The sequence below is a fragment of the Pantoea sp. At-9b genome, from assembly GCF_000175935.2.
GTDB lineage: Bacteria > Pseudomonadota > Gammaproteobacteria > Enterobacterales > Enterobacteriaceae > Pantoea.
This window is the reverse complement of record NC_014837.1, coordinates 2,586,143-2,700,994: the sequence shown is the minus strand read 5'-3', so window position 1 is coordinate 2,700,994 and position 114,852 is coordinate 2,586,143. Positions and strand designations below refer to the sequence as shown.

Genomic DNA, 114,852 nt, shown 5'->3' with positions numbered 1-114,852 from the left:
CAGTGAGCTGCGGCGCGAACTCGGGCTGTCAGTGCTGTTTATCAGCCATGACATGCACGCGGTACGCGCGGTTTGCGACGATATCGTGGTGATGAAAAGCGGCCGCATCGTCACTCAGATCGCCCGGGCCGATTATGACAAACCGACCAGCGAGTTGTATTTCGAGCGCCTGAAACGTGCCGTTCCCGAGTTACGTCAGGGGTGGCTGGATGAGCACGAAGAGGTATTGAAGGCGGAGTAGGTGCGGGCTGTAACCCTCACCCCGGCCCTCTCCCATAAGGGAGAGGGAGATGTGCCATATGCTCGATCTGTTCCCTCTCCCATAAGGGAGATGTGCCATATGCTCGATCTGTTCCCTCTCCCGCTTGCGGGAGAGGGTTAGGGTGAGGGAAAACGCTCACCAACCCAAACCAAAAGAGGTCGTTAAGTTATGCCTGCGCCGATTCGTTATGTCCAGGACAGTGCAAATTTCCCTGAGTCCGCCGATGTGGTGGTGATCGGTGCCGGTATCGCCGGTTCAGCCGCCACCTGGGAGCTGGCAAAACAGGGGTTAAAAGTGGTGTTGGTGGAAAAAGGGCTGGTCGGTGCTGAACAGTCCAGCCGTAACTGGGGCTGGTGCCGTCAGCAGAATCGCGACGAGCGCGAACTACCGCTGATCATTTATGCCCTGCAACGCTGGGGTGAACTCAATGCTGAGACCGGTGAAGAACTCGGTTTCCGCCGCAGCGGCCTGGTGTATGCCACCCGCAATGAAGACGATATCGCTGCCTGGGAGAAATGGGGCCAGATGGCGAAGCAGTATGGTGTCCGCAGCGATATGCTCAGCGCCGAACAGGCCAAAGCGATGACGCCGGGCAGCACCACGCAATGGCTGGGAGGTGTTTCATCGCCGACCGATGGTCACGCCGAACCACGTCTGGCTTCTGCCGGTCTGGTGATCGGTGCCCAGCGCCTCGGCGCGCAGGTGTTTCAGCAATGTGCGGTGCGTGGGCTGGATATTGCCGGTGGTGTGGTGAGCGGTGTCTGGACCGAACGTGGTTTGATCAAAACCAGCCGGGTGATTTGTGCCGCAGGTGCCTGGACGTCGATGTTCTGCCGCCGCCATGGTATCGATCTGCCGCTGGGCAATGTGATTGGCACCGCTTTCCGTACCCAACCCATTGAGCAGGCGATTGCCATGCCGTTGTATACCCCTGGCTTTGCCTGTCGTCCGCAAATCGATGGCAGCTACACGGTCTCGGTCTCGGGGCGTGGTCGTCTGGAACCTGGCGCGCAGGGCATCCGTTACGCACGTCAGTTCTATCCGACCTTCAAAAGTCGCCGCAAAAACCTTAAATTCAATTTAGGTATCAAGCCGTTCCTGACAGGTCCGGAAGCCTTGGGTGGCTGGGAATTCGATCGCCAGTCACCGTTTGAGCGGGTGCGCATTCTCGACCCGGCAGCGGATGCCAGCCTGGTGCAGGAAGGGTTGGCGGCGATGCGGAAAGAGTACCCGGCACTTGCCAACCTGAAGCTGGCACAGGCCTGGGGCGGCATGATCGACAGCACACCGGATGCTATTCCGGTGATCTCTACCGTGGCGAAATTGCCCGGGTTGGTGCTGTCGGCGGGCTACAGCGCACACGGTTTTGGTATCGGTCCGGGGGCCGGTCGGCTGGCAGCCGATCTTGCCACTGACACGACGCCAGTGGTGGATCCGACCCCTTATCGCTATTCCCGTCTGGTTGATGGCAGCGGCCTTGACGCGCCAGGCATGATGTAAGGAGCACAGCATGAGTATCACATTACGCGCGATGACGGCAGACGACATCGAACAAGGTTTTGCCATGACGCAACACCTGAAGTGGCCGCACCGTCGTGAGGATTGGTTGCAGGCGGTGACATTGGGTGACGGCGTGGTTGCCGAAGAGAACGGCGCTTATCTGGGCAGCGCCATTGGCTGGCGCTGGGGCGAGCAGGCCGCGACGATCGGGTTGGTCATTGTTAATGACCAGTTCCAGGGGCGTGGCGTCGGCAAGCAGCTGATGCTGGCGTTGTTGGAAAAATTCCCGGGTTACAACGTGCGGCTGCATGCGACCGAAATGGGTAAAGGTCTGTACGCCAAACTGGGTTTCAACGTGACCGGTCATATCCAGCAACACCAGACGCGCGCGCTGGCAGCTGTGCCAACGGTCAACATCCCAACCGGGTTGACGCTGCGGAATGCCGTTCCTGCGGATGCCAGCGTGCTGACCGAGCTGGATCAGCAGGCACATGGCATGTGGCGTCCTCGGGTGATCGACACCCTGCTTGCCGACCATCAGACGGTGATCCTGGAGGATGCGCAGCAGGCTATTCATGGTTTTGCCAGCCTGCGCCGCTTTGGTCATGGCTGGGCGATTGGCCCGGTGATTGCGCTGAACCTGCCGGTGGCACAGGCACTGGTATCCGCGCTGATGCAGGGGTTAAGCGGGGAGTTTGTGCGTATCGATACCGATGGTGCACAGCCGCTGGCCGCCTGGCTGGAGACGCTGGGGCTGGCGCAGGTCGATGCCCCGACCACCATGGTACGGGGAACGCCGTGGTCACCGCAGGTCGGTGGCATGCAGGCGTTTGGGTTAATGACCCAGGCGATGGCCTGATGCATATCGTCTACAAATCTGATCCGGTGCGCGGTGCGCACTGGCAACGCTGGCTGGCGCAACATGCGCCAGATATTCAGCTGCATATCTGGCCGGACATCGGCGAAGCGGAACAGGTGGAAGTGCTGGTGGCCTGGCAGCCGCCAGAGGATGTGATGGCGACCTTTCCCAACCTGCAAGCGTTGATGTCGGTCGGTGCCGGGGCGGACCAGTTTGACCTCAGTAAGCTACCGCCAGATCTGCCGGTGGTGAGGATGATCGAACCCGGTTTGACTCAGGGCATGGTCGAGTACGTCACTTTTGCTGTGCTGGGCCTGCATCGCGACATGCCACGTTATTTTCAGCAGCAGCGTGATCAGTTATGGCAAACCCACCGCATCTATACCGCAGGCGAACGCCGTGTCGGGGTGATGGGGCTGGGAGAGCTGGGCCAGGCCTCGCTGAAACAGCTGGTTTCACTTGGCTTTAATTGCGCGGGCTGGAGCCGCACGCCACGTGACATCGACGGCGTGCGCTGCTGGCACGGCAGTGAACAACTGGCGGAGTTCCTCGCCTGGAGCGACATTCTGGTGTGCTTGCTGCCGCTCACCGACAACACACGCGGGCTGTTGAACGCCGAACTTTTCGCGCAACTGCCGCCGGGAGCGGGGCTGGTGCAGGTCGGGCGTGGGCCACAACTTAACGACGACCATTTACTGGCGGCACTGGCGAGTGGTCAGCTCAGCGCGGCGGTGATTGATGTTACCGATCCTGAGCCGCTGCCTGCCGGGCATCCGTTCTGGCATCATCCGGCCATCTGGCTGACACCGCACATCGCCAGTCAGACGCAAACTGACAGCGCCGTCACGGCACTGCTGGAGAATCTGCGCCGCTATCAGCGCGGTGAACCGATGGTCGGCGTGATCGATCGCAACCGGGGATACTGAAATGCAACTGGAACAATTAGTCGCACTGCGACGGGATCTGCACGCCCATCCGGAGCTGGGATACCAGGAAACCCGCACCAGTGACATCGTGGCGCGGGTCCTCGCAGAGCAGGGTATTGAGGTGCATCGTGGCCTCGGCGGCACCGGCGTGGTTGGGGTGTTGCAACGTGGATCGGGATCACGGGTGATTGGCTTGCGGGCCGATATGGATGCGCTACCGATGCAGGATAACGGCAGCCAGCCGTGGAAAAGTACCCACGATGGCATCTGCCATGCCTGTGGCCATGATGGACACACGGTGATGCTATTGGGGGCGGCCATCCAACTGGCGCAACAGCCGGATTTCGCCGGCACGCTGGTGTTTATCTTCCAGCCTGCGGAAGAGGGACTGGCCGGGGCCAAAGCGATGATTGATGACGGCCTGTTCAGCCGCTTTCCTTGTGATGCGGTGTATGCGCTGCACAATTGGCCAGAACTGCCGCTGGGTGAGGTGCAGACCCGTCCGGGGCCGATTATGGCAGCGGCAGATCGTTTTGATATCACCGTGCAAGGTGGCGGCGGCCATGCTGCCCAGCCGCATCTGACACGTGACACGTTGCTGGCGACCAGTGAACTGGTGGTGGCGCTTAACACCCTGGTGGCGCGCGCCCTGGACCCCTGTGAACCGGCGCTGCTGAGCGTAACGCGGATGCAGGGCGGTTTCTCGCACAACATGATCCCGGCGGAAGCCAGCATTACCGGCACCGTCCGTACCTTCAGCCCGACAGCGCAGGACATTATCGAAACACGGCTGCGCGCAATGGCGCAGCACGTCACCGCCGCGCACGGTTTGCATGCTGAGGTCAACTATCTGCGTTATTACCCGGCGACGGTGAACAGCGCGCCCGAAGCGCAGCTCGCACTGGCGGCGGTGCAACAGGCGGGGATGACGGCACAGCAAGCCAGACAACCGGCACTCACCTCGGAAGATTTCGCCTTTATGTTGCAGGCGAAACCGGGGGCTTATCTGTGGATTGGTTCCGCGCCGAGTCAGCCGCTGCACCATTCCGCCTACGACTTTAATGATGGACTGATCCCGCATGGCATTCAGGCGTTAACCGCCATTGCCCGCCATGCGCTGAGTACAGAATTTCCCTGCTGAATGGCAGACGATTTTGACAGGAAATGCCGCTGCCCCGGCAATTACGGCAGCGTGAGAAACCAACGGGTTGCGATACTTGAGCCAACAGAACGTTACGTGGATGAGGGTTAAAAATGCAGAATGTCATGGCGGAACAGCAAACATATTCCGATAACAGCCTGTTACTGGATGCACGTGAGCAGCATGTGCCGCGTGGCGTGGTCACCGCACATCCGCTGGTGATCGAACGGGCGAAAGGTAGCGAGGTATGGGATGTTGAGGGGAACCGTTACCTCGATTTCGTTGGTGGTATCGGCGTGTTGAACGTCGGCCATAACCATCCGGCCGTGGTGAATGCGGTCACCAAACAGCTCGGTCTGGTTTCGCATGCCTGTTTCCAGGTGGTGGCGTATCCGGGGTATATCGAACTGGCGCAGCGCCTGAACCAACTGGTCGGCAATGGTCAGCCATTTAAGAGCGTGTTTTTCACCAGCGGTGCGGAAGCGGTAGAAAATGCGGTGAAAATCGCCCGCGCACATACGCAGCGCTCTGGCATCATCGCCTTTGATGGCGCATTTCATGGCCGCACCTTGCTGGGTTGTACCCTGACCGGTATGAGTCAGCCATATAAACAGAATTTCGGCCCCTTCCCGGGCGAAGTGTATCGCCTGCCGTTCCCCAACGCATTTTACGGCGTGAGCGATGACGACTGTCTGCAAGCGCTGGACCAGTTGTTCGCGGTGCAGATTGCACCGGAACGTGTAGCGGCGATTATCATTGAACCGGTGCAGGGCGATGGCGGTTTCCTGCCAGCAGGGGCTAATTTTATGCAGGCGCTGCGCCGGGTCACGGAAAAACACGGCATTCTGTTGATCTGTGATGAAGTGCAGACCGGTTTTGGTCGCACCGGTAAAATGTTCGCTTTCCAGCATTCGGAGATTACCCCGGACCTGATCACCGTGGCAAAAAGCCTCGGCGGCGGCTTGCCGATTTCTGGTGTGGTGGGGAAAGCGGCGATCATGGACGCGCCATTACCTGGCGGGCTGGGCGGCACTTACGGTGGCAATGCGCTGGGCTGTGCGGCAGCGCTGGCGGTGCTCGACCTGATGGAACACGACAACCTGCTGGCGCGCAGCAATCAGCTGGGCGAGAAACTCAATGCGCACCTGCATCAACTGGCGGAAAAATACGCCTGCATCGGTGATGTGCGTGGCGTGGGCTTTATGCAGGCGGTAGAAATCATCGATTTTGAGACCAAACGTCCTGATGCGGCGATGACGCAAAAGATCCTCGATTGCGCCTGTCAGGAAGGCCTGCTGTTGATCAAATGTGGTCTGCACCGCAGTACCATCCGCTTCCTGGCACCGCTGGTTACCACCGATTCACAGCTGGAAGAAGCGCTGCATATCTTTGATATCGCGCTGGCACGCGCCAGTGGCCGACTCGGATAAATCCGGCTTCCTCATTGATATTGCTGGAATTATTTACAGGTTTCCCGAAAAACGTGGCATGCGTCAGTGCTGGCGCAGCCACATTAAAGCGTGATATACCATCGGGATAACCTGCACGGTTGGTCAACAATGAGGGGTGCTATGAACGGCTTAATGAAACTCGATCGCATCGATATCAATATCCTGGTGCAACTACAAAAAGATGGCCGTATCAGCAACGTCAATCTGGCCGACGCCGTTGGACTTTCCCCCAGCCCTTGCCTGCAACGGGTGAAACGTCTGGAGCAGGCTGGTTTTATCACCGGTTATGAAGCACACATCAACCTCACCAAAATTACCGACTCAGTGACGGTGTTTACCGAAGTCACCCTGTCTGGTCATCGCCGCGAAGATTTTATGAAGTTTGAAAGCGCCGTGCGCGATGTGGACGAACTGATGGAGTGCCATCTGATTACCGGCGGTTATGACTATTTGCTGCGTTTTATTACCCGCAGCATTGAACATTACCAGGAAGTGATTGAGAAGATGCTGGATGCACAAATCGGCATCGATAAGTATTTCAGTTATATCGTGATTAAGTCACCGATTATGAAGAGTAGCGTGCCGTTGAGGTCGCTGATTGCGAAGCAGAATTCGGTGGAATTTGGGGTGTGATTCCGCTTTATAGCGGGCAGTTGCACTGAGCTTATTTCGTTCGCCACAGGTGTGATTTCGTTCGCACTGAGCGGGTTTCGTTCGCCTCAGGCTGATGCAGTTTCAGCTCGCCGGTGCGGCGACCGAGCAAAGGGTGCCTGGCCGCACCCTTTGCAATCCCGGGCCTCGCGCCAGCCTCCCTCGCCGCTACGCGGTGTTTTTTGCGCGATAAATCGCGCCGCTACAACTGCCGACGGACCGGCGGCGATTCGCTCCTGCTCAACGCCGCCTTTCGCCGCATCCATGCGGCTCATCCTGGCAGCCTTCATTCGCTCAGCGAGTCCGGATGGCGCCCCACCCACCGCTGCACGCTTTTTATTTATCTGTTTTTTTCTTCTCGCTTTTGATTTTTATTTTTAGCTTTTTGTTTTTTCCTGCGGTCTTTCAGGTGGTGGGGTGGGCGGCATCCACAGCGCCGAGCGCAGAGGGAAGGCCAGGGCGAGCCGCATGGATGCGGCGAGAGAGCGGAATGAGCCATGGATGGCGAATCCGCGCGGTCCGTGCGGCCTGAGTGATAAGCGAGGGAACAGCGCGTAGCGCTGCGCGAGGACGCCGCAGGGCGCGGATTGTTAAGGCCCGCGCCTTCGGGCCTTAACCCGTCCGCCTGCACGTTACAACTGAAACTCCCCAATGCCTGGCGGGCGGAACCTTCTCAGAGCCAGCGGGCCAAACCTTCCCGGTGTCAACCCGCTGCCGCCAGCGCCCGGCGAGCGCCTCTCGCCACCGCCCCAACCCGGTCTGGATCCCACCCCCACAGCATAAAATTTCTCCACCGCCCAAAATTCCCTTTATCTTAGCTGTTCAGGCTTCGGCTTCAGCCGCTACGCTTGCTCATCCACCCTTACACTCAATTTATCCCTTTACAAGGAGTTGCCATGACCGCTTTAACCCTTGCCGATCATCTGTGGCAGCGCGATGACTTCATCATCTCTACCGAACGTCAGCGCCTTGATGTTGACTGGATTCATTATCAACTGGCCGAACGTTCTTACTGGGCCAAGGGCCAACCACGCGCGAAAACCGAGCGTGCTATCGCGGGGTCACTGCCGTTTGGTTTGTACCAACAGAATCAGCAAATCGGGTTTGCCCGGCTGATCACTGACTACACCCGATTTGGCTGGCTGTGTGATGTGATCATCGATGAAAACTGGCGTGGTCACGGTCTTGGCAGTTGGCTGGCAACCTGTGTGCGGGCGCACCCGGAATTGCTAACCGTACACCGCTGGATGCTTTCGACCAATGATGCCCATCAGCTGTATCAGCGCCTTGGCTGGCGCGTGGTGCAGGACCCGCACAAGCTGATGGAATTTCCTCTCTCCTGATAACGGATAAAAACCATGTATCGTGTTGGCGTAGATATTGGCGGCTCCTTCACTGATTTTGCCGTCCTGAATGAGCAAACCAATCAGATTCACACCTTAAAAGTCCTCTCAAGGCCGGATCAGCCCGGCAGTGAGATTCTTACCGGATTGGCACAGTTGGAGCAGCGTGACGGTATCGCGCCGCAGCACATCGATTACTTTACGCACGGCACCACGGTGGGCATCAACGCGGTGATCCAACGGCGCGGAGTCAAACTGGCGCTGTTTGCCACGGACGGGTTTTGCGATGTGCTGGAACTGGCGCGGCTGAAGATTCCGCACATCCACGATCTGTTCTCACGCCGACCCGCCCCGTTGATTTCCCGTGACCGGGTTTTCGCCATCAAAGAACGTACCGACCGCCACGGCGAGGTGTTGCAGGCAGTGGATCGCCAAACGGTACTTGAGGCGATCGCCGGGGCGAAAGCGGCGGGGTGCCAGGGGATTGTGGTGGCGTTGCTGCACAGCTATCGCAACCGCCACAATGAAGCCGCCGTCAAAGCCATTATCAATGAACAGGCACCGGAACTCCTGACCTCCTGTTCGGCCGATATCTGGCCCATTATCCGCGAGTATGAACGCACCATCACCGCCACCATCAATGCTTATGTGCAACCCATGGTGATCAACTACCTCGAATCCTTTGAACGTGCGCTGAAAACCATGGGTGTGGTGCCGCCGCCGCGCATCACTAAATCCAACGGTGGGGTGATGGGGGTGGAGCAGGCGAAAAGCGAGTGCGTGCAGATGGTGCTGTCCGGTACCGCCTCCGGCGTGATCGGTGCCAGCTTCCTCGCCAGCGCCTGTGGATTCGACAAAATCCTCAGTCTGGATATTGGCGGTACCAGCGCTGATGTGGCGGTGATTATCGATGGCCAGGTGGCGCAGGGGAACGGCGAAATCATCGGTGATTTTCCTATCTATATCCCGTCCGTGGCGGTGACGTCCGTGGGACAGGGCGGCGGTTCGCTGGCATGGATCGATAATCAGGGCGTACTGCAAATGGGGCCGGACAGCGCGGGTTCACTGCCGGGGCCGGTCTGTTTCCAACGCGGCGGGACGCAACCAACCGCCACCGATGCCTTTGCCGCCTGCGGCATGATCGGCCACGGCGATTTGGGCTATAACGCGGTACAGGTCGATGTTGCTGCGGCGCGTGCGGCGTGGCAGCCACTGGCGAATAAGCTCAATATTTCCGTGGAGGAGACGGCGGAAACCGCCATCGAACTGGCGATCTCCAGCATGTACAGCGATACCAGCGGTTTGTTGTCGCGTTTTGGTCTCGATCCGCGTGAATTCTGGTTCCTCGCGTTTGGTGGTGCGGGTCCGATGATGGGCTGCTTCCTTGCGCGTGAATTGAATATGAAAGGGGTCATCGTGCCGCCGACGCCAGGGGTGTTATCGGCGCTGGGTGGCCTGGTGGCGGATATCCGTAACGACTTTATCCGCACCCTCTACAGCGACCTCGATAGCTCGCTGGCGGATAAACTGGCGACCGAAGCCGACGCGTTAAGTCAGCGCGCATGCGGCTGGCTCAGTGAGCAACACGGAGCCGGGATGCCATTCACCCTGCACTACAGCGCGGATATGCGCTATCGCGGGCAATCGTTCGAAATTGAGGTAGCGCTGGAGGCGTCCTGGCTGACCCAGGCCAACGTCAAAGCTCTGCATGATGCCTTTGACCGTCAGCATCAGCAGCTGTTTGGTCATTGTGATGCCAGTGCACCGGTGCAGATTATTAACCTGCGTCTGGTCATTGCCTCACCGACACCCAAGCCGACGCTGAATCGACTGGCCGCTGCTGAGGGGCCGGTGGCGGTGGCGAAGCAGGTCAGTGCCTGGATCGATGGCGCACAGCATCAGGTCGATGTGGTGCTACGTGCCAGCCTGGGGGCAGGCCATCAGCTATCTGGCCCGGTGATCATCGCGCAGGACGACTGCACGACCTGCGTGCCGCCGCAGATGCAGGTCCGGGTGGATGAATTTGGCAATTTATTGATTACCCCGCTGGAGGTGAACTGAGATGGCGATTGACGGACGTAACCTGCAAATCCTCGCTAACTACTGTGCAGCAGCGGCTGATGCAATGGCGTTCACCCTGATGCGCACGGCGCACTCCACCTTTGTCAAAGAAACCGAAGATTTCTCCTGCCAGATTGTCAGCCGCGATGGGCTGGCGTTTGCCTCGCCGCGTAGCTTCGGTGCCCCCTGGTACAGCGGCATTGATTATGCCCCGGTGCTGGCGTTGATCGACCACTACGACGAGGGGGATATCTGCATTACCAACGATTCCTACGCTGGCAACGTTGCCACCCACTCGCCGGATATCCATATCTGGAAGCCGGTGTTTCATCAGGGCGCTATCGTCTGCTTTGTCGTCGGGCATATCCACAACACCGATGTTGGCGGAGCCGTGCCCGCGTCGCTGTCGCGTTCCCTGACCGACATCGTGCAGGAAGGCATCCGTATTCCACCGCTGAAAATCGTGCGTAATGGCGAACTGAATGAAGAAGTGGCGCGTATTATGCGCCTTAACGTGCGCGTGCCGGATCAAAACTGGGGGGATTTCAAAGCACAACTCGCCTCCGTCAACGTTGGGGAGCGTAAAATCCACGAGATCATTGCCCGCTTTGGCGTCGAGGATTTTCTTCAGGGCATCGAAGGCATTCTTGATTACGCCGAGCGGCAGGCGCGCAGCATTATCGCCACCATTCCCGACGGTGAATATTTCTATGCTGACTTTGCTGATGAAGACGGCGACGGCGGCTACCCGTGTCGCGTGGCGATCACCCTGCGCGTGCAGGGAGAGACGCTGGAGCTGGATTACACCGGCAGCGACCCACAGCTGGCTTCTTCGTTGAATATGCCAACCGGCGGACGTGAGCGTCACCCGCTGGCGCTGGTCGGCGTCACTTATGTGCTCTCGACACTGGATCGTAACCTGCTGCTCAATGCCGGTACGCTGCGCCCGACGCGTGCCATACTGCCGCCGGGGACGGTGATGAACTGTGAAGCGCCAGCGGCGGTCGGGATGCGCTCGCTGACCTGCGCACTATCGCAGATTGCTACCATTGGCGTGTTTTCACAGGCGATACCGGATCGCCTGCCTGCCAACTCGCCGGGCGGTAACTCGATCATGAATATCCGCACCAGCGATGCCGCCAATCGTAGCGTGGTGGCGTCACTCGGGCCGGTGGGCGGTGGTGCGGGCGGCACGCCGCGCCATGATGGTCCGGATGGGTCCGGGGGGCTATCGGCCTTTCTGAAAAATACGCCGATTGAGATAAACGAAGCAGAAGTGCCGATCCATTTCCATCGCTACGGCCTGACGGCTGACAGCGCCGGGGCCGGACGTTTTCGCGGCGGGCTGGCTACCGAGATGGTGTTCGAGATCTTCGCACCGGATACGCTGGTCACTGCGCGCAACCGCAACCGTTCGGTGTTTGCCTCGGCAGGGGTGTTGGGCGGGCTGCCTGGTGGTTTGTCTCATTTCCGCACCCTGCGTGACGGCGAGGTGATCGAGCATGGCAATACTGATGTGATCCGCTGCCAGCCGGGCGACATTGTTGAAGTGCGTGGTCCGGGAGCGGGAGGGTATGGCCTGCCGGTGCAGCGGGATGAACAGGCGGTACTCAACGATGTGCGCTGTGGCTTTGTCAGTCACGCGGCTGCCCGCGCCGCCTATGGCGTGGTGATTGTCGATAACCAGATTGATCACGCGGCTACCGCACGCTTGCGTAGTGAAATGGGTCAGCAGGCCAGCGCGCACTTTGATCACGGCGCCGCGCGCGATGCTTTTGAAGCGCTGTGGACGCCAGAACGTTATCAACTGTTGACCACGTTTTTGGCCGCTGCGCCGGTTGGCTGGCGTCATTTTCTTAAGCAGCAAGTGTTCAAAGCGGTGGCGGCAGGGGCAGCCACCGACATCGCGCCACAGATGCACGCCATCTTTGCCAATTTACGTCAGCGCTATCCGGCGATGAAGGTGTGATGGCGCACAACGCGCTAAATCCTTTATGGCGTTCCTGCCAGGCTTAGTCTCTTTGCCCGATGGCATCGTCATCGGGCTTGGCTCATTTCAGGAGAGTCTCAGCATGGCAACAGCAAAACGTCCGGTATGGTTTATTTCCGGCTGCTCCACGGGCTTTGGCCGGGAACTGGCGCAGCAGGCGATTGCAAGAGGATTCAACACCGTGGTAACGGCGCGCGATCCGGCAAAAGTGCAGGATTTGGTCGAGGGCCACAGCAACGCCCTGGCGCTGGCGTTAGATGTGACACAGCAGGCAAGCATTGATGCTGCGGTAGGTAAGGCACTGGCGACCTTTGGTACCCTCGATGTGCTGGTAAATAACGCGGGTTATGGCTATCAAAGCTCGGTCGAAGAGGGCGAGGAGCAGGAAATCCGCGCGCAGTTTGATGCCAACGTGTTCGGCCTGTTCGCCCTGACGCGAGCCGTTCTGCCCACGATGCGCAAAGCGCGCAGCGGCCATATTATCAACATTACCTCCGTGGCCGGATTTATCGGCTTTGCCAGCTCCGGTTATTACTCTGCCAGTAAACACGCGGTGGAAGGCTGGTCCGATTCGCTGGCGCTGGAAACTGCCCCTCTGGGCATCCACGTCACCTGCGTTGAACCCGGACCGTTCCGCACCGACTGGGCAGGTCGTTCGCTGCATCAGACGCCAAGTAAATTGCCGGAATACGCCGACACGGCGGCAGCACGGATGAAGGCCACCTCTGAATACAGCGGCACCCAGGCGGGTGACCCGGCCCGCGCCGCCAGTGCGATGATCGCCATCACTGAAAACGCCAACCCACCGCGCCATCTGGTGATGGGGGCGTGGGGTTATGACGCAGTGACCAATAAATTAAAAGAGCGGCTGGCGCAGATTGAGGCGTGGAAGCAGACGTCGATTGATACCGATTTCCCGCAATAAGATTAAGACGCGCGAAAAATCGCGCCGCTACAGTACACGTATCCGTAGCGGCGCGATTTTTCGCGCAATGTTTTAAACCATCCTTTCCAGCTCCTCAAACGGCACCGCCTGGCTAAACAAATACCCCTGCAACTGGTTGCAGCCAGCGTCGGCAAGGGCGCTCATCTGACCTTCGGTTTCCACCCCTTCGGCGGTCACCATCAGTCCCATGGCGTGGCCCAACCGCACCACCGATTCAATGATGGCCGCTGAATTCTGCGCCACCCCTAACGATTGGGTAAACGAACGGTCGATTTTGATTTTGTCGACCGGGAAGGTACTGAGGTAGTTGAGGCTGGAATAGCCGGTGCCAAAATCATCCAACGCAATGCGGAAACCGGCGCTGCGTAACGCGATGATGTTATTACGCGCTTCATGCTCATCTTCAATCAATACGCCTTCGGTAATTTCCAGCTCCAGGCGTTGGGGGTCGGCCCCTTCGGACTGCACAATTTCAATCATACGCTCGACAAAACCGCTGGCGCGAAACTGCACCGGTGAGACGTTAACCGCCACAATCAACTGCGGCAGGCGCAACGAGGTTTTACAGGCCTCGCGCAGCACCCATTCCCCCAGCGGGATGATCAGCCCGGTTTCTTCGGCGATAGCGATAAATTCGCCCGGCGGCACTTCGCCCCGCTCCGGGTGTTGCCAGCGTAACAGCGCTTCGACACCATCGACGCGCTGGCCGCTGATCTCCATCAACGGCTGATACCACACCGCCAGTCCGTCAAAATGCAGCAGCGCCTGGCGTAGATCGGCGGCAATTTGCTGGCGGGTACGCAGTGACTCGTCCATCACCCGTTCAAACTGACGAAACTGACCGCGTCCGCTATTTTTCGCTTCGTACAGGGCGATATCGGCTTTGCGCATTAACTCCTGACGATCCAGTCCATCCTTGGGTGCCAGCGCCAGGCCGATGCTGGCACCAATCCAGGCTTCACTGCCAAACAACTGATAAGGCTCGCTGAGGGCGCTGATGATGCGTTTTGCCAGCGACTGGACTTGCCCAATATTGTCTACATCTGGCATCACGATAATAAATTCGTCACCACCAATGCGGCCCACGGTATCACTGGCGCGCACGATACTGGTTAAGCGGTGCCCGACCTGAATAATCAGTTCATCTCCGGCATGGTGACCATAGGTATCATTGATGGTCTTGAAACGATCGAGGTCGATAAGCAGTAAGGCAACGCGGTGGTCATAGCGGGCGGCCATCGCTAGCGCCTGGGAAAGGCGATCCTCCACCATTGAACGATTAGGCAGACCGGTCAACACATCGTGAAATGCCAGATGTTGCGCCTGCGCTTCGCTGGCTCCCAGCCTGAGCAGCGACTGGGACAGACTGAGCGACGAGGTCCAGATACGTCGGACCATAAACAGGCACACCAGGGTAATCATCACCACCGACAACAGGGTAGAAGGGCCGATGGTGCGCAACATCTGTGCGCCAGGCCGATCCGGCTCCCAGCTGATATACCCCACCGGTTCGCCCTGTTGTGAGTTGAGCAGATAATGTGCCTTGTTATTCGGCTGCGGCGCGTTGCCGCTGAAATGTAGTTGACGCAGTTGGCTGCGATTCGCTAACCCGTACAGATAGTGGTCGTCGAGATATTTAACGCTGACCAGCCGATAGCGTCCCGGCTGATGGGCATCTCCGTTGATATCTCCCACCGCCAGCGAAGCGGCACGATCGCCAATACGCACAAAATCGGCCCGGTCCTCAGGCGGGTGGTTACTGTCGCTGGCGTTTAGCAGTGCGCTGTTCAACATCGCCTGCACCTGCGGCTCCACATGACGATCCGGCATCCACTGGCCGTTGCGCCACACGTCCACCAGTTGATTATCGCGCCCCAATATCAGCACCAGTTCATGATCGAACATTTGATATAACCAACTGCCGACATTCTCATCCAGCCAACGTTGGTCGGGTTGCGGCAAATCCAGTTGGCTGGCTAACGGTGCCCACCGTGTCAGGCTGCGCAGTTGACGCAGGTGCTCCGTCAGGCTTTGTTCGAAGGAGGCCTCAATCATCCGTTGCTGCTGTTCTTGTGCTTCGTTATTGGTCAGCCGGGTACCCCAAAACAGGCCCGCACCCGCACCGGCAAAGGTCAGCAACAGAATGGCCGTTAACGGCAAAATCACTTCACGCACAAAATTGCGGCGGAAACCGTCTGACAGTTTGATTGTATTAATCATTTTAAAAGTCGCGTAACAAGGAGGGATCATGATTTAAGTTAGCAGAAGTCTGAAAAGCTGCATTACGCAAGGGAAGCGTTAATGTTGTGAAAAAGGCAGAAAAATTGTTGAGCGCCGTCACAAAGGAAACAGTTAAAAATTTTTTATTAAAACACCTGCTATGGCAGTCACGTTTTGCTGCCCAAAAGCAAATTCATCAGCACGTCATTGAGCCGTCACGGCTTTGTCATTTGCCTCAGCCAAGGTAGTCGCCATCCCGCAGCGCCTCTTGCTGCGTTTCCTCAACACTCGCCAGCGAGGTATTGATGGTGATGGAGATATCCAGACATCCGACCACTGTGTATCAGGCAGTCGCCGCTCAACTGGAGCAGGCGTTGCAGCAACAATATCGCTGCGGCGATTACTTGCCTTCCGAACAACAGCTGGCCGCACATTATGAAGTCAACCGCCACACGCTGCGTCGCGCAGTGGACGAACTGGTGAATAAAGGGTTGCTGCAACGGCGTCATGGCGTGGGCATCCTGGTACTGATGCGTCCTTACGACTACCCGTTGCATGCACAGGCACGCTTCAGTCAGAACCTGCTGGAGCAGGGCAGCCATCCTACCAGCGAACGTCTGTTGGCGGTGCTGCGCCCGGCCAGCCACGATGTGGCAACCGCGCTTGGCGTCAATGAAGGCGACAACGTGATCCACCTGCGAACTCTGCGTCGCGTCAATGGTGTGCCGGTCTGCGTGATTAATCACTATCTGTCCGAACTGAGCTGGTGGCCCGCGTTACAGCAGTTCCACAGCGGATCGCTGCATGACCACCTGCAACAGCATCTCGGATTGCAACTGACCCGTTCACAAACCCGTATCAGCACCCGCCGTGCACAGGCCAAAGAGTGTCAACAACTGGAGATTGCCTTGCAGTCGCCGGTGTTGTGCGTGCGCACCCTGAACAAAAACAGCGACGGTCAGGTGGCGGAGTACTCCGTCAGCCTGACGCGTGGCGACATGATTGAACTGACTCTGGAGCACTAATGAAACAACCAACAGCCCGCCAGAACTGGCTCTCGGTGCTGGCCCACAGTGATGCCAGCGTGCTGGAAGCGCACTGGCAGCCGCTGCGTCTCGCCCCGAGTTTTGAATGCGTCCGTCCGGCAGAAACCGGTCTGACCCGTTTGCAGGCCCGCATGGGTGGCAGCGGCAAACGCTTCGTGATGGGCGATGCCACGGTGACGCGCGCGGTGGTGAAGCTGCACGATGGCACCCTTGGATTTAGCTATGTGCTGGGCCGTGACAAAGCCCATGCCGAGCGCTGCGCATTGATCGATGCCTTATTACAGCAGCCGGAAACCCAGGCGCTGATTGAAGAAAAAGTGATTGCCCCGCTGGCGGCCCTGCGTGAAGAACAGCGTCAGCTGCGCGCACGTGAAATCGCCAGCTCCAAAGTGGATTTCTTTACGCTGGTTCGCGGAGATAACTGATGACATTACTGGCAAGTTTTAACCATCCGGTGGCAGACGCTCAGCGCGCTTTTCGCCGCATTCTGAAAGCGATGAGCGAGCCGGGTGTGATGGTGGCCTTACCGCTGACGCAGGGCTGGGGCGATCTGTCACCGGCGGCAACGGCAGTGCTGCTGACGCTGGTCGACCAGGAGAGTGCATTGTGGCTGGATGGCAAGGTAGATAATGAACTGCTGCGCAATAACCTGCGTTTTCATACCGGTGTGCCGATTGTCAGCGAGCGCGATGCGCCTTTTGCCCTGACCCATGCCAGTGCCAATCCCGATCCGGCTCAGTTCGCCGCCGGAGACAATCTGTCCCCTGAAAAAAGCACCACGCTGATTGTGGAAGTCCCGGCGCTGAATGGCGGCCTGACGCTACGCCTCTCCGGCCCTGGCCTGCGTGAATCGCGCGCCATTGCGCCGCAATTGCCGGAAGCGATCCTGCATTACCTGCGCGAACGTCCACATCCGTTCCCGCAGGGCGTCGATCTGATCTTCACCTGCGGCGAAGCGATGATGGCACTGCCGCGTACCACCGATGTGGAGGTGTGCTGATGTACGTGGCGGTGAAAGGGGGCGAAAAGGCGATTGCCAGCGCCCATGAACTTCAGGCCGACCTGCGACGTGGCGATCGCGCACTGGCAGAACTGCATTGTGACCAGCTGGCCGCGCAGCTCGGTCTGGCGGTGGACCGCGTGATGACCGAAGGTGGCATCTATGATCCCCAGCTGGCGGCGCTGGCGATCAAACAGGCCAGCGGCGATTTAGTCGAAGCGATTTTCCTGCTCCGCGCCTATCGCACCACGCTGCCACGTCTGGCTGACAGTCTGGCGCTGGCTACGGACGCCATGCGTATCGAACGCCGCATCTCCGCGGTGTACAAAGATCTGCCAGGCGGCCAGGTGCTTGGCCCGACCTATGACTATAGCCATCGTCTGCTGGATTTTACCCTGCTGGCAAATGGTGAAACCCCGACGGCACCGCGTGATGATCAGGCGCTACCTGAGCATTGCCCGCACATGTTCAGCATGATGACGGCGGAAGGGCTGGCGGCGCACGAAGTGGATGATGGCAGCGAGCCCTGCGATATCACCCGTGAACCACCGACCTTCCCGGCATCACGTGCGGCACGCCTGCAACAACTGGTACGCGGTGACGAAGGCTTCTTGCTGGCGCTTGGCTATTCTACCCAGCGTGGCTATGGCCGTAACCACCCGTTCGCCGGTGAGATCCGCACCGGTTATCTCAGCGTTTCCATCTGCCCGGAGGAACTGGGCTTTGAGATTGAGATCGGGGAAATCCTGCTAACCGAGTGCGAGATGGTCAACGGCTTTACCACCCAGGGCGACAGCGCACCGCACTTCACCCGTGGCTACGGCCTGGTGTTTGGCCGTGCCGAACGCAAGGCGATGGCGATGGCGCTGGTGGATCGTGCGCTACAAACCCGTGAGTACCAGGAGCGCATCACCAGCCCGGCACAGGACGAAGAGTTTGTGCTGGCCCATGCCGACAATGTGGAAGCCGCAGGCTTTGTTTCGCACCTGAAGTTGCCGCACTACGTCGATTTTCAGGCGGAGCTGGAGTTGCTCAAGCGGCTGCGCCAACAGTATCAGGAGCAGAATGATGAGTGAACTGAGCGGCTATAACAGCGGCTATCTGGATGAGCAGACCAAACGCACTATCCGCCGCGCCATCCTGAAAGCGGTGGCGATCCCAGGTTATCAGGTGCCCTTTGCCGGGCGCGAAATGCCGATGCCTTACGGCTGGGGCACGGGCGGCATTCAGATCACCGCCAGCATCATTGGCGATCAGGATGTGCTGAAGGTGATTGACCAGGGGGCCGACGATACCACCAACGCGGTATCGATTCGTCGCTTCTTCCAGCGGGTCAGCGGTGCGGCCACCACGGAGCGCACCCATGATGCGACCCTAATTCAGACGCGTCACCGCATCCCGGAGACGCCTCTGGAGGAAGATCAAATCCTGATTTTCCAGGTGCCGATCCCCGAGCCACTGCGCTTTATCGAACCGCGTGAAACCGAGACCCGTACCATGCATGCGTTGGAGGAGTACGGCATCATGCAGGTCAAACTGTATGAGGATATCGCCCGCTACGGCCATATCGCCACCACCTACGCATACCCGGTGAAGGTCAACGATCGCTACGTGATGGACCCGTCGCCGATCCCCAAATTCGACAACCCCAAGATGCATATGATGCCAGCACTGCAACTGTTTGGTGCCGGGCGTGAGAAACGCATCTATGCGCTGCCGCCGTATACCAAAGTGGAAAGCCTCGACTTCGACGATCATCCGTTCAGCGTGCAACAGTGGGATCAACCCTGTGCGCTGTGCGGTTCCCGCCACAGCTACCTTGATGAGGTGGTGATGGATGATGCCGGTACGCGCATGTTCGTCTGCTCCGATACCGATTTTTGCCACCAGCAGCAGGAACAACAGCATGCACAGTGAACAGCCGCTGCTTGCGGTCAATAACCTTACCCACCTCTATGCACCCGGCAAGGGGTTTGAAGAGGTGAGTTTTGAACTCTATCCCGGCGAAGTGCTGGGGATTGTGGGCGAATCCGGTTCCGGTAAAACCACCTTGCTGCGCAGCCTGTCAGCCCGCCTGGCACCGCAGCAGGGCAACATTATCTATCGCGATCAGGATCTGTATCAGTTAAGCGAGAGCGAGCGACGCCGTCTGTTACGCACCGAATGGGGGGTGGTACATCAACATCCCCTTGATGGCCTGCGCCCGCAGGTGACGGCGGGGGGCAATATCGGCGAGCGGCTGATGGCGGTCGGCCAGCGCCACTACGGCAACATTCGTGCTGAAGCGATGCGCTGGTTGCAGGATGTGGAGATCCCGGCTGGGCGTATTGATGACCTGCCGACCACCTTCTCCGGCGGGATGCAACAGCGCTTGCAGATTGCGCGCAACCTGGTGACGCAGCCGACGCTGGTGTTTATGGATGAACCGACCGGCGGGCTGGATGTGTCGGTGCAGGCACGTCTGCTTGACCTGCTGCGCACGCTGGTACGCGAACTCAATCTGGCGGTGGTGATCGTGACCCATGATCTCGGCGTGGCGCGGTTGCTGGCGCATCGTCTGCTGGTGATGAAACAGGGCAGGGTGGTGGAAAGTGGCCTCACCGATCGGGTGCTGGACGATCCACACCATCCTTATACCCAACTGCTGGTCTCTTCGGTGCTCAATTAATGGCGGAGTTAACCATGAATACGCAACTGCGCGTGGAGAAGCTGTGTAAGACCTTTGTGCTGCATAACCAGAGCGGCGTGGCGCTGCCGGTGTTGCATGATGCCAACCTTGAGGTTAACGCCGGGGAGTGTGTGGTGCTGCATGGCCGCTCCGGTAGCGGAAAATCAACGCTGTTACGGGCGCTGTACGGCAACTATCAGGCCAACAGCGGCCATATCTGGCTGCAACACGAGGGGGCGTGGATCGATATGGCTCAGGCTCCGGCACGCCAGATCCTTGCCATTCGCCGCGATACCGTCGGCTGGGTCAGCCAGTTTTTGCGCGTCATCCCGCGGGTACCGACGCTGGAAATCGTGATGCAGCCACTGCTGGAGCGCGGCGTGGAACGCGCCTTCTGCGAAAAGCGCGCCAAAGAGTTGCTGACACGTCTGCATGTGCCGCAACGGTTGTGGTCGCTGGCACCCTCCACGTTTTCTGGCGGGGAGCAACAACGCGTCAATATCGCGCGTGGCTTTATCGCCGACTATCCGGTGCTGCTGCTGGATGAACCGACCGCCTCGCTGGACAGCGCCAACAGTGCTGCCGTGGTGGAACTGATTGAACAGGCACGGGCGCGTGGCGCGGCCATCGTGGGTATTTTTCATGACGAAGCGGTGCGCAGCCGGGTGGCCGATCGCTTGCACGTCATGCAGCCGGTACAAACAGGAGTAGAAGCATGATCGTGAATAATGTCCGACTGGTACTGGAAGATGAACTGGTGTCGGGATCGCTCGAAATTCGAGATGGGCGTATCGCCAGCTTTAGCGACAGCAACAGCCAGCAGCCCGGCGCGTTGGATGGCGAGCAGGCATATTTGTTGCCGGGGCTGGTGGAACTGCACACCGACAACCTCGATAAATTCTTTACGCCGCGTCCGAAAGTGGACTGGCCAGCCCATTCAGCGATGAGCAGCCATGACGCGCTGATGGTCGCCAGCGGCATCACCACGGTGCTGGATGCGATTGGCGTCGGCGACGTGCGTGACGGCGGGCATCGCCTCGATAACCTCAACAAAATGATCGATGCCATCCGCGACAGCAACCGCAAAGGGCTGAACCGCGTTGATCACCAGCTGCATCTGCGCTGTGAACTGCCTTACCACACCACGCTGTCGTTGTTTGAAGCGTTGGTCACCACGCCAGAATTGTCGCTGGTGTCACTGATGGATCACTCGCCAGGGCAGCGTCAGTACGCGTCGCTGGAGAAGTACCGTGATTACTATCAGGGCAAGTATCAGCTGAATGATCAGCAGATGGATGAGTTTGAGCGTGAGCAACTGGCGCTGGCAGCCGAATGGTCCCAACCGAACCGTAACGCGATTGCTGCCATGTGCCGGGCGCGAGGTATCCCGATTGCCAGCCATGACGATGCGACTGCCGCGCATGTTGCCGAGTCACATGAGGTCGGCAGCGCTATCGCCGAGTTCCCCACCACGCTGGAAGCGGCGGCAGCCTCGCGTGCCTGCGGGATGCAGGTCCTGATGGGCGCGCCCAATATTGTGCGTGGCGGTTCGCACTCCGGCAACGTTGCAGCCTGGGAGCTGGCGAGCGCCGGTTTGCTGGATATTCTTTCCTCCGATTACTATCCGGCCAGCCTGCTGGACGCGGTGTTCCGTTTAGTGGCAGATGAACGCAACACGCTGGATCTGCCGCAGGCGATGGCGTTGGTGACACGTAATCCGGCACATGCGATTGGTTTACGCGATCGCGGCATTATCGCTGAAGGACTGCGTGCCGATCTGGTGCTGGCGCATACCGATCACGGCCATCCGCATATCCGGCATGTCTGGTCACAGGGCAGGTTGGTGTTCTGATGGCGCGCCTGATCTGGCTGACCGGGCCATCCGGCTCGGGTAAAGACAGCCTGCTCAACGCACTGCGCGAAGCGCCGCCAGATCGGCTGGTGATCGCCCATCGCTATATTACCCGCCCGGCGGATGCGGGCGGTGAAAACCATGTGGCGCTGAGCGAGGCCGAATTCCGGCGGCGTGACGCGCTCGGGTTGTTCGCGTTGAGCTGGCAGGCGCACGGGCTGTCGTATGGCCTCGGGACGGAGATCGATCAGTGGCTGGATCGCGGGCTGAATGTGTTGGTGAACGGTTCGCGTTTGCATCTGCCGGTGGCGCAGCAGCGCTACGGCAGCCAGTTGCTGCCGCTGGTGTTGCAGGTGTCGCCGGAAATACTGGCGACGCGTTTGCGTCAGCGGGGGCGGGAAAGCGAGGCGGAGATTGCCCGACGTCTGGCGCGCGCCGCCGAACCCTTGCCTGCGCACAGCTTCCCGTTGAATAACGATGGGGCGTTGGTGGAGACGCTCGCCCAGCTGCGTGAGTGGCTGTAGCGGCGCGATTTATCGCGCGTAGTTTTTGTACTATCGTGCGGGTTTCGTTCGCCATAAGCTGATGTAGTTTCAGTTCGCCGGTGCGGCGACCGAGCAAAGGGTGCCAGGCCGGACCCTTTGCAATCCCGGGCCTCGCGCCAGCCTCCCTCGCCGCTTCGCGGTGTTTTTTGCGCGATAAATCGCGCCGCTACAACTGCCGACGGACCGGCGGCGATTCGCTCCTGCTCAACGCCGCTTTTCGCCGCATCCATGCGGCTCATCCTGGCAGCCTTCATTCGCTCAGCGAGTCCGGATGGCGCCCCACCTGCCGCTGTAGCTGCCGTTATCTTTTTGTTTGTTTCTTTTCGCTTTTTGCTTTTTTTTCTGCGGTCTTTCAGACGGTGGGGTGGGCGGCATCCGCAGCGCCGAGCGCAGAGGGAAGGCCAGGACGAGCCGCATGGATGCGGCGAGAGAGCGGAATGAGCCATGGATGGCGAATCCGCGCGGTCCGTGCGGCCTGAGTGATAAGCGAGGGAACAGCGCGAAGCGCTGCGCGAGGACGCCGCAAGGCGCGGATTGCAAAGGTCCGCGCCCTCGGACCTTTGCCCGTCCGCCTGCACGTTACAACTGAAACTCCCCAATGCCTGGCGGGCGGAACCTTCTCGATGTCAGTCCGCACCAGCGAGCGGAACCTTCTCGGTGCAACCCGCTGCCGAAACATCCTCGCCGCCAAACCGCTGTCACCGTTTGATCATTTAGCTGTCATCAAGTCTTCATCGCCTTTGGCCGTAATAAGCGGGCAATTCACACCTCAGATGAAACGGAGCGGAATATGGCACAGGCATTACTGAAGACCGTGATCGACAATCCTTATGTTCCGCACATTCAGCAGGGCCATAAGGTGCTGTCGGTGCAGGGACTGTGCAAGGCATACGGCGAAAATCGCGTGCTGGATAATGTCAGTTTCGATCTGCATGCGGGGGAACTGGTAGCGGTGATTGGTCGCTCTGGCGCAGGCAAATCGACATTGTTACATATGCTGAACGGCACCATCAGTGCGTCCGAAGGGGCGATTATTAGCGCCGAGCAGCGCGATGTGGTGAAACTCAACAGCCGCCAGATGCGTGAATGGCGCAGCGAATGCGGCATGATCTTCCAGGACTTTTGCCTGGTACCGCGTCTCGATGTGTTGACCAACGTATTGCTTGGCCGCCTCAGCCAGACCTCAACGCTGAAATCCTTCTTCAAAGTGTTTTCCGAAACCGACCGTGCTCAGGCTATCGAACTGTTGCAGTGGATGAACATGCTGCCGCAGGCACTGCAACGTGCTGAGAACCTGTCTGGTGGCCAGATGCAGCGTGTGGCGATCTGCCGTGCGTTGATGCAGAACCCGAAAATCCTGCTGGCCGATGAGCCGGTGGCTTCACTTGATCCGAAAAACACCAAACGCATCATGGACGTGCTGCGCCAGGTCAGCGAACAGGGCATCAGCGTAATGGTGAACCTGCACTCGATTGAACTGGTGAAAAATTACTGCACCCGCGTGATCGGTATCCAGCGCGGCAAAGTGCTGTTTGACGGACATCCTTCGCAGTTGACCGACGGCCTGCTGCACGAGCTGTACGGCGACGAAATTAACCAGCTCCACTAACTCCCACGGCAAGAGAATAACCACCAATGAAACTGACTTCTTTAGCTTTACTGACTGGCGCTCTGATGGCTTTTGGCGTTAACGCAGCGGATGCACCAAAACAGCTTAACCTCGGGATTCTGGGCGGTCAGAACGCCACCCAGCAGATTGGCGACAACCAGTGCGTGAAAACCTTCTTCGACAAAGAACTGAATGTCGACACGCAACTGCGTAACTCGTCTGACTATTCAGGCGTGATTCAGGGACTGCTGGGTAACAAGATTGACCTGGTATTGAGCATGTCACCCGCTTCATATGCCTCGGTCTACCTGCAAAATCCGAAAGCCGTGGATATCGTCGGTATTGTGGTGGATGACAAAGACGGTTCGAAAGGTTACCACTCAGTGGTCATTGTGAAGGCCGACAGCCCGTACAAAAAACTGGAAGATCTGAAAGGCAAATCGTTTGGTATGGCTGACCCGGACTCCACCTCGGGCTTCCTGATGCCAAACCAGGCGTTTAAGAAAGAGTTCGGCGGTACGGTCGATGACAAATACCAGGGCACCTTCTCTAACGTGACGTTTTCTGGTGGTCACGAGCAGGACATTCTCGGCGTGCTGAATGGCCAGTTTGATGGCGCAGTGACCTGGACCTCACTGGTGGGTGATTACAACAGCGGTTACACCTCGGGTGCCTTTGGCCGTCTGATTCGTATGGACCACCCGGATCTGATGAAGCAGATTCGCATCATCTGGCAGTCGCCGCTGATCCCGAATGGCCCGATCCTGGTGAGCAACAATCTGCCCGCTGACTTTAAACAGAAAGTGGTGGATACCATCAAGAAACTGGATAAAGAAGATCATAGCTGCTTTGTTAAAGCAGTGGGCGGTGAGCAGCATATTGGTGCAGCAACTGTAGCGGATTATCAGAACATCATCGATATGAAACGTGATTTGATGAAGGGTAGTCGCGGGTAGACCTCTGCGGTTTGTGACCCTCACCCCGGCCCTCTCCCATAAGGGAGAGGGAGATGTGCAATATGCTCGATCTGTTCCCTCTCCCATAAGGGAGATGTGCCATATACTCGATCTGTTCCCTCTCCCGCTTGCGGGAGAGGGTTAGGGTGAGGGTCACAGACCGCACCTCACACCCCACACAACCACAGGACCTTCCCCTTTGACCGACTTCGAACACTACTACCAACGCATCCGACGCCAGCAAAAGCGTGACACGCTGCTGTGGTCGCTGCTGCTGGTGGCGCTGTATCTCGCTGCGGGCAATATCGCAGAATTCAACCTGGTGACGGTCTGGCAGTCGCTGCCGCATTTCTTTGACTACATCGGCGAAACCATGCCAGTGCTGCATTTGCCGCTGCTGTTTGCCGATGTCAAAACTGAAGGTTCTCTCGCTTACTGGGGCTACCGCCTGCATATCCAGCTACCGCTGATCTGGGAAACGCTGCAACTGGCGGTTTCCTCTACGCTGTTGGGGGTGGGTATCGCTGCGGTGCTGGCGTTTTTCGCCGCCGATAATACGCAGACGCCGAAGAGTGCACGCGTTGCTATCCGTGCCTTTGTCGCCTTTCTGCGCACCATGCCGGAACTGGCGTGGGCGGTGATGTTTGTCATGGCGTTTGGCATCGGCGCAATACCCGGCTTTCTCGCGCTGGCGTTGCACACGATCGGCAGCCTGACCAAATTGTTTTACGAAGCGATTGAAAGCGCCTCAGACAAACCGGTACGCGGCCTCGCTGCCTGCGGTGCCAACAAATTGCAGCGGATGCGTTTTGCCTTCTGGCCGCAGGTCAAACCGACCTTTCTCTCCTACAGCTTTATGCGTCTGGAGATCAACTTCCGCTCCTCGACCATTCTTGGTCTGGTCGGCGCGGGGGGCATCGGCCAAGAGCTGATGACCAATATCAAACTGGATCGTTACGATCAGGTCAGCATCACGCTGTTGCTGATCATTGTGGTGGTGTCGCTGCTGGATACGCTCTCCGGCTGGTTACGCCGCCGCGTGGTGGAAGGAGAACGTGCATGATTGCCCTGGCCCCGGATATCGCTAAGCTGAAGCAGCAACACCCGGCATTGTTTGCGGCGCAAAATCGCTACCTGCGCCGCATCGCGCTCATCGCGCTGGCGGTAGTGCTTTATTACGTGTTTTTCTTTGCCTTCTTTGGTATCGAATGGAGTCGCCTGCTGATTGGCTGCCAGCAGCTGGGACGTTATTTCCTGCGCATGTTTGTCTGGCAGGATTTCGCCAACTGGCCGTTTGGTTACTACCTGTCACAGATTGGCATCACGCTGGCAATTGTCTTTGCCGGAACCCTCACCGCCACATTGCTGGCATTACCGATCTCCTTCCTGGCGGCGCGTAATGTGATGCACGATCCTATCACCCGACCGATTTCGCTGCTGGTACGCCGTCTGCTGGATATATTGCGTGGCATCGATATGGCGATTTGGGGCCTGATCTTTGTGCGTGCCGTAGGAATGGGGCCGCTGGCCGGGGTACTGGCGATTGTGATGCAGGATATCGGTCTGCTCGGCAAACTCTATGCGGAAGGTCATGAAGCGGTAGAACGCTCGCCCAGCCGCGGTCTCAGTGCAGTCGGGGCCAACAGTTTGCAGAAGCATCGCTTCGGCATTTTTACCCAATCGTTCCCTACCTTTCTCGCGCTCAGTCTGTATCAGATTGAATCCAACACCCGTTCGGCGGCGGTGCTGGGTTTTGTCGGCGCGGGTGGCGTTGGCCTGGTGTATGCCGAGAACATGCGCCTGTGGAACTGGGACGTGGTGATGTTTATTACGATTATCCTCGCCGCCATCGTGATGATCATGGATGTTATCTCCAGCCGTCTGCGTAAACGCTATATCAGTGGGAAAGCGGTGCCGTTGTGGCAGCCCGCCGCGCGCGATTAAGCCGTTCACTGCGTTGCCAGGCGCGTTCCAGCGCCTGCACCAGCTGTGTTTGCTGCCAGGGCTTCGCCAGCCGCTCGCACAACGGCAACATCACCGGTGTCTGGCGCAGATCCTGCCCGCTAATCAGCAACGTGGCGAGGTGGGGATACTGCTGCTGGGCCTGACGAATCACATCGGCACCATTCAGGCTACCCGGTAGCATCAGATCGCTGATCAGCAACTCTATGTCAGGCGTCTGGCGCAGCAGCGCCAGCGCGCTTTCACCCTCGCTACACTCCAGTGTTAAATAACCCAACTGATGCAGATGTTCGCACAGTGTCTGGCGTACTGCCGGTTCATCGTCGAGCACCAATACCAGCCGATCGGCGCTGTCGCTCAGGATGGCGGGGAGGGGGGCAGGGGCAGATGGCGTCACTTCCGGCGCGCGGGGTAACAATAGGCGTACCGTGGTGCCCTGGCCGGGCGCGGTCTCCAGTTCGATCTGCCCGCCGGATTGCCGCACAAAGCCATACACCATTGACAAGCCCAGCCCGCTGCCACTGCCCAACGCTTTGGTGGTGAAGAAGGGTTCAAACACCTGGCTACGCACCTCGGCGGACATGCCGCAACCGTGATCGATCACTTCAATGCTGACGCGATCGCCTTCATCACGGTGCTGATGCCAGATGCGCAGGCGGATTGCGCCGCTCTGCTTCTCCATGGCATCTCGGGCGTTGACCACCAGATTCATCAACGCGTTTTCCAACTGTCCGGCGTCGATCCATGCGGGCCAGCCGGGGCGCGGTGCCTCGATCACCAAATGCTGGCCGGGCAGCAGTGAGTGCTGCAACAACCCTTGCAGGTTATCCACCAACTCCACCACGGACACGGCACGCGGGTAGAGCGCCTGTTTACGTGAAAAGGCCAACAGCCGCTGTGTCAGTTGCGCCGCGCGGTCAGCTGCCTGGCGGGCGCGTTCAATCCGGCTGGCAAGGGTGCCGGGCGGCAGTTGATCGACGGTCAGGGCCAGGCTGCCGATAATCACCGCCAGCAGATTATTGAAATCATGTGCCAGTCCACCGGTGAGCTGACCGACTGCTTTCATCTTCTGGCTATGCAGCAGCGCTTCCTCCAGCGCTTTGCGGGTGGTGCGTTCCAGCACGGTGTTGACCATGCCGCGCCGTGGCACTGGACTGAAGCGCAGTTCCAGAGTGCGGCCATCCGCCAGCCGCACCTCCTGCGCTTCTCCCAGCCCATGCAGTTCAATTTCCAGCCGCTTTAGCAATTGCTGGTAATGCAGGCCGCGATGCAGTTCACGGGGGGCAATCCCTAACAGCTGCGCATATTGCGCATTCCAGACCACCAGTTCGCCGCCGTTGTCGAACAGGGCAAAACCATCGCGCATCGCCAGAAAGGTCGATTCCAGTTGGTTGCTTTTCTCTTTTAACAGTCGCGACGTGTGTGCCAGCGAGGCGGTATTGCGGGCGAAGACATTGAAGGCGCGCGCCAGATCCCCCAGCTCATCGCGTCGTGTCAGTCCGGGGACGTTGACGCTTTTCTCCCCTTGTGCCAGGCGTGTCATGGCGTGGGCGATAGCAGTGAGACTGGAGCCCAGGTTGCGATAAATGTAATAACCGGCATAACCGGTGATCAGCAGAGCCAGCAACATAAACAGCACGATAAAACCGATGATGGAATCCAGCTCCTGATGCGTCGCCTGGCTACGCGCTTCATTCTGTTGCGCCACCTGTTGCACATAGTGGGTGATGTCATCATTCAGCATCGCCACCAGCGCTTTAATGCGATAGGTGGCGTAGGCAATGGCGATATCACTCTGTTCAAGTTGGCTGGCGACCGGCAGTAAACTTTGTTGGGTACTCACCAGTTGCTGCACTTTGTCGGCCAGTACACCCTGCAATGGCACGGCAGACCAGGCCGCGTTGAGTGAATTCAGTTGGCGCACCGCCGCCTGGGGCGCGGTGGATTGGATCGCGACCGTCAACAGACGCGCGGTTTGCTGGCGCAGATCGAGCGACAAGGGCTGGGTCGTCACCAGACTATGAATATGGTTGAGCAGCAACTGCGATTGCCACAGCCCACTGAGCATCACATTGCGTTGCAGATGGCGCTCGTGACCTTTTAACAACAGCTGATTGATGCTCTGTTCCAGCATCTGACTGCGTTCACGAATCCGTTGCAACAGCGCCGGTTGCTGTCCGGCCAGCGGTGCGCTGGCCAATAAATTCAGCGACTGCTGCAACGCCTGTTGGGTTTGTTGTAGCTGCGCCGATTCGCTTTGGTATTCGAGTGCGCCAACCACTTGTGACAGGCGCACCGCCGCTGTCGCCACATTGGCGGTATCACGGGCCAGTGCCAGGCTGCCGTTCATATCCGCCAGCGTTTGCGCCTGCGCCTGTTCCTGAATGTGACCGGCGTGGCGAAATCCGCTAATTGCCACCAGGCCTACCGCCAGCGTGACGCACACCACCAGCAGGTTAAACAACAGCAGGCGACCCCGTGCGCCCAGACTCCGACTCATGTTGCGCCCTCCAACCCGCTCCACTCAGCGCGAGTATAGAAGTGGGCCTGCGGCGAAATATGACAAATATAAATGGCGACTGACATTTTCCATTTATCTGTCGCTGATTAACTCGCTGCACCCTTTGCCAGCAGGAGCGCAACGATGACGGCCACACCGATTCTGGAAATGCGGGCAATCACCCGCCGCTTTGGCAGCTTTTATGCGTTGAAAGGGGTGGATCTGACGGTCTGGCCAGGCGAAGTGCATGCGCTGATGGGCGAAAATGGCGCAGGGAAAAGCACCCTGATGAAGATCCTCGCCGGGGCTTACACCGCCAGCAGCGGGGAGATTCTGATTGATGGGCAACCTTACGCGATTAAAGGGCCAAAAGAAGCCCTGGCGGCAGGCATCACCCTGATTTATCAGGAGATCAACCTGGCACCGAATCTGACGGTGGCGGAGAACATCTTCCTCGGCAGCGAAATCACCCGCGCGGGCCTGGTCAAACGTCGCCAAATGGCCGAAGAGGCGCAGCAGGTGATTGATCGCCTCGGCGCACAGTTTAACGCGACTGACCTGGTGAGCCGCCTGAGCATTGCTGAGCAGCAGCAAGTGGAGATCGCCCGGGCGCTGCATCGCAACAGCCGTATCCTGGTGATGGATGAACCGACTGCCGCGCTCTCCAATCGTGAAACCGAACAGTTGTTTGCACTGATTAAGCGTCTGCGCAGCGAAGGCATGGCGATTATCTATATCAGCCACCGCATGGCGGAGGTGTATGAACTCTCCGATCGTGTCAGCGTACTGCGCGATGGTCAGTACGTTGGCAGCCTGACGCGTGACCAACTGAACGCCAGTGAACTGGTGCGCATGATGGTCGGGCGTCCTCTCAGCGACCTGTTTAACAAAGATCGCACCATTCCCTTCGGTGCCATTCGTCTCGCGGTCAATCATCTCAGCGATGGCAAAAAAGTCTACCCCAGTAGTCTGGCGGTACGAGCCGGTGAAATTGTCGGCCTCGCCGGACTGGTAGGGGCCGGGCGCAGCGAGTTGGCCCAGCTGATTTTTGGCGTACACAAACCGAGTGGCGGGGAGATTTGGATCGATGGCGAAGAGGTGAAAATTCATTCGCCGCGTGAAGCGATTGCCCACGGCATTGGTTTTCTTACTGAAAATCGCAAAGAACAGGGGTTGTTTCTGGAGCTGGCGGCGCAGGAAAACATCGTTATGGCGACGCTGGAGCGTGATGCCAGTTACGGCCTGCTCAATCGCCGCAAGGGGCAGAAGATTGCCAGCGAGGCGATCCAGACCCTCAACATCCGGGTTCCCCATGCGCAGGTGCGCGCCGGTGGTCTCTCCGGCGGCAACCAGCAGAAGTTGCTGGTGTCACGTTGGGTGGCCATTGCGCCGCGCATCCTGATCCTCGATGAACCGACGCGTGGTGTCGACGTCGGTGCCAAGAGTGAGATCTATCGCATGATGAGCCAACTGGCGCAGCAGGGCGTGGCGATTCTGATGATCTCCAGTGAGCTGCCGGAAGTGGTGGGGATGAGCGACCGGGTTTATGTGATGCGAGAAGGCACCATTGCCGGTGAATTAAGCGGTAACGAGATCAGCCAGGAAAACATTATGACGCTGGCCACCGGCGCTCAGCCGGCCCATGTGTGAGGAGACGAGGATGACCAGTGAAACCACCCGGATGAAAAACCCAACGTTGAAACGTGCACTGATGGCGGATCTGTTGCAGACCGTTGGCATCCTGCCGATTTTGATTCTGATTGTCGCGGTGTTTGGTTTTGTCGCACCTAATTTTTTTACCGAGGCCAACCTGCTGAACATTACCCGGCAGGCGTCGATCAACATCGTGCTGGCGGCGGGGATGACCTTTGTCATTCTGACCGGAGGCATTGATTTATCGGTAGGGTCGATGCTCGGCACCACCGCGGTGGTGGCGATGGTGGTCTCGCTCGACCCGGCTTTTGCCAGCCTGACCATTCCGGCGGCGCTGGGCGCGGGGTTGATGATGGGGCTGTTTAACGGCCTGTTGGTGGCCTGGGCGGGACTGCCGCCGTTTATCGTCACCCTCGGCACCTATACCGCCCTGCGCGGCGCGGCATACCTGCTGGCGGATGGCACCACGGTGATCAACTCTGACATCAACTTTGAGTGGATTGGCAACGGCTATATCGGGCCGATCCCATGGCTGATCGTGATCGCCTTTGCGGTGATTGCGTTGTGCTGGTTCATCCTGCGCCGTACCACGCTGGGGGTACATATCTATGCGGTGGGCGGCAACATGCAGGCAGCCAGACTGACCGGCATCAAGGTCGGGGCGGTGCTGGTGTTTGTCTACGCAGTAAGCGGCCTGCTGTCTGGATTAGGTGGCCTGATGAGCGCCTCACGTCTCTACAGCGCCAACGGCAACCTCGGTGTCGGTTATGAGCTGGATGCCATCGCCGCGGTGATCCTCGGTGGCACCAGTTTTGTCGGTGGTATCGGCACCATTACCGGCACGCTGATTGGTGCGCTGATTATCGCCACGCTGAATAACGGCATGACGCTGATGGGCGTGTCGTACTTCTGGCAATTGGTGATTAAAGGCGGGGTGATCATTATCGCCGTGCTGATCGATAAGTACCGCACAAGGCATCACGTAGGGTAGATGCGGCCTGTAACCCTCACCCCGACCCTCTCCCATAAGGGAGAGGGAGATGTGCCATATGCTCGTTCGGTTCCCTCTCCCATAAGAGAGAGGGAGATATATGCCATATGCTCGTTCGGTTCCCTCTCCCGCTTGCGGGAGAGGGTTAGGGTTAGGGCAAAGGCAGCAACAATACAAAACCAAAAAGCAGGAGAACATCGACTATGCGTTTTAATCCGATCCTTACCGGACTGCTGGCGGCCACGCTTCTCAGTGCGCCGCTGGTCCAGGCCAAAGAGTTAAAAGCCATTGGTGTGACTGTCGGCGATCTCGCCAACCCGTTCTTCGTGCAGATCACCAAAGGGGCTGCACTGGAAGCGCGTAAGCTGGCCGGTGACGACGTGAAGGTGACGCTGGTGTCCAGCGGTTACGATCTCGGTCAGCAGGTGGCGCAGATTGATAACTTTATTGCTGCCAAAGTAGACATGATTATCCTTAACGCCGCTGATTCCAAAGGCATTGCCCCGGCGGTGAAACGTGCGCGTGATGCCGGTATCGTGGTGGTGGCGGTGGACGTGGCCGCTGAAGGTGCCGATGCCACGATTACCTCTGATAACACCCAGGCCGGGGCCATGGCCTGTAAATACATCTCCGATCGCCTGAAAAACAAAGGCAACGTGGTGATCATCAACGGGCCGCCGGTTTCCGCCGTGCAGAACCGTGTTGAAGGCTGCGAGACGGAGTTCAAAACCCATCCTGATATCAAGATTCTGTCATCAAACCAAAACGCCAAAGGCAGCCGTGAAGGTGGGCTGGAGGTGATGACCGGCCTGCTGTCAGCGAACCCGAAAATTGATGCGGTATTCGCGATTAACGATCCTACCGCCATTGGCGCGGATCTGGCGGCTAAACAGGCGCAGCGTAGTGAATTCTTTATTGTCGGCGTCGATGGTAGTCCAGACGGTGAAGAGGCGCTGAAACGTAAAGGTTCGCTGTTTGTCGCCACTCCGGCGCAGGACCCGCAGGTAATGGCGGCGAAAGCGGTGGAGATCGGCTATGACATCCTGCAAGGCAAAGCTGCGCCGGACAAACCGGTACTGATCCCGGTGACGATGATCGATCGTAACAACGTCGGCAGCTACAAAGGCTGGACGGTGAAATAACCGACCCGGGCGGCGTGCTTTTGGCCGCCCCAACTTCCCACTGACCGGAGACGCAGTGATGCAACGTTCGGAAGTGAATGCCATTCTACAACTGACCCGCGAATTCTTTATGCGCCAGGATGTACACCTGCCAGGCTGGGCTGATTACGGTCTCAGCCAGTGGCGCACGCTGGATCGATCCGCCGCCGATGAACTGCTGGCCCTGCATCTGGGCTGGGATGTCACCAGCTTTGGTGCCGAGGATTTCTTTCAGACCGGGTTAACCCTGTTCACCCTGCGTAACGGTTCACGCGGCGGCAAGCCGTGGAGCAAACCCTATGCGGAAAAAATCATGCATGTCCGCGAGGGACAGGTGACGCCGATGCATTACCACCCGCAAAAGATGGAAGACATCATCAATCGGGGCGGGGGCAATCTGATTGTCACGCTGCACAACCGTGACGGCCAGCAGTTGGCGAATACGCCGGTGAAGGTCACGCTGGATGGCCTCTGTCAGACGCATGCCGCCGGTTCGCAACTGCGCCTGTCGCCCGGCGAAAGCGTCACCCTGGTGCCGGGTATCTGGCATAGCTTCTGGGGCGAAGAGGGCTACGGCGATGTGCTGGTGGGCGAAGTCTCCATGCCTAACGACGACGAACACGACAACGTCTTTCTCACTCCGCTAGCCCGTTTTAACCCGATTGATGAGGATGAAGATCCGCGTTGGTTGCTGTGTAACGAATATGCCCGCTGGCTGGCCTGAAGGAGCATCTTATGGCACTGATTTCACTGGCGCAGGGGCTGGCCCATGCGCAACAAAATGGTTATGCCCTTGGCGCGTTTAACGTGCTCGATACCCACTTTCTGCGCGCGCTGTTTCATGCGGCAGAACAGCAGCGTTCCCCGTTTATTATCAACATCGCCGAGGTGCATTTTAAGTATGTCAGCCTCGAACATCTGATTGCGGCTATTCGTACCGAAGCCGCGCTACACGCGATTCCGGTGGTGCTGAACCTTGACCACGGCCTGCACTTCGAGGCGGTGATGCAGGCCATTCGTCTGGGCTTCACCTCCGTTATGTTTGATGGTTCCACCCTCAGCTATGACGAGAACGTGCGTCAGACCCAGGAAGTGGTGAAAATTTGTCACGCGCTTGGCGTATCAGTGGAGGCGGAACTGGGCGCGGTGGGCGGTGACGAAGGAGGCGCGCTGTTTGGTGAAGCCGATAGCGACAAATTTACCGATCCACAGCTGGCGGCCGAGTTTGTCCGCACGACCGGCATTGATTGTCTGGCGGTGGCGATCGGCAATGCACACGGTAAGTACAAAGGCGAGCCGAAACTCGATTTCGACCGGCTGGCGGCGATCCGTGATGCAGCTCGCGTGCCACTGGTGCTGCACGGGGGTTCCGGTATCAGTGACGCGGATTTCCGTCATGCCATCAGCCTTGGCATCCACAAAATCAACTTCTATACCGGTATGTCGCAGGCGGCGCTGGGCGCGATTGAGAGCCAGATTGCCCAACGTGAGGCGCGTTATGATGCCTTTGCCGAACTGCTGATGGCGGTGGAACGTGATATCAGCAACGTGGTGGCACAACAGATGCAGGTGTTCGGCAGCGCCGGGAGGGCCTGAGATGACGGAGCGCAGGGGCATCTTAGCCGCGGGCAGCATGCTGGTGGATCATGTGCAACGCATCAGCCACTGGCCGGAACAAGGCTGGCTGGCGGAGATTCACCACAGCGAGAAATGCAGCGGCGGAGCAGCACTTAACGTGTTGTTCACCCTGGCGCGCATGCAGATCGACTTGCCGTTGGCCGGGGTGGGGATGATCGGCGAAGACAGCGATGGTGACTACATTGCGCACCTGCTGGATCAGCATCAGGTCGATCGCCGCTTTGTGCAACGCACGCGGAGTGTCAGTACCGCCATGACTCAGGTGATGACCACACCTGACGGTCAGCGTACTTTTTTCCATGCGCGTGGGGCCAATGCGCAGCTCGACCTGCCGCATTTTGCCGCCATCAATACCTCCCATCGCATCTTCCATCTCGGTTATCTGCTGCTGCTGGATTGCCTTGATCTGCCGGATGCGCACTGGGGCACACGCGGTGCTCACCTGCTGGCGCAGATGCAACAGCGGGGTTATCTGACCTCGCTGGATCTGGTGTCACGCGCCGGGGAGTACCAATCGCTGGTGGCACCGGCGTTGCGCTGGCTTGACTATCTGGTGATCAATGAGCTGGAGGCGCAATCCCTGACCGGAGTTACCCTGCGTAGTGCAACCGGGATTGCAGCACCGGACGCCTTTGCGGCGGCGGCGGTGTGGCTGGCGCAGCAGGGCGTCCGGCGGCGGGTGGTGATCCATGCGCCGGAAGGGGCGTGGGGCCAGGACGTCAACGGTGAAGGGCGCTGGCAACCGGCGTGGCAACTGCTGCCGGAAGAGATTGTCGGCAGCGTGGGGGCCGGAGACGCCTTTTGTGCCGGGGTGTTGTACGCCAGTCATCAGGGCTGGTCAATGAGCGAAACCCTGAAGCTGGCGCATACCTGTGCCTGTTTTAATCTGCACGCCGCCAACGCGCTGGACGGCACCCGGCCATTGACCGAGATGCAGCGCTGGATGGATCAGGCAATTTGTGTGGCATGCACGGCAGACGCCGGGCGCATCACATCCGCAGAGAAAACATAACCGAGACCACGGATGGTGCGGATCAGGCTCGGCTGATGTGGGTTCATCTCAATTTTGCGCCGCAGCCGCATGATCAGCACATCAATGGTACGGTCGAACACATCGAGGGTTTCGCTATGTGTCAGCTCCAGCAACTGGTCGCGCGTCAGCACTTTGCGTGCGTGGCATACCAACGCGCGCAGCAACGCATATTCGCCCTGGGTTAACATCACCGTCTCGCGCTGGGGATTAAACAGCTGGCAGCGTGTTTCATCCAGACGCCAGCCGTTAAACTGCCAGCCCTCATCCTGGAGGCTGACAGGTTGCGCCAGCCGACCACAACGGCGCAATGCCGCGCGCGCTCTGGCGACCACCACGCGGGGATTAAACGGTTTGGCGATATAGTCGTCGGCCCCCATTTCCAGTCCGACCACCATATCCGCTTCCGATCCCATGCCCGTCAGCATGATCACCAGTAGCTCAGGCCGCTGGCGCTGCATTTGCTGTAGCACCAGTAAGCCATTGGTGTCCGGCAACATCATATCCAGCATCACCAGCGAGATTTCCGGGTGTTTATCCAGCAACGTCAGTGCGTCTTTTCCCTGATGGCAGCTGAATACGGTAAAAACATGTTCACTCAATACATCGTGCAGCAGTTCACACACCGCACGATCGTCATCCACTACCAGAATTGCGGGCTTCATTACGGGCCTCTTTTGTTATGGAAGGGTTAACGAGAGTGTATACCGACCACTTTTACCTGCTACATCAGGCAACAGAAACGTGAGCCGCATCGCCTGACAGAGTTTGAAAGCGTGCGTTACCGCAATCTTTTTTCACAGCACGGTTGACGTGTGGGAAAACGATTGCGCGCACATGGTGCAATGCACCATAATCGCGCCTCGTTCTGGTTCAGAATTGTCTGAGTCTAAGATACAGTCGTGAAGGTAAACGATTGCGTCCTGTTATGGCATAGCAATTGCTATGAGGACAGGGGGAAAGGAGTTTAGTAACAAGGCGGATTGATGGCCGAGCATGCAGCCGTCTGCCTTTTCCCGCAACAATAACGCGCATGCACACCCCATTGGCAAGAGAACGCACGTCAGTGACGTCTCCCCATCACGAGAGATGATGATGTTAGAAAAACTATTCAAGCTAAAAGCGCACAACACAACGGTCCGCACCGAAGTTATCGCGGGCATAACCACCTTCCTGGCTATGGCCTATATCCTGTTTGTTAACCCGAGCATTCTGGGCGCGACCGGTATGGATAAGGGCGCGGTTTTCGTGGCGACCTGTCTGGCGGCGGCGATCGGCTGCGTGCTGATGGGCCTGATTGCCAACTACCCGATTGCGCTGGCACCGGGTATGGGCCTCAACGCCTTCTTTACTTACACCGTGGTACTGCACATGGGCTACACCTGGCAAATCGCGCTGGGTGCGGTGTTCCTTTCAGCCTGTATCTTCTTTGCGTTGTCGGTGTTCAAAATCCGTGAATGGATTATCGCCAGTATTCCGCTGCCGTTGCGCGCCGGGATTGCTGCCGGTATCGGCCTGTTCCTGGCGCTGATTGCGCTGGAGGGCGCGGGTATTGTGGTGGATAACCCGGCGACCCTGGTGGGTCTGGGCGATCTGACCAAACCGGGTCCGCTGCTGGCGCTGCTGGGCTTTGTCATCATCGTGGTGCTGGAAGCGCGTCGCGTAACCGGTGCGGTGCTGATCGGTATTCTGATCGTGACTTTCCTGTCGATGGGTATTGGCCTGACGCCGTTTGGTGGTGTGTTCTCGGCACCGCCGTCCATCGCGCCGACCTTTATGCAACTGGACATCTCCGGTGCCTTTAACGTGGGTCTGGTGAGCGTGATCTTCGCCTTCCTGTTTGTTGACGTGTTCGACAACACCGGTACGCTGCTGGGCGTGACCAAGCGTGCAGGTCTGGCGGATGAGCAGGGCAATGTGCCGAAGATGGGCCGTGCGCTGATCGCCGACAGTGCGGCTGCGCTGTTTGGTTCACTGCTGGGTACTTCAACCACCACCAGTTATGTTGAATCGGCAGCGGGCGTCAGCGCCGGTGGCCGTACCGGTCTGACTGCGATTGTGGTCGCAATCCTGTTCGTGCTGAGCCTGTTCTTCTCGCCGTTGGCAGGTAGCGTGCCAGTATTCGCCACTGCACCTGCGCTGCTGTTCGTGGCGGTGTTGATGGCTTCTGGCCTGGCAGAGATTGACTGGAAAGACATCACCACTGCTGCACCGGTGACCGTCACTGCGCTGACCATGCCGCTGACTTACTCCATTGCTAACGGTATCGCGTTTGGTTTTATCACCTGGACGGTGGTGAAGCTGTTGAGTGGCCGTACTAAAGAGGTGAATGCGGCGCTGATTATTATGTCGATCCTGTTTGTGATTAAACTGGGTTGGTTGAGCGCGTAATTCACCCTCGCCCTGGTCCCTCACCCTAACCCTCTCCCGCAAGCGGGAGAGGGAACCGATCGAGCATAGGGCACAGTTCCCTCTCCCTTATGGGAGAGGGCCGGGGTGAGGGTCACAAACCGCACCGATTCCTACCTAAACGGCGGTTCATTAAACGTGCGTAATTTGCGCGAATGCAACTTATCACCCTCTGCCCGCAACAACTCCACCGCACAAATCCCAATCTGCAAATGCTCAGAAATCGCCCCTTCATAGAAACGATTCGCCTGGCCTGGCAGTTTGATCTCGCCATGCAGCGGTTTGTCAGAAACGCACAATAAGGTGCCGTAAGGCACGCGGAAGCGATATCCCTGCGCCGCAATGGTCGCGCTTTCCATATCCACCGCCACCGCGCGGCTCAGGTTGAAGCGCAGCGCCGAGGCGGAGTAGCGCAGCTCCCAGTTACGGTCATCCGTGGTTACCACGGTGCCGGTACGCAGGCGTTGTTTGACCTCTTCACCCGGCATACCGCTCACCGCTTTGGTGGCGTCGTACAGCGCGCGCTGCACTTCGGCAATGCTGGGGATCGGAATATCCGGCGGCAGTACGCTATCCAGCACATGATCATCGCGCAGATAGGCGTGGGCCAGCACATAGTCGCCAATGGTCTGGCTTTCGCGCAGGCCACCGCAGTGACCAATCATCAGCCAGGCATGGGGACGCACCACCGCCAGATGGTCACAGATGGTTTTAGCATTCGATGGCCCGACGCCAATATTCACCAGCGTGATGCCGCGACGGTTGGGCGATGTCAGATGCCAGGCTGGCATCTGGTGTTTCTTCCATGCCAGGTCCGACATCATGGCTTCCGGGTCCTGGGTAGCTTTGGTGATCACCACATCGCCAGCACAGGCGAGACTGTCGTAAGGTGTGCCGGGGTCCTGCACCTGCTCAATGGCCCAGCGCACAAACTCATCAACATAACGCGTGTAGTTGGTAAACAGCACGAACGGCTGGAAGTGTTCAACGGCGGTGCCGGTGTAGTGACGCAGGCGCGCCAGCGAGAAATCAGTGCGCAGCGCATCGAAGTGCGACAGCGGGAACTGTGCGTCAGCGTTGAACAGACCATCGGCGGTTTCATCACCAATTTGTGATAACTCGGTGGTGGGGAAATGGCGCGCGATGCTGGCGCTCATGGAACGGTCCAGCGACAGGTCGGAGCCGTCGATCACATAAGGGTAGGGGATCTCCTGCTGCGACGGACCCACCTCGATCACCACCTCGTACTCTTTCTCAATCATCGACAATTGCTCACTCAGATAGTGACGCAACAATGCCGGGCGGGTGATGGTGGTGCTGTAGCTGCCGGTATGGGTGAAGCGGCCCCAGGCGCGGGTGCGGTTCTGCTGCGGGCCATCGCCCGCCCAGGTAATGCGCAGCTCCGGGTAGACAAACAACCCCTGCTGGCGTGCTGCTTCATCCGGCAGACGCCCCTGTTCGGTAAAGTCACGAATCGCGCTACGTAACGCCGCAACCGCGTTGTCGTACAGACGTTCCAGTTCATCCAGTGCCTGCTGGCTGCTGATGCCGTTCCGTTGTGTATTCATAGGTTCTCCCTCAGAAATTTGGACCGATTTGGCTATAGCATAGCGGGTAAACCCCTCAGCACCATGAAGAATCTGTGATCGACCGCATTCTGCACCATCAGAGTGCTGGTGCGTCTTCAAACGCTGACTATGGTTAAGATCAGCAGAGGCGTTCCCGCCGCTTTAACGCGCTGCCGGTGCAAAAACTTGTCACCAATACTTACCTTTGGCGAGTTTTTTGCTTAATCGTTAACCGTGGCCGTGCTGGCCATGCATCGCAATTGGTTAAGTTTCAGAAATTGATTTCTCCCAGGCCGTGGTATGGCTCCGTTCCTGACCCGTTGAGGATTGAAAGCATGTCTTTGAAATTCATACAACTACCATTGAAGGTCGTGATTGCAGGTTGCCTGAGTGCGGCGTTTTATGCCCAGGCAGACATTAAAATTGGTGTAGCCGGACCCTTTTCCGGCCCTAATGCCACTTACGGCGCACAGTATTGGAAAGGTGCTACTCAGGCGGCGGATGATATCAACGCCGCCGGGGGCATTAACGGTGAGAAAATTGTGCTGGTGCAGGGCGATGATGCCTGCGAGCCGAAACAGGCGGTAGCGGTCGCCAACCGTCTGGTGGACCAGGACAAAGTGCAGGCGGTCGTCGGCCACTTCTGCTCCTCCTCTACCATGCCTGCCTCCGAAGTGTATGACGACGCCGGGGTGCTGGCGATCACCCCCGGATCCACCAACCCCCAGATCACCGAACGCGGCATGAAAACCATGTTCCGTATGTGTGGTCGTGACGACCAACAAGGGGCGATTGCAGCTAACTACATTATCGACAAGCTGAAAGCCAAACGTGTCGCAGTGATCCACGATAAAGACACCTACGGTCAGGGGCTGGCCGATGCCACTAAAGCGGCGCTGGAAAAACGCGGCGTGAATGAGGTGTTATATGAAGGTCTGTCGCGCGGTGAGAAAGACTTCAACGCGCTGGTCACCAAGATCGCCTCGGTGAAACCGGATGTGGTCTACTTTGGTGGATGTCATCCGGAAGCCGGTCCGTTGGTACGTCAGATGCGTGAGCAAGGCGTGACCGCCGCCTTCTTCTCTGGTGACTGCATCGTGACAGAAGATATGGTGACGGCTGCCGGTGGCCCGCAATACACCAAAGGCGTCTACATGACCTTTGGTCAGGACCCACGTCAGATCCCAGACGGCAAAGCCGTGATCGCTAAATTCCGTGCCGGTGGCTTCGAGCCGGAAGGTTACACCCTGTATGCCTATGCCTCGATTCAGGCACTGGCTGCCGCGTATAAAGCCGCAGGTAAAGATAACGCCAAAGCCAGTGACTGGCTGAAAGCGAACAGCGTCGATACCGTGATGGGTAAAAAAGCCTGGGATGGCAAAGGCGACCTGAAAGTCTCGGATTACGTAGTCTACCAGTGGGACGATAAAGGCAAATATCACCAGCTGTAAGCTGACACGCGGCCCCGCGTGCAGCGGGGCCATCTGCGATTGGGCGCGAGGTTTGCGCTCCCCTTAAGCACGGGACTTGCATATGGACGCCTTCTTTCTTCAGCAACTGGTGAACGGCCTGACGCTGGGCGCGGTTTACGGGCTGATTGCTATCGGCTACACCATGGTGTACGGCATTATCGGCATGATCAACTTCGCTCACGGCGAGGTGTATATGATCTCTGCCTATCTTTGTGCCATCGGGCTGGGACTGCTCAGCTTCTTCGGTATTCACTCCTTTCCATTGCTGATTTTCGGCACCCTGATCTTCACCATTGTCGTCACAGCGGTGTATGGCTGGACCATTGAGCGCATCGCTTATCGCCCGTTACGTAACTCCACGCGCCTGGCCCCGTTGATTTCGGCCATTGGCATGTCGCTGATTTTGCAGAACTACGTGCAGTTAAGTCAGGGGCCGAACCAGCAGGGTATCCCGACGCTGATGAGTGGTGTGCTGCGTATGGAGATTGATGGCGGGGTGGTACAAATTACCTGGACCAAAGTGTTCATCCTGATTGCTGCGCTGGCGGGCATGGCGCTGCTGACCTGGATTATTCAATACACCCGGCTGGGGCGGATTTGTCGCGCGGTGCAGCAGGATCGTCGTATGGCTGCCATCCTCGGTATCAACACCGATCGGGTGATCTCGCTGGTGTTTATGATTGGTGCGGCGATGGCCGGCTTGGCCGGGGTGCTGGTCACCATGAACTACGGCACCTTCGATTTCTATATTGGCTTTGTCATCGGTATCAAGGCATTTACCGCTGCGGTACTGGGGGGGATCGGCTCTTTGCCTGGCGCAATGCTCGGCGGTTTGCTGTTGGGCGTGGCGGAAGCGCAGTTCGCCGGGCTGGTGAACTCCGATTACAAAGATGTTTTCTCTTTTGCCTTGCTGGTGGTGATTTTGATCTTCCGACCACAGGGGCTGTTGGGACGACCGCTGGTTGCCAAAGTGTGAGGACGCCAAAATGAGTGCAATGACGCAATCTGTGGATGTGCGCCAGTCGCTGCTGGATTGTCTGATGGCCGGGCTGGTGGCGCTGGTGGTATTTGGCCCGATCGTCGGTGTGGTGCTGGATGGTTACAGTTTTCACCTGTCGCCGCTGCGGGTCGCGCTGCTGGTCGGGGTGGTGATGGTGGGGCGGTTGCTGCTCAGCCTGTTGCTGCAAACCCCGGCAGGACAGCGCTTCGCGCGCAAGTTTGAGGGCAGCGATGACGGGGTGTATGTGCGTGAGCCGGGCCATCGCTCGTCGCTGCGCTGGGTTCTGCCACTGGTGGTGGTGCTGGCGTTGGCCTTCCCGTTTCTTTCCAGCAAGTACCTGCTGACGGTGGCGATCCTCGGGTTAATTTATGTGTTGCTCGGCCTTGGGTTGAACATCGTGGTGGGTCTTGCCGGGCTGCTGGATCTGGGGTATGTGGCGTTTTACGCCATCGGTGCCTATGGCCTGGCGCTGGGTTATGAGTATCTTGGCCTCGGTTTCTGGAGCATGCTGCCACTGGCGGCGCTGATGGCCGCCTTCGCCGGGGCGTTGCTCGGTTTTCCCGTGCTGCGTATGCACGGTGATTATCTGGCGATTGTCACCCTCGGTTTTGGTGAAATCATCCGTCTGGTGCTCAACAACTGGTTGTCCTTCACCGGTGGCCCCAATGGCGTCTCGGTGCCGTCACCGACCTTTTTCGGTCTGGAGTTTGGCCGTCGTGCCCGCGAGGGCGGCGTCCCTTATAACGAGTTTTTCCATCTCGACTACAACCCGAATATGAAGTTTATCTTTATCTACGTGGTGCTGGTTCTGGTGGTGTTGCTGGTGCTGTGGATCAAACATCGCCTGACACGCATGCCGATTGGCCGCGCCTGGGAAGCGCTGCGCGAGGATGAGATCGCCTGCCGCGCGATGGGGCTGAATCATGTGCTGGTCAAGTTGTCGGCGTTTATGCTCGGCGCATCGACCGCAGGCATCGCTGGGGTGTTTTTCGCCACTTATCAGGGGTTCGTCAATCCTACCTCGTTCACCTTTTTTGAATCGGCACTGATCCTCGCCATTGTGGTGCTGGGCGGGATGGGATCGACTCTTGGCGTGGTGCTGGCAGCGTTTGTGTTGACCGTCGCCCCGGAATTGCTGCGCAGCTTTGCCGAATACCGCGTGTTGTTGTTTGGCATGTTGATGGTGCTGATGATGATCTGGCGACCGCGCGGTCTGGTGCGTACCGCGCGCGTGGGTGTGCCACTGCGTAAAGGAGTGCGCCATGAGTGATGCGATTTTGCAGGTGGATAACCTGATGATGCGCTTCGGCGGGATCAAGGCGCTCAATGATGTCAGCCTGGCGGTGGAACGCGGATCGGTGACCTCGCTGATTGGTCCGAACGGCGCGGGGAAAACCACGGTGTTTAACTGTCTGACCGGTTTCTATCGCGCCACTGGGGGGCGCATCACCCTCAACGCGCATCAGCGATCGACCGATGTTATTCAGGTACTGGGGCAGAAAATTCATCCCGGCGACTGGCTGCACCCGGCGCGGCTTGGCTCCCGTATCTGGTACAAAATGTTCGGCGGTGCGCATCTGGTGAACCGCGCCGGGCTGGCGCGTACCTTCCAGAATATCCGCCTGTTCCGCGAGATGTCGGTGGTGGAGAACCTGCTGGTGGCGCAGCATATGCAGGTTAACCGCCAGTTGATTGCCGGAATCCTCAACACACGCGGCTATCGTGAGGCCGAGAACCGTGCGCTGGATCGGGCATTTTACTGGCTGGAGAATGTTGATCTGGTTGGCAGCGCTAACCGACTGGCGGGCACCTTATCTTACGGACAGCAACGACGGCTGGAGATTGCCCGCGCCATGTGTACCCGCCCGGAGCTGATCTGCCTGGATGAACCGGCCGCGGGCCTAAACCCGGTGGAGACCGAGGCGTTGAGCCAGATTTTGCACCGGCTGCGTGCCGATCATCGCATCAGCGTGTTGTTGATCGAACACGATATGCCGATGGTGATGCGTATCTCCGATCATATCGTGGTGCTGGATCACGGCGACGTGATTGCCCAGGGTACGCCACAGCAAATCCGTCATGACCCACGCGTGATTGCCGCCTATCTCGGCGCGGAAGAGGAGAGTGATCATGGCTGAAACGATGCTGAGTTTTGAACAGGTGGATGTGTTTTATGGCCCGGTGCAGGCGCTGAAACAGGTATCGCTGACGGTTAACGCAGGGGAAACGGTGGCACTGATCGGTGCCAACGGCGCAGGCAAATCCACGCTGCTGATGTCGATCTTCAGCCAGCCGCGCATTGCTGCGGGTGAGATTCGGTTTCGCGGCGAGGCCATCAGCCACCGATCCACCCATTTTATCGCCGCCAGCGGTATTGCTCAGGCACCGGAAGGGCGGCGTATCTTCCCCGATATGACGGTAGAGGAAAACCTGCTGATGGGTACCATCGCCATCGGCGATCGCTTTGCGCGCGAGGATAAGGACCGCATGTACCAGCTGTTTCCCCGGCTGCTGGAAAGGCGCAAGCAGCGCGCGATGACGCTATCAGGCGGCGAGCAGCAGATGCTGGCGATTGCCCGTGCCCTGATGAGCCGACCCAAGTTGTTGCTGCTGGATGAACCCAGCCTCGGGCTGGCACCGCTGGTGGTGAAGCAAATCTTCGCCATCCTGCGTGAGCTGACACAGCAGGGCATGACGCTGTTTCTGGTGGAGCAGAATGCGCGCCATGCATTGCAACTGGCCGATCGTGGTTATGTGATGGTCAATGGTGAGATTCGACTCAGCGGCAGCGGTCAGGCGTTGTTGCATAACGAGGAGGTACGCAGTGCCTATTTGGGAGGGGCTGTCGAACATCCTGCCGGGTCGGGAACAAAAAGTTTGTAATAATGATTAAATGTTGACGGGAAACATTTTGCATAATTGTTAGCGTCCTATCATTATTATTCTTCTTATCCAAAGTGATTTGGTATTCCCTTGCAAAATCCTGGCGTAGCAGTGATGCGTGCGATCAGAAATACGGCGTGGTATCCGAAACGCCGCTCTTATCGCACGTTGTTATGGCGTGAAATCACGCCGCTGGCCGTGCCCATCTTTATCGAAAACTTATGTGTGATGCTGATGGGCGTCCTCAGTACCTTCCTGGTCAGCTGGCTGGGTAAAGAAGCGATGGCGGGCGTTGGCCTGGCCGACAGCTTCAATATGGTGATCATCTCATTCTTTGCTGCTATCGATCTCGGCACCACGGTGGTGGTGGCGTTCAGCCTTGCCAAACGCAACGGTAAACGGGCGCGTGCGGCAACGCGTCAGTCGCTGGGATTGATGACGGTGCTGGCGTTTGTGCTGGTGATCGTCATCGAGATTTGGGGCCACCTGATTATCGATGTGATTGCCGGGAGCGCCGAACCCAAGGTTAAGGAACTGGCGCTCAGTTACCTGCAAACCTCGGCGTGGAGCTATCCGGCGGCGGCGATTGCCCTGATCGGTAGCGGGGCGCTGCGCGGGGCGGGGAATACCAAAATCCCGATGCTGATTAACGGTGGGATGAACATCCTTAATATCGTGATCAGTACCGTGTTGATTTATGGCTGCCTCGGCTGGGAAGGATTGGGCTTTATCGGTGCCGGGCTGGGGCTGACCATCTCTCGCTATATCGGAGCGATTGCGGCGATTTATGTGTTGTATCTCGGCATCAATCCGGCGCTGAAGATCTCCATCCAAAGCTACTTCCGGCGCTGGAACTACGGCATTTTGATGGAGGTGCTGAGTATCGGCGTCCCGGCCAGTATCGAGTCGGTGCTGTTCAACGGCGGTAAGCTGTTGACGCAGATTTTTGTTGCCGGGATGGGCACCAACGAAATCGCCGGTAACTTTATCGCGTTCTCGATCGCCACCTTGATTAACCTGCCGGGCAACGCCCTGGGTTCGGCGTCGACCATTATCACCGGCAAACGCCTTGGGCGTAATCAGGTGATGCAGGCGGAACGACAAATCAAGCATGTGTTCTGGCTGGCGATGATTGGCTTATGTAGCCTGGCGGCGATCACCGTGCCGATAGCCGGGTTACTGGCGAAGTTCTATACCCGTGATCCGGAGGTGATTACGGTCACTAAACACCTGATCTGGCTTAACGCCGCGTTTATGCCAATCTGGACCGCTTCCTGGGTGCTGCCTGCCGGGCTGAAAGGCGCGCGCGATGCGCGTTACACCATGTATGTCTCGATGTTCAGCATGTGGGGCGCACGCGTGGTGGCCGGTTATCTGCTGGGTATTGTGCTGGGCATGGGAGTGATTGGCGTGTGGCTCGGTATGTTCCTCGACTGGACCGTGCGCGGTATCTGCTTCTGGTGGCGTCTGACCAGCGGCAAATGGCTGAATAATTATCGCCGCATGATCGCCAAAAGCGGCGGGTAATGCCCTCACCCTAACCCTCTCCCGCAAGCGGGAGAGGGGACTGATGCGTGCACAGGCTACCAATTTGCTCTACCTCCCTCTCCCGCTTGCGGGAGAGGGCCGGGGTGAGGGTATCCGCGTACACCACCGCCCAGGTAAATAAGTAAAACCTATTATTTATTCTCAACCTTTCTGTGTCATTTTCCCTTCTTAATTTAAAAATTAAATTCACCCTGCTGGTCAATTCCGTTATTTAACCGCTGGCTTCGATACCGAAAAAGATATTTTTCTGTGCAACCAGGAGCGTCAATATGGAAAAGCCTGACAACATCGCCCCATTATTTTCCGTGCGCCAACTTTCAGTGGCGCTGCCTGCCGGGATGGACCGTCGCTATGCGGTGGAAAATCTCAGCTTCGATCTCTGGCCGGGAGAAATTCTCTGCATTATCGGTGAGTCTGGCTCGGGTAAATCCGTCACCGCCCACGCTGCCATGGGGCTGCTACCCAAAGCTTTGCGCGTGCAGGGCGGCGAGATCCTGCTGCGTGGCACCAATCTGTTGCAACAAACGCCGGAACAACTGCGTCAACTGCAAGGCAAAACCCTCGCCATCATTTTTCAGGACCCGCTATCGGCCCTCAACCCTCTTATGACCATCGGTGAGCAAATCGCTGAAGTGATGCTGGCGCATAACGTCGGCACCGCCGCCTCACGTCAGCAAAAAGTGCTGGCGCTGCTGGAGGAGGTTGGGTTACCGGAACCCGATAAAATCCAGCATCAACACCCGTTTCGCCTCTCCGGTGGCCAGCGTCAGCGGGTGATGATCGCCATGGCGCTGGCGCTCGATCCCGATGTGCTGATTGCCGATGAACCCACCACCGCGCTTGATGTCACCACCCAGGCACAAATCCTGCGCTTGATTCGTGGCCTGCAACAGCGCAAGGCGATGAGCGTGATGTTTATCACCCACGATTTTGGCGTGGTGGAGGAGATTGCCGACCGGGTGATTGTGATGGAAAAGGGCCATATGGTGGAGTCCGGCCCGGCGCAGCAGGTGCTCAACGCGCCGCAGCATCCTTACTCGCAGAAGTTGATTGCCGCCGTGCCACGCATGCATGCCGGGGAAAAAGATGTGCGTAACACGCCAACGGTGTTGCAGGTGAAAAACCTGGTAAAAACCTACCGCAGCGACGGCGGTTGGCTGAGCCGCAGCCGTGAAGTGAAGGCACTAAACAACGTCAGTTTCAGCCTCAATAAGGGCGAAACCCTGGGCATTGTCGGTGAGTCTGGCTCAGGCAAATCGTCGCTTGGTCGGGTGCTGCTGAAACTGTTGGCGGCAGATAGCGGTGAAATCCTGTTTGATGGGCGTGATATCCAGCCAATGAAAGAGAACGAATTTCGCCCGCTGCGCCGCTATATCCAGATGATATTTCAGGACCCGTTTGCCTCGCTTAATCCGCGTCACACCATTGGCACCATCCTGTCTGCCGGGCCGTTGGCGTTGGGCGGTATGACACCGCAGGAAGTCGAGCGTAAAGCGAAACAACTGCTGCAACGGGTGGGGCTGGATGCCAGTGCCTGGCAGCGTTTCCCGCATGAGTTTTCCGGCGGCCAACGCCAGCGCATCGGGATTGCGCGCGCGCTGATGTTCGATCCAGTGCTGCTGGTGGCTGATGAGTCAGTGTCGGCGCTGGATGTGTCGATTCAGGCGCAGGTACTGGAATTGCTGCGTAGCATTCAACAGCAGACCCAGGTGGCGATGATATTTATTACCCACGATCTGCGCGTTGCCAGCCAGATTTGTGACCGTATCGCCGTGCTGTTTAAGGGTGAAATTGTTGAGCAGGGCACGCCACGGGCGGTATTCCGTGCGCCGCAGCATCGCTACACCCAGCAGTTGGTCAGCGCCATTCCCGGTCATGCGGAAGAACGGGTGGCGTCTTAAGTGAAATTGGAAAAAGCTATGACAAAAGTCGTTGTCATTGTCCACTATTTTGCCAATACTGGATGAAAGTTTGACCTGCCCTAATCCCTTCTTCTGAGACGTTTTTTTTCAGTTATGTGGAGCGCAGAATGACAAAACCAGCCGCACCTGCCGTTCCGCAACAGGCCACCGACGTGGATTTGGGACCGTTGGGGAATATGCTGAGTTTTTACATTCGCAGCATCAACATCGCCGTGTCGCGCGACCTCGACCAGCAACTCGCCGGACTCGAAGTGGCGCGTGGCACCGGCAAGATCAGTACCTTGCTGGTGGTGGATCGCCACCCCGGTATTCGTCCCTCGGTGATTGCCGATGTCATCCAGCGCGACCGCTCCGCTATGGCGCGCCTGCTCGACCAGATGGAACAACAACAGTTGCTGACGCGTGCCGCTGACCAGAGCGATAACCGCTCCCAGGCATTGTTTCTTACCGAACATGGTCAGGCGTTGGCACAGCGCGTGCGCGAGCTGACGCAACAACAGGAAGATCGTTTTTTTCAACGGCTGACGGCGAAAGAAAAACAGACCGTCATTCGTTTATTAAAAAAAGTCTTACAGCCGTAACGCAGTAATAAAATCGGATGATAACGGTGGGTGAGAAATTAATTTCACCTGCACGGAGAACTGTTGCCTAAATATGGCTGCCTGCGACTGCTGTCGGCAATAAATAACCGTCAATAACCTGTGGGAATAATTATGCCAGGTCCGTTTGTAGTACCCGTGCACGGCGATGTGACATTACCGGAAAAAGTTGATGTGGTAGTCATTGGCGGCGGCATTATTGGCTGCGCCACCGCGCTGGAAATTGCTGAGCAGGGCGTCAGTGTCGCACTGTGCGAAAAGGGCGGCATTGGTCATGAGCAGTCGAGCCGTAACTGGGGCTGGGTGCGGCTGGCGCGCCGCGATCCGCGTGAAGTGCCGTTGATGGCCGAATCGCTGCGCATCTGGCAGCAACTGGATCAGCGTTTGCAGGCGGATACCGGTTATCAGCGCGCCGGCATCACCTTCAACTGCGCCAATGACCGGGAGTTCACTGAACTGCAAAGCTGGTCGCGCCATATGGACGGTACGGGTTTCCGTGCTGAGATGCTGGATCGTGCTGCCGTCGAGAAACTGTTTCCCGGCCATAAAGTGCAGGGCGTTGGTGCACTCTATACCCCGGATGATGGCCGTGCCGAGCCGCAAAAAGCCGCCCCGGCCATCGCCGAAGCCGCACGTCGCCACGGTGCCCATATCCTGACAGAGTGCGCCGTGCGCGGCATTGAAACCAGCGGTGGCCGCATTTCCGGCGTGGTAACGGAACGGGGATCCATTGCCTGCCAAACGGTGGTGCTGGCGGGCGGTGCCTGGTCCGGGCTGATGGCGCAACGTTTTGGTCTGTATCTGCCACAACTCAAGGTGTTGAACAGCGTGGTGCGCACCGAACCGTTGCCCGGTGGCCCGGAGGCGGCATTCTGGACGCGCGATTTCGCCATTCGCAAACGTCAGGACGGGGGCTACTCCATTGCCTCCGGCCATGAAAGCGAAGTCGATATCGTGCCCGACAGTTTCCGCTTTGCCCGCAACTTCCTGCCCGCGCTGCGCCATGAATGGGGCTCGTTACGACTGCGGCTGACCGGGCGCTTCTATGACGAGTGGCGCATGACGCGCCACTGGCATCTGGATGAACCCAGTCCCTTTGAGTACTGCCGCGTACTTGATCTGCCGCCGTCGAAAAAACTCACCAATAAGGTGCTGGAGCAACTCAAACAGCAGCTGCCCGCGCTGGCCGGACTGAAGGTGGCGCAACGCTGGGGCGGATGTATCGATGTGCTGCCGGACGCTATTCCGGTGATTTCCCATGTGGACCGCTATCCCGGCCTGGTGATGGCGACCGGTTTCTCCGGTCACGGTTTCGGGATTGGCCCGGGAGCCGGACGTCTCACCGCCGACCTGGTGCTGAACCGCACCCCGGTGGTGGATCCGAAAGCCTTCCGTTTTTCACGTTTCACTGATGGTTCAAAGATTGAAATTATGACCGGCTACTAACTCTGATTGCCGCAGCGCGGCGTTGTGTTTCTGTTCACCTGAGGAAAAACGATGAGCGATAAGTTTGCAGATTCCCTGCCAAAAATTTCCCGTCGGCAGGCGCTGGTGTATCTGGCCTCCGGCACCGCCGCCATGGCGCTTCCGGGGTTGTTTGGCAGCAATGTTGCGCGCGCGGCCATGACCGGAGCCGCCGGTAGCGGTGGACAGATGGTGGTGGGATTCTCGCAGGAACCGACGGTGTTTAACCCATTGATGCCGCATATCGAGGTAGATGACGGCCTGCATTTCAGCCTGTTTGATCCGCTGTTTGGCGTTGATGAAAAAGGTAACTTTACCCCGGCGCTGGCCACCGAAGTGCCGAGCCAGGCCAATGGCGGCATCTCAGCCGATGGCCTCAATTTTCATCTCAAACTGCGCGATGGCGTGAAGTGGCACGATGGTCAGCCGTTCACTGCGGAAGACGTAAAATTCACCCTGGAATTATTGGTCGACCCCAATTTCCGCAGCTGGAGCCGTTCCGGCCATGAACTGGTTCGGGATATCACCATTGTCTCACCCACCGAAATCAAATGGCGTATGGAGAAACCCTATTCGCCTTACACCTCGATCTTGGCCGCCACCTTCATCATTCCCAAACACGGCTTTGCCAATGTGCAGGACAAAAACACTGCGCCGTTTAACAGCGCGCCGATTGGCACCGGGCCGTTCAAATGGCAGCAACGTGTGCCGGGTGACCATATCGAACTGACCGCCAACAAAGATTACTACGGCGACGGACCGAAGCTCGATCGCCTGATTTATAAGTACATCCCGGACCTCAACGTGATGTATACCCAGTTTGTGTCGGGTGATATCGATATCGCCGGGTTGCAGTGGATTTCCGCCGACCACTACGACGAGGCGAAAAAACTGCCGGGTAAAGTGGTGGATGTGTTCCAGAGCGCCACCATCGAGAACTTTGCTTTTAACCTCGCCCGTCCGCAGTTCCAGGACCCGGCAGTGCGCGAGGCGTTGTATTACGCCATTGATAAACAAACCATTATCGACGCCTTGTATTACGGGCTGCCGAAACCGACCGAAACCTATATGCCGCGCCAGTCGGCCTATTTCAACGCCGATCTCCCGGCGCATGAATTCAATCTCGAAAAAGCGAAAGCCTTGCTGGATAAAGCGGGCTGGAAGCCAGGGGCGGGCGGCATCCGCGAGAAAAATGGCGTCAAGCTGTCGTTTACCAACTCCACCACAGCGGGTAACCATCTGCGTGAGCAAATGCAGCAGTTTATGCAGCAAAGCTTCCAGGAGATTGGGGTGGAGATGAAAATTGCCAACCTGCCGCCGGCAGTGATGTGGGGCGATTACTGGATGCTGTCGAAATTCGACAGCGCGATTGTTGGCCTGAATTACCTCACCGGTTCCGATCCTGATACCGCTACCTACATGCGTTCCGATGCCATCCCGGCGCTAGGGGGGGCGGGGCAAAACGTGTTCCAGTACAAAAATCCCGAGGTCGACAAACTGCTGGCGCAGGGCAGTGCTGAGTTTGCACCGGAGCAACGCAAAGCGGCTTACCTGCAAATCCAGTCGCTGGTGCGTAAGGACATGCCCTTCCTGACGTTGTTCAGCTTTGCCAACGTGCGCGGCCACAAGCAAGGTGCGGAGAACATCACGCCCAACATTAACGTGCGTATCGATAGCTGGAACGCCAATACCTGGTACTGGGATAAGCAAGCCTGATGCCATTCACAAGGGGCGTGACGCACGGTTAGCGTCACGCCGGGGAGGAGAGCCATGGGCGCATTTCTGTTACGACGTTGCGGTCAAAGCATCATTCTATTGTTTTTGGTGTCGATTATCGGTTTCGCCGCACTCAATCTGGCACCGGGCGGGCCGTTGTCGCAATATGCCTTAACGCCGGGAATGACCCAGGAGGCGATGCAACGTATCGCCACGCAGATGGGGCTGAATCGGCCATTACCGGTGCAATATTTTGACTGGCTCAGCCATTTGTTGCGTGGCGACTGGGGGCGATCCTATCGCGATGGTCAGCCGGTACTGAGCATCATCTTTTCTCATCTGCCCGCGACCTTGTTGTTGATGTGCACCTCGATGGTGTTCTCGATTGCGATCGGCGTGTGGATCGGTATTCAGAGCGCCATCAAGCGCGACAGCCTGTTTGATCGCTTTGCCACCATGGGGGCAATGGTGGCGCTGTCGATTCCCACTTTCTGGTTCGGGCTGGTGGCGATCTACTTCTTTGCCCTGAAGCTGCAATGGCTACCCGCCGGGAATATGTACACGGTGGGCGACGGTTCGCTGCTGGATGTGCTGCGCCATCTGGTGTTGCCGGTGCTGGTACTGACCTTTGTCGATGTGGCGATCTGGAGCCGTTATATGCGCACCGCCACGTTGGAAGTGATCAATCAGGACTTCATCAAAACCGCGCGTGCCAAAGGGGTGCCGCCGCGTCGCGTGCTGCTGAAACATGTGGTGGGTAATGCGTTGTTACCGATGATCACCCTCGCCGGGATGCAGTTGCCGACCATTTTGGGCGGCGCACTGGTGGCGGAGACCGTGTTTACCTGGCCGGGCATGGGCCGTCTGTTTCTCGACAGCCTCGGCTACAGCGATTATCCGGTGGTGATGGGGTTGTTGATGTGCTCGGCGATTCTGGTGCTGATTGGCAACCTGCTGGCGGATGTGGTCACTGCGCTGGTCGATCCGCGTATTCGTCCCGCTTAAGGAGGCAAGATGGCATCTTCTGTGATTACCCCGCCGGTGCCGCCAGTGCGCTGGCTACGCAACCGCACGTTACAACGCTTTGTACGGCATAAACTGGCCTGCGCCAGTCTGCTGTTGATCATCCTGATGGCGCTGGCTTGTGCGTTTGGCCCGTCACTGCTGCCGTTCGATGATTTACATATCGACCTGCGTGCGCGCTTTGCACCGCCGTTAACCGGCTGGCACTGGCTCGGCACCGATCCGCTCGGGCGTGATTTGCTGGCCCGCCTGTTAATGGCCGGGCGCATCTCGTTGCTGGTCGGTTTCTTCGCCATGGTGCTCAGCATCATGTTAGGAACGCTGGTCGGCATTGTCGCGGGCTATTACGGTGGCCGGGTTGGCGCTGTGCTGATGCGTATCGTCGATGCCTTTTTGGCCTTTCCCAGCGTGTTTCTTTTGCTGGCGCTGGCGGCATTTATCAAGCCGGATCCGGCGATGATCACGGTGATTATCGCCGTCACCAGCTGGATGGAGGTGGCGCGTATTGTCGAGGCTGAAGTGCGCTCGCTGCGTGAGCGCGAATACATCCTCGCGGCACGGATGCTGGGGCTATCCGGGCGCTGGATTATGTTTCGTGAGCTGCTGCCGAATGTAGTCGGGCCGATTATTGTGGCTGCGACGCTGACGGTGGCGCGCGCCATCCTGCTGGAAGCCTATATCAGCTTTCTCGGTTACGGTATCCAGCCGCCGTTGCCCAGTTGGGGCAATATGCTGAACGGCGCGCAGCAGTATCTGATTCGCGCGCCCTGGCTGGCGCTGGTGCCGGGTATCGCCATCACGCTGGCGGTGACCTGCTTTAACTTTATTGGCGACGGGCTGCGCGATGCGCTGGATGCCCGTAGCGACAAAGAGTGAGGTGATGCGCGATGGCCCGATTCTCTCCGTTTGAAGATTCGCTGTGGTTTGCTACGGCGGCCCCTGCACCTGACCTGCCCGTGTTGCAGGGAGAACATCGTGCTGACGTGTGCATTGTTGGGGGGGGTTATACCGGACTGACCACCGCGCTGACGCTGGCAAAACAGGGGGTGAAAGTCATGCTGCTGGAAGCGCAGCAGGCGGGATTTGGTGGCTCCGGGCGCAATGCCGGGCACTGCACGCCCACTTTTACCCATTTCTCGCTGCCGGAACTGCGTCGCGTGTTGGGCGAACCCTGGGCTGAACGGTTAATCCGCCGTCAGACGCAGGCTAATCATCAGGTCAGCGCGATGATCCGTGATTATCAGATTGATTGTGAATGGCAACAAAACGGCTATCTCCAGGCGGCGGCACGCCCCGGAGCCATGAAACTGATTGAGGAGAAAGCGCGGCAGTACAATGCGGTCGGGGCGCATACCGAAGCGGTGGATGCCGTCCAGGCGGAGCGCATCAGCGGCAGTCCGCGCTTCTACGGTGGCTGGTTTCATCATGAAGGCGGTCATCTTAACCCACTCGGTTATGCGCGGGGGCTGGCGCGGGCGGTGGGGCAGGAGGGTGGGGACGTGTATTGCGCCTCTCCGGTCAGTGAGGTGAAAAAGCAGGGGACAAGCTGGCAGGTAATCACACCACAGGGTCATGTGCTGGCGGATAAAGTGATTTTCGCTACCGGGGCTTACACCGTGGCAGGCTGGCCGCAGCTGGAGCAGAGTTTTCGTATTATGCGGGTGTTTGTCGCCGCGACTCAGCCGTTGGACGCGGCGCTGCGCAACAGGGTGTTGCCCCTTAACACCACCCTTCACGACGGGCGCGGTGATATCTATGTCTACAAATACAATCAACAGGGACGCATCGTCGCCTCCATGTTCCCCATGGGGCGGCGGGGGCGGGAGATGAATTATACCCATCAGGTGATGAGCGATCGCCTGCGTTGGCTGCATCCGGCCATCGACCAGCCGTTGCGCTGGGACTATTTCTGGTACGGCGAGCTGGATATGCAGCAACGCACGATTCCGCGTCTCTATCAACTGGCCCCCGGCGTGGTGGCGCTGACCGGCCTTTCCGGGCGGGGTGTACCGACCGGCAGTATGCTGGGTGGCATTCTGGCGGAGTGGGCGCTGGATGTGCCGCACAGTGAGCTGGCGCTGAAAATTGAACCCTTGCATAAAGCGCCGTTCTGGATGGGGTTTGGCCCACAATTGACGCTGCGTTATTACCGCGCGCGCGACTGGCTGCGTTGCCGCATCGAAGGTGCAGCGCTGCCGCCACATGCCTGACGTTATATGCAATTTGTAGCAATGAAGCGCAGAACTTCTTGTTTTGGTTATAGGGGAGATTGCGCTTAACTGACAGGGTCAAACATTTCTGGAGAACAGCCGATGAAAAAGTTACTGCTACAGTGGTTCAATCGCCTGGTAGAACCGCAATCTGCGACAACAGTTGAAGAACGTGAGGTGGATTTCAGCAAACACATTGAGCTGTTGATCCCCATCAGCCAGCTTTATGGCGTCGAATTCCACCCGACGGTTTACCGTTACTATGAACGATGAACGCTTCCATCTGGTGATGCGTTACAGCTACTGGAACGAGCTGTGCGCGTTGGATCATGCGCGATAAATCGCTTAACACCGTAGCTGCGCGATTTATCGCGCTTTTTTTTGCCTGTTTTCTGACGAATTTCTGCACATTGTTTAAATAATTCTTACAAACCCTCCGCATTTCCTTCAATTGTATTGATTCCGTAATCCTATCGTAAAGAAATGTGTTCCCTTGCTGTTGCGCTCATGCAAAAATACGAAAGTAAATGATAACCATTCTTCTTATCATTTGAGGGTCGGGCCTTTTTGTTGGCCTGATGTGCGCGTCAATAACTAAAACGAACCCACACTTTTCAAAATGGATAAAAATCGCAATCTGCCGTTTGGCAGCTTTAACTCGCTGACCTTGTTTACTGGGCTGTGCATCGGGATTTCGCCAGCCGCCGCGCTGGCCGCTGATAACGCCACCAAAAAGAACGACGATACGCTGGTGGTGGAGGCGCAAACGCCTTCACTCTATTCGCCGGGCGTGTCCGCTGATCCGAAATTTACCCAACCGCTGGTGGATACGACCCGTACCATCACGGTGATCCCTGAGCAGGTGATTAAAGATCAGGGCGTGAACAACCTGACTGATGCACTGAAAAACGTGCCGGGTGTCGGGGCGTTTTATGCCGGTGAAAACGGCAGCTCATCGACCGGGGATGCGGTGTATATGCGTGGTATGGATACCTCGAACAGCATCTATGTTGATGGCATCCGTGATATCGGCAGCGTGACCCGTGACACCTTCAACACCGAACAGGTTGAGGTGATCAAAGGCCCTTCAGGCACTGACTATGGCCGCAGCGCTCCATCAGGTTCAATCAATATGATCAGTAAACAGCCGCGTCTCGATACCGGGCTGGATGCGTCGGTCAGCGTGGGTAGCGCCTGGATGCGTCGTGGTACGCTGGACTATAACCAGGCGATCAGCGATAACGCCGCGTTCCGTCTCAATTTGATGGGAGAAAAAACCCACGATGCCGCTCGCGATAATATCCAGAATGAACGGTATGGCGTCGCACCGTCGTTGGCGTTTGGCCTCGATACCTCAACCCGCCTGTACCTCAATTATCTGCACGTGCATCAGAACAATACGCCGGATGGCGGTATTCCAACTATCGGACTGCCGGGCTACTCGTCGCCCACTGCTGCCTCGTCTGCACTGAATACGTCCGGCAAAGTCGCCACCAGCAACTACTACGGCACCGATTCCGATTTCGACAAATCCACCACCGATACGGTGACGATGCGTTTCGAGCATGACCTGTCGGATAGCACCACCATCCGCAATACCACGCGCTGGTCGCGGGTGAAGCAGGAGTATTTGCTGACGGCGGTGATGGGCAGCACCATTGGCATGCCAAACCCGAACGATGTGGGTACCTGGACCTGGACCCGTAACGTCAACCTGAAGGATGTCAGCAACCGCATCCTGACCAACCAGACGAATATCACCTCGAAGTTCTTTACCGGTTCGGTTGGGCACGATGTCAGTGCCGGGGTCGAGTTTACCCGTGAGAATCAGACCAACTACGGTGTGACCCCGATCACCGCACCGGCGGTGAATATCTACCATCCGATCAGCAGCATTTCGCTGGGTGGACTGAATCGTAACGGTGCTAACGCTAACGGTCAGACCGATACTTTTGGGATCTACGCCTTCGATACCCTGGCGATCACCCAAAACTTTGAGCTGAATGGGGGCATTCGCCTCGACAACTATCACACCGATTATGACAGTGCGACCGCCTGTGGTGGCACCGGGCGCGGTGCACTGGCTTGCCCGGCGGGCGTGGCAACCGGTACGCCGGTCACCACCGTCGATACCGCGAAATCGGGCAATCTGGTTAACTGGAAAGCCGGTGCTCTCTATCGTCTGACTGAACATGGCAACGTTTACGTTAACTACGCGATCTCTCAGCAACCGCCGGGTGGCAGCAACTTTGCGCTGGCGGCGGGAGGCAGTGGCAACAGCGCCAGCCGCACCGATTTTAAACCACAGAAAGCCAAATCCAGTGAGGTGGGCACCAAGTGGGAAGTGCTGGATAAACGCCTGCTGCTGAATGCGGCGCTGTTCCGTACTGATATTGAGAACGAAGTGGCGGCGAACGACGATGGCACCTATTCACAATACGGTAAAAAACGTGTTGAAGGTTATGAGCTGTCGGCCACCGGTAATATCACGCCAGACTGGCAGGTGATTGCCGGTTATACCCTGCAACATGCTTCGGTTACCGAAGGTGACAATGTGGCGCAGGACGGCTCCTCGGCGCTGGCGTATACGCCGAAACACGCCTTTACCCTGTGGACCAACTATCAGGCCACCGATGCGCTGTCAGTGGGGGCCGGTGCACGTTATGTTGGCAGCCTGCGTCGCGGTAGCGATGGTGCAGTGGGCACGCCAGACCACACCGAAGGCTACTGGGTGGCAGACGCGAAGCTGGGCTATAAGGTGAATAACAACCTTGATTTGCAGCTCAACGTGTACAACGTTTTCGACACCAACTATGTTGCCTCCATCAACAAGAGTGGCTACCGCTACCATCCGGGTGAGCCGCGTACTTTCCTGTTGACGGCTAACGTGCATTTCTAATGGTTAACGTGGGGCCATCTACCAGGTAAGGTAATTGTAGCGGCGCGATTTATCGCGCTGTTTTAGGGGATTGCGCGATAAATCGCGCCGCTACGGCATATGCCAGCTCCACTTCATTTAAGAGAGAACAACGCGATGATGTATCACATTCCTGACGTGCTGACGCCAGCAGAGGTCGCCAGTTTTACCACGCTGTTGCAACAGGCCGAGTGGGTGGATGGCCGGGTGACGGTCGGCAGCCAGGGTGCGACGGTGAAAAATAACCAGCAGATTGACACTCGCACCCCACTGTATGATCGGTTGCAGGCTGCGGTGTTGCAGGCGTTGAACAACAACCCGCTGTTCTTTTCCGCCGCGCTGCCACGCAGTATCTCCACGCCGCTGTTCAACCGTTATGAGCAAGGGGAAACCTACGGTTTTCATGTCGATGGCGCGGTGCGCCACAATGGCGCGGCGGGCTGGATGCGTACCGATCTTTCCGCCACGCTGTTTCTCTGCGATCCAGAGAGCTATGACGGTGGCGAGCTGGTGATTGAAGACACCTACGGCCAGCACAAGGTTAAACTGCCCGCCGGGCACCTGGTGCTCTATCCCTCCAGCAGTTTGCATTGCGTGACGCCGGTGACGCGTGGCGCACGTGTCGCATCATTCCTGTGGATTCAGTCGATGGTGCGTGACGACAAACAGCGCGCCATGTTGTTTGAACTGGACCGCAATATTCAGAGCCTGAAAGCGCGCCACGGCGACAGCGAAGAATTGCTGTCGCTGCTGAATATGTATCACAACCTGTTGCGTGGCTGGACGGAAGTATAAACCTGCGCGTTAGTGTTCAAACTCGCACTCCGTCATGGCTTTTTTGCCCTTAATGACACCAATGAACAGCAGACGAAATTCATCGAATTGATGGGTGATGATGGTCTGGTTATCAGCCGAACGGAATTCCTTCACCATAAATGCGGGAACACTTCGGGTGTGGTCATAAGGCTGATGCTTAATCTGCACCAATGCGAAATGTTGATTAAGCATATTGATGCGGTCCGTTCCCACCTGAAGAGAAACCAGGGTGTAGGCAGTACCGTTAGCCGGGTCCGGGATATTATTGAAGCCACAACGGTAGGTGCCGGTGCGGATAATCACACGACCTTCAGGCATTATGTGGCTGACACCGGTGTTAGGCGGCGGAGTGTAGGGTTCCGGTATGACAGAACCTGGCTGGTAAACATAATGAGCCGTGGTGATCGGCAGCTCTGGCGCAGATTGCACCGGTGCTTGTGGCGCATCTGTGGCGGGTGCTTTGCTTACAGCCGCAGGGGAGGCCGCTGTGATGTTGAGTGCCGCGATGCGTTGCTGGTATGCCGTCTGTAATTGGTCAACATCGGTGCCGTGACTGCGGAGTTGTTTCAGCCATTCGCGTTGTGATTGTTTTAGCTGCACCGCATCAGCCGCCGCAAGGCCAGACATCTTTTGGTGATAAACGTTGGCTAAGGTTTCGTCCAGAGACGATAGCTGCGGGGTCTGGCAAATCAGTTTTTCCTGCGGCGTGCTGGCACGGTTGCAGTCAAACGAGGCGGCCAGCGCCGGAGAAGCGGCACCGAGTAACAGCAATGAAGCCAGGAGATTACGCTGGAGAGACATCATTATTCCCTGATTGATAGATTCTCTCCGTTATATCGGCAACGCGCTGACAAACTGTAATTCAGCTGTTGCGCACTCAGTCCGTGCGTGTGCCATCAAACGAACACCATCGCCTTACTGCGTCAGCTCACGGGCAAACTGGATAAAGTCATGTAATGCCTTATTCTTTATCTCCCGCTGCCAGCTCATGGTCAGCGTCGAGGTGGCATGCTGATCCTGCAAAAAGCAGTAGGCAACGTCCGGTATCATCACGGAACGCTGGGTTTCCGGCACCAGCGTTACCCCCATTCCCATCGACACCAGACCGATTGCCACCGAGACATCACGCGTTGGCTGAATCTTTTGTGGCACAAACCCGGCCTGCTGGCAGGCATGCAGTGCCGACCAGCCAAGTCCCACACCAGGCGGATCTTCCTGCATCAAAAAAGGGTCAGCAGCCAGTTGCGACAACGCAATTCGTGGCTGGGATGCCAGCGCATGGCTGCGCGGTAACACGGCAATTAATGGGCGGGTGGCGAGATCGAGATATTCCAGATGATCATATCGTGGCACCGGTGAACGAACCAGGGCGATATCTATTTGATTAGTTAACAGAAGTGTAAGTTGTTCGTGAACATTGCGTTCTTCAATCACGATATCGATGCCGGGTTTACGCTTACGATAACCATTAATTAACAGTGTCAGCGCCGGATCGAGTATTGAAGAACCAACATAGCCAAGTTTAATCTGCCCACGATAACCCAGCCGCAAACTGCGCGCGTTTTCACGAAATTTCGCGTAATGACTGGACGCAATGCGCGCCTCCTCCACCAGTTGCTCGCCTTCAAAGGTCAGTGCCACGTGCCGCCGGTCGCGGGTAAACAGCGCCAGATCCAACTCCTTCTCCAGCGCCTTGATGTACTGGCTCAACGCCGGTTGGGCGATGTTCAGACGCAGTGCCGCCTTGCCAAAATGCAGCTCCTCCGCCAGGACTACAAAGGCGTGCAAATGTCGGTAATCCATCGGTGTTCTCCTGCTTTTTGCTGATAATAACTCTTTATCAAAGCGCCAGGTATTATTATTGGACTCTTATCAGTGATCCTCTAAAACTGTGGGGGCAACGACGGGAGGTGCCGGTTCTATGCCACTGAATTCGCTCCTGTTGTTCTCAAGGTGTGCCAGCGCCTGTCTGCGCCGATGCATCACCGATTACCACGACGAAGAGGGACATTGAGATGTCTGAGAAGCAAACGAAAGTCACCGATTTACGTTCCGCGCTGGAGGTATTGAGCCAGTACGATGATGAATTGATCTATACCGATGAACCTGTAGACCCGATCGCGGAATTATCCGGCGTGTATCGTTATGTCGGCGCACACGGCACGGTAAAACGTCCAACGCAAATCGGCCCGGCGATGATTTTCAACAAAATCAAAGGCTACAACGATATGCGTGTGCTGATCGGCCTGCTGTCTTCGCGTAAACGCGTGGCACGCCTGTTTGGTACCACACCCGAAAATCTGGCGTTTATGCTGAAGGATTCTGTGGCCAACCCCATCGCGCCGATTGTTATTCCGCGTGAAAAAGCCGTCTCCCAGGAAGTGGTGCATCTGGCGACCGACCCGGACTTCGATATCCTGAAAATCCTGCCTGCGCCAACCAACACCCCGGAAGATGCCGGCCCTTATTTCACACTGGGCATGTGCTACGCCGCGGACCCGGAAACCGGTGAACACGACGTCACCATTCACCGTCTGTGTGTGCAGAGCAAAGACGAAATCTCGATGTATTTCGTGCCAGGCCGTCACCTGGATACTTTCCGCCAGAAAGCTGAAGCGGCCGGTAAACCGCTGCCGATCTCTATCAGTATCGGTGTCGATCCGGCGATTGAGATTGGTGCCTGTTTTGAGCCGCCAACAACGCCGCTGGGCTTTGATGAATTGTCCATCGCCGGTAGCCTGCGTAATCAGGCGGTTGAGCTCGCTGAATGTCTGACGGTTAACGCGCGCGCTATCGCTAACGCCGAAGTGGTGATTGAAGGCGAATTGCTGCCAGGTGTGCGTGTACGTGAAGACCAGAACACCAATTCCGGTAAAGCAATGCCAGAATTCCCTGGCTACACCGGTGCGGCACAGGCTCAGGTGCCAGTGATCAAAGTCAAAGCCATTACCCATCGTCGTTCACCGATTCTGCAAACCTGTATCGGCCCAAGCGATGAACACACCAACATGGCCGGTATCCCGACCGAAGCCAGTATTTTGCAGATGGTAGAACGTGCGCTGCCGGGATTCGTGCAGACCGTACACTGCCCGACACCAGGCACCGGCAAGTATCTGGCCGTGTTGCAGGTGAAAAAACGCACCCCGGCAGACGAAGGTCGTCAGCGTCAGGCCGCGCTGCTGGCGTTCTCCGCCTTCTCTGAACTGAAACATGTGATGCTGGTGGATGAAGACGTCGATGTGTTCGATATCAACGATGTGGTCTGGGCGATGACGACCCGTTACCAGGGCGATGTCGATACCGTGTTTATTCCGGGTGTCCGCTGCCATCCGCTCGATCCGTCCTCTGACCCGGCCTACAGCCCGTCAGTGCGCGATCACGGTATTGCCTGCAAAACCATCTTTGACTGCACCGTGCCTTACCACCTGAAAGCGAATTTCCATCGCAGCGAATTTCTCGAAGTGGATGTGAATCGCTTTATCCCAGGTTTTAACAAGAAATAAGGAGGCAGCATGTCAGGGTCTGTGAGTCGAACCAACAGTAAACCACGGGTGATTGTTGGCATTAGCGGTGCGTCCGGTTTCTCGTATGGCGTACAGGCATTACGTTATTTACGTCAGCTGGAGGTGGAGAGCCATCTGGTGATCTCCCCGGCCGGTCATCTCAATCGCGAACATGAAACCAACCTCTCCGCCGAAGATGTCGCGGATATGGCCGATGTGGTTTATCCCATCCGTGCGGTGGGTGCGGCCATTGCCAGCGGATCGTTCCGCACCCTTGGCATGCTGGTGGCACCCTGTTCGATGCATACCCTGGCGGCTATCGCCAATGGCCTGACCGATAATCTGCTGACGCGTGCAGCAGATGTGGTGTTGAAAGAACGCCGTCGCCTGGTATTAATGGTGCGGGAAACCCCGCTCCATCTCGGGCATATCCGTAATATGCAACAGGCGACGGAATCCGGTGCGATTGTGTTTCCGCCGGTGCCTGCGCTCTACGCCAGGCCGCAAAGTGTTGAAGAGATTATCGCGCACAGCGTGGCACGTGCTCTGGGGCTGATGGATCTGGATTGTGCCGATCTGCCGCGCTGGGGAGAAGACGTGACTTTAATGACCAGGAGTAATAAATCGTGATTATTGGACCCTATATTAATGGCTCTGCGGTGCTGATCGGCGGCATTGTCGGTGCGGTGCTCAGTTCGCGTCTGCCGGAACGTATCAGAACCTCCATGCCGCTGATCTTCGGTGCAGCCTCGATGTGTATGGGGATTGTGCTGGTGGTGAAGGTCAGTCATATGCCGGTGATGGTGCTGTCGGTGATCCTGGGTGCACTGCTGGGAGAACTCTGTTACCTGGAAAAAGGTATCGGCAAACTGGGCAGTAAAGCGCGAGGTCTGGTGGAGATGTTCGTCAGTTCCGGCGCGCAGGATAAAGAGTCGCAGGAGCAGTTCCTGCAAAGTTATGTGGCGATCATCGTGTTGTTCTGCGCCAGTGGCACCGGGATTTTCGGATCGATGCATGAAGGCATGACCGGCGACACCAGCGTACTGATTGCAAAATCGTTCCTGGATCTGTTCACTGCCGCGATTTTTGCCACATCGCTCGGATTTGCGGTCGCGGTGGTCGCTGTTCCTCAGCTGATCATTCAGTTGCTACTCGCCTATGGCGCGGTGTTTATTCTGCCGTTGACCACGCCCGCCATGCAGGCGGACTTCTCGGCGGTGGGGGGTGTTTTAATGTTCGCGACAGGTTTCAGAATTTGCGGCATTAAAATCTTCCCGGTCGCCAATATGCTGCCAGCTTTGGTACTGGCGATGCCGATTTCTTCTTTATGGACCAGCTTCTTTTAATTCAGGAGGATAAAAAATAATTAAACCGGGGATGGAAAAGTCGTAAAGCCAGGGGCCGGAAAGGGTGGGTATGCATTTCCGGCAACGTTAGTCAGATCGGAATTCATCATGATTAAAAATAAAATTGCCTGTGCAATGGCCTTGCTATTGCCACTGGCCGCGTATGCCGTAGATAACGCAACACAAGGTATCGAAGTATTACGGGTGACTTCTTCCGCCGATGATGGCAGCCAGGGTACGCTGCGCTGGGCGCTGGAAACAAATAATCAAAATCCCGGGCACTATCGAATTGAATTACAATCCACTAACAATCAGCCACTGATTATCAAACCCAACAAGCCGCTGCCGGAAATTAAAGGTCCGGTGGAAATTATTAATACCGATTTCCTCAAACAGGGGAAATATGTCGCCATCGACGGTTCGGGTTATATTAAAGGCGTGGACCCACAATCTTGTCCGGGAGCGGTACCAGGCCAGTACGGTGCCAATGTGCGTACCACCACCATGCCGGGTTTAGTATTACGTGATACGCATGATGTCACCCTGCAAGGGGTCGAAGTGCGTAATTTCTGTATCGGGATTCTGGTGAATCGCGCCAAAAACAACGTGATTGAAGATAACCGTATCGTTGGCAATCACGGTGGTGCCGGTATTATGTTGACCGGTGATGATGGTAAAGGTAACTCAACGGCGACCACCACAGAACGTAATAAAATTATCCGCAATACCTTTATTAATAATGGTGATGCGATGGAAGCCACCCGTGGTGCTTCGTTCAACCTGATTGCGGATAACTTTATCACCACCGACAGCGTGCATAATCAGGAGCCATCGCAGGGTCTGGAGATGCTATGGGGGAATGACAACGAAGTGATTCACAATCACTTTGAGAATTATTCCGACGGGGTGCAACTCAACTGGGGTAATCGCAACTATATTGCCGATAATACCTTCACCAATCTCTCTTCCGCCGTGACCTTAAGCGGCACAGGCAACGTGGTCGCTGGAAATATTATGACTGGCAACCGTGTGGCGGTTTCGGTCCGTCCGCAGGGTGAGCCAGGTAAAGACGGCAGCTTTGGGATTAACCGGATCACCGGGCCAGCGATTAACCGGATTACCGAAAATATTATGATCGACAACGGCAAGGACGTTAAGCGTTGCTTTGCCGGGGGCAGTTGTCTGCCGGGTTATGCCGGGGCGATTGTATTTAATGTACCAGGCCTCGAACATGCGGCGTTTATCGGTAATCGTGGCGGCGGTATCAGCAACGACACCAGCAAACTGGAAAAAATCTGCGCCATTGATGGCAACGTAGCCGGTTGTGAAGCGACACCGAATAAAGATCAGCATGCGCCCGCTATTACCCATGTTGTGCGTCATCAGAATACGCTGACCATTGACGGCAGTGTACAAGGGGAAGCCAATACCGCCTACCGGATTGAGTTCTTCTCGAACAGCAAAGCAACGATGGACGAAGCGGAGCATTTCCTCGGCTATCAGATGGTCGCTATTAATGCGCAAGGCAAGGGCACCATCCATTATCAAACCCCGGTGAGCGTGGATTTGCAGGTGGCAAATGTGACATCGACGGCCACCACCGCCGACGGTGCTACTTCACCGTTAAGTAAACCAGCCCCGATGCAATAATCCTTTCCTGAGTGAGCTGCGACACAGCATTACCTGACGGCATTCATCTGCAACTAAAAAAATAAACCGACCGGAAAGAGACAGCCCCACGGCTGATCTTATCCAGTCAGGTGTGTCATTAGCGAAACAGGAACAACCCATGAATTTGCATAAGAGTGTATTAGCCCTTTCTCTGCTGTTGGCCTTGCCAAGTGTAACCAACGCCACTGCCGCCACCAGCGCACCGGCTGCTGCCGTCAATGTACGCCACGCCCAACCGATCACCATTCGCCAAACCACCATTGGCGAAGGTATGCCGAAAGTGATTATCCCGACCACCGGCGCGACGGCAGACCAGGTTCTGGCCCAGGCTAAAGTCATCGGTGCTAACCCGGATGCCGATTTGATTGAATACCGCATTGATTACCTGAATTTTGCCACCGATGCCGCGCAAGTGGGTGCGTTAGGCAAGCAGGTGGCCGCAGAAGTACAGGGTAAACCGTTGATCCTGACTTTCCGCACCCAGTCTGAAGGTGGGGCGAAAGCCATCAGCGATAAGGCGTATGGCCAGCTCTATCTGGCACTGATTAAAGATCACTTTATCGATATTCTCGATGTAGAGATGTTCCGCGATCCGGCGGTGATTCATCAGGTGGTCACTGCTGCTCATGCCGCTGGCATTAAAGTGGTGATGTCCAGTCATGATTTCCAGAAAACCCCGGCCACCAGCGAGATTGTTGCGCGTCTGCGCAAGCAGGACAGTATGGGTGCGGATATTCTGAAAATCGCCACCATGCCACATGATTCGGGTGATGTGGTGAAACTGATGGATGCGACCGCGCAGATCCGCAATAACTACTCGCGCAAACCGCTGCTGACCATGTCAATGGGTGGTCTGGGCGCGATTTCACGACTTTCCGGTGAAGTATTTGGCGATGATCTGACCTTCGGCATGATCGGTACGGCGTCGGCACCGGGCCAGGTGGATGCGGCGCAGTTGCATCAGGTACTGAAAACAGTTGACGTGGCGCTGAACGGCCATTAATCATAACAAGACACCTTGCGTAAGGATTATACAAGGTGTCATCTATCATTTTAACGTTATGCAAAAAACACGTATACATCGGATTTACAATCTCTAAGAGGTATTTTATCTGGTTATAAAAGACGAATTAAGCGTAATGAAGAGCTAAGGCCTTGGGATTTGTTTATGTTGTCGGTCCACATGGTAGAGGAGTGAAAATGATGAAAAAAACGCTTTGTTTTCTTTGTCACAAAAACACAAAGCCACTTTCAATGATGGTCGATTATTTCTCAAAGAACAAAAATAATAGAATTATAATTCATATAGACGCCAAGTCTGACATTAATGAGTTCAATGATATTAGGCAAGGTAATAATGTCTCTTTTTTAAGAAAGAGATATGATATTACCTGGGGAGGGGTGGGTATGGTTTCCGCAACAATATCCCTCCTTGACGAGGCGCTGCTTAATGACTTTGATTACTTGTTTTTATTATCTGGTGATGATTTGGCATGTATGGATGAAGCAGCAATTGATGATGTTTTGCAAGATATGGGGTACGCTAATCTGATTCATTTTCAGGATGAAAGGAATGATTATGTTAACCCGGATGATAGAGTTAGGTATAAGTATCCATCTTGTTTCTTTAAAAAGAAAATAACTTACGTTGACTTTTTGTTTCGTCAGGTTTTTAAATTAACCAAGTCTTTTTATATCAATGATGCCTATTCTGAATTCATATCCTTAGGGGGGCATTTTTACAAGGGAAGTCAGTGGTTTGGTCTTAATTATAAGGCTGTGTCTGTTATTGTTGATTTCTTGAGAAGAAATCAATGGTATTATGCAATGTATAAGAAATCACTAATTCCAGATGAGGTTTTTTTTCATACCTTAATTAAATATATTGGTATTAATGATGTCCATATTGATAAAGCAAAGATTAGCGATGCCTTAAGATATACTGACTGGAGTACCGGTCCTGATTACCCAAGAACATTGGATATTAGCGATATAGAGAAGATAAAGAAATCAGGGTGCCTTTTCGCACGGAAGTTTAGCCATGAAACCACATCCTCTCTCTTCGAAGAATTACTTAGCCGACACTGATCAACATACTACTCTGAAACTGACGGCAGGCGCTAAGTCGCTTTATCATCAACAAGGCCTTCCACCAGACCGGCGGAAGGCTTTATGCCTTAAAACTTCACTTTAACCTGCACACCCGCTACCCAGGTATCTTTAATCTCTTTGTTCGAGAAAGCCCCCGGTTCCTTGATGTACTGTACGCTCGGGCGCACCGACAGCCACGGCGTTGCCTGCAAGTTATAGGTCATTTCAACCAGCTGTTCACCAATATCCAGGCCATTTACCATTTCGGCATCGGCCAATTCGCCTTTGGCGCGCAGGCTGTCGACGGCGTTGTCACGGCTGTGCTGATTGTACACCGCACGACCATAGCCAATCGCAATCGCATCATGTGGGCGCGCTTCAAACGGTCCATTTAACACGAAACCAGCCGAGTACCAGTGGCGGAACGGCGAGGTGGCAGCATCGGTCGTGGTGGCCTGACCAAACATATGCAGGTTCTGACTGCGCAGCGAAGCCGATTGCCAGATGGTTTGGTCAGCCAGCAGGTAGGCACCCCAACGCTTATCAGCACGCTGATCGGGTTGGTCGATACGGGCGACGTTAGAGCTGTCGTAGTAGTAACCCAGTTTGTATTGACCGGGCAACGCGCCCTGTAAGTTGTAGATCAACTCAACTGGCACGATATAGCCGGTGGTGCCCGGTGCAAAAGGTTTAAATGCACGGGACGATTCGCTGTTCTGCTGCGGGTTAACGTTAAATACCGCAGTTTGCAGTGCCCAGCTGTCATTGAAGGTGTATTTCAACTCGCCACCAAGGTGGGCGTTCGGGTAGTTACCCCAGCCGCTGCCACCTGACATCGACAGGGGATGAGCACAGAAGCCGGCGTTCATAAAGTTGGTCAGAATCGACAGACCGCCAAAATCATTACCCATTGCCAACCAACCCAGCTTGTATTGCAACTGAGGGGTAAACAAATAGTTAGCGTAGCTGAGTTCGCTCAGGCGAGTATATTCACCGCCATACACTTCCTGAATCGGCAGACGGTTACCGACTAAATCGGCTGAGGTGCTGCGACCACGACGGTCGTTGATTGAGAGTTGAACGGTACCGGCGTTTTCCGCATTGAACATGCGGTTTAAATCAAAGGTCGCCCCGAGACGGATCTGTTGGGCGTAACGCGTCCCGTAAGACTGACCACCGCTTAATACCCCGGCGGTTTCCGAGACATAGTCACCGGTTAAGTTGACACCGTGCTGGGCGAGGTCGCTGCGCGCGCCGCCCCAGTCGCCGGTCAGGGTATCCTGGTGGAAAAAGTCGGTAGCTTGTGCCGCGGGGATGGCCAGCGCGCAAAGGAGGGCGACAGGCAATGGCCTGATTTTAAAACAAATGGTTTTCATGATGTACGTGGTAGAAAGTTAATAAGCACGCTTATTGTACCTCCTGGTACGTTTTTGATCGTTGCCTTATTGACGTTTCATGACAAACCAAGTGTTTCTGGATTTTTCTCGCGGTAACTTTAAGTTTACAGGTCGCCAGTGCCTGCTTGTCCTCGTCAGCGCTGGGTCAGGTTGATACAATTCAACGTAATTTTATGTACCACCGCCCCCTCTTTCCTGAAGTGTTGCGTTTTCTGAAACGGTGTTTTGTGACGCTTGGCTGAGGGAGCGGAATAGAATTCTAGCGGCAGCAAAAATCGAGGAATAGACCAGCATGACAAAGGAATTCCCGGCTTCACTAATGCCAGAACCCAATGGTTACGCAGCCTGGCTGGCCGATCTGAAAGACCGCATCAATAGTGCTCAACAGCGCGCCACATTAGCGGTTAATCGGGAATTGGTCGGTCTGTATTGGCACATCGGTCGTGATATCCTGGCGCGGCAAGCTGAACAAGGATGGGGGGCTAAAGTCATCGAACGGCTGGCAAATGATTTACGCACGGCCTTTCCCGATATGAAAGGTTTTTCACCGCGCAACCTCAAATACATGCGCGCTTTTGCCGAAGCTTGGCCGGAGCTGGAATTTGTGCAAGCGGTGCTTGCACAATTACCTTGGTATCACCATTAGTTGAATCACTGCCTGAAGAGTTCCAAACCAACTTGCCGAGTATTGAACAACTGGAACGTGAATTGGCGGGAGATGCTGAGGATTCTGCCTAAGCAAATAGAGTGAAGTAATAAAGTCATTTATAGACTACTGGCCGGGCAAGCCTGAGTGGGAATTATGCTCAGCAAAAAGCCCGCTCAGTTTCCACTGAGCGGGCTCTTCAAATATGGCTCCTCTGACTGGACTCGAACCAGTGACATACGGATTAACAGTCCGCCGTTCTACCGACTGAACTACAGAGGAATCGGTGTTGATGGCGCGCATATTAATGGGCAGTGCCGGAGCTGTCAACAGCTAAAAATACATTTGTATTCAACTGGCTAGCATTAATACAAAGCGATCACGCTTTAAGCAGTTTCGGGCCGCGTAGCGGCTAAACGCGCCAGTGGGTCCTGACGATAGAACAGATGCAGATGGCGGTACATGGCAGGAAACCGTTCCGCCAGTAAATCCGGTGCACTGAAGAAATATTCAGAGAGGACGGCAAAGCATTCGGCAGGATCGCTGGCAGCGTAGGGATCGATGGTGGCTGCCTGTTCGCCAACCAGCTCCACTTCCGCAGCAATCTCCTCCATTGTCTGGAGTAAATCCTTCTCCCAACTGGCGACATCGCGCAGGGCAATGGCCGGGACGCCGCTGGTGTAGCCACTACCGCGCGCATCCAGCTTGTGTGCCACTTCATGGATCACCAGGTTATAGCCGGAGAGATCAAACGAGTCCTGAATATCCAGCGCATTTAACACCACCGGACCCTGGGTCCAGCTCTGGCCCGCATGGACCGCAGCAGCCTGATGAACCAGTCCGTTGTCATCCTGCCAGTGGTCATCTACGTTGAAAGGTTCCGGGTAGATGAGAATTTCATGGAAGCCGTCGAGCCACTCAAGGCCGAGTTTCAACACCGGCAGGCAAAACAGCAGCGCCAGGCGGGCAGTACGCAGCTCGTCGAGTTGTAAGCCTTGCAGTGGGGTGATTTTTTTCTGTTGCAGAAAACGCTGTGCCAGCACGATCAGGGCAGCTTGCTCGTTTTCTTCGAGCAAAGAGAAGATAGGCTGCGCCAGCGCCTGTTGCCACGGCAGCGCTGCGACTGAAGTTTCTACCTGCGCATGCCACGGCCATTTGAACATCGCATCACTCACTCTTCAGGGCGGAAGACGGTATCCTCGCGCGGCACAGAGAAAATTACCAGCGCAGAATCAAAGCCGTCTATTCAACCTGTTAGTGAGCATGTTGTCTGTGACTGAGGTTGCAAAGGTGAGAGGTAAACCGCTCACCTTTGCCGGGGAAAGGTATTATCCTTCGCGCTCCACACGCTGGAACTCAATCACCCAGACCCACGGATTCACTTCCCAACTGGTGGCGCCATACTGTTTCTGCCATGCCTTGCGGTAGGCCTCTTTCGGCGATTCCGAGTTCATATTCATGGTGAAGAAGTTGTTCAGGAAGTGCGAGTCGGTCTGCACACCTTCGGCCATGATGTCATCTTCACTGATATCCTGGATCTTCTCGGCACGGACAGAGGTGATCTCCAGATCAATACGGCTGGCCCAGCGTGGCATATGGATGGCCGTTTGCCAGCCAAATTGTTCGGCATCCTGCAAATTTTCATCCTGCTGCCCCAGCTCATTGCTATCCGCGCGGTACTGGCAATACACCGGATCGCGGAAAGGAAGCGGGTCACGTTCGTACTCGGCCAGTTGCTCTTCTGGCACAATCGGGCCACGCCAGGTCTCGCGCACCCAGATACGATCGCCGGGTTTACCATAGGGGCAGTGGTAACTGATATCTGACATCGACATCAGTTTATAGCCGTGCAGATGGTTAGCACTGACGTCAAAGGCGTGTACACCTTCGTGATGATCCTGACCCGGGCCAAATGCCTGAGTCTTCATAATGCGCCGGGTCTGTGTCTGCTGGCCAACCAGCAGGGCGCGGACCCGCTGTTCGGAAAAAAGAATCGGCCGTTCTTTCATGATTTACCTCTTGTGGTGTCGCCAACCCGGAGAATTTGCTGAACCATCCGCGTCCACGGATGTGCAGAATTAGCATAATGGGTTTAAATCAATTTGCTTAATAATTTGTCGCCTTATAGTCAGGCGTTTGGTGCGTATTCAGTTTTAAAAATGGCTCATAAGCAAAAAACGTGCTTGTTTGGGTTCAATGGGAAAACAAAATCGCATTTTTCTCAGATACAGTACGTTATAACGGACACAATGGGAACTCTTTCAGAATATGTCGTGGGTGATCGGTTGACCGAAGCGTTTGGAGCTAGCGAGTTAAACCAGAATAAACCAGTAACACACTATTTCTGCGTGCCTTTAAAACATTATCACTGCTAAACAGAGTCGTTTAACTAAAACGAGGATGAGGAAATACCGAAAACGCGCGTGGCGCTGGGAAAGTGCTGTTAACAGCGCTATAACAGGATCAGGATCGCATTTTTTCGGATGTGATTATGCAGGAGGGGTGTAAAGAAAGTGTCATCACCGGGCCGCTATGATGTTTGCAGGAGTCGCACGCTCGTCATTGACGGCAGTGCTATATAACAGCAATAACAGGAGAAGCACGATGTCGCTAACTGGCTGGCAAAACCGTTTCGAGAACTGGTTGCAGCAGAACTGGCTGCACGATGATAAAGCCCATGATATCGCCCACCTGCGCCGGGTCTGGATGAGCGCGTCACGCATTATGCAGGACAGTGATGCCGATGCGCTGGTGGTGCTGACCGCGTGCTACTTCCATGATGTCGTCAACTTACCGAAAAATCACCCGGAACGCCATCTGGCTTCAACTTACGCTGCTGAAGAGACGCGGCGTATTCTGCAACAGGATTTCCCGGACTTCCCGGCGGAATTAGTCGATGCGGTGGCACACGCGGTCCAGGCACACAGCTTTAGCGCTGCGATTGCGCCACAAACCCTTGAAGCCAAAATTGTGCAGGATGCCGACCGGCTGGAGTCGTTGGGGGCCATCGGCCTGGCGCGAGTGTTTTACACTGCGGGTGCACTGGGGCGTCCATTGTTCGACAGCGACGATCCCCTGGGTAAAGATCGCGAGCTGAATGATGTGCACTGGACGTTGGATCACTTCCAGAAGAAGTTATTACGTCTGCCCGAAACGATGCAAACCGAGGCCGGGCGTCAGCTGGCAGAACACAACGCCGACTTCCTGGTGCGCTACATGGCCAAGTTGTGTGCCGAGCTGCAGGGTAACCTGACTTCCATTGATGAATCGGTGTTGAGGGACTTCAGCCCTATACACGTCTAATATTAAATTTTTATGACAACCTGTTAAATTTCGGCATCTTCCGCTACGTTGATGAAAATCAATAAGGAGTTACACGATGACCGAGACCGTTAATTTAACCATTAAGATTGATCCTGCGCTGAAAGAACACATCAAACAACTGGCTCTGGATAACCAGATTTCCATGAGTCAGGAAATTGTGAATCGCCTGCAAGCGAGCTTTCAGGCTCCTGCGCAGGATGCGATCGACAATCAGGACACTGAAGAAGTGGTAACCGAACAACTGAGTGCTGCCGAACTGAAACAGATTCGTGCGCTGCTGAAGAAGCAGGGCAAGAAGAAGAAATAAGTAAAAACCCGTCAGCTGACGGGTTTTTTTTATCAGGCAACCTCTAACCGAAACTGTTGCGCCCGCTGCGCCAGTCGGTCGGATAGCTCACGTAACTGCCCGGCAGCCAACACCTGCTGGGCATTCTGCGTTTCGTTTTGCTGTAACTGCTCGCTCATGGCCACCACTTCCTGGGCAATGGTGCTGACGCGGTGGCTCTGTGCTGCGGTATTGGTCTGCAAATCATCCAGTTGTTGCACCACACCGGATACCGCTGCGCTGATCTGCGCGAACAGCGTCTCCAGCGTTTTCACCTTCGTGAAGCCATCGCTGACGTGCTGGCGTGTGTGCTGAATCAAACCATCTATCTGTCGCGTTGATTGGCCGCTCTGTTGCGACAGTAAACCAATCTCTTTCGCCACCACGGAGAAGCTGCGGCCATACACCCCGGCATGCGCTGACTCAATGGCCGCATTCAGTGCCAGAAGACGGGTTTGCAGCGACAGATTATCCAGCATGTCGACAATCCCGGCGATATCGCCCGAGGCGCTAACAATCTGCTGCATCTGATGTTCCATATTATCAACTTCCCTGGCGCAGTTACGCATCAGGGTGTCGGCGGATTGTGCCTCTTGTGTGGCTTGTTGGGAAAAACGCGCGCCGTTTTCCACCTCCTCCGACACGCGGTGCAGGCGCTGTGACAAGTGGTGAAAACTGGCGTTCTGTGCCTGATGTTGCTGCATGACCTGTTCATTGTGCTGCTGCATATTCTCAGCACCTGCCGCGACGCTGATGGCTACCGTATTGATATCGCTGACGATTTGTTGCAAACCCCGGCGCATGGTGTCTATCGACTGGAACAACAGGTGGGTTTCCAGCGACTGACGGCGTGGTGGGGCGTGATGAATGACGAGATCGCCGGTGGCGATCTGCTCCAGTTGGGCGTTGGCCTGACGCAGTGGGCGCAGCACGCCACGCATTAACAGGCTGGCGGCCAGAATCAGCAGGGCAATCAGCAGCCCACTGACCCCCAGTGACATGTTGCGACTCTGCTTCAGCGTGTTAAGCGTGCTTTGATTCACATCGCTGAGCTGATGATTAGCCTGTTCAATTTCGTGAAACCATGCATCGTTAAATTGCTGCTGAAAAGCCTGCATGGGCACCATAAAAAATGCATTGATATCATTGGCGGCGAGGCCTTTTAACTGTTCCTGTAACCCGCCAGCCAGCAGGGTAAATCCCTGGGCCAGTGGACTGTCAGCGGCGGCATGATATTGTGCGAACAGTTGTTGCGCCTGGTTGAGTGAATCCTGCGCAGCCGTAGCAAGGCTTTTCCAACTGTCCACCGACCCGCTTTGTTGATCCTGCATCAGGTAGATACCCGCGCCATGGCTGTTATCACTGGCGGTCAACAGTTCAATCCGCGCTTTATCCAGCAGGGCCAATCTTTCCCGTAGTTGGTTGGCCTGTTGCAGCGACATTTGGGTCTGGTTAACGTGGCTGTTGAGTAACCACACGCCCGCCGATTGCAATACGCAAAACAGCGCAATAAACAGCAGAAACTGGCTGCGCAGGCTGGTGAGCCATAAAGGAATACGCAGTGGAAGCCGTGCGCAAAGCCGCGCTGGCAGAGAGATTACCGAAAGGAGTGACATCTAACGCCCCCAAAAAATAAAAAGCAGTATTGGCAGGGCGTGTGACAGTTTGGTGACAGCGGAACGACATCGAGGTAAAACAGCAGAAATGTCGTCCCTAAAGGAAATCCCGGACCTGAATCACTTGTTGTTACGGACGTATTGTTCGATCAATGGCAACAACAGTTGCGCGACAGCAGCAAATACCGGCACCACCACGGAATTGCCAAACTGTTTATAGGCTTGCGTATCGGAGACCGGAATGCGGAACTGCGTTTCACCCGGTGCTTCAAACCCCATCAGGCGCGCGCATTCACGTGGGGTTAAACGGCGTGGGCGACGCGCCATATTGTCCGGCTGCTGGAAGTCCTGTTCACCTAATGCGCTGTCCCAACCGCGGTCGATAAGAATTTCCGAACCGTCTTTGTAGTAGCGTGCCGACAGCGTTCGCACACACACCGAGGGATTGCGTGGGTCGTTGAGACCAAAGCCAAAGCCGTTACCTTTAGCTTTGTGTTTTTTGGCGTATTGGTAGAGGTAGTTCCACAGCACGGGCGACAACGTGTATTTGGCATCGGGTTGCGGTTCCAGCAAGCTCTTGAGAGTGGGCACTTTTTTCGGATAGAGCTGCGCCAGGGCGCGCAGGGTAAACCCCTCACTCAGGCGGGTATCGCGGCGGATGCCCACCAGTACAATACGTTCACGGTGTTGCGGCAGAAAATGGCGTGCATCGATGATTTTCGCATCGGCCAGCGCGCCGTTATCTGCATCGGCTACGTCATAACCCAGCTCATCCAGCGTCGCCATAATGATGGCAAAGGTTCGTCCTTTATCATGGCTTTTCAGGTTTTTCACGTTCTCCAGCACAAAGAACGGCGGCTTTTTCGCGGCCAGAATGCGCGCCACATCGAAAAACAGAGTACCTTGTGCCTCGCACTCGAAACCGTGCGCCCGGCCCATGGCATTCTTTTTACTCACGCCAGCCAGGGAGAAGGGCTGGCACGGAAATCCCGCCAGCAACACCTGATGGTCGGGGATGGTGCGATCAATATGTTGATAAATGGCCTGCTCATCATGCAGACCGGCCGGTTGCGTTACCTGCCGAATATCGCTGTTGAAGCGATGCTGCTGCGGATCGCAATAGTGGTTGGCCTTGTAGGTCCGCACCGCTTCTTTATTCCATTCACTGGTGAATACGCACTGACCACCAATCTGCTCAAAGCCACGGCGAATGCCACCAATCCCGGCAAACAGATCGACAAACTGGAAACGTGGAGCGTCGTAGTGCGCCGGGCGAGAGGGCAATAATGCTTGCAAACTGGCGACTTCCGCGCTGCTTAATGCGGGTGCTGCACTCTTTCCCTGACGAATGCGGTTGAGACGCGGCACACTCCAGTCGCGACCTCCGGCGGTGCTCAGCGTGTTGACCAAATCGCGTGCGGCATAAATCGTCAGCACTTGCTGCAACAACATGGTGGCATCATCGGTGGCGGAAACAGTCAGTGGGGAGGGTGAGGCAGTCGCGGCGGTCTCTTCGGCGTGCATGCGTTTTTCCTTAACAGTGAAGCGGCTATGCTACCACTCATCTCGCCATGAAGAAATTGGCCCGGCGTATCGGTGGTGAATGCGGCTTTCGCTTTTGCCCCAAACCGCTAAAGTTGAAGGAGCCACAAGAAAAAGGAAAGGTTATGGCCGACGTCCACTCCCGCGATGTACGCAGCAAGAATATGCGTGCGATTCGTACTCAGGACACTGCGATTGAACAACGTATCGCCTTGATATTAAAAGACCGTGGCTTTGGCTATCGGGTGCAGGATAAAGCGTTAGCCGGACGGCCTGATTTTGTGGTTCCTGACCAGCAGGCGATCATTTTTGTCCACGGCTGCTTCTGGCATCGCCATCACTGCTATCTGTTCAACATGCCCGCCACCCGTACCGAATTCTGGGCCGGTAAAATTAACAGTAATGTCGAACGCGACCGACGCTACATTCAGCAGTTGCAGGAGAGCGGCTGGAAGGTGCTGATCGTCTGGGAATGTGCGTTGCGCGGCAAGCTGCGCCTGGAAGATGAGGCACTGATTGAACGCCTGGAGGAGTGGTTGCTGGCGGCCAGCCACAGCGGTGAAATCGATCATGCAGGTTTGCATCATTATCGCGGCGTATAAGGCATATTGTTGCTTTTACTCGCTATAACGGTTTAGATCTCTCCTTTCTCTGGGACGCGGAACATAGCCATGAGCAGCATAAAACTGACGGTCAAACGCCTGTACCAACTTCGTGACGAACGGATGGTCAACACCCGTGCTACCGCCCGTATCTATCTGGGCGATACGTTGATCGCCACCGAAGAGATTACGGGGATGACAGAAAGTCCGGTGAGCAAATATTTGCATACCGGGGATGTGGCGGGGCAGCCGTTGCGCGTCGAGTGGGATTGTGAGGGCATCGCCGATATGTCAGTGACGGCGATTGAGCGTTGCCCCTGTTGTCAGGATCACGAACCGTAATAAGGAAAACATTTTGGCAGGAACCAGCTTACTGACGCTTCTGGATGATATTGCCACTTTGCTTGATGACATCTCCGTGATGGGCAAAGTGGCGGCAAAAAAAACCGCCGGGGTATTGGGTGACGATCTGTCATTGAATGCGCAGCAGGTCACTGGCGTGAAAGCCAATCGCGAACTGCCGGTGGTGTGGGCCGTGGCGAAAGGCTCCTTTATTAATAAATTGATCCTCGTGCCGCTGGCACTGTTGATCTCAGCGTTTGCCCCGTGGCTGATTACGCCGCTGCTGATGCTTGGCGGTGCCTATCTCTGCTTTGAAGGGGTGGAGAAGGTGCTGCACAGCCTGAACCATGACAAAGCCGAGCAAAGCCCGGAAGCGCGTCAGCAACGCCTTGAGCAACTGGCGCAACAGGATCCGCAGAAATTTGAGAAGGATAAAGTGAAAGGTGCGGTGCGCACCGATTTTATCCTGTCAGCTGAAATCGTGGCGATTACGCTGGGCATTGTCTCGGCAGCACCGTTGTTGAATCAGGTGATTGTGCTGGCGGGGATCGCCATTCTGGTGACGGTCGGCGTCTATGGCATCGTTGCCGGCATCGTGAAAATTGATGATCTCGGCTACTGGCTGCGGGAGAAATCCTCCACCCTGGCGCAAGCCGTGGGGGGGGGGTTATTGGCGGCGGCACCGGTACTGATGAAAATCCTGTCGGTGGTGGGCACCGTGGCGATGTTCCTGGTGGGCGGTGGCATTGTGATTCACGGCATTACCCCGTTACATCATGCGATTGCGGAGTACAGCGGCGGCTTTAATCCGCTGGTCTCAGCGCTGTTAAGCAACGGTGCCAACCTGGTGCTGGGCTTTTTGATTGGGTCGATCGTGCTGTTGGTCGTGAATCTGATTGCCAAAGTACGTGGATAAAGACTATAAAGCGCTGGAAATTTCTAATCACGGGTCAGGAGAACGATGATGAACGACGATATGTTTGAATTTGATATCGATGCACAGCTGGAACAGGCGGAAGCAAAAGCGGCGGAGAAAGCACGTGAAGTCCCGACCGATCTGAGCGACGAAGCTGACTGCGAAGGTTGTAAAATCTGATTTTCCCACCCGGGAAAGCATTTCAAAGCGGATAATAATTTTTATCCGCTTTTTTTATTTTCCGCATATTTAACTGCTTATTCCTAAATTGCAGTAGTAATCACAATCTCTTATAGGCAAAAACCCCCCGCACCTGCTATACCTGATGAGGTTCATTCAACGGTGAGAAGGGAGGGCGCGTATGACCTTTGCGATCAGTGACGAAGTTCAGCACAAACAGGGCGGACCCACTATGGTGGTGACCGGCTATGCCAGCGGAATGGTAGAGTGTCGTTGGTATGATGGCTACAGCGTGCGCCGTGAGGCGTTCCATAGTGACGAACTCTGTCACTTATCTGCCGCGCCTCAGCTGGCCAGCTAACTGCCTCCGGGACGGTTTTTACCGTCCCGTGTCATTCACCAAACTATCTGATTTTCCTTTGATCCCCGCCTGTACGATTTTTCCCCGGCTGACTACACTGTTTTCATTCGCCTTTTTCCGGAGCATGGTTGCTGATGGCACAATCGCCACTTCCCCGGCAGTCGGGCAATCCCTTTTTACCTGTTCATCTGTGTTTTCTTGCGGTTTTCCTTTTCTCAGCTTTCCTGACGGTGCATGAAGCGCTGGAGCTAAAAACCAGCTATGAGGATCGTCAGCGTGCGCAGCTGGCAGAGATTCAGAAGAACCTCGACAGCCAGTTTCAGGAGAGCGTGGATGAGCTGGTCTACTACCAGAAAATGCTCAGCTATGCGCTGATGCATCCGCTGGATTCGGATAACGCACGTGAAGCGGTGCAACGCTTCCAGACGCTGCGCCAGCGGCCATTGTGGCAGTTGCAGCTGAATAGCCCGCGCAGTATGCCGCTGAACGGTGTCGGGGATGCCTGGTTGGCGCGAGACCCGCTGTTAAAGCGCGATTCAGCGCTGATTGACCAGGAGATTCGTGCCGCGCTGGAGTTCAGTTTTATTATGCAATTCAGCGATCCCGACCATGATTTTCATTCCCGCTTCTGGTACATCTCGCGTGCCGGTTTTTACATCAGTTCGCGGCCGCCACAAAGCCCGCAAGAGCTGGAGCAGAGCTATGCCACCATGGTGCAGCGTGCTTATTTTCGCGCCCTCGACCCACAACAAAATATCAGCCCGCAACTGCGCTGGACCAGTGGCTATCAGGGGTTGTTTGATGAGGGGCTGATGCTGACCCTCAGCGCACCGATTATCAGTAATGGTTATTGGTATGGCGTGCTGTCGATGGATTTCCCGCAGGCGCGCATTCGTAATTTACTGGCGGAGACGCGGCATACGCTGTTGCAGGGCAACCTGGTGTTCCTCGATCGTAAGATGAATGAAGTCACCCGCCTGCATGCACCGGATGAAATCCCGCTGAACGCAGAACACCGGCAGGAACTGCTAAACCGTATGCAGCATGAGCGTAGCGGCATCCTCCGACTGGGGACGCAGTTTGCCAGTTGGAGCAAGCTGACCAATGTCGACGGCTATATTATCAATGTGCAAACCCTGAAGCAGGGCATGAAGCAGGAGCTGGGTCGGGTCACCCTGTTCCTGCTCAGCATGTGGTTGCTGTTTATCCTGATGTTGGCGGTGGCACATCAGGTGATCTTCCGCCTGGTGCGGCGCCAGGATGAACTCTCCGAGCGACTGACCTGGCGGGCCAATTATGATGGTTTGACGCGTTTGCTCAATCGCAGCGCTTTCTTCGAACAGTTTGTGGCGCAGGCAGCCCATTGTCAGCAGTTGCAGCGGCCGTTGTCGGTTATTCAGCTGGATGTCGATCATTTTAAGAAGGTCAATGACACCTGGGGGCACCATGCGGGCGATCAGGCCCTGATCCGCGTGGCAAGTGTTATCAGCCATACGCTGCGTAAATACGATGTGGCGGGGCGTATTGGTGGGGAGGAGTTCTGTATCGTGCTGCCGGAAACGACACTGGCGGAAGCCAGTGCAGTTGCCGAGCGCATCCGTGCGCGGCTGGCGGCAAAAACCATTCTGGTGAATGCCAGCACCACCTTTAACATCACCTTATCTGCCGGGGTTACCAGCAGTGAAGAGCAGGGCGATTACGACGCAGAGAGCTTGCAGGCCAAAGCCGATAGTCGACTCTATCTGGCGAAAACCAACGGGCGTAATCGCGTGTGCAGCGCGGATTAAACCTTGCCGTCGTTATCTTCTTCTACCGCCTGGTAAATCCGTTGCAGGATATCCGGAAAGGCGGATTGTACCCGGCTCCAGCTCGGGATAAAGGGTTTATCGTTCGGGCGCTCAATAAACGCCTGACCGGCGTCGAGGATCGCCTGGGTGAACATCTCCACCGCCGCCTCTTCGATGTGTTGATCGAACTTCAAGCCATTCATGGTGGCTTCGTGGTTGTAGATCTCCATCATATCCAGCGCGTTGCGATAATAGGTGGCTTTCAGCACCCGGAAGGAATCACTGGTGAGCGGCACCCCCATGGTCGCCAGCTTACGCAGCAACGATTGCACGATGTCGTTACTCATACGTTTGAGACCGCCGGTGCCATCCTCTTCCGCCAGCGGCTGATGCTTATGGTCATAGTTATCGGCAATCTCCACCTGGCAGCTTTGCCGCGTGGTGTAGTTGCGATAAATCTCCGATAGCACGCCAATTTCCAGCCCCCAGTCGCCGGGAATTTTAATATTGTTCAGCACGTGGGTTCGCATGGCAAACTCCCCGGACAACGGGTAGCGGAAGCTGGCGAGATAGTCGAGATACTCCGAGTGGCCGTAGACTTTTTGCAGTGAACGCAACAGCGGTCCCACCAGCAACCGCCCAACACGACCATTCAGTTTGCCGCCTGCCACACGGGCATAAAACCCTTTGCAGAATTCATACTGAAAAGCCGGATTCGCCAGCGGGTAGAGTAACCGTGCCAGCATGCTACGTTCATAGGTGACGATATCGCAATCATGCAGCGCGACGCAGCTGGTACGGTCGGAAGCCAGCGTATAGCCGGTGCAGAACCAGACGTTACGGCCTTTACCTGGCTGGCTGGGAGAGAGCCCTTCTTTATCCAGTTCCGCATCCAGCGCTTTCAGCCGTGGCCCGTCATTCCACAAAATACGATGGCGCTGCGGCAGGCGGGCAAAGAACTCGCGCGCAAACAAGAACTGGTCACGGTCTGCGCGGTCGAGGCCAATGACAATCTCATCAAGATAGGGCACTTTTGCCAGTTCGTTGACAATGTTATCCAGCGCCGGGCCTTCCAGTTCGGAAAACAGCGACGGTAAAATCAGCCCCATTTTGCGTTTGCGTGCAAAACGCACCATCTCTTTTTCCAGCGATTCAACGCTTCGGTGGGTGAGATTATGAAAGTTGGTAATCACGCCATTCTGGTAAAAATCACTCATCACCTCATCCTTCTGATTAGCTGTGCGGCCCGTTAATCGGGTTGGGCAAGAAAATAATCCAAACCTTCGCGCCAGCCTTCGGGGCCAACGTGCGCGGTGTGGTAGACGTTGTTATCATCATCACGTGTCAGGATGACCGGCGTTTTACTGAAGCCTTTAATGACCACGGCATAATCGACCAGCTCCAACATTGGCACATCATTGGGGCCATCGCCTAAGCCGATGGTAGTGCGCGTTATACCGTCGCGTTGGGCGAGATGTTGTTGCAGCATTTGCAGTGCTTGGCCTTTCCCGCATCCCTCGGGCATCACATGCCAGAAACGTCCCCCCTGAGTTAACGCCAGCCCCTGTTGATGCAGGGCGGCACGGAATTCATCCAGCCGCGTGGCATCATCGCGCCACAATATCACCTCAGAAGCATCGCGCTGCCGACTCTGGCTGGCCTCTGTCAGGGTCAGGCCAGTGAACTTTGCTACCTCGACGTCGCTGAAATCATGAAAGCCGGTGAAGCGAAAATCTGGCTGTAAGTTCTGCAACTGTTGGCACAGGGTCAAATAAGCTTGTCCGGGTCCTTCCCTGCGCATGGGTTCAGCTTCGAGCACTACGCGCGCGCCATTTTCGGCAATGAAAGGCGCACCCGCGATGCCAAGTTTTTTCTGTAGCGGGATAATTTCGGCGGCGGTCTTGCTGGAACAGATCACCAGCGGGATCTGATGTTGTTTCAGCCGCGCCAGCCATGCGCTGGCGGCATCCCAGCGATAATCATGATGGTCCAGCAGCGAACCATCGAGGTCGGTGACTATCAATAACGGTTGGTCAAGGCTGACCATCATCACACTCCTTACGCCCTGGGGCATCCGTAAAGCGAGGAATTATCAATATAATAGCGTAATCGCGATCACACTTTTTCGCACGATGAAGGGAAATGAACCCAGGAAAACTCCTAAAACACGCTCACAGCAGGATTGTACATGGGTGAAAGATGCGCAGAAAAAAGACAGCATACACGCGGTGTTTTCGGTAACAAGCACGGCGGTCAATGCATGATGAGTTGCACCTCTGGAAAGTGCTGGCACTTGTCTTATTCAGACTGAGGCGTAATCTGGCTGCTGTGTTAGAGATTTTCCTGGTGTAACGAATTTAGCGCTTTATCTTTACCCGGCGATCCCGCCGGGTATTTTTTTGCCGAATTTCAATGGTGCACCTCGATGCAGGAACAATCGTGAATATCCATTTCAAAGGCGCGTGTCAGATCGACAGGTGCATCATGCGAACCATCCGCGTGTTGCATATGTTCTTTGATTTTGCCTGATGTTTTTTCCTGAATGGCACCGAGCAGAGTGTCGATGTTGTTATCCAGGTTATCGCTATCGTCGTTTACCGTTACCATCATTGTGCCTCCTGAACGGAGAAGGGGGACTTAGACAGTATAGACGCCTGCGGGGGAATGGGGTGTCACCTGAATAACAGGCAAAAAAAAGCCCGCGCTGCGCGGGCAAAAATCCTTGTTACTTTTAGGTTGACTGCGCCTTTGGGGTTGGTGCAGTGCTAAAAATTCTACGCGTTGGCCGCGTCAAAAGTCTCGCCATTAAACGTTAAGAAAGCGAAAATCCCTTAGCGGACGTATCGTTAGGCGAGGGCGGCCAAACACGCAAGGCTGATCGCGATCACACGGTTGCCCATTTCTTCCGTTACACTGTGTCTCAGGACTATTTCTGGAGAGTGTTCAATGAAGGTCAATGACCGCGTGACGGTAAAGACAGACGGCGGTCCACGTCGTTCAGGCACCATTCTGGCGGTGGAGCCATTTAACGAAGGTATTATGTATCTGGTCGCACTGGAGGATTATCCGCTGGGCATCTGGTTCTTTAATGAGAACGATCATGCGGAAGGGGTGTTTGTCGAACCCTATGTCCCCTCACCCTAACCCTCTCCCGCCAGCGGGAGAGGGGACTGATACGAGCACAGGTGCACTGCCTCCCTCTCCCGCTAGCGGGAGAGGGCCGGGGTGAGGGCATGCTGACTAGAACGTTTCCCAATTATCATTGCTGACGGTGGCCACACGCGGTGTCAGCGTCTGCAAGGCCGGCTGCATAGCCGGTGGTGTCACCCGTAATCCCGGATTGTCATTCAAACGAAACGCGGCCACGGCTTGCGTCAATCTACCCGCCTGGTCTTCCAGCGATGCTGCCGCTGAAGAAGCCTCTTCTACCAGCGAAGCGTTCTGCTGAGTCACATTATCCATCTCAGTGACGGCCAGACTCACCTGCTGAATCCCCCGGCTTTGCTCATCCGAAGCTGCAGCAATTTCGGACATGATGTCCGTGACGCGCCGCACCGCCTCAACAATTTCACTCATGGTGTTACCGGCGGCACCCACCTGATGCGAACCATTGCTGATCAGATCGACCGATTCCGCAATCAGCGACTCGATCTCTTTCGCCGCCTGGGCACTGCGCTGTGCCAGACTGCGTACCTCACTGGCAACGACGGCGAAGCCACGACCCTGTTCACCGGCACGGGCGGCTTCTACCGCCGCGTTCAGCGCCAGAATATTGGTCTGGAAAGCGATGCTGTTGATGACATTGGTGATTTCAGCAATCTTTTTCGAACTGCCAGAAATATTGTTCATGGTTTTCACCACGCCTGCGACTATCTCACCGCCGTTGCGTGCTTTGCCGGAGGCATCGGCGGCCAGCTGGCTGGCATGATGAGCGTTTTCGGCATTCTGCTTAACGGTGGCGGTCAGCTGCTCCATACTGGCTGCGGTTTGCTCCAGCGCAGACGCTTGCTGTTCGGTACGAGAGGAGAGGTCGGTGTTCCCGGCTGAAATCTCACTCGAACCCTGGTAAATAGCCACGGCACCTTCACGTACTACCCCAACGGTGCGCACCAGCGATGCCTGCATCAGTTGCAGGTTATGCAACAAGCTACCGATTTCACTGCGGCCCCACGCTTGTTCCGGTGCGGTTAAATCGCCCTGGGCGATACGTTCAATGCGCGCAACGGACTGGCGCAACGGATTAATCACTACGCGACGCAGGAACAGGAAGGTCAGCAATACCAACACCAGCGCCGCTGCAAACGCGACAGCCATGGCGATAAAGCCGATACGTGACTGATGTGCGGCTTCCGCATTGATGGCATCAGCGCGATTGGTGCGGATAGTGATCGCCTTGAGTAACACCGCGTTATAGGCATCATCCAGTTTGCGGGTGACATCGGTTTCTTGCGCGATAATCCCTTCAAAACTGCCTTGTTTGGCAGAATCAATCATCGGCTTCAGACCCTTATCAATATACGCGTTGAAGCGTTCCGTCAGCGGCGCGTCCAGCGCCAGGTCTTCTGCGGTTTTGGTCTTGCGATCCATATAGAGTTTGAACCCGGCACGGGCCTGTTCAATGCGTTGTTCAGTGCGCGCCAGGTCGGCACGGTAACTGTCCATTTCACCGATACGTGCAGCGGCACCGGACTGAATAACATTCAGGCGCGCGGTGCGCAGGTGGTTTGAGCTGTTGGAGATCCCCATACGAATCTGGATTTCATCCGTGGCGTCTTTCAGTGAGTTATTGCTTTGAATCAGAAAGTAGCTGGCGAGTCCAATGCACAGGGCAAAAAGCAGCAAAATGCCACCAAAGATCATGCTGAAAAGAGGCATCAGGCGCAGGTTCTGCCAGATGCTGAGCTTATTTTGCTCATCAATCGATGCTGTTTTCATATCCTTGCTCTCATATAGGTTGGTGTTCTGAAGCTAACATCGGCAAGGAAGGGGAAAGGCTTAGCCAGCAGAGTGGGATCTACATCTCAAATTGGATAAAAACAAAAAAGGGCCAATCTGCTGATTAGCCCTTATTTTTGCCGAGGGAAATTATCGCACGTTGACATAGATCCCAGAGGTAACATTATCGGTCAGACGCACAACATGGTAAATAACCTGTTTATTGTGGGTCTTGATTTTGCGTTTAATATTACCTTTATGTGACGAAACTGTTTTCGCCTTAATTTGCATCTTGTCTGAAATCTGAATGGTGTCATGTCCTGACATCCACATTTTTAGCATATTCGATTCGGTCTGGCTTAATGTCAGAGGATGAATGTCAAGTCCAGCCGAAATTCGCGGCGCTGCATTGAGTTTCTTTTGCAGATAGGTGCCGAGTAGGGAATCCAGGGTCGATGTTTTAATCGATTTTGACGTAATAATCAGGTTCTTACGAACGTAGAGATATTCCTCAAAATGGATGTTCGAGATCGCCATGAAGATGAAAAATAAGGTGTCAGGGTGCTGCATGATAATGCCGCGAATACGATCGCTGGAATCGGATTCATGAATGAAACACTCTTCGTTAATAAATACGACTCCGGGTTTAAGCTGCTCGCATCGTTGTTGCAATTGTTCGATGTCAGACACGGAAGTAATATTTTTCTTTTTAACTCCTTTTGCGGACATATAGTCCGATAATCCCAGGCGTGTGTAGTTGCATGAATCCATAATAATCGTTGGCATGTTAGCGACCCTCACCAATTTGTTATCCGTTTAAATCAACGATGAATTACGCGTTTGCGGTACGAGAGAGATTTCCAAAGACACTTTTTTATTCTGCTCAGCAGTCTGGCGGAGTAAACCCGTGCGCCATCATGACTCTTCCCTGATCCGTTCTGCGAAGTTTGTTGTGTTACTTCAACGTCACTCTTGTCCCCGCGATAGTGGGAATCGCCGGGAATTTGCTTTAAGTACTTAAATCGCTCATTTTTGCGAGCCATGTCACTATCGCGCATGTCACAGACAAATCTGATAGGACAAATCTTAAAAACATTTGAAATACGAAAGTGTGACGTATCAGCGAGTGTTGACAATGCCGTAAAAAAGGTTTTCTTACAAGAAAAATCGCTGTTAAATTTTTTTTGTTGAAAAACAATATTTTGGGCATTTTCTCAACGAATCCACACGCTTAGGCACTGTAGGATTCGTCTGACTAAAATACTTGAAGCGCGGTTTAATAAGAATAATTTTCACCAGAAATGCGCATTTATCAGAATTTCCTCAGTTGATTTCTGAGAAATATGGTTCGAAAAATGCACAAATAGATTTTGAATGCTTAACTATCACTTAAGAACGGCTACAGAATCGTTAATCATCCCGCGTGGGACAGTTCTGACATGAACTGAGCGAGCAAATCAAAGACTTCGCTGAAGAGATGTTCACAGAAAGGTGCAAGGAGCGGCATCATCAGACCGAGACTCAAGATCCCCACAGTTAAGGTGATCGGGAAGCCAACAACGAAAACTGATAACTGTGGTGTAACACGGTTTAACAAACCCAGGGCCATATTGAGCGTGAGGAGTAGAACGATTAATGGCAGGGCTAACATCATGCCGTTAAGGAAAATTAATCCCGCGGCTTTGACCAGTGCCATAAACGCGTTGGCATTTAGCGGGTGATCGCTGATCGGCATGGTGTGAAAACTGTCGACCAGCATGGATATCAGCCACAGATGGCCGTTGAAGGTCAGGAACAGCAGCATCGCCAGCATATCAAGAATTCGGGCCAGCACCGGCATATTCAGACGACTACCTGGATCAAAGAAGGTGGCGAACGATAACCCCATCTGCAAGCCAATCACTTCGCCCGCCATACGCACTGCGCCAAAGGCAAACTGCATGGTCAGACCCAGACCAACACCAATCAGAATTTGTTGCAGCAGCAGCCAGAAGCCGGCTGCTGTGAACAGGGTGGTTTCTACCGGTGGCAGCAGCGGCATCAAAATCCAGGTGGTGAGGACTGCCAGACCAATCTTGACGCGATTCGGGATGCTTTTTTCGCTCAACACCGGAGCACTGGCAAACAACGCCAGCAAACGTACCATCGGCCAGAAAAATTGACTGACCCAATGGACCAATTGGCTGCTGTCGAGGTTAATCATTAACCGATGATGTAAGGCAGGTTGCTAAACAGGGTGCGCATGTAATCCAGGATCAGATTGAGCATCCACGGACCGGCGATCACTGCCGTGGCCGCCACCGCAAGAATCTTGGGAATAAACGACAGGGTTTGTTCGTTGACCTGCGTCGCCGCCTGCAACAGGCTGATGATCAGGCCGCTAACCAGCGCCACCAACAACATTGGCGCGGCCAACAGCAGCGCAACACGCATTGCGTCCTGCCCCATTACCATTACCGATTCGGGTGTCATGTTGCACTCCTCAGGAATAGAAACTTTGCGCCAGCGAACCCACCAGCAATTGCCAGCCATCCACCAGGACAAACAGCATTAGCTTGAAGGGCAGCGAAATGGTTGCGGGGGGGACCATCATCATCCCCAGCGCCATCAACACGCTGGCAACCACCAGATCGATGATCAGGAACGGAATAAACACGGTAAAACCAATCTGGAAGGCCGTTTTCAGCTCGCTGGTGACATAAGCAGGCAGCAGGATGCGCATCGGCACCGCTTCCGGCCCCTCAATGGGCGGCGTATTCGCCAGACGGGCAAACAGTGCCAAATCGGCTTCACGCGTCTGACGCAGCATAAACTCACGCAGCGGTTGTGCGCCTTTATCAATGGCGACATCCATGCTGATCTTGTCCTGACTGAACGGCAGATAGGCGTCGGAATAAATCTTGTCGAACGTCGGTGCCATGATGAAGAAGGTGAGAAATAACGCCAGACCGACCAGCACCTGGTTTGGCGGTGCGGAGGGCGTGCCAAGCGCGTTGCGCAACAAACCGAACACAATAATGATGCGGGTGAAACTGGTCATCATCAGCAGCACGGCCGGAATAAAGGTCAGTGAGGTGATAAAAACCAGCGTCTGCACCGGCAGCGACCAACTCTGGCCACCATTTGCCAGCGGATGGCTTACCAGGCCTGGCAGTTGCGCATGCGCAACCGGTGCCAGCAGTAACAGCGGCAGAAGGGGAAGCAAGCGACGCATCATTGGGGTTTTCCGGGACGTTTAACCAGAGTCTGTAATAGCTGACGAAAATCCTGCGGTGCAGGTTGCGCAACACGGTCTTCCGGAGCCAGCGGTGGCAGGCTGTGCAGGTGGGTAATCTGCTGTGCGGTGACACCGAGCACCAGACGGGCATCATGGGTATCGACAATCACCACACGTTCGCGTTGGCCGACCTGGACGCTGGCACTGACTTTCAGCGCCTGGCCGCTTACCGCTTTCGGCGCAAAACCGAGACGGCGGGCCAGCCAGCCACAGGCGAGGATCAGTAATACAATCACCGCCAGCACGCTGCTGACCTGACCAATCACCGAACCGGCTGACACCACCGGTTGGCTGTGGCTGGCAGGTTGTACCGTTTGCGCGTTCTTCAACATACTTAGCGGCTCAGACGACGCATACGTTCAGACGGGGTGATGATATCGGTGATACGCACGCCATATTTATCGTTCACCACCACCACTTCACCTTGGGCAATCAGGTAACCGTTGATCAGAATATCCAGCGGTTCACCGGCCAGACCATCAAGGGCCACCACGGAACCCTGCGTCAGACGCAGCAGCTCTTTGATGGTCATTTTGGTACGACCCAGTTCCACGGTCAGTTTGACCGGGATATCCATGATCAGGTCGATGTCCTGCAATGATCCGCTGGCACCGCTACCGTCGAGCGACTTGAATACGGCTTCGCTTTGCTCCGGCGCGCTGGTTGCCGCCTGCTCATTCATTGCTGCAGCCCACAGATCGTCCGCGGAGATGTCGTCATCGGACGGTTTCTTGCTGTCACTCATTGGGCTGTTCCTCATTCAGCGAATTCAAAATCGGGTTAATCAGGTGCTCGACACGCAGCGCATACTGGCCGTTTAACGTGCCGTACTGGCTGGTGAGCACGGGTACGCCATCTACGTGTGCGATGATGCGATCCGGCTTCTCAATGGGCAGGACGTCACCAGGTTTCAGTTGCAAAATTCGTGACAGACGCAGCGATACATCCGCGAAGTGGGCAATCAGCTCCAGCTCCGAGTGCTGCACCTGTTTCACCAGGTTGTCGCGCCAGTGGTTATCTTCCTGACGTGAGTTCTCCAGTGGGGGATTGACCAGCAGCTCGCGCAGCGGCTCAATCATCGAAAACGGAATACAGATATTAAATTCACCCACCAGGTTACCAATCTCAACCTGGAACGGGGTGTTGACCACGATATCGTTCGGTGAGGTGGTGATGTTGGTGAACTTCACCTGCATCTCAGAACGGACATACTCCACATCCAGCGGGTAAATCGCTTTCCAGGCGTCGCTGTAGCCTTCCAGCGCCAGCTTCAGCATGCGGCGAATGACGCGCTGCTCGGTATGGGTAAATTCGCGGCCTTCCACTTTGGTAGGGAAGCGACCATCGCCACCGAACAGGTTATCCACGGCGATAAATACCAGACTCGGCGAGAACACCACCAGCGCAGTGCCGCGCAGCGGTTTCAGGTGGATCAAGTTCAGGTTAGTTGGCACCGGCAGGTTGCGGGCAAACTCATGGTACGGCTGAATCTTGATCGCACCGACGCTAATATCCGGGCTGCGGCGCAACAGGTTAAACAGCGCCATACGAAAGTGACGGGCAAAACGCTCATTGATGATCTCCAGCGCCTGCAAACGTTCACGAACAACGCGTCGCTGGGTATTGGGATCATAGGGGCGAATATCACCATCGCCCCCGGTGGAACTCTTCTCTACTTCCGCGCTGTCACTGTCGCCATTGAGCAGCGCGTCAATCTCAGCCTGGGAGAGAATGCTATCGCCCATTAAATCACCTCAAAATGAAGGCGGTAAACAGCACGTCACTGACCACCTGCGGAGGTTGACCTTTTACCAGCGGCGGTGCCAGCACCTGTTTGATCTGATCAACCAGGGCCTGCTTGCCTTGCTCGGTCGCCAGCGCAGCAGCGCTTTGACGCGAGAGCAGCAACAGCAGGCGGCTGCGCACTTCCGGCAGGTAGTCATTCAGCCGACGTCGGGTGTCCTCATCGGGCAGACGCAGCGTGAAGCCCACGTACAGCACACGGTCAGGATCGTTGTCAGGATTGACCAGGTTAACCGTAAAAGTATCCATTGCAAAAAATACGGGGGCAGGGGGTGGCTCTACTTTCGCCACTTCCGGTTTATCGCCCTCGTGTTTATTCATCATTCGCCAGACTGCATAGCCTGCCACGCTGCAAGCGGCCAGCGTCACAATCAGTAACACCGGAATTAATATTGAACGTTTGCGGCCTTTAGCTTTCGCGTTATCAGACATGTTTGCAGTTACTTCCTGTGAATTATGGGCAAGCCTTTCGGCTCGCCTGGACAGATTATCCCGCGTCTTAAGTCAAACAATGGGAAGAAAAGACGCGGGTTTTACGCTTACCTTCAGCGTTAGCCGCTGTCAGGCAAAGATATCGACAGCGCCGTTGCCGGTCGCGCGCGCCTGGAGGGCTGCCGGGACGGCAATAGGCGTTATCTCGTTTTCACTGTCCTGGGAGAGGGTAAAGCTGCCGTGCTGGCCATCACGGCGACCTTCCTGCTGACCCTGATAATTCTGGCCTTGTGCGGAAGCGTCGCTGCTGACATTACTCTGTCCCAGGTTTATACCGCTCTCCGCCAGCGCCGTTTTCAGCTGTGGGAGAGCCGCTTCCAGCGCGGCCCTCACATGGCTGTGGCTGGAAACCATATTCAACTGTGCCTGATCCTTATCCAGGGTCAGGCTGATCTGAATTGCACCCAGGTCCTCCGGGTGCAGACGCAACTCCGCGTTCTGCTGGCCGTTGCGACTGAACATCACAATCTGCTGACTCAATGCCTGTTGCCATTCCGACGTGCCAAGTTGCGCATTGAGCATCGGTGTCGACGGCGTGGTGCTGGTCGACGCGGTGCTACTGGTCAGTGTGCTGCTACTGCTCAGCGGTGCACTGGTCACCGGTGTGGTCGTGTCAGTACTGCTCAGATCACGTTTATCATCCGGTTTACTTAGCGTACTCAGCACCTGCTGAAAACTCTCATCCAGCGTCAGGGCGGTGCTGTTGGTCGCACTGGTACTGGTCGTGCTGCTGGCCTGCGTTGTCGTGGTCTGCGCGCTTAACGCATCGGCGATATCGCTGGTTTTCTTCGTCACGGCGGTGGTTGCCGTCGGCGTGGTGGCTGCCGTAGTCTCCGGCTGCTCATCCTTTGCCTGACGCGTCAACGCGCTCAGTAACGTATTGTTCAGACTGGCACGACTGTCGCTGGTGTTCTCACTCAATACGTTCGTCGCTGCCGTCTGTGTGGTACGATCTTCCACTGCGGCCGGTAACATGGCAAACAGGGCCTGAACATTCTGTAAGTCGCTGGCGCTTAACGAACTTGCCTCACTCTTATCCTTATCATCGGCTGATTTCAGCGTGGCTTTAATATTTTCCGGCTGTAAAAGTGCGTTCAGGGTCTCTGGTTTGTCCAGTGCTTCCATCAGCGCACTCAGTGAGACACCTTTGCTGGATTTTTCATCGCTTTCTGCTGATGAATCAGCCGATTGCACGCCGGTGCCTTGTTGCTTTGCCAGCGTCAATAACTGATTGCCCAGTGCGGTCACGAAGTCCTGCGGTAGGTTTTCCACCCCCTGCAGAATGTCCGTTGAGGCTGAAGTATCTGCCTCTCCCGAACTGGCGGTTTGTGTAACGAGTGTTGGCAGCGTAATCATTCGCCTTTCCTCAATGCGGCCCGTTGGGCGTATTCATCCATCCGTTTCTGGTCGAGACGGTTTTCTTGTCGTAATGCGTTTTCAGCGGCGCGGGTAATCAGCGTTTGGTAGGCATTGAGCCGTTTTTGCTTTTCGCGCCAATTATTGAGCGCCTGATCGAGGCGCTGGCTCCATTGCAGCAACTGCTGACGATGCTGCTCAATGGCTTTTTCCAGCGTCTGAATAAATTGGTGATAGTTGGTCCAGCGGGTGCTGGCGATACCGCCAGACATATCCTGATTGAGCTTGTTGCGATACTCATCCTGGTAATCGAGCAGCATATGCAGCTGCTCGTCAGCTTGCTGGTGGCCGCGACGCATATCACCGAGGTGGATGACCGCTTTCTCCAGGTCCTGTTCTGCCAGGTCGCGCAATGTATCGATAGCATTGGCCGTTTTCATTGCAATCCCCCTTCACGCAGCGTTAACCGAACATCGCCTGTAAATGCAGACAGGCATCGTCGTAGTCGCTGCGTTCGAAAATCCCCTGTTGCAGGAAGGCTTCCATCTGTGGATAGAGCTTAATGGCCCGATCCAGCATCGGATCGCTACCTGCGGCGTAAGCGCCCACGCTGACCAGATCGCGGTTGCGCTGGAAGCTGGAGAGCAGTTGTTTAAACTGACGCACGCGGGCGTAATGGTTTTCATCAATCAGCGCCGTCATGGCACGGCTGATCGAGGCTTCAATATCAATCGCCGGATAATGACCGGCTTCCGCCAGACGGCGCGACAACACGATATGACCGTCGAGAATCGCACGTGCGGAGTCGGCGATCGGGTCTTGCTGGTCGTCACCTTCGGTCAGCACGGTATAAAACGCGGTAATTGAACCGCCGCCGTGCGTACCGTTACCGGCGCGTTCTACCAGGGCAGGCAGTTTGGCAAAGACGGAGGGTGGATAGCCTTTGGTGGCAGGGGGTTCCCCGATCGCCAAGGCGATCTCGCGCTGGGCCATGGCGTAGCGGGTGAGGGAGTCCATAATCAGCAGCACGTGCTGACCGCGATCGCGAAAATCTTCCGCGATGCGCGTGGCATAGGCCGCGCCCTGCATCCGTAGCAGCGGCGAGACATCAGCCGGGGCCGCAATCACCACCGAGCGGGCACGCCCTTCGGCACCCAGAATGTTTTCAATAAACTCTTTCACTTCACGGCCACGTTCGCCAATCAGGCCAACCACGATCACATCGGCTTTGGTATAACGCGCCATCATGCCGAGCAGCACGCTTTTACCGACGCCAGAACCGGCGAACAAACCCATACGCTGGCCGCGACCAACGGTGAGCAGGGCGTTAATGGCGCGCACGCCGGTATCCAGCACATCCTCAATCGGGGTACGTTGTAAGGGGTTGAATGGCGCGGTGATTAATGGCGCACGATAGCCCGTATCCGGGGAGGGTAAGCCATCCAGCGGTTTGCCGCTGCCATCAAGCACGCGGCCCAGCAGTTGTGGGCCGAGTAACAACTGTTTGCCGCTGTGGGCATTATCGCCAGTGACGCGGGCATAGACGCGCGCACCCGGTAAAATACCGTCCACTTCTTCCAGCGGCATCAGAAACAGTTTCTGGCCGTTAAAGCCAACCACTTCGCTTTCCACTTCGGTGATGGTTGCACCGTCATGGCGTTCAATAATGCAGGTGGCACCGAGCGGCAGTTGCAGGCCGGTGGCCTCCAGCACCAGGCCGGTGGCACGAACCAGACGCCCATAGCGCCGCACGGTCTGCACCTGAGAAATACGGTCTTCGAAGGCGTCCAGCGCCCCGAGCCAGCGATTGAGGCGCGTACTCATCAGAACTCTCCTGGTGCCGCCAGGCGGCACAGTTCCTGCCAGCGCGTTGCCACGCTGGCGTCGAGATCGCCATCCTCGGCGCTGAGTTTACAGCCGCCAGGGTGCAGGCTGCTGTCGGCCAGCAGACGCCAGCCGTGCAGATCCAGCGTTGGGCCGAGGGTTTGCTCAATTCGTTGCAGATCATCCGGGTGAACGCGCAGCTGTGGTTTCCCGCTGAACATCGGCTCCTGTTGAATCAACTGCTGGATCTGGCGCAGCAGGGCGCTGCCATCGACCGTGGTTGCCTGGCCGATAACGGTGCGCGCAGCTTCCAGTGCCAGCTGCATCAGCCGTGCAGCGATCACGCTATCGAGCGACTCCAGGGTGTGCTGGAATTCCGTCACCAACTGCTGCATGCGCGCCTGCAACGGCGCTTGCTGCTGCTGCGCATCAGCCAGACCCTGCTGGAAACCCGCGTCGTAGCCATGTTGCTGAGATTCAGCGTGACCTTTCTGATAGCCTTCGCTGTAGCCCTGCGTCTGCGCCTCTTTGCGCATTTGCTGCTGCAGACGCTCCAGCTGTTGTTGCTGTTCATCTTCGGCACTCAGCACTTCGTCGCTGATCGACTCCAGCGGCAGGATTTCAGGCTCAGGATCGAATGAACGTCCTAAATCATCAGGCTGCCAGCGTTGCCACGGACGGGCAGAAAAGGCATCAGACATAGGTTTCCTCGCCACCACCAATTACCATTTCGCCGGCTTCTGCCAGACGGCGTACCACCAACAGAATGGCTTTCTGTTCGTTTTCTACCGCAGACATACGGACCGGGCCACGGTTGGCGAGATCGTCGCGCAGAATATCTGCCGCACGTGCCGACATGTTCTTGAGGAACTTCTCGCGCAGCGGCTGTTCGGCACCCTTCAGGGCGATCAGCAACTGCTCGGACTCCACTTCCTGCAACAGACGCTGGATGCTGCGGTCGTCCACTTCCACCAGGTTTTCGAACAGGAACATCTCGTCGATGATCTTCTGTGCCAGCTCGCCATCGAAGTCGCGCACGGCTTCGATAACCGCCTCTTCCTGCTGGGTTTTCATCAGGTTGATAATTTCTGCTGCGGTTCTCACGCCGCCCATCTTCGCACGCTTGAGGTTGGTGCCATCCAGCAGGCTGTTGAGCACTTCGGTCAGCTCGGCCAGTGCCGCTGGCTGCACGCCGCCGAAGGTGGCGATACGCAGCATCACGTCGTGACGCAGACGTTCGTCGAACAGCGCCAGAATATCCGCCGCCTGACCACGCTTGAGGTGGACCAGGATGGTGGCGATGATCTGCGGGTGCTCGTCGCGGATAAGGTCCGCCGCCGCCTGCGGCTCCATAAAGTTGAGCGTTTCCATGCCGCTGGTGGTTTCGCGGGTTTCGAGAATATCTTCCAACAGACTGGAAGCTCGCTCTTCGCCCAACGCCTTGACCAACACGGTGCGCAGGTATTCGTTGGAGTTGAGACTGAGCGCGGCAAACTGCTCGGCATTCAGCTCAAACTCACGCAACACCTCAGTCAGCTGCTTGTGTGAGATCTGTTTCATGCTGGCCATGGCCGCACTCAGATGCTGCACTTCACGCTGGTTGAGGTGTTTGAACACCTCAGACGCACGGTCCTCGCCAATGGTCATCATCAGAATGGCGCTTTTTTCAGTACCGGTCAGACTCATAGTTCGTTACTCATCCATTCACGGATCACCAGCGCAACTACGCGTGGATCGTTTTCAGACATATCGCGGATACGCTGGCTCATCACTTCCGCACTCATGCGGTTGGTGGATTTGCGTTCCTGATCCAGTTCATCTTTGCTGAGCTGGACGCTATAGGCTTGTTCTTCTTCCTGAGCAGTAGCGCGGGCAGCAGCAGCTTCAGCGGCAGCCTGTTCCTGCTCACGTTTACGCATAATCTGCGGACGTACCAGCTTGCGGTAGAGGATGAAGGCAACCAACGCCACCAGCAGCCAGCGACCGGCGCTCATCAACTGATCAAAGAACGACTGCTGTTGCCAGAAGGGCAGGTCGCCACCGGCAGGCTCCGTCATATTGAACGGTGAGTTCACCACGTTGATGCTGTCGCCACGGGTCTGGGAGTAACCCATCGCTTCACGCGTCAGATCCTCAATCTGCTTAATCTGCTGATCGTTCAGAGCAACTTCTTTGCCTTTATCATCAGCGCGATAGTTCACCACCACGGCAACTGACAGGCGCTGCACGTCACCGACGTTCAGCTTGGTATGACGAATGGTGCGATCCAACTCGTAGTTAACGGTATCGTCACGACGTGAGTTGCTCGGGCCACTGTTCTGCGTGGTACTGGTATTGGTGCCGTTCGCGGCGTTGTTCTGTCCGTTGGCATTCTGACCATTGGCATTGTTGGCGGGCGGATTGGTCACCGGCGCAGTATTTGCGGGAGCCGGTTGATTCGACAACGCTCCCGGTACGCCACCCGGATACGGGCTACCGTTTTGCTCGCTGGTGCTGGTCTGGCGCGAGCGAATTGCCGAATTATCAGGGCTGCCGTTCGGTTGATACTTCTCATCCGTCTGTTCGCTGCGGTCAAAGTTGAGCTGCGCTGTCACCTGCGCGTGCACATTGCCCTGGCCAACAATCGGATTGAGGATGGCTTCAATACGTTGCTGATAACGACCTTCCACCTCAGCGGTGTATTTCAGCTGGGCATCATTGAGATCGCGACCTTCACTGTCCGAACGGGTCAACAGACGACCAGCCTGATCCACCACCGTCACGTTGCCCGGCGGTAAGCCAGGTACGCTGCTCGAAACCATATGCACTACGGCCTGAATCTGGCCTTCATCCAGTGCGCGTCCCGGTTGCAGGTTGAGGGTGACAGAGGCCGACGGGGCTTTCTGCTCACGCACGAACAGGGTGGGTTTTGGCATCGCCAGGTGGATGCGCGCGCTCTTAACCGGACCGAGTGTTTCAATGGTGCGTGCCAGTTCACCTTCCAGCGCGCGCTGATAGTTGACCTGTTCGCTGAACTGGCTGATGCCAAACTTCTCTTTATCCATCAGCTCAAAACCTACCGATCCACCTTTTGGCAGACCCTGTTGGGCGAGACGCAGGCGCAGTTCATGCACCTTATCGGCTGGCACCATCAGTGCGCCGCCATTCTCGGCAAACTGGTAGGGAATGTTCATCTGGGTCAACTGGGTGACAATTGCGCCGCCATCCTCATCGGAGAGGTTGCTATAAAGGACGCGATAGTCGGGGGCTTTTGCCCAGAGCACCAACGCAATGACCACTGCGATAGCCGCAGCGGCTGCGATTATTAAGGGAATTCGCGGATTGGCGCGCAGGCGAGCGAGAAGGTCACTGAAGCCTTTCTTGGTTGTATCCTGTGTAGCGGCTGCACTCGCATTCATGACCGATTCCTGCCTGACATAATTGACCGGGTGAGTTGTGGTGACAAAACGGACTCCCTGAAACGTCGAAAAGTGAAATTCCACTCCAATGCTTTGCATTATTTTCTGAATCGCGAAATTTGATGGGCGAAAAAGCCGGGGTTTTTGCAGTCATTTAACGCCTTTGTCTTATTGACAGTGTGATAACTTTTCCAGCGTGAAAAAATGAATCATCTTCAACGAGGTATTGGCATGTCGATTCAGGCAATTGATGGTGTTCTGCAACAGCTGCAGCTGACGTCGTTGCAAGCCAGCGGCCAGCAGAGTGACGCCACTCAGCAGGTGGACTTTGGTGCGACCATGAAAGCGGCACTGGATAAGATCAGTGAAACGCAAAACAATGCACGCAGCCAGGCGCAGGATTTTGAGATGGGCAAGCCGGGCGTGGCATTAAATGATGTGATGGTCGATCTGCAAAAATCGTCGATTTCGATGCAGATGGGCATTCAGGTCAGGAACAAACTGGTGTCGGCGTATACTGATATCATGAATATGCAGGTCTAGTTCTTTAACTGCCTGAACAGTATCGGGTGTACCCTCCTGATGCTTTCCGGTAGGGCATATGCAGGGCAACGTCAGCAAATGGCGAGTTAATCCGGTTCATCTGCTCGTCGTTGTTTTCCTGCATCCATGCCCCCGTAACCCTTCAGACCACCGGTAGATTGGCATGCCAGTCGTGCGCTGGGTACCGGTCTGCTCTTCCTGACGTTGTGTAGCCGTTTTGTCATGGTGACAGCGACGTCTGCAAACTCTTCTCTCAGAACTTGCAAATGGCACTGGTGATAAAAACTGCCCCTTAATCAGCGGGCTATCCGGCTTTTGCGGGGCAGTGTATTCGTCAGCTTTCTTTTATTTCTTTTGCAGAACCATTTTCCAGTTTGGTGGAATTCTTATCTCCGCCATTTTTCCGGGGGCAAGACTCTCAAACGACTCCAGGTCCTGATAGTAGCCAGAGTCATTGATGGCGGGAAAGGTAAAATATAACGGTGTGAAGTAAATAAAAAACACTGTGGCAGCAACTGCAATGGTCGTTCTGAACTTGTTAAGTGTTGAAATAAGAATGATAGCAAGGCAGGCAAGGCAAATGTTGGTAGCAATGAAGTATCGTTGAGCGCCATCGGTGTGATACAAAATCGGCCACATAGACTGACCGGAGCTGCCCAACTGGCTAATAAGTGCAGAAGCGAAAACAAAGATGGGGAATAAAATCAATGCTTTTATCCTCCAGCCGAATTTGAAGAATGCAGCAATCAGTGAAACGGAAAGGATGAGAAATAGAACCATGTTGACATGATCGTGTGCAGCCATCGCTTTCGCTAAATCAAATGGCAGAAACGCACTGAAGATAATCCGACACGAAACGATATTCGCCAACAGGCCGAGACTGGTTCCTTCCGACACGATCTGTCGTGCTGTCCCGGCGGTGGTGACAATGCCAAAAATCTGGATGATACAGCAAGCTGCAAGGGTGACATCAAACATATTGATGCCCTTAATCGCTTTAAGGAAGCCTCCTCGTTCGCTAATTCGTTTGATAATCAAACATGGCGCAACGAAAAGAGCAAATGGCCCACTTAATCCACCAATGATCATGATTAAATAGTCATGGATGTTATTTTTGGTATCTACCGGGGCGCTGGCCATCACAACGGCAAGCATATACAGCGACAGATACCATTGCGCGTTGGTGATGTTGACATAAGCTTCGGAAATGCCCGGCATCAGCAAAATATATAATGCAATGGCAATCCGGTATCCGATGTGAATGAAATTCATGCGTGAAGAGAGAATGAAGCCTATAAAGAAACACCTGATCAGCATCGCAATGAGGTTTGCCACAAGTGCGGCTTTTGATATGCCAAAAATAAGAGCGATACTAAATGTTAATCGTGATACGGTTTGATAATAGCCGCTATGCGCGATAATTAATGATTTCCAAAAACCGTAGTTGTATGCCTGAGCCATCCATGCGGCACCATCTTCTGCCCAGGGTTGAGCGTGGGTGACAATGTCTGGTCTACGTAGAATCATTAAAATAAAAGCCAGAGTCATCATTATCATGAGTGCTGGCGCAGTAAATACCCCTTTTTTCTTTTCCAAGATAGTCCTCATTTCAATTTTATTAGTTATTAAAATTAAACAGTTGTTGTAAGCAAGCCCTAACATAAATGGAGTGAAAATCGTACTGTTGTGTCAGTTTGTGGTGGCAGCTACAGTTATATTTCTCATGAATTACCTGCACGTGTGGTGGGTAAGGGCCACGATATTCGTCACCAGGTTTCTTCTTCGTTCTATGCCTTTTTTATCAGGCGATATTGGACAATACGATGGGTCTAACGATAGATAAGTACATGTATATATGCACTTATCTATCAGCCAGATATAAAAGACTTAAACAGCCCGGGAGAAAAATATGCGTACAACGGGAGCCATATTTAACGGTGAGAGTTGTCCTTGTATGAATACTTCATCTTGCGCCCCTGACGGGGCGCAGTGATTATTACTTTTTGATCAGTTTCATCGCCCAGCCTGGTGGGAGTATGTTGATGCTAACTTTCTCACCTTTCTCTTTAGCTTCGAAAGCACTGACATCCTGATAGTAACCAGAATCAGGGAGTTCATTTAAACGAAATCCCTTTGGTATAAAGATGGCGAAAACCATAAAGCCCGCGACCAGAATCTGAGTTTTCATTCTCGGTGTTACTGAAACCAATGCGATGGCAAGACAAGCCAGAGCCACATTGGTGACATAAAAATAGCGTTCTCCCGCCTCCGAGTTGAAAGCCACGGGCCATTGCGGTTGATCGGGTGAAATAAGCGGTCTTGCCAGCGCAAATCCGATCATTAATACCGGGAATAAAATAATGGACTTTACTCGCCAGCCATACTTGATGAATGAGAAAATAAGCATGGCAGCTAACGCGATAAATAATAGGGTGTTGATGTTGCCATGCGCGGCCATGTTTCTTGCCATCTCGAATGGCAGGAATGAGCCATAAATGATACGGCATGAAACAAGATCGGCCAGCATCGAGAAGCTCGCACCGAGTGGCGCGTTAGATCTGGCGGCTGCCGGAGATGTCAGGATTACGGTAATCTGAATCAGGCAACAGGCAGCCATGACAACATCAAAGAGGCTTATTTTTTTAATCGCATTAACCACGCCACCGTGCGTATAAAGCCTTTTGAACAGCAGGCAGGGTGCGATAAAAATGACAAAAGGACCACTTAAACCACTGATCACCAGAACCGTAAAGTCATGCACTTTACCAGCCAGGGTTTCTGCATCATTTGCCATTACCACAGCCAACAAATACATTGAAAGATACCAGTGAACATTGGTGATATTCACAAACCCTTCAGCAACGTTGGGCATCAGAATAAGGTATGCGGCAATAAGCACGCGATATCTTAACTGAATAAAATTCATTCTTTTCGAAACAATGAATCCAACAAGAAAGCATCGGATGAGAATGGCAATGATGTTCGCCACCAGCGCCGCTTGTTTCAGGCCAAAAAGCAACGCGATACCATAAGTAAGTCTGGATATGGTCTGATAATAACCCGCTTCTGGTTTGAGCAGTGATTGCCAGAAACCATCATTATAGATACCCGCCATCCATAACACGCCATCTTCTGCCCAGGGCTGCGCATGCATAACAATATCTGGCCTGCGAAGCACCAGAACAATGAAAGCGAGAAACATCAGGCCAAATAGCGCGGGTCCACTTAATATCCCTTTATCTTTATCCACAATAATCCTCATTGTAAGTTCTGTGATAATCACCCGTTGGGAGGTCGATTTCGGACGAAATCCTAACACAAGGAGGGTTAATTATTTACGATTGTGTCGGTTTGTGACCGCTGATGGCAGGATACTGGGTTGAGTGAAGGATCAATGGGGGGATAAAGTGGCGCTATCCTACTCTTTCTGCACGATTGTCAGGATGAAACCTGGACGATCTTGCATGCAGTGCACAGCATCGTCGCGGCGCGATTTAGCAGGCTGCCAGGGAGTGAGTTTTAAGGGAATGCGATCAACGATCTGGGAGAAGAAGTTTATGCCCCACCCGGCGCTTATCTCCGGCACTCATAATGGCTTAGCTCTTGAAGGGGCAAAGGGATTATCTCAGATTTATCCGAAAAGTATAGGGCCGTGCGGGCTCTTTTGCTGGTTATCGTGAGGCGAATCACACCCCTTTTTTGGCGGTGCTAGTTCATAACCCCCGATTACGCAAGTTTTCGGCATTAACGTATCTCCGGCCATGCCACCGCCGGGATGCCATTCAGCTGTGGCCGCGCAAACAAAAAGCCCTGAAACTTACTGATTCCCGCCGCTTCCAGCCACATCCACTCTTCAGGCTGCTCAACACCTTCGGCAATCACGGAGATTTCTAACGAGGCACAACATTTAATCATGGCATGCACAATCGCCTGTTTCGGGCCGCTTTTATGGACATCTTTGATGATACTTCGGTCGATTTTGATCTTGTCTGGCTGGAATTTTGCCAGCAGCGACAGGCCCGCAAATCCGGCACCAAAATCATCCAGTGCCACACTGATGCCTGCCGCCTTTAACTGCTTAATCGCGGCGGTAAATTCGTCAGCGCGTGATATCGCTTCGTCCTCGGTGACTTCTACCACTATCTGCTCCGGGATCAGACCATTGGCGTGAATTTCCGTCAGCAGATAATCCACGGCATTTGGCACCATCACCAGCGACATGGGTAACAGGTTAATCGACAGCGTCAGTTTTGGGATATTGAATTGCCGGGCCAGTTTAAATGCCTGGCTTTTACATTTGAGATCAACTTCATAAACTTGCTTGCGGCTGTAGGGGGCAAAAAACTTTTGTGGTGAACCTCCGTCGGCACTGCGAATCAGTGCTTCCAGTGCCAGCACTTCACGGGAGAAAGGGTCAATAATCGGCTGAAAGGCAAAATGGCACTGTGTAGTGGCGTCTTCAGGGACGTCGATAAGCAAAATTTCCTGCGCATCGGCGATAAATTCCCAGCTGTTGGCCGGTGGGATCTCGAAATAGTTTTCTTTTTCGCGCGCTTCGACAAAGGTACGCAGAAAACGTAATGCCCGATCGTCAAAAGTGAGTTGATATTTTGACGTTCCTTTGTTCAGCACTGCCTGAAGCACGGTGGCTTTATCATGTTCGCGTAAATCAATCAGTTCCATGCCGGAATTGCCGAAACGGCGCGCGGGCGCATGGTCGTGCAGCAACTCCACGAGATTTTGATGGCGGGCGTCTTTACAGATCCGGCCATAGATAGACTGGACCGCCTCAGCGGGTCCCTCCAGCAATTGAAAAAAATGCAGTCCGTCAAATAACAAAATGCCCGTCACATCCAATAATTCATTATTTCTATTGGCTTTTTCAACCATGTCTTGCAGTTTTTTCACCGGAACATGGTCGCAGAGATGGCTGCGATAAAGGATGGTTGAGAGCATGGCAGGTTCCAGAACATTATTTTTGTGAGGTCTACATTAACAGAGCGTTCGGGGAAAATGTCGCAGACAGCGATTATTTATATTGAGAAGCGTCTGAAAGCGCTCGGCAGGATAAAAAGCGTTGTTCTGCCTGCGTCAAATCGGATTCTTTCTCCATCAGGCTGCCCGGGCGTTGACGATAAAAATATTAGATTGAAACGACAAATAAAAAGAGTAGTGTGATCTTCGTTAACCAGAGGTGAGCACAATGTTGCGTGATTATTTGAAGATTGATGATAGCGACCGCTTAGTCGAACAGAGCATCCAAAGGCTCAACAATCGCGGTCAGGAAGATATTACCGAGTGGCGTATTATCGGGGAGAATGGCGAGCATAAAGGGCAAGTCTCCCTGTTCGATAAACTCTGTGTCCAGCGTTCCTGGAATGTCAGCTACCGCATTACGCAAACCGATGTGAACGGAAGGGTTGTCGTCGATCACTTGACCGACGTGTTGTAATTTTTGCCGTAGTTTTTGTGTCACTTGACCCGCCGCTGTGCGGGTTTTTTGCCTCGCTACTCTGCACCACACGCAGTTCCGATTATTCCTAATGCGGCTTCGCTATATTCAACTACCTTTAATGACTGTGACGTTATTTAAATTGGTCATTTTCAATAAAAGGAAAATAGCATGAGTGATTCAGAAGCGATTAAAACCAAAACTGACTACTTGCGTGATGTGACTTCACAGCTCAAAGAGATGCGTCATTATGCCCAGAGCAACACCGAAACCCTGTCCAGTCACTGGCTGGCTTTTGATGCCGGTGAGTATAAGGATAAAGCGTATGCCGCACGATTCGATACACTCATTAATAAACAGGGGAAACTGCTGGATGATATTGATCAGGCGATTCAGGATTTAGAAATCGCCGTCAATCATAGCGAGCAGGAGAGCTAAGGCACCCGTGCGGGTGGTTTAGTCCGCCACCAGCCACATATCGGCTTCATCGAACATCTCTTCGATGATACGTGCCAGTGTGGCTTTATCGTTTTTACTCATATCGGTCTCAATGGCGTTCCGTTCCATCGGCTTGACCCGTACCTCAAGTTCCGGAAACACCCGCTGCACGCGTTTTTCCAGTTCCTGCAAGATCATTTCGCGCGCACCGGGTAATCCTGCGACGTTGCGCTTGTCGTAAATCAGCTCCACAAACATTCAGGGCATTCCATTTAATCAATCAGAGCGTCATATTACTGTAAATAAAAACAGTATCAAGCGGCAGGAAGGAGGAAAGGCGATAATTTTATCGGGCTGCATCTCATAACCATACTTTTTATGCCAGGAGGGAAAGCATGCGACAGTTGGTCATCGATATTTTGCTCAAGATGGCAAAAATGGATGTGGAAGCGAAAGAGCTGACGGCACAGGTTGAAGCACAGTCGCTGTTGATTGCCGCGTTATTGATTCAGGCAAAACAGGATAATTCGCTGACCATTAGCGAAACGGTCCAGGATGCGATTGTCACCGCGTCTCGTTCGTCTGAAGCGTTTTTGCAGTCAGATGTGGATCTGTTATTGACCCATATTAATCGCCTGTTGGCGGTGGCGCGTTATGTCGAAGTGAAGGCGATTGAGCGGGAAGAGTAAGGGAAAAAATAAGACCTCTGGAGGTGGAAATCCAGCAACACCTCCAGAGGCGGTGCAAAAGCACCATTCGTTCAAGGACAATCTACGACCGAAGTCGTAGTGTTAACTTATACAAGTTTTACTAACTTGTACAACTTTATCCTGATCATTTTGAGTGGTACGAGCTGTGAAATCGCAGCCAGTCTAAACTGAAGCGCTTACAGTTCGTTCTTAATACAGAACTCTTCCCATGTCATACCTAACGCGGCAGCGTGGGTTTTCAGGTAGGTTTCGATGGCTTCAGCGGCCACCGCTTTGTCCGGTTCGGCGAGCTGAATAGAGAACAGCATGCCATCAAGGTTCTTCTGACGTAAGAACGCGGCATAGATACGTTCTGCATGCCACTGGCGCAGTGCATCTAATGTCATGCCCGCCTGCTGCGCATCATTGTCGGACAATTCATCCAGCGCCGCCTGGAAATCAGGATGGGCGGCAAAAAACATTTCACGTGCCTGGGCGTAATACTGTTCTGGCGTTTTCATTCGGGGTTCCTGCTGGTTAACTCGGCGCGTAGTGTAGCGCGGGCGGGCTTGGTTGTCAGGAATCCCGGCAGATCCGACGCAGATACCTTGCGTAACTCAGTGGAAAAATTATAACGTAGCCGCCATTGAAGCGAGTGTAGGGACCGAAGATGAAAAAGTGGATGGTACTGGCAGCGTTGGCGCTGTCGGGGTGTGCGCAGATCAACAATTATGAAGCGGCGGTGAAGACCCCGGCACCAGCGGAATTGCAGGGTTATTGGCAAACCGTTGGCCCGCAGCGCAAGCTGATTAGCGATCAGGCAATGGGCAGTCTGATCATCGGTGCGCAGGGCGATACCCTGGATTGTCGCCAGTGGCAGCGCGTGATTGCCAAGCCAGGTAAGCTGACACGTCTGGATGACCAGTGGGTGAATGTGACGCGTCTGGTGCGCGTCATGCCGCTCAGGTTAAACAATGGTGAGCTGCGCTATGATGGCTTGCGGATGCGGAAGGTCGATCGCCCAACGGTTGAATGTCAGCAGGCATTAAAAGAAGTGGCTGCACGACCTGATGAAGCGGTGATTCAAAATATTGAGCCAGAGATTTTGCGCCCGACACAGCTTTCAGCGCAGAACTAAGCAGGTTGTACAAAAAAAGAGCGGCAGGAAAAGATGTTTTCGCTGCCGCTCCGCGAGGGTATTACTCAGACGGTTTGACGCGGTACTAAGACACTGCCTTGTTTACCATACGCGCTCATCATGGATTTTTGCCGTGATGATTGTCCAACCAGTTGCGCCAGTTCATCCAGACGTGCCTGTAACAGGCGTTTGACTTCACTCTCATTGTCGAGGATATGGCGTAATACCGGGCGCAGTTGTTCCTGAGTTTGCAGCGAAGGCGCGGTGTCCTGCGTTGATCGCGCCAACTGTTGCACCGCACTAACGTATTCCATCTCCTTGGTGATCAATTCATCCCATTCGCCGTCTGCGGCAAGGCGCAGCATTCCCTGGCTGAGATCGAGTAACTGCTGGTAAATGGCAATCAGATGCGGTGCGATAGTCATTAAACGGCGTCCTGAAGGTGTTGAGGTTGAGCGACTTCTTTCCAGGCATCAGCGATATTACGTAGCAGCCCTTCAACTTCTTCGATGGCTTCTACGTCATTACGCAGATTGGCCTGTAACAGACGGCGAACCATATAGGCATACAGCCCTAGCAGGTTTTCGGTGAGTTCATCACCACTGCCTTCTGCCAGACCCTGTTTGAGTCCGTTTTCGATAATATTGATCGCTTTAGAGAGCGACAGACCTTTGCCCTCAATATTCCCATCCTGCAAAAACAGGCGGGCGCGAACCAGTGCGCTGAGCGCACCGTCAAACAGCATCACCACCAGTTGCTTCTGGCTGGCGCTCATGACGGCGCTTTCAACGCCGATTTTGGCATAGGCTTGAGTGCCATTTGCGCTATACATGAATCACTCCTTATGAGGATGAGCTACTTGTGCTGCTGGTGCTGCTGGACGACGTATCGAACTGCTGCGACAGGTAGCTACTGGTGCTATTCAGTGAACTCATCAGTACGTCCAGGGCAGTAAACTGGGTTTTGTAACGCGCAATCAGGTTATCAATACGCGTACTCATGTCGTTGTACTGATCGGTCAGGTCATTCAGGGTCTTACTGACACCATCGGTGGCCGCCTGCACGATACCGGTACTGGATAGCCAGCTGGTCAGGTTGGTCGCGATGGTGGTGGTAATGCCGGTGGTGGTACCGTCGCCGACGATCATCTCTTTCACGCCATCCGGGTCGCTGGTCAGGGCGCTCTCGAGGGTATCGGAGTCCAGTTCCAACTGGCCGGATGTCGGGTCAGTGGTAATACCGATCTGCGCCAGCGTTTTATAGGTTGAGCTGCTCTGCGCATTGGTCAGCATGCTTTTTAGCTGCGTCTGAATAGTACGCAGGGTGCTGTCACCGAGCAGCGCGCCGTTGCTGGAGTCCTGTGAATCTGAACCGACATCTACCGCGGTATATTTGGTCAGGGTGTCGAACTGCGTCAGCAGGGTGTTATAGGCATCAACCCAGTTCTCAATCGCGCTTTGCGCTTTCGACGAGTCTTTGGTGATGCTTAATGTCGCATTACCCGTGGTGGTGTCATTAAGTTTGAGCGTAATGCCTTCCAGCGCATCACTGATGGTGTTGCTGCTGTTCTCAATCTCAACGTTGTTCACCGTCAGTTTGGCGTTCTGTGCTGCGACGCTTTCGGTCATGGCGTTGCTGCTGGCACTGGCGTCATAACCGACAATGCCCTGCAACGTATCATCGCCGGTCACACTGATGCTGCTAACGGCATTATCGCTGCCGGTTTCAGTCGACGTCAGTGACAAACGGTAGCTGCTATCACCGGTTTTAATAATGGTGGCGGTAACACCAGCATCAGCGCTGTTGATCGCATCGCGCATGCCGGTCAGCGAGGTCTGATCGCTGGTCAGCGTAATGTCTTTGCTGGTGCCATCCACCAGCGTAATGGTCATGGTACGGCTACTGGCAGAGCTGTCGCCCAGCGCCGTGCTGTTGCTGGTTTGGGTGGCAGACGTCAGCGTCTGTGCCTGCGCCAGCTGTGACACGCTAATGGTGTAGTTTCCGGCTACTGTGCTACCAGATGTCGTGGCGCTAAAGGCACTGGAGCTGCTGGTGGCAGACGTCGCAGTGAAAAGATCGGCGTCATTCAATGCGGTATTCGCGGTCTGGAAAGTGGTCAATGCGCTTTTCAACGTACCGTAAGCGCTCAGCTTGGCGGTATAAGCCGTCTGCTGAGTAGAGATAGGATCTAATGACGCTTTTTCGGCGGTTTCCAGACTGTCCAGAATGCTACTTAAATCGAGGCCTGAACCGACACCCAGGGTAGAAATACTTGCCATGTTGTTTCCTTTTTATGTCGACACGGAGAGTGAATACCGGGGTTATCGGCGTTGGATGGGGAAAGTTTAAAATTATTTACCTGCGAGTAATAAAGCGAATAGCGCATATAGAGAAAGGTATTTCTGGCGCTAGAAAAGTGATCATTCAGCACTAAAGAAGTGCAACACCTGGGCGATAAAGTTAAGCGTGACAGGCTGAAGTGAAAAATTTTCGCCTGGTACTAAAAAAAATCTAAAGGTTGTTTAAGGGCAGACGATAACAACTTTGACGGCGCTGAAGCCGGCGGGTTGAAGCCCACACCTTAACCGAAAGACTTGATTAACAGGAATATTTATCATGGCCCAAGTCATTAATACCAACAGCCTCTCGCTGATCACTCAGAACAACATCAACAAGAACCAGTCTGCTCTGTCTACTTCTATTGAGCGTCTGTCTTCTGGTCTTCGTATTAACAGCGCTAAAGATGACGCAGCGGGCCAGGCGATTGCTAACCGCTTCACTTCTAACATCAACGGCCTGACTCAGGCAGCGCGTAACGCCAACGACGGTATCTCTGCTGCGCAGACGACTGAAGGCGCACTGTCTGAAATCAACAACAACTTACAGCGTATCCGTGAACTGACCGTACAGGCACAGAACGGTACCAACTCTGATTCCGACCTGTCTTCAATCCAGGACGAAATCAAATCACGTCTGGATGAAATCGACCGTGTGTCTGACCAGACCACTTTCAACGGCGTGAACGTGCTGTCTAAAAATGGCTCAATGAGCATTCAGGTTGGTTCTAACGATGGCGAAACCATCGACATCAACCTGGAGCAGATCGACTCTTCAACTCTGGGTCTGAGCGGCTTCTCTGTTTCTAAAAACTCTCTGGATGTGACCGACGCGGTGACTCAGGTTGCCGATACTGGCGGCGTGATGACTGATGTTGACATGTCAGACGTAGCAACCAAACTGGGCGTGAGCAGCGGTACTCTGTCTCTGCACCAGATCTCTGGCACCAACGAATATGTGGTTCAGTCTGGCAGCGATTACTACTCTGTATCTGTTGATAACAGCGGTTCAGATGCCGGTAAAGTTGAACTGAACACCACCGACGTTTCTTACGGTGACGAAGCTAACGGTATCGCGTCTAACGGTGCGGTGCAGAGTGGTCAGCTGATTAAAGTTGGCACCGACAGCAGCGGCAACGCGACTGCGTATGTCACTATCCAGGACAAGAACTACAGCGTGTCTTCTGGTCTGCTGGCAAACAGCGACGACGCAACTGCGGCGACGACTGGCGCAACTTCTGGTATCGAGCTCAGCTCTACTGGCGGCGTAACTGCATCTACCGAATTCGCTGGTGCAGCAACGGCTGACCCGCTGGCGCTGCTGGACAAAGCTATCGCTAAAGTTGACACCTACCGTTCAAGCCTGGGTGCGGTGCAGAACCGTCTGGACTCTGCTATCACCAACCTGAACAACACCACGACGAACCTGTCGGAAGCGCAGTCCCGTATCCAGGATGCGGACTACGCGACAGAAGTGTCGAACATGTCTAAAGCACAGATCATCCAGCAGGCAGGTAACTCCGTGTTGGCGAAAGCTAACGCCGTACCTCAGCAGGTTCTGTCTCTGCTGCAGGGCTAATCGCCCGATTAATGATTCATCGACAAACCCCGCTTCGGCGGGGTTTTTTATGGCTGAATAACGCCCGAATCGTGGTGCTGCTTGGCGGATTGAAATCGTGGCCAGCCCTTAGGATAAGGAAAAATCGTCTTGCTGCGCGCCGAAGATGGCGAACGCAACCATTGCCAGAGAAGGGCTTCTGATGAAACACACGCCAAGAGTCAGCATTATTATCACGGCGCATATTCCTGTTTGGCTGGAGGGGGCGCTCAACAGCGCGCTGGCGCAGGATTATCCCGATTGCGAAATCCTCGTTGCTGACTCCAGTGGCAAAGCTTTTATCCCTCAGTTGCTGCAACCTTACCTGAATCAGCCTGGCCATGCGGTACGCCATCTGGTTTTTCCCGTCGGTCACCCCACCGTGATCGCCGAAGCGATTCAGGCGGCACAGGGTGAATTCATCAAATTGCTGAGCTATGCCGATGAGCTGTCTGGCAATTGTGTCAGCACCCTGGTCAGCGCACTGGTTGCCGCACCTCAGGCGGTGCTGGCGTTGACGAAACGCAATCGTATTGATGCGCGTGGCGAACCGGTGGCAGATATCCTCTCTACTGCTGCCTTTCTGCCCCAACCTGGGGTGATGAAGGGAACGGATTTACTGCGCTATCAGTGCCGACTTGGTTATAACCTGCTCGGAGACTTTAGTGCGAGTCTGATGCGCCGTGAGATGTTGCTGGAATTATTGTCTGATCACCACGCGCTGTTCCGCGTGGAGGATGAAGTGATGCCACAAATCGGTGCGTTGATACTGTACAGCAAGCTGCTGATTCAAGGGGATGTGGTGTGGTTCCCGACGCCGTTGTGCTCGGTGCGGGTTTCCGATGTGCATATCCAGCCGCACCAGAATGAGGGCGAAGAGCATATCCGCGAGCAACGTGACCGTCTGATTCTGCAACTGCGTAAAGCGTCGTGGTACACCTGCGCCACGGGATCTTCTGAAATGATAACCGTGGCTGCACCAGGGGAACCGCAGAACATCAGCCAGCACAATATCCGTCAGTTGCAGTACCAGGCACTCAGCAGCAGCACCCTCAGTCACTGGAATCTGGTGCGACAACTAAAGCCGTGCCACCAGGCGGCGCTGGCGCAGCTCAGTGCAGATTTAGCGCAACCGGTATCACTGGCGATCATCATTACGGTGACCCCAGAGAATGCCAGTCAACTGGCGCAAACGCTGGCTTCAATTGAGGCATTTTCTTCACCATTACTGACGCTGCGTCCCCTGCTGGTGGGTGCGGTGACGGATAATCAGCAGGGTGCACTGGCGTTTCCGGCTACAGCAGAACAGCGTCTGCCGGTGATCAACCAACTGATCAACGATCAGGATGCGCACTGGTTTATCCTGATTGAGTCCGGTACATGCTTCAATGCTTCCGGCCTGATTGCGTTGGCCAGCGCGTTGCCATCTCGTGATGATGTGCTGGCGATGTACGCGGATGAGTACTTCTTCATTAACGGTGAACCTACCGGTCTGGCGTTCCGCCCGGATTTCAACCTCGATATGTTGCTCAGCTCACCGAAAACCATGGCGCGGCACTGGCTGTTCCGCCGTGAGTTGCTGCTGGCGGCGGAAGGGTTTGATCTCAATTATCCGCAGGCGGCAGAACTGGATCTGATGGTTAAACTGATCGAATCACAGGGATTGAACGTGGTAGGGCACCTGGCTGAACCTCTGCTGACGGCTCACCTGCGCGCGCGCGATGTGGCAGTGGACGCCGGGATTATCCAGCGTCACTTGCAAAATCGAGGTTACGCCAATGCTGAGATCGCCCTCGACAGTTACTACAACTATCGCCTGCGCTACAACCATGAGACACAGCCAAAAGTTTCGATCGTGATCCTCGCCGGACAAAGCCTGCCCGCGCTGATTACCTGCGTCACCACGCTGATGGAGAAGACGCGCTATCAGCATTATGAGTTGCTGATTGTGGCTGACGATCAGCACAGCCCTGAACGCGACAGCTGGCTGAGTGCCATTGCGACGGTGGATCCGCAGCGTATTCGCCTCATTCAATACCCGCACCCCTGGCATCAGGGGGCGATGAGCAATCTGGCGGCAGAGCAGGCACAGGGTGAATACCTGATGTTTATGCACAGCGAGTTGGCAATTGCCGATGGAGAATGGCTGGATAACCTGCTCAATCATGCACAACGCCCGGAGGTGGCCATTGTCGGTGGCAAGCAGCTCTCCGCTAATAATAAAGTTCGTCATGCGGGTTATGTGCTGGGGATCGGTGGTGTGGTCGGTGAGGTGCTGCGTGGTCATGATGATAAAGACCCGAGCGCATTAGGACGTTTGCATCTGGATCAGAATTACAGCGCGGTATCCGGCGACTTTATGCTGGTGCGTTTTGCCGTGTTCGCGGTACTGAATGGTTTTGATGAAAACCAGCCGTTGTTTAGCGACGTAGATTTGTGTCTGCGAGCGCGCGAACAGGGTTATCTCACGGTCTGGACGCCATACGCACGCATCCTGCGCGCCGCCGAACGTAAAAATCCCTTCGCTGGCGTCACGATCCAGACCGCCGCTCAGCTCAAGCAGCAGGAAGAAGACAAACTGTTGCAGCGCTGGCTACCGCTGGTGGGGCATGACCCGGCCTACAACACCAACCTGTCTCTGCGCAGTCGCCACTTTGATATCAGTAACGATAGCGAGATCAGCTGGCGCCCGGTCAAAAGCAAGGCGCTGCCGCAATTGCTGCTGCATCACTCCGATACGGCGGGTTGTGGTCATTACCGCATGCTGCAACCCTTGTATGCCATGCAGGTTGAGGGGAAGGCACAGGGCAACGCATCATTATCACTGCTTAATCTCAGCGAAGTGGCGCAATACCGCCCTGACAGCCTGATTATTCAGCGTCGGTATACGCCGAGCTTCCATTCGTGGATCGAGCGCGCTGGCAAGTTGCCTGCAATGTTTAAAGTGTTTGAACTGGATGACTACATCCTTAACCTGCCGATGAAGCACTACAACCGTGCCAACTTCAGCCAAGAGATCTCAGGGTTATTGCGCAAAAGCCTGAGCTACTTTGACCGTTTTGTCGTCTCGACACCCCCGCTGGCCGAGTCGCTCGCCACTTTCCATCCCGATATCCAGGTGGTGCTGAACCGTCTGCCAGTGAACTGGTGGGGCAACCTGCAAAGCTTGCGTGGACAGGGGCGCAAACCGCGTGTCGGCTGGGCCGGGGGTTCCAGTCATCAGGGCGATCTGGAGATGATTGCCGATGTGGTCAAGACGCTGGCGAATGAGGTGGAGTGGGTGTTTATGGGCATGTGCCCGGAAAAGCTGCGTCCTTACGTGCATGAACATCATGCTGGCGTCGATATCAGTCTCTATCCGGCGGCACTGGCGGCGCTGAATCTTGATCTGGCACTGGCCCCGGTGGAAGACAACATTTTCAACGTCTGTAAAAGCAATCTGCGTCTGATGGAGTACGGTGCCTGCGGCGTTCCCGTGATCTGCAGCGATGTGGAGTGCTATCGCCACACTGACATGCCCGTCACGCGGGTGAAGAATCGCTTCAAAGATTGGGTGGATGCGATTCGTATGCATCTGCATGATGCGGATGCCAGTGCGCGCGCGGGCCTGACGCTGCAAACTGAGGTGCGCAATGAGTGGATGCTTACCGGTCAGCACCTTGATAACTGGTTAAAGAGCTGGACTGCCTGATAGCAGAAGCGAGAAACACCCCGTTTTTGCCCTTTGTTTTGGGGATTGGAGGCAGTGCGGGGTCGTTACTATAGGCAATATTTGCCGGGCTACATCAGCTACAGAAGAAGCGTACAACGATGACCACCATTCAGGACGAAAACTTCCCTTATTTTATTGTCGCGCCGGATTATCGCGAGTCTTCCCTTGGTATTCAGGTGATGCATCGCTTGTGTCATCTGTTGAATGAAAGTGGCAGACAAGCGTGGATGGTCAATTGCACCGTTAATCCGGCGTGGAATACACCGGCGGTCAGCGGTAAAGAACTGCGGGAGTACCAACTGCGTGGCGGCCTGTTTACCGTTATTTATCCGGAAGTGGTGAGCGGTAACCCTCATCGGGCACCGATGGCGGTGCGTTACATGCTGAACCAGGAAGGAGTCATTAACGGCAATGACCTGGAGGCTGGCCCTGATGATCTGTTTTTCTGGTATCGCCCGGAGTTTGCCGGCAAATACGCGAGCCCACGCATACTGAATATCGAGTGTTATGACCTCGACCTTTTCCAGGACGATCAGCCCGAGAAAAGCTGCGACCTCCTTTATCTCAACCGTGTACCGTTATCGGCGGTAGATTTCTCCCGCTTACCACCCGGCATTGAGATCCTCTCAATGCGCAATCCGCTTACGCTGGCAGAACTGGCCGCGAAACTGAAAACTGCGCGAACGTTGTATAGCTATGAAGCCTC

Annotated in this window: 108 protein-coding genes and 1 tRNA gene (2 of these 109 only partly in view); 71 read left to right on the top strand and 38 right to left on the bottom strand. The window is 55.4% G+C overall.

The genetic code is table 11. The annotated features are described in order from the left end of the window. The 11 genes from PAT9B_RS12515 to PAT9B_RS12460 all read left to right on the top strand — a co-directional run. Positions 1-241, top strand: the end of a protein-coding gene (locus PAT9B_RS12515; protein WP_013509637.1) for an ABC transporter ATP-binding protein. It extends 1,424 nt beyond the left edge of the window; the window shows 241 of its 1,665 coding nt (coding positions 1,425-1,665); its start codon lies beyond the left edge, outside the window; the stop codon is at positions 239-241. A gap of 189 nt (positions 242-430) precedes the next feature. Then, positions 431-1,762 (top strand): FAD-binding oxidoreductase, encoded by a 1,332-nt coding sequence (locus tag PAT9B_RS12510; protein WP_013509636.1) that lies wholly within the window; start codon positions 431-433, stop codon positions 1,760-1,762. Positions 1,763-1,772: 10 nt separating this feature from the next. Further along, positions 1,773-2,621, top strand: a complete 849-nt coding sequence (locus PAT9B_RS12505) for a GNAT family N-acetyltransferase (protein WP_013509635.1) — start codon at positions 1,773-1,775, stop codon at positions 2,619-2,621. Next, positions 2,621-3,547 (top strand): glyoxylate/hydroxypyruvate reductase A, encoded by a 927-nt coding sequence (locus PAT9B_RS12500; RefSeq protein ID WP_013509634.1) that lies wholly within the window; start codon positions 2,621-2,623, stop codon positions 3,545-3,547. Before PAT9B_RS12505 ends, PAT9B_RS12500 begins: the two co-directional genes overlap by 1 nt. Positions 3,548-3,554: 7 nt before the next feature. Further along, a complete protein-coding gene (locus PAT9B_RS12495; protein WP_223300483.1) occupies positions 3,555-4,688 on the top strand; it encodes a M20 aminoacylase family protein in 1,134 nt (377 codons plus the stop codon). 113 nt (positions 4,689-4,801) lie between these two features. Beyond that, the gene (gabT, locus tag PAT9B_RS12490) at positions 4,802-6,118 is read left to right on the top strand and encodes a 4-aminobutyrate--2-oxoglutarate transaminase (RefSeq protein ID WP_013509632.1); all 1,317 of its coding nucleotides are present in this window, start codon (positions 4,802-4,804) and stop codon (positions 6,116-6,118) included. A gap of 141 nt (positions 6,119-6,259) precedes the next feature. Next, positions 6,260-6,772, top strand: coding sequence for an Lrp/AsnC family transcriptional regulator (locus PAT9B_RS12485; protein ID WP_013509631.1), 513 nt, complete (start codon positions 6,260-6,262; stop codon positions 6,770-6,772). A 914-nt stretch (positions 6,773-7,686) separates the two neighbouring features. Continuing rightward, positions 7,687-8,133, top strand: coding sequence for a GNAT family N-acetyltransferase (locus PAT9B_RS12475; RefSeq protein ID WP_013509630.1), 447 nt, complete (start codon positions 7,687-7,689; stop codon positions 8,131-8,133). A gap of 15 nt (positions 8,134-8,148) precedes the next feature. Continuing rightward, positions 8,149-10,194, top strand: a complete 2,046-nt coding sequence (locus PAT9B_RS12470) for a hydantoinase/oxoprolinase family protein (protein ID WP_013509629.1) — start codon at positions 8,149-8,151, stop codon at positions 10,192-10,194. Position 10,195: 1 nt separating this feature from the next. Beyond that, positions 10,196-12,163, top strand: a complete 1,968-nt coding sequence (locus PAT9B_RS12465) for a hydantoinase B/oxoprolinase family protein (RefSeq protein ID WP_013509628.1) — start codon at positions 10,196-10,198, stop codon at positions 12,161-12,163. A 103-nt stretch (positions 12,164-12,266) separates the two neighbouring features. Further along, positions 12,267-13,109 carry an oxidoreductase gene (locus PAT9B_RS12460; RefSeq protein WP_013509627.1) on the top strand — a complete coding sequence of 281 codons (843 nt, stop codon included), beginning with the start codon at positions 12,267-12,269 and terminating at the stop codon, positions 13,107-13,109. Between the two features lie 72 nt (positions 13,110-13,181). Here the strand turns inward: PAT9B_RS12460 and PAT9B_RS12455 are convergent, their stop codons facing one another. Then, entirely contained in the window at positions 13,182-15,350 is a 2,169-nt protein-coding gene (locus PAT9B_RS12455) for an EAL domain-containing protein (RefSeq protein WP_041525812.1), read from the bottom strand. 311 nt (positions 15,351-15,661) lie between these two features. On the opposite strand from PAT9B_RS12455, the gene phnF reads away from it, so the two are divergent. From phnF to phnE (PAT9B_RS12390), 13 genes are all read left to right on the top strand, one after another. Next, on the top strand, positions 15,662-16,375 hold the full coding sequence (phnF, locus tag PAT9B_RS12450) for a phosphonate metabolism transcriptional regulator PhnF (protein ID WP_041525965.1): 714 nt from the start codon (positions 15,662-15,664) through the stop codon (positions 16,373-16,375). After that, positions 16,375-16,821 (top strand): phosphonate C-P lyase system protein PhnG, encoded by a 447-nt coding sequence (gene phnG, locus PAT9B_RS12445; protein WP_013509624.1) that lies wholly within the window; start codon positions 16,375-16,377, stop codon positions 16,819-16,821. Before phnF ends, phnG begins: the two co-directional genes overlap by 1 nt. Continuing rightward, on the top strand, positions 16,821-17,396 hold the full coding sequence (gene phnH / locus PAT9B_RS12440) for a phosphonate C-P lyase system protein PhnH (RefSeq protein ID WP_013509623.1): 576 nt from the start codon (positions 16,821-16,823) through the stop codon (positions 17,394-17,396). Before phnG ends, phnH begins: the two co-directional genes overlap by 1 nt. Next, the gene (locus PAT9B_RS12435) at positions 17,396-18,472 is read left to right on the top strand and encodes a carbon-phosphorus lyase complex subunit PhnI (protein ID WP_013509622.1); all 1,077 of its coding nucleotides are present in this window, start codon (positions 17,396-17,398) and stop codon (positions 18,470-18,472) included. The genes phnH and PAT9B_RS12435 overlap by 1 nt, the downstream gene beginning before the upstream one ends. Beyond that, a complete protein-coding gene (locus PAT9B_RS12430; protein WP_013509621.1) occupies positions 18,465-19,313 on the top strand; it encodes an alpha-D-ribose 1-methylphosphonate 5-phosphate C-P-lyase PhnJ in 849 nt (282 codons plus the stop codon). Before PAT9B_RS12435 ends, PAT9B_RS12430 begins: the two co-directional genes overlap by 8 nt. Further along, the gene (gene phnK / locus PAT9B_RS12425; RefSeq protein WP_013509620.1) at positions 19,303-20,064 is read left to right on the top strand and encodes a phosphonate C-P lyase system protein PhnK; all 762 of its coding nucleotides are present in this window, start codon (positions 19,303-19,305) and stop codon (positions 20,062-20,064) included. Before PAT9B_RS12430 ends, phnK begins: the two co-directional genes overlap by 11 nt. Before the next feature lie 14 nt (positions 20,065-20,078). Further along, a complete protein-coding gene (gene phnL, locus PAT9B_RS12420) occupies positions 20,079-20,783 on the top strand; it encodes a phosphonate C-P lyase system protein PhnL (RefSeq protein WP_013509619.1) in 705 nt (234 codons plus the stop codon). Beyond that, positions 20,780-21,916 carry an alpha-D-ribose 1-methylphosphonate 5-triphosphate diphosphatase gene (gene phnM, locus PAT9B_RS12415; RefSeq protein WP_013509618.1) on the top strand — a complete coding sequence of 379 codons (1,137 nt, stop codon included), beginning with the start codon at positions 20,780-20,782 and terminating at the stop codon, positions 21,914-21,916. Before phnL ends, phnM begins: the two co-directional genes overlap by 4 nt. Further along, positions 21,916-22,440, top strand: coding sequence for a ribose 1,5-bisphosphokinase (gene phnN, locus PAT9B_RS12410; protein WP_013509617.1), 525 nt, complete (start codon positions 21,916-21,918; stop codon positions 22,438-22,440). The genes phnM and phnN overlap by 1 nt, the downstream gene beginning before the upstream one ends. A gap of 811 nt (positions 22,441-23,251) precedes the next feature. Next, positions 23,252-24,070 (top strand): phosphonate ABC transporter ATP-binding protein, encoded by an 819-nt coding sequence (phnC, locus tag PAT9B_RS12405; RefSeq protein WP_013509616.1) that lies wholly within the window; start codon positions 23,252-23,254, stop codon positions 24,068-24,070. A gap of 26 nt (positions 24,071-24,096) precedes the next feature. Beyond that, positions 24,097-25,026 (top strand): phosphonate ABC transporter substrate-binding protein, encoded by a 930-nt coding sequence (gene phnD / locus PAT9B_RS12400; RefSeq protein WP_013509615.1) that lies wholly within the window; start codon positions 24,097-24,099, stop codon positions 25,024-25,026. 199 nt (positions 25,027-25,225) lie between these two features. After that, complete coding sequence (gene phnE, locus PAT9B_RS12395; protein WP_013509614.1) at positions 25,226-26,089, top strand: phosphonate ABC transporter, permease protein PhnE; 864 nt, start codon at positions 25,226-25,228, stop codon at positions 26,087-26,089. Further along, positions 26,086-26,970, top strand: a complete 885-nt coding sequence (gene phnE, locus PAT9B_RS12390) for a phosphonate ABC transporter, permease protein PhnE (RefSeq protein ID WP_013509613.1) — start codon at positions 26,086-26,088, stop codon at positions 26,968-26,970. The genes phnE (PAT9B_RS12395) and phnE (PAT9B_RS12390) overlap by 4 nt, the downstream gene beginning before the upstream one ends. On the opposite strand, the gene PAT9B_RS12385 is transcribed toward phnE (PAT9B_RS12390), so the two are convergent. Next, positions 26,924-29,488, bottom strand: a complete 2,565-nt coding sequence (locus tag PAT9B_RS12385; protein WP_013509612.1) for an ATP-binding protein — start codon at positions 29,486-29,488, stop codon at positions 26,924-26,926. The two genes, phnE (PAT9B_RS12390) and PAT9B_RS12385, sit on opposite strands and share 47 nt — an antisense overlap. A 144-nt stretch (positions 29,489-29,632) precedes the next feature. Between PAT9B_RS12385 and PAT9B_RS12380 the strand changes: the two genes are divergently transcribed. The 6 genes from PAT9B_RS12380 (at position 29,633) to PAT9B_RS12355 (ending at position 35,942) form a co-directional block, all read left to right on the top strand. Then, the gene (locus PAT9B_RS12380) at positions 29,633-31,138 is read left to right on the top strand and encodes a sugar ABC transporter ATP-binding protein (protein WP_013509611.1); all 1,506 of its coding nucleotides are present in this window, start codon (positions 29,633-29,635) and stop codon (positions 31,136-31,138) included. A 10-nt stretch (positions 31,139-31,148) separates the two neighbouring features. Further along, positions 31,149-32,132, top strand: coding sequence for a ribose ABC transporter permease (locus PAT9B_RS12375; RefSeq protein WP_013509610.1), 984 nt, complete (start codon positions 31,149-31,151; stop codon positions 32,130-32,132). 203 nt (positions 32,133-32,335) lie between these two features. Next, entirely contained in the window at positions 32,336-33,274 is a 939-nt protein-coding gene (locus PAT9B_RS12370) for an ABC transporter substrate-binding protein (protein ID WP_013509608.1), read from the top strand. Positions 33,275-33,332: 58 nt separating this feature from the next. Next, positions 33,333-34,016 carry a D-lyxose/D-mannose family sugar isomerase gene (locus tag PAT9B_RS12365; RefSeq protein ID WP_013509607.1) on the top strand — a complete coding sequence of 228 codons (684 nt, stop codon included), beginning with the start codon at positions 33,333-33,335 and terminating at the stop codon, positions 34,014-34,016. An 11-nt stretch (positions 34,017-34,027) separates the two neighbouring features. Next, positions 34,028-34,888, top strand: coding sequence for a ketose 1,6-bisphosphate aldolase (locus PAT9B_RS12360; RefSeq protein WP_013509606.1), 861 nt, complete (start codon positions 34,028-34,030; stop codon positions 34,886-34,888). Between the two features lies 1 nt (position 34,889). After that, entirely contained in the window at positions 34,890-35,942 is a 1,053-nt protein-coding gene (locus tag PAT9B_RS12355) for a carbohydrate kinase family protein (protein ID WP_013509605.1), read from the top strand. On the opposite strand, the gene PAT9B_RS12350 is transcribed toward PAT9B_RS12355, so the two are convergent. Beyond that, positions 35,879-36,625: a response regulator gene (locus PAT9B_RS12350; RefSeq protein WP_013509604.1), complete on the bottom strand. Its 747-nt coding sequence runs from the start codon at positions 36,623-36,625 to the stop codon at positions 35,879-35,881. The genes PAT9B_RS12355 and PAT9B_RS12350 overlap by 64 nt on opposite strands. Before the next feature lie 427 nt (positions 36,626-37,052). Here PAT9B_RS12350 and PAT9B_RS12345 point away from each other — a divergent pair, with 427 nt between their 5' ends. Then, on the top strand, positions 37,053-38,351 hold the full coding sequence (locus PAT9B_RS12345; RefSeq protein ID WP_223300482.1) for an NCS2 family permease: 1,299 nt from the start codon (positions 37,053-37,055) through the stop codon (positions 38,349-38,351). 131 nt (positions 38,352-38,482) lie between these two features. Here PAT9B_RS12345 and PAT9B_RS12340 read toward each other — a convergent pair whose 3' ends face one another. Continuing rightward, entirely contained in the window at positions 38,483-39,937 is a 1,455-nt protein-coding gene (locus PAT9B_RS12340; RefSeq protein ID WP_013509602.1) for an AMP nucleosidase, read from the bottom strand. A 335-nt stretch (positions 39,938-40,272) separates the two neighbouring features. On the opposite strand from PAT9B_RS12340, the gene PAT9B_RS12335 reads away from it, so the two are divergent. From PAT9B_RS12335 to ybiX, 16 genes are all read left to right on the top strand, one after another. Then, positions 40,273-41,388, top strand: coding sequence for a branched-chain amino acid ABC transporter substrate-binding protein (locus PAT9B_RS12335; protein ID WP_013509601.1), 1,116 nt, complete (start codon positions 40,273-40,275; stop codon positions 41,386-41,388). A gap of 82 nt (positions 41,389-41,470) precedes the next feature. Beyond that, positions 41,471-42,385, top strand: coding sequence for a branched-chain amino acid ABC transporter permease (locus PAT9B_RS12330; protein WP_013509600.1), 915 nt, complete (start codon positions 41,471-41,473; stop codon positions 42,383-42,385). Positions 42,386-42,395: 10 nt separating this feature from the next. After that, the gene (gene livM, locus PAT9B_RS12325) at positions 42,396-43,679 is read left to right on the top strand and encodes a high-affinity branched-chain amino acid ABC transporter permease LivM (protein ID WP_013509599.1); all 1,284 of its coding nucleotides are present in this window, start codon (positions 42,396-42,398) and stop codon (positions 43,677-43,679) included. Beyond that, positions 43,672-44,547 (top strand): ABC transporter ATP-binding protein, encoded by an 876-nt coding sequence (locus PAT9B_RS12320; protein ID WP_013509598.1) that lies wholly within the window; start codon positions 43,672-43,674, stop codon positions 44,545-44,547. The genes livM and PAT9B_RS12320 overlap by 8 nt, the downstream gene beginning before the upstream one ends. Next, the gene (locus tag PAT9B_RS12315) at positions 44,540-45,292 is read left to right on the top strand and encodes an ABC transporter ATP-binding protein (protein ID WP_013509597.1); all 753 of its coding nucleotides are present in this window, start codon (positions 44,540-44,542) and stop codon (positions 45,290-45,292) included. Before PAT9B_RS12320 ends, PAT9B_RS12315 begins: the two co-directional genes overlap by 8 nt. Before the next feature lie 114 nt (positions 45,293-45,406). Continuing rightward, entirely contained in the window at positions 45,407-46,819 is a 1,413-nt protein-coding gene (locus PAT9B_RS12310) for an EmmdR/YeeO family multidrug/toxin efflux MATE transporter (protein ID WP_013509596.1), read from the top strand. 290 nt (positions 46,820-47,109) lie between these two features. Beyond that, positions 47,110-48,741, top strand: a complete 1,632-nt coding sequence (locus PAT9B_RS12305; protein WP_013509595.1) for an ABC transporter ATP-binding protein — start codon at positions 47,110-47,112, stop codon at positions 48,739-48,741. 128 nt (positions 48,742-48,869) lie between these two features. After that, the gene (locus tag PAT9B_RS12300) at positions 48,870-49,343 is read left to right on the top strand and encodes a MarR family winged helix-turn-helix transcriptional regulator (protein WP_013509594.1); all 474 of its coding nucleotides are present in this window, start codon (positions 48,870-48,872) and stop codon (positions 49,341-49,343) included. Positions 49,344-49,475: 132 nt separating this feature from the next. Next, on the top strand, positions 49,476-50,807 hold the full coding sequence (locus PAT9B_RS12295) for an FAD-binding oxidoreductase (RefSeq protein ID WP_013509593.1): 1,332 nt from the start codon (positions 49,476-49,478) through the stop codon (positions 50,805-50,807). Positions 50,808-50,858: 51 nt separating this feature from the next. Beyond that, positions 50,859-52,541, top strand: coding sequence for a peptide ABC transporter substrate-binding protein (locus PAT9B_RS12290; RefSeq protein ID WP_013509592.1), 1,683 nt, complete (start codon positions 50,859-50,861; stop codon positions 52,539-52,541). Positions 52,542-52,595: 54 nt separating this feature from the next. Next, entirely contained in the window at positions 52,596-53,546 is a 951-nt protein-coding gene (locus PAT9B_RS12285) for an ABC transporter permease (protein WP_013509591.1), read from the top strand. Between the two features lie 9 nt (positions 53,547-53,555). Continuing rightward, positions 53,556-54,440, top strand: coding sequence for an ABC transporter permease (locus tag PAT9B_RS12280; RefSeq protein WP_013509590.1), 885 nt, complete (start codon positions 53,556-53,558; stop codon positions 54,438-54,440). Positions 54,441-54,451: 11 nt separating this feature from the next. Further along, positions 54,452-55,774 (top strand): FAD-binding oxidoreductase, encoded by a 1,323-nt coding sequence (locus PAT9B_RS12275; protein WP_013509589.1) that lies wholly within the window; start codon positions 54,452-54,454, stop codon positions 55,772-55,774. A 102-nt stretch (positions 55,775-55,876) separates the two neighbouring features. Next, on the top strand, positions 55,877-56,047 hold the full coding sequence (locus tag PAT9B_RS30930; protein ID WP_013509588.1) for a hypothetical protein: 171 nt from the start codon (positions 55,877-55,879) through the stop codon (positions 56,045-56,047). A 346-nt stretch (positions 56,048-56,393) separates the two neighbouring features. Further along, a complete protein-coding gene (locus tag PAT9B_RS12270; RefSeq protein ID WP_013509587.1) occupies positions 56,394-58,673 on the top strand; it encodes a catecholate siderophore receptor Fiu in 2,280 nt (759 codons plus the stop codon). A 135-nt stretch (positions 58,674-58,808) separates the two neighbouring features. Then, a complete protein-coding gene (gene ybiX / locus PAT9B_RS12265) occupies positions 58,809-59,486 on the top strand; it encodes a PKHD-type hydroxylase YbiX (protein ID WP_013509586.1) in 678 nt (225 codons plus the stop codon). 9 nt (positions 59,487-59,495) lie between these two features. On the opposite strand, the gene PAT9B_RS29395 is transcribed toward ybiX, so the two are convergent. Both PAT9B_RS29395 and PAT9B_RS12255 read right to left on the bottom strand, forming a co-directional pair. After that, entirely contained in the window at positions 59,496-60,311 is an 816-nt protein-coding gene (locus PAT9B_RS29395; RefSeq protein WP_013509585.1) for a lysozyme inhibitor LprI family protein, read from the bottom strand. Between the two features lie 111 nt (positions 60,312-60,422). After that, on the bottom strand, positions 60,423-61,310 hold the full coding sequence (locus tag PAT9B_RS12255; RefSeq protein WP_013509584.1) for a LysR family transcriptional regulator: 888 nt from the start codon (positions 61,308-61,310) through the stop codon (positions 60,423-60,425). Between the two features lie 212 nt (positions 61,311-61,522). Here PAT9B_RS12255 and PAT9B_RS12250 point away from each other — a divergent pair, with 212 nt between their 5' ends. The 6 genes from PAT9B_RS12250 (at position 61,523) to PAT9B_RS12225 (ending at position 68,115) form a co-directional block, all read left to right on the top strand. Continuing rightward, positions 61,523-63,010 (top strand): UbiD family decarboxylase, encoded by a 1,488-nt coding sequence (locus PAT9B_RS12250; RefSeq protein WP_013509583.1) that lies wholly within the window; start codon positions 61,523-61,525, stop codon positions 63,008-63,010. A gap of 9 nt (positions 63,011-63,019) precedes the next feature. Beyond that, positions 63,020-63,640 carry a UbiX family flavin prenyltransferase gene (locus PAT9B_RS12245; protein ID WP_013509582.1) on the top strand — a complete coding sequence of 207 codons (621 nt, stop codon included), beginning with the start codon at positions 63,020-63,022 and terminating at the stop codon, positions 63,638-63,640. Continuing rightward, a complete protein-coding gene (locus PAT9B_RS12240; protein ID WP_013509581.1) occupies positions 63,637-64,356 on the top strand; it encodes a DUF554 domain-containing protein in 720 nt (239 codons plus the stop codon). The genes PAT9B_RS12245 and PAT9B_RS12240 overlap by 4 nt, the downstream gene beginning before the upstream one ends. Before the next feature lie 108 nt (positions 64,357-64,464). Further along, positions 64,465-66,006 carry a nitrous oxide reductase family maturation protein NosD gene (locus PAT9B_RS12235; protein WP_013509580.1) on the top strand — a complete coding sequence of 514 codons (1,542 nt, stop codon included), beginning with the start codon at positions 64,465-64,467 and terminating at the stop codon, positions 66,004-66,006. Between the two features lie 139 nt (positions 66,007-66,145). Then, complete coding sequence (aroD, locus tag PAT9B_RS12230) at positions 66,146-67,030, top strand: type I 3-dehydroquinate dehydratase (RefSeq protein WP_013509579.1); 885 nt, start codon at positions 66,146-66,148, stop codon at positions 67,028-67,030. A gap of 197 nt (positions 67,031-67,227) precedes the next feature. Further along, the gene (locus tag PAT9B_RS12225) at positions 67,228-68,115 is read left to right on the top strand and encodes a beta-1,6-N-acetylglucosaminyltransferase (RefSeq protein WP_041525810.1); all 888 of its coding nucleotides are present in this window, start codon (positions 67,228-67,230) and stop codon (positions 68,113-68,115) included. Positions 68,116-68,204: 89 nt separating this feature from the next. On the opposite strand, the gene PAT9B_RS12220 is transcribed toward PAT9B_RS12225, so the two are convergent. Beyond that, positions 68,205-69,494: a carbohydrate porin gene (locus PAT9B_RS12220; RefSeq protein WP_013509577.1), complete on the bottom strand. Its 1,290-nt coding sequence runs from the start codon at positions 69,492-69,494 to the stop codon at positions 68,205-68,207. A gap of 313 nt (positions 69,495-69,807) precedes the next feature. Between PAT9B_RS12220 and PAT9B_RS12215 the strand changes: the two genes are divergently transcribed. Next, positions 69,808-70,161: a DUF1016 N-terminal domain-containing protein gene (locus PAT9B_RS12215; protein WP_223300448.1), complete on the top strand. Its 354-nt coding sequence runs from the start codon at positions 69,808-69,810 to the stop codon at positions 70,159-70,161. 206 nt (positions 70,162-70,367) lie between these two features. On the opposite strand, the gene PAT9B_RS12210 is transcribed toward PAT9B_RS12215, so the two are convergent. The 3 genes from PAT9B_RS12210 to PAT9B_RS12200 form a co-directional block, all read right to left on the bottom strand. Next, positions 70,368-70,443 (bottom strand) — tRNA-Asn (locus tag PAT9B_RS12210). A 104-nt stretch (positions 70,444-70,547) separates the two neighbouring features. After that, entirely contained in the window at positions 70,548-71,324 is a 777-nt protein-coding gene (gene mtfA / locus PAT9B_RS12205; RefSeq protein WP_013509576.1) for a DgsA anti-repressor MtfA, read from the bottom strand. Between the two features lie 165 nt (positions 71,325-71,489). Continuing rightward, positions 71,490-72,170, bottom strand: coding sequence for a hypothetical protein (locus PAT9B_RS12200; protein WP_013509575.1), 681 nt, complete (start codon positions 72,168-72,170; stop codon positions 71,490-71,492). 595 nt (positions 72,171-72,765) lie between these two features. Between PAT9B_RS12200 and PAT9B_RS12195 the strand changes: the two genes are divergently transcribed. Together PAT9B_RS12195 and PAT9B_RS12190 are read left to right on the top strand one after the other, a co-directional pair. After that, positions 72,766-73,464 carry a phosphohydrolase gene (locus tag PAT9B_RS12195; protein ID WP_013509574.1) on the top strand — a complete coding sequence of 233 codons (699 nt, stop codon included), beginning with the start codon at positions 72,766-72,768 and terminating at the stop codon, positions 73,462-73,464. 76 nt (positions 73,465-73,540) lie between these two features. Then, positions 73,541-73,792: a hypothetical protein gene (locus tag PAT9B_RS12190; protein WP_013509573.1), complete on the top strand. Its 252-nt coding sequence runs from the start codon at positions 73,541-73,543 to the stop codon at positions 73,790-73,792. A 32-nt stretch (positions 73,793-73,824) separates the two neighbouring features. Here PAT9B_RS12190 and PAT9B_RS12185 read toward each other — a convergent pair whose 3' ends face one another. Both PAT9B_RS12185 and dcm read right to left on the bottom strand, forming a co-directional pair. Beyond that, entirely contained in the window at positions 73,825-75,426 is a 1,602-nt protein-coding gene (locus PAT9B_RS12185) for a methyl-accepting chemotaxis protein (protein ID WP_013509572.1), read from the bottom strand. A gap of 120 nt (positions 75,427-75,546) precedes the next feature. Next, positions 75,547-76,950, bottom strand: a complete 1,404-nt coding sequence (gene dcm / locus PAT9B_RS12180; protein ID WP_013509571.1) for a DNA (cytosine-5-)-methyltransferase — start codon at positions 76,948-76,950, stop codon at positions 75,547-75,549. A gap of 143 nt (positions 76,951-77,093) precedes the next feature. On the opposite strand from dcm, the gene PAT9B_RS12175 reads away from it, so the two are divergent. The 6 genes from PAT9B_RS12175 to dgcQ all read left to right on the top strand — a co-directional run bounded on the left by PAT9B_RS12175 (position 77,094) and on the right by dgcQ (position 81,156). Next, on the top strand, positions 77,094-77,570 hold the full coding sequence (locus PAT9B_RS12175; RefSeq protein WP_013509570.1) for a very short patch repair endonuclease: 477 nt from the start codon (positions 77,094-77,096) through the stop codon (positions 77,568-77,570). Between the two features lie 69 nt (positions 77,571-77,639). Then, a complete protein-coding gene (locus PAT9B_RS12170; RefSeq protein ID WP_013509569.1) occupies positions 77,640-77,912 on the top strand; it encodes a hypothetical protein in 273 nt (90 codons plus the stop codon). Positions 77,913-77,925: 13 nt separating this feature from the next. Then, entirely contained in the window at positions 77,926-78,828 is a 903-nt protein-coding gene (locus PAT9B_RS12165) for a DUF808 domain-containing protein (protein WP_013509568.1), read from the top strand. A gap of 45 nt (positions 78,829-78,873) precedes the next feature. Next, positions 78,874-79,008: a hypothetical protein gene (locus tag PAT9B_RS31355; RefSeq protein ID WP_021182849.1), complete on the top strand. Its 135-nt coding sequence runs from the start codon at positions 78,874-78,876 to the stop codon at positions 79,006-79,008. Between the two features lie 181 nt (positions 79,009-79,189). Next, positions 79,190-79,369 (top strand): YodC family protein, encoded by a 180-nt coding sequence (locus PAT9B_RS12160; protein WP_013509566.1) that lies wholly within the window; start codon positions 79,190-79,192, stop codon positions 79,367-79,369. 134 nt (positions 79,370-79,503) lie between these two features. Then, a complete protein-coding gene (dgcQ, locus tag PAT9B_RS12155) occupies positions 79,504-81,156 on the top strand; it encodes a cellulose biosynthesis regulator diguanylate cyclase DgcQ (protein WP_013509565.1) in 1,653 nt (550 codons plus the stop codon). Here the strand turns inward: dgcQ and PAT9B_RS12150 are convergent. The 3 genes from PAT9B_RS12150 to PAT9B_RS12140 form a co-directional block, all read right to left on the bottom strand. Further along, positions 81,153-82,373, bottom strand: coding sequence for a glycosyl transferase (locus PAT9B_RS12150; RefSeq protein ID WP_013509564.1), 1,221 nt, complete (start codon positions 82,371-82,373; stop codon positions 81,153-81,155). The two genes, dgcQ and PAT9B_RS12150, sit on opposite strands and share 4 nt — an antisense overlap. Before the next feature lie 32 nt (positions 82,374-82,405). Then, complete coding sequence (locus PAT9B_RS12145) at positions 82,406-83,203, bottom strand: mannosyl-3-phosphoglycerate phosphatase-related protein (RefSeq protein WP_013509563.1); 798 nt, start codon at positions 83,201-83,203, stop codon at positions 82,406-82,408. A gap of 362 nt (positions 83,204-83,565) precedes the next feature. Continuing rightward, positions 83,566-83,766, bottom strand: coding sequence for a DUF2525 domain-containing protein (locus PAT9B_RS12140; RefSeq protein ID WP_013509562.1), 201 nt, complete (start codon positions 83,764-83,766; stop codon positions 83,566-83,568). A 336-nt stretch (positions 83,767-84,102) separates the two neighbouring features. On the opposite strand from PAT9B_RS12140, the gene dsrB reads away from it, so the two are divergent. Further along, the gene (gene dsrB, locus PAT9B_RS12135) at positions 84,103-84,300 is read left to right on the top strand and encodes a protein DsrB (RefSeq protein ID WP_013509561.1); all 198 of its coding nucleotides are present in this window, start codon (positions 84,103-84,105) and stop codon (positions 84,298-84,300) included. Positions 84,301-84,396: 96 nt separating this feature from the next. On the opposite strand, the gene PAT9B_RS12130 is transcribed toward dsrB, so the two are convergent. The 15 genes from PAT9B_RS12130 to fliF all read right to left on the bottom strand — a co-directional run bounded on the left by PAT9B_RS12130 (position 84,397) and on the right by fliF (position 98,241). Next, positions 84,397-86,091, bottom strand: a complete 1,695-nt coding sequence (locus tag PAT9B_RS12130) for a methyl-accepting chemotaxis protein (protein ID WP_013509560.1) — start codon at positions 86,089-86,091, stop codon at positions 84,397-84,399. Between the two features lie 150 nt (positions 86,092-86,241). After that, positions 86,242-86,877 (bottom strand): transcriptional regulator RcsA, encoded by a 636-nt coding sequence (rcsA, locus tag PAT9B_RS12125; RefSeq protein WP_013509559.1) that lies wholly within the window; start codon positions 86,875-86,877, stop codon positions 86,242-86,244. A 628-nt stretch (positions 86,878-87,505) separates the two neighbouring features. Continuing rightward, positions 87,506-88,294, bottom strand: coding sequence for a flagellar biosynthetic protein FliR (gene fliR / locus PAT9B_RS12120; protein ID WP_013509558.1), 789 nt, complete (start codon positions 88,292-88,294; stop codon positions 87,506-87,508). Then, a complete protein-coding gene (gene fliQ / locus PAT9B_RS12115) occupies positions 88,294-88,563 on the bottom strand; it encodes a flagellar biosynthesis protein FliQ (RefSeq protein ID WP_013509557.1) in 270 nt (89 codons plus the stop codon). Before fliQ ends, fliR begins: the two co-directional genes overlap by 1 nt. Positions 88,564-88,573: 10 nt before the next feature. After that, positions 88,574-89,305 carry a flagellar type III secretion system pore protein FliP gene (gene fliP / locus PAT9B_RS12110; RefSeq protein WP_036625087.1) on the bottom strand — a complete coding sequence of 244 codons (732 nt, stop codon included), beginning with the start codon at positions 89,303-89,305 and terminating at the stop codon, positions 88,574-88,576. Further along, positions 89,305-89,700 (bottom strand): flagellar biosynthetic protein FliO, encoded by a 396-nt coding sequence (gene fliO / locus PAT9B_RS12105; protein WP_013509555.1) that lies wholly within the window; start codon positions 89,698-89,700, stop codon positions 89,305-89,307. The genes fliP and fliO overlap by 1 nt, the downstream gene beginning before the upstream one ends. A 2-nt stretch (positions 89,701-89,702) precedes the next feature. After that, a complete protein-coding gene (fliN, locus tag PAT9B_RS12100; RefSeq protein WP_013509554.1) occupies positions 89,703-90,113 on the bottom strand; it encodes a flagellar motor switch protein FliN in 411 nt (136 codons plus the stop codon). Further along, on the bottom strand, positions 90,106-91,113 hold the full coding sequence (gene fliM, locus PAT9B_RS12095) for a flagellar motor switch protein FliM (RefSeq protein ID WP_013509553.1): 1,008 nt from the start codon (positions 91,111-91,113) through the stop codon (positions 90,106-90,108). Before fliM ends, fliN begins: the two co-directional genes overlap by 8 nt. 4 nt (positions 91,114-91,117) lie before the next feature. Next, positions 91,118-91,603, bottom strand: a complete 486-nt coding sequence (gene fliL, locus PAT9B_RS12090; RefSeq protein WP_013509552.1) for a flagellar basal body-associated protein FliL — start codon at positions 91,601-91,603, stop codon at positions 91,118-91,120. Positions 91,604-91,732: 129 nt separating this feature from the next. Then, positions 91,733-93,019 (bottom strand): flagellar hook-length control protein FliK, encoded by a 1,287-nt coding sequence (locus tag PAT9B_RS12085; RefSeq protein WP_013509551.1) that lies wholly within the window; start codon positions 93,017-93,019, stop codon positions 91,733-91,735. Next, a complete protein-coding gene (fliJ, locus tag PAT9B_RS12080) occupies positions 93,016-93,459 on the bottom strand; it encodes a flagellar export protein FliJ (protein ID WP_013509550.1) in 444 nt (147 codons plus the stop codon). The genes PAT9B_RS12085 and fliJ overlap by 4 nt, the downstream gene beginning before the upstream one ends. Before the next feature lie 22 nt (positions 93,460-93,481). Then, the gene (gene fliI, locus PAT9B_RS12075; protein WP_013509549.1) at positions 93,482-94,843 is read right to left on the bottom strand and encodes a flagellar protein export ATPase FliI; all 1,362 of its coding nucleotides are present in this window, start codon (positions 94,841-94,843) and stop codon (positions 93,482-93,484) included. Next, positions 94,843-95,544, bottom strand: coding sequence for a flagellar assembly protein FliH (gene fliH / locus PAT9B_RS12070; RefSeq protein ID WP_013509548.1), 702 nt, complete (start codon positions 95,542-95,544; stop codon positions 94,843-94,845). The genes fliI and fliH overlap by 1 nt, the downstream gene beginning before the upstream one ends. Then, on the bottom strand, positions 95,537-96,529 hold the full coding sequence (gene fliG, locus PAT9B_RS12065) for a flagellar motor switch protein FliG (protein WP_013509547.1): 993 nt from the start codon (positions 96,527-96,529) through the stop codon (positions 95,537-95,539). Before fliG ends, fliH begins: the two co-directional genes overlap by 8 nt. Next, positions 96,526-98,241, bottom strand: coding sequence for a flagellar basal-body MS-ring/collar protein FliF (gene fliF / locus PAT9B_RS12060; RefSeq protein ID WP_013509546.1), 1,716 nt, complete (start codon positions 98,239-98,241; stop codon positions 96,526-96,528). Before fliF ends, fliG begins: the two co-directional genes overlap by 4 nt. 231 nt (positions 98,242-98,472) lie before the next feature. Here fliF and fliE point away from each other — a divergent pair, with 231 nt between their 5' ends. Next, positions 98,473-98,784, top strand: coding sequence for a flagellar hook-basal body complex protein FliE (gene fliE / locus PAT9B_RS12055; RefSeq protein WP_013509545.1), 312 nt, complete (start codon positions 98,473-98,475; stop codon positions 98,782-98,784). 345 nt (positions 98,785-99,129) lie between these two features. On the opposite strand, the gene PAT9B_RS12050 is transcribed toward fliE, so the two are convergent. The 3 genes from PAT9B_RS12050 to PAT9B_RS12040 form a co-directional block, all read right to left on the bottom strand. Continuing rightward, positions 99,130-100,380, bottom strand: a complete 1,251-nt coding sequence (locus tag PAT9B_RS12050) for a hypothetical protein (protein WP_013509544.1) — start codon at positions 100,378-100,380, stop codon at positions 99,130-99,132. Positions 100,381-100,780: 400 nt separating this feature from the next. After that, positions 100,781-102,034: a hypothetical protein gene (locus tag PAT9B_RS12045; protein WP_013509543.1), complete on the bottom strand. Its 1,254-nt coding sequence runs from the start codon at positions 102,032-102,034 to the stop codon at positions 100,781-100,783. A 494-nt stretch (positions 102,035-102,528) separates the two neighbouring features. After that, positions 102,529-103,740 carry a diguanylate phosphodiesterase gene (locus tag PAT9B_RS12040; RefSeq protein ID WP_013509542.1) on the bottom strand — a complete coding sequence of 404 codons (1,212 nt, stop codon included), beginning with the start codon at positions 103,738-103,740 and terminating at the stop codon, positions 102,529-102,531. A gap of 247 nt (positions 103,741-103,987) precedes the next feature. On the opposite strand from PAT9B_RS12040, the gene PAT9B_RS12035 reads away from it, so the two are divergent. Both PAT9B_RS12035 and PAT9B_RS12030 read left to right on the top strand, forming a co-directional pair. After that, positions 103,988-104,236, top strand: coding sequence for a hypothetical protein (locus PAT9B_RS12035; protein WP_013509541.1), 249 nt, complete (start codon positions 103,988-103,990; stop codon positions 104,234-104,236). 171 nt (positions 104,237-104,407) lie between these two features. After that, entirely contained in the window at positions 104,408-104,674 is a 267-nt protein-coding gene (locus tag PAT9B_RS12030) for a hypothetical protein (protein WP_013509540.1), read from the top strand. 18 nt (positions 104,675-104,692) lie between these two features. Here PAT9B_RS12030 and PAT9B_RS12025 read toward each other — a convergent pair whose 3' ends face one another. Continuing rightward, positions 104,693-104,932, bottom strand: a complete 240-nt coding sequence (locus PAT9B_RS12025; RefSeq protein ID WP_013509539.1) for a DinI-like family protein — start codon at positions 104,930-104,932, stop codon at positions 104,693-104,695. Positions 104,933-105,069: 137 nt separating this feature from the next. Between PAT9B_RS12025 and iraP the strand changes: the two genes are divergently transcribed. Next, complete coding sequence (gene iraP, locus PAT9B_RS12020; protein ID WP_013509538.1) at positions 105,070-105,363, top strand: anti-adapter protein IraP; 294 nt, start codon at positions 105,070-105,072, stop codon at positions 105,361-105,363. Between the two features lie 197 nt (positions 105,364-105,560). Here iraP and PAT9B_RS12015 read toward each other — a convergent pair whose 3' ends face one another. Beyond that, entirely contained in the window at positions 105,561-105,884 is a 324-nt protein-coding gene (locus PAT9B_RS12015) for a DUF6388 family protein (protein ID WP_013509537.1), read from the bottom strand. A gap of 149 nt (positions 105,885-106,033) precedes the next feature. On the opposite strand from PAT9B_RS12015, the gene yedD reads away from it, so the two are divergent. Next, on the top strand, positions 106,034-106,501 hold the full coding sequence (gene yedD, locus PAT9B_RS12010) for a lipoprotein YedD (RefSeq protein WP_013509536.1): 468 nt from the start codon (positions 106,034-106,036) through the stop codon (positions 106,499-106,501). Between the two features lie 65 nt (positions 106,502-106,566). Here yedD and fliT read toward each other — a convergent pair whose 3' ends face one another. Genes fliT through fliD form a run of 3 tightly spaced genes read right to left on the bottom strand, consistent with a single transcriptional unit; the run spans position 106,567 to position 108,780 of the window. Further along, positions 106,567-106,926, bottom strand: a complete 360-nt coding sequence (gene fliT, locus PAT9B_RS12005; protein ID WP_013509535.1) for a flagella biosynthesis regulatory protein FliT — start codon at positions 106,924-106,926, stop codon at positions 106,567-106,569. After that, the gene (gene fliS, locus PAT9B_RS12000) at positions 106,926-107,333 is read right to left on the bottom strand and encodes a flagellar export chaperone FliS (protein WP_013509534.1); all 408 of its coding nucleotides are present in this window, start codon (positions 107,331-107,333) and stop codon (positions 106,926-106,928) included. The genes fliT and fliS overlap by 1 nt, the downstream gene beginning before the upstream one ends. 10 nt (positions 107,334-107,343) lie before the next feature. Continuing rightward, the gene (gene fliD, locus PAT9B_RS11995; protein ID WP_013509533.1) at positions 107,344-108,780 is read right to left on the bottom strand and encodes a flagellar filament capping protein FliD; all 1,437 of its coding nucleotides are present in this window, start codon (positions 108,778-108,780) and stop codon (positions 107,344-107,346) included. A gap of 337 nt (positions 108,781-109,117) precedes the next feature. Here fliD and PAT9B_RS11990 point away from each other — a divergent pair, with 337 nt between their 5' ends. The 3 genes from PAT9B_RS11990 to PAT9B_RS11980 form a co-directional block, all read left to right on the top strand. Beyond that, positions 109,118-110,416, top strand: a complete 1,299-nt coding sequence (locus PAT9B_RS11990) for a FliC/FljB family flagellin (protein ID WP_013509532.1) — start codon at positions 109,118-109,120, stop codon at positions 110,414-110,416. 181 nt (positions 110,417-110,597) lie between these two features. Continuing rightward, complete coding sequence (locus tag PAT9B_RS11985; RefSeq protein WP_013509531.1) at positions 110,598-114,125, top strand: glycosyltransferase; 3,528 nt, start codon at positions 110,598-110,600, stop codon at positions 114,123-114,125. Between the two features lie 119 nt (positions 114,126-114,244). Further along, positions 114,245-114,852, top strand: partial view of a glycosyltransferase family 2 protein gene (locus PAT9B_RS11980; RefSeq protein ID WP_013509530.1) — the start only. The gene runs 2,821 nt beyond the window's last position; 608 of the gene's 3,429 nt are visible here — the first part of the coding sequence; the start codon lies at positions 114,245-114,247; the stop codon falls past the right edge of the window.

What these genes read in the sequence shown, in the direction of transcription:
- PAT9B_RS12345 (WP_223300482.1), top strand. Translation starts at nt 37,053, where the DNA reads ATGATGTTAGAAAAACTATTCAAGCTAAAAGCGCACAACACAACGGTC.
- PAT9B_RS12190 (WP_013509573.1), top strand. Translation starts at nt 73,541, where the DNA reads ATGACCGAGACCGTTAATTTAACCATTAAGATTGATCCTGCGCTGAAA.
- PAT9B_RS12215 (WP_223300448.1), top strand. Translation starts at nt 69,808, where the DNA reads ATGACAAAGGAATTCCCGGCTTCACTAATGCCAGAACCCAATGGTTAC.
- PAT9B_RS12310 (WP_013509596.1), top strand. Translation starts at nt 45,407, where the DNA reads ATGCGTGCGATCAGAAATACGGCGTGGTATCCGAAACGCCGCTCTTAT.
- iraP (WP_013509538.1), top strand. Translation starts at nt 105,070, where the DNA reads ATGCGACAGTTGGTCATCGATATTTTGCTCAAGATGGCAAAAATGGAT.
- PAT9B_RS12140 (WP_013509562.1), bottom strand. Translation starts at nt 83,766, where the DNA reads ATGATGGTAACGGTAAACGACGATAGCGATAACCTGGATAACAACATC.
- PAT9B_RS12145 (WP_013509563.1), bottom strand. Translation starts at nt 83,203, where the DNA reads ATGGTCAGCCTTGACCAACCGTTATTGATAGTCACCGACCTCGATGGT.
- phnD (WP_013509615.1), top strand. Translation starts at nt 24,097, where the DNA reads ATGAAACTGACTTCTTTAGCTTTACTGACTGGCGCTCTGATGGCTTTT.
- PAT9B_RS12150 (WP_013509564.1), bottom strand. Translation starts at nt 82,373, where the DNA reads ATGAGTGATTTTTACCAGAATGGCGTGATTACCAACTTTCATAATCTC.
- PAT9B_RS12320 (WP_013509598.1), top strand. Translation starts at nt 43,672, where the DNA reads ATGAGTGATGCGATTTTGCAGGTGGATAACCTGATGATGCGCTTCGGC.
- PAT9B_RS12255 (WP_013509584.1), bottom strand. Translation starts at nt 61,310, where the DNA reads ATGGATTACCGACATTTGCACGCCTTTGTAGTCCTGGCGGAGGAGCTG.
- fliF (WP_013509546.1), bottom strand. Translation starts at nt 98,241, where the DNA reads ATGAATGCGAGTGCAGCCGCTACACAGGATACAACCAAGAAAGGCTTC.
- PAT9B_RS12460 (WP_013509627.1), top strand. Translation starts at nt 12,267, where the DNA reads ATGGCAACAGCAAAACGTCCGGTATGGTTTATTTCCGGCTGCTCCACG.
- PAT9B_RS12370 (WP_013509608.1), top strand. Translation starts at nt 32,336, where the DNA reads ATGCGTTTTAATCCGATCCTTACCGGACTGCTGGCGGCCACGCTTCTC.
- PAT9B_RS12510 (WP_013509636.1), top strand. Translation starts at nt 431, where the DNA reads ATGCCTGCGCCGATTCGTTATGTCCAGGACAGTGCAAATTTCCCTGAG.
- PAT9B_RS12025 (WP_013509539.1), bottom strand. Translation starts at nt 104,932, where the DNA reads ATGTTTGTGGAGCTGATTTACGACAAGCGCAACGTCGCAGGATTACCC.
- PAT9B_RS12040 (WP_013509542.1), bottom strand. Translation starts at nt 103,740, where the DNA reads ATGCTCTCAACCATCCTTTATCGCAGCCATCTCTGCGACCATGTTCCG.
- PAT9B_RS12315 (WP_013509597.1), top strand. Translation starts at nt 44,540, where the DNA reads ATGGCTGAAACGATGCTGAGTTTTGAACAGGTGGATGTGTTTTATGGC.
- PAT9B_RS12470 (WP_013509629.1), top strand. Translation starts at nt 8,149, where the DNA reads ATGTATCGTGTTGGCGTAGATATTGGCGGCTCCTTCACTGATTTTGCC.
- PAT9B_RS12035 (WP_013509541.1), top strand. Translation starts at nt 103,988, where the DNA reads ATGTTGCGTGATTATTTGAAGATTGATGATAGCGACCGCTTAGTCGAA.
- PAT9B_RS12455 (WP_041525812.1), bottom strand. Translation starts at nt 15,350, where the DNA reads ATGATTAATACAATCAAACTGTCAGACGGTTTCCGCCGCAATTTTGTG.
- PAT9B_RS12475 (WP_013509630.1), top strand. Translation starts at nt 7,687, where the DNA reads ATGACCGCTTTAACCCTTGCCGATCATCTGTGGCAGCGCGATGACTTC.
- PAT9B_RS12340 (WP_013509602.1), bottom strand. Translation starts at nt 39,937, where the DNA reads ATGAATACACAACGGAACGGCATCAGCAGCCAGCAGGCACTGGATGAA.
- PAT9B_RS12245 (WP_013509582.1), top strand. Translation starts at nt 63,020, where the DNA reads ATGTCAGGGTCTGTGAGTCGAACCAACAGTAAACCACGGGTGATTGTT.
- fliP (WP_036625087.1), bottom strand. Translation starts at nt 89,305, where the DNA reads ATGCGTCGCTTGCTTCCCCTTCTGCCGCTGTTACTGCTGGCACCGGTT.
- PAT9B_RS12030 (WP_013509540.1), top strand. Translation starts at nt 104,408, where the DNA reads ATGAGTGATTCAGAAGCGATTAAAACCAAAACTGACTACTTGCGTGAT.
- PAT9B_RS12355 (WP_013509605.1), top strand. Translation starts at nt 34,890, where the DNA reads ATGACGGAGCGCAGGGGCATCTTAGCCGCGGGCAGCATGCTGGTGGAT.
- PAT9B_RS12360 (WP_013509606.1), top strand. Translation starts at nt 34,028, where the DNA reads ATGGCACTGATTTCACTGGCGCAGGGGCTGGCCCATGCGCAACAAAAT.
- yedD (WP_013509536.1), top strand. Translation starts at nt 106,034, where the DNA reads ATGAAAAAGTGGATGGTACTGGCAGCGTTGGCGCTGTCGGGGTGTGCG.
- fliL (WP_013509552.1), bottom strand. Translation starts at nt 91,603, where the DNA reads ATGTCTGATAACGCGAAAGCTAAAGGCCGCAAACGTTCAATATTAATT.
- dcm (WP_013509571.1), bottom strand. Translation starts at nt 76,950, where the DNA reads ATGCACGCCGAAGAGACCGCCGCGACTGCCTCACCCTCCCCACTGACT.
- phnL (WP_013509619.1), top strand. Translation starts at nt 20,079, where the DNA reads ATGAATACGCAACTGCGCGTGGAGAAGCTGTGTAAGACCTTTGTGCTG.
- PAT9B_RS12430 (WP_013509621.1), top strand. Translation starts at nt 18,465, where the DNA reads ATGAGTGAACTGAGCGGCTATAACAGCGGCTATCTGGATGAGCAGACC.
- PAT9B_RS30930 (WP_013509588.1), top strand. Translation starts at nt 55,877, where the DNA reads ATGAAAAAGTTACTGCTACAGTGGTTCAATCGCCTGGTAGAACCGCAA.
- PAT9B_RS12500 (WP_013509634.1), top strand. Translation starts at nt 2,621, where the DNA reads ATGCATATCGTCTACAAATCTGATCCGGTGCGCGGTGCGCACTGGCAA.
- livM (WP_013509599.1), top strand. Translation starts at nt 42,396, where the DNA reads ATGAGTGCAATGACGCAATCTGTGGATGTGCGCCAGTCGCTGCTGGAT.
- PAT9B_RS12170 (WP_013509569.1), top strand. Translation starts at nt 77,640, where the DNA reads ATGAGCAGCATAAAACTGACGGTCAAACGCCTGTACCAACTTCGTGAC.
- PAT9B_RS12225 (WP_041525810.1), top strand. Translation starts at nt 67,228, where the DNA reads ATGATGAAAAAAACGCTTTGTTTTCTTTGTCACAAAAACACAAAGCCA.
- PAT9B_RS12015 (WP_013509537.1), bottom strand. Translation starts at nt 105,884, where the DNA reads ATGAAAACGCCAGAACAGTATTACGCCCAGGCACGTGAAATGTTTTTT.
- aroD (WP_013509579.1), top strand. Translation starts at nt 66,146, where the DNA reads ATGAATTTGCATAAGAGTGTATTAGCCCTTTCTCTGCTGTTGGCCTTG.
- phnF (WP_041525965.1), top strand. Translation starts at nt 15,662, where the DNA reads ATGGAGATATCCAGACATCCGACCACTGTGTATCAGGCAGTCGCCGCT.
- PAT9B_RS31355 (WP_021182849.1), top strand. Translation starts at nt 78,874, where the DNA reads ATGATGAACGACGATATGTTTGAATTTGATATCGATGCACAGCTGGAA.
- dsrB (WP_013509561.1), top strand. Translation starts at nt 84,103, where the DNA reads ATGAAGGTCAATGACCGCGTGACGGTAAAGACAGACGGCGGTCCACGT.
- PAT9B_RS12350 (WP_013509604.1), bottom strand. Translation starts at nt 36,625, where the DNA reads ATGAAGCCCGCAATTCTGGTAGTGGATGACGATCGTGCGGTGTGTGAA.
- PAT9B_RS12365 (WP_013509607.1), top strand. Translation starts at nt 33,333, where the DNA reads ATGCAACGTTCGGAAGTGAATGCCATTCTACAACTGACCCGCGAATTC.
- ybiX (WP_013509586.1), top strand. Translation starts at nt 58,809, where the DNA reads ATGATGTATCACATTCCTGACGTGCTGACGCCAGCAGAGGTCGCCAGT.
- PAT9B_RS12300 (WP_013509594.1), top strand. Translation starts at nt 48,870, where the DNA reads ATGACAAAACCAGCCGCACCTGCCGTTCCGCAACAGGCCACCGACGTG.
- PAT9B_RS12485 (WP_013509631.1), top strand. Translation starts at nt 6,260, where the DNA reads ATGAACGGCTTAATGAAACTCGATCGCATCGATATCAATATCCTGGTG.
- PAT9B_RS12200 (WP_013509575.1), bottom strand. Translation starts at nt 72,170, where the DNA reads ATGAAAGAACGGCCGATTCTTTTTTCCGAACAGCGGGTCCGCGCCCTG.
- PAT9B_RS12160 (WP_013509566.1), top strand. Translation starts at nt 79,190, where the DNA reads ATGACCTTTGCGATCAGTGACGAAGTTCAGCACAAACAGGGCGGACCC.
- phnM (WP_013509618.1), top strand. Translation starts at nt 20,780, where the DNA reads ATGATCGTGAATAATGTCCGACTGGTACTGGAAGATGAACTGGTGTCG.
- PAT9B_RS12435 (WP_013509622.1), top strand. Translation starts at nt 17,396, where the DNA reads ATGTACGTGGCGGTGAAAGGGGGCGAAAAGGCGATTGCCAGCGCCCAT.
- fliR (WP_013509558.1), bottom strand. Translation starts at nt 88,294, where the DNA reads ATGATTAACCTCGACAGCAGCCAATTGGTCCATTGGGTCAGTCAATTT.
- PAT9B_RS12380 (WP_013509611.1), top strand. Translation starts at nt 29,633, where the DNA reads ATGACGGCCACACCGATTCTGGAAATGCGGGCAATCACCCGCCGCTTT.
- PAT9B_RS12280 (WP_013509590.1), top strand. Translation starts at nt 53,556, where the DNA reads ATGGCATCTTCTGTGATTACCCCGCCGGTGCCGCCAGTGCGCTGGCTA.
- PAT9B_RS12465 (WP_013509628.1), top strand. Translation starts at nt 10,196, where the DNA reads ATGGCGATTGACGGACGTAACCTGCAAATCCTCGCTAACTACTGTGCA.
- fliO (WP_013509555.1), bottom strand. Translation starts at nt 89,700, where the DNA reads ATGTTGAAGAACGCGCAAACGGTACAACCTGCCAGCCACAGCCAACCG.
- PAT9B_RS12290 (WP_013509592.1), top strand. Translation starts at nt 50,859, where the DNA reads ATGAGCGATAAGTTTGCAGATTCCCTGCCAAAAATTTCCCGTCGGCAG.
- fliD (WP_013509533.1), bottom strand. Translation starts at nt 108,780, where the DNA reads ATGGCAAGTATTTCTACCCTGGGTGTCGGTTCAGGCCTCGATTTAAGT.
- phnK (WP_013509620.1), top strand. Translation starts at nt 19,303, where the DNA reads ATGCACAGTGAACAGCCGCTGCTTGCGGTCAATAACCTTACCCACCTC.
- PAT9B_RS12385 (WP_013509612.1), bottom strand. Translation starts at nt 29,488, where the DNA reads ATGAGTCGGAGTCTGGGCGCACGGGGTCGCCTGCTGTTGTTTAACCTG.
- PAT9B_RS12195 (WP_013509574.1), top strand. Translation starts at nt 72,766, where the DNA reads ATGTCGCTAACTGGCTGGCAAAACCGTTTCGAGAACTGGTTGCAGCAG.
- phnG (WP_013509624.1), top strand. Translation starts at nt 16,375, where the DNA reads ATGAAACAACCAACAGCCCGCCAGAACTGGCTCTCGGTGCTGGCCCAC.
- phnH (WP_013509623.1), top strand. Translation starts at nt 16,821, where the DNA reads ATGACATTACTGGCAAGTTTTAACCATCCGGTGGCAGACGCTCAGCGC.
- phnC (WP_013509616.1), top strand. Translation starts at nt 23,252, where the DNA reads ATGGCACAGGCATTACTGAAGACCGTGATCGACAATCCTTATGTTCCG.
- fliJ (WP_013509550.1), bottom strand. Translation starts at nt 93,459, where the DNA reads ATGAAAACGGCCAATGCTATCGATACATTGCGCGACCTGGCAGAACAG.
- PAT9B_RS12505 (WP_013509635.1), top strand. Translation starts at nt 1,773, where the DNA reads ATGAGTATCACATTACGCGCGATGACGGCAGACGACATCGAACAAGGT.
- fliI (WP_013509549.1), bottom strand. Translation starts at nt 94,843, where the DNA reads ATGAGTACGCGCCTCAATCGCTGGCTCGGGGCGCTGGACGCCTTCGAA.
- PAT9B_RS12335 (WP_013509601.1), top strand. Translation starts at nt 40,273, where the DNA reads ATGTCTTTGAAATTCATACAACTACCATTGAAGGTCGTGATTGCAGGT.
- PAT9B_RS12085 (WP_013509551.1), bottom strand. Translation starts at nt 93,019, where the DNA reads ATGATTACGCTGCCAACACTCGTTACACAAACCGCCAGTTCGGGAGAG.
- PAT9B_RS12270 (WP_013509587.1), top strand. Translation starts at nt 56,394, where the DNA reads ATGGATAAAAATCGCAATCTGCCGTTTGGCAGCTTTAACTCGCTGACC.
- fliN (WP_013509554.1), bottom strand. Translation starts at nt 90,113, where the DNA reads ATGAGTGACAGCAAGAAACCGTCCGATGACGACATCTCCGCGGACGAT.
- PAT9B_RS11990 (WP_013509532.1), top strand. Translation starts at nt 109,118, where the DNA reads ATGGCCCAAGTCATTAATACCAACAGCCTCTCGCTGATCACTCAGAAC.
- PAT9B_RS12250 (WP_013509583.1), top strand. Translation starts at nt 61,523, where the DNA reads ATGTCTGAGAAGCAAACGAAAGTCACCGATTTACGTTCCGCGCTGGAG.
- PAT9B_RS12235 (WP_013509580.1), top strand. Translation starts at nt 64,465, where the DNA reads ATGATTAAAAATAAAATTGCCTGTGCAATGGCCTTGCTATTGCCACTG.
- phnE (WP_013509613.1), top strand. Translation starts at nt 26,086, where the DNA reads ATGATTGCCCTGGCCCCGGATATCGCTAAGCTGAAGCAGCAACACCCG.
- PAT9B_RS12220 (WP_013509577.1), bottom strand. Translation starts at nt 69,494, where the DNA reads ATGAAAACCATTTGTTTTAAAATCAGGCCATTGCCTGTCGCCCTCCTT.
- fliQ (WP_013509557.1), bottom strand. Translation starts at nt 88,563, where the DNA reads ATGACACCCGAATCGGTAATGGTAATGGGGCAGGACGCAATGCGTGTT.
- PAT9B_RS12185 (WP_013509572.1), bottom strand. Translation starts at nt 75,426, where the DNA reads ATGTCACTCCTTTCGGTAATCTCTCTGCCAGCGCGGCTTTGCGCACGG.
- gabT (WP_013509632.1), top strand. Translation starts at nt 4,802, where the DNA reads ATGCAGAATGTCATGGCGGAACAGCAAACATATTCCGATAACAGCCTG.
- fliT (WP_013509535.1), bottom strand. Translation starts at nt 106,926, where the DNA reads ATGACTATCGCACCGCATCTGATTGCCATTTACCAGCAGTTACTCGAT.
- mtfA (WP_013509576.1), bottom strand. Translation starts at nt 71,324, where the DNA reads ATGTTCAAATGGCCGTGGCATGCGCAGGTAGAAACTTCAGTCGCAGCG.
- PAT9B_RS12275 (WP_013509589.1), top strand. Translation starts at nt 54,452, where the DNA reads ATGGCCCGATTCTCTCCGTTTGAAGATTCGCTGTGGTTTGCTACGGCG.
- PAT9B_RS12295 (WP_013509593.1), top strand. Translation starts at nt 49,476, where the DNA reads ATGCCAGGTCCGTTTGTAGTACCCGTGCACGGCGATGTGACATTACCG.
- phnN (WP_013509617.1), top strand. Translation starts at nt 21,916, where the DNA reads ATGGCGCGCCTGATCTGGCTGACCGGGCCATCCGGCTCGGGTAAAGAC.
- PAT9B_RS12130 (WP_013509560.1), bottom strand. Translation starts at nt 86,091, where the DNA reads ATGAAAACAGCATCGATTGATGAGCAAAATAAGCTCAGCATCTGGCAG.
- PAT9B_RS12175 (WP_013509570.1), top strand. Translation starts at nt 77,094, where the DNA reads ATGGCCGACGTCCACTCCCGCGATGTACGCAGCAAGAATATGCGTGCG.
- fliM (WP_013509553.1), bottom strand. Translation starts at nt 91,113, where the DNA reads ATGGGCGATAGCATTCTCTCCCAGGCTGAGATTGACGCGCTGCTCAAT.
- PAT9B_RS29395 (WP_013509585.1), bottom strand. Translation starts at nt 60,311, where the DNA reads ATGATGTCTCTCCAGCGTAATCTCCTGGCTTCATTGCTGTTACTCGGT.
- PAT9B_RS11985 (WP_013509531.1), top strand. Translation starts at nt 110,598, where the DNA reads ATGAAACACACGCCAAGAGTCAGCATTATTATCACGGCGCATATTCCT.
- dgcQ (WP_013509565.1), top strand. Translation starts at nt 79,504, where the DNA reads ATGGCACAATCGCCACTTCCCCGGCAGTCGGGCAATCCCTTTTTACCT.
- PAT9B_RS12375 (WP_013509610.1), top strand. Translation starts at nt 31,149, where the DNA reads ATGACCAGTGAAACCACCCGGATGAAAAACCCAACGTTGAAACGTGCA.
- fliE (WP_013509545.1), top strand. Translation starts at nt 98,473, where the DNA reads ATGTCGATTCAGGCAATTGATGGTGTTCTGCAACAGCTGCAGCTGACG.
- fliH (WP_013509548.1), bottom strand. Translation starts at nt 95,544, where the DNA reads ATGTCTGATGCCTTTTCTGCCCGTCCGTGGCAACGCTGGCAGCCTGAT.
- fliS (WP_013509534.1), bottom strand. Translation starts at nt 107,333, where the DNA reads ATGTATAGCGCAAATGGCACTCAAGCCTATGCCAAAATCGGCGTTGAA.
- fliG (WP_013509547.1), bottom strand. Translation starts at nt 96,529, where the DNA reads ATGAGTCTGACCGGTACTGAAAAAAGCGCCATTCTGATGATGACCATT.
- PAT9B_RS12285 (WP_013509591.1), top strand. Translation starts at nt 52,596, where the DNA reads ATGGGCGCATTTCTGTTACGACGTTGCGGTCAAAGCATCATTCTATTG.
- rcsA (WP_013509559.1), bottom strand. Translation starts at nt 86,877, where the DNA reads ATGCCAACGATTATTATGGATTCATGCAACTACACACGCCTGGGATTA.
- PAT9B_RS12305 (WP_013509595.1), top strand. Translation starts at nt 47,110, where the DNA reads ATGGAAAAGCCTGACAACATCGCCCCATTATTTTCCGTGCGCCAACTT.
- PAT9B_RS12330 (WP_013509600.1), top strand. Translation starts at nt 41,471, where the DNA reads ATGGACGCCTTCTTTCTTCAGCAACTGGTGAACGGCCTGACGCTGGGC.